100 protein-coding genes, 1 pseudogene and 2 CRISPR repeat arrays (1 of these 103 only partly in view) are annotated in these 111,421 nt (G+C 72.3%); of the genes and pseudogenes, 56 read left to right on the top strand and 45 right to left on the bottom strand.

The annotated features are described in order from the left end of the window. Positions 1 to 341 carry the 5' end (the start) of an ATP-grasp domain-containing protein gene (locus ACFQLX_RS02000; RefSeq protein WP_386411119.1) on the bottom strand. The gene continues 568 nt to the left of window position 1, outside the view, so the window shows 341 of its 909 coding nt (coding positions 1–341); the start codon lies at positions 339 to 341; the stop codon falls past the left edge of the window. A gap of 285 nt (positions 342 to 626) precedes the next feature. Between ACFQLX_RS02000 and ACFQLX_RS01995 the strand changes: the two genes are divergently transcribed. Further along, a complete protein-coding gene (locus ACFQLX_RS01995; protein WP_386411307.1) occupies positions 627 to 1,757 on the top strand; it encodes an acyltransferase family protein in 1,131 nt (376 codons plus the stop codon). A 42-nt stretch (positions 1,758 to 1,799) separates the two neighbouring features. On the opposite strand, the gene bla is transcribed toward ACFQLX_RS01995, so the two are convergent. The 5 genes from bla to ACFQLX_RS01970 form a co-directional block, all read right to left on the bottom strand. Further along, positions 1,800 to 2,720 (bottom strand): class A beta-lactamase, encoded by a 921-nt coding sequence (gene bla, locus ACFQLX_RS01990; protein WP_386411116.1) that lies wholly within the window; start codon positions 2,718 to 2,720, stop codon positions 1,800 to 1,802. Between the two features lie 70 nt (positions 2,721 to 2,790). Beyond that, complete coding sequence (locus ACFQLX_RS01985; RefSeq protein WP_386411113.1) at positions 2,791 to 3,360, bottom strand: hypothetical protein; 570 nt, start codon at positions 3,358 to 3,360, stop codon at positions 2,791 to 2,793. Positions 3,361 to 3,483: 123 nt separating this feature from the next. Next, on the bottom strand, positions 3,484 to 5,775 hold the full coding sequence (locus ACFQLX_RS01980; RefSeq protein WP_386411110.1) for an FtsX-like permease family protein: 2,292 nt from the start codon (positions 5,773 to 5,775) through the stop codon (positions 3,484 to 3,486). Positions 5,776 to 5,834: 59 nt separating this feature from the next. Further along, a complete protein-coding gene (locus ACFQLX_RS01975) occupies positions 5,835 to 6,602 on the bottom strand; it encodes an ABC transporter ATP-binding protein (protein WP_386411107.1) in 768 nt (255 codons plus the stop codon). Then, the gene (locus tag ACFQLX_RS01970) at positions 6,599 to 7,105 is read right to left on the bottom strand and encodes a PadR family transcriptional regulator (RefSeq protein ID WP_386411104.1); all 507 of its coding nucleotides are present in this window, start codon (positions 7,103 to 7,105) and stop codon (positions 6,599 to 6,601) included. The genes ACFQLX_RS01975 and ACFQLX_RS01970 overlap by 4 nt, the downstream gene beginning before the upstream one ends. Positions 7,106 to 7,228: 123 nt before the next feature. Here ACFQLX_RS01970 and ACFQLX_RS01965 point away from each other — a divergent pair, with 123 nt between their 5' ends. From ACFQLX_RS01965 to ACFQLX_RS01945, 5 genes are all read left to right on the top strand, one after another. Beyond that, complete coding sequence (locus tag ACFQLX_RS01965; RefSeq protein ID WP_386411101.1) at positions 7,229 to 8,494, top strand: ABC transporter substrate-binding protein; 1,266 nt, start codon at positions 7,229 to 7,231, stop codon at positions 8,492 to 8,494. Between the two features lie 203 nt (positions 8,495 to 8,697). After that, positions 8,698 to 10,344, top strand: coding sequence for a glycoside hydrolase family 13 protein (locus ACFQLX_RS01960; protein ID WP_386411098.1), 1,647 nt, complete (start codon positions 8,698 to 8,700; stop codon positions 10,342 to 10,344). 76 nt (positions 10,345 to 10,420) lie between these two features. Then, positions 10,421 to 11,764 carry an ABC transporter substrate-binding protein gene (locus ACFQLX_RS01955; protein ID WP_386411095.1) on the top strand — a complete coding sequence of 448 codons (1,344 nt, stop codon included), beginning with the start codon at positions 10,421 to 10,423 and terminating at the stop codon, positions 11,762 to 11,764. 6 nt (positions 11,765 to 11,770) lie between these two features. Continuing rightward, complete coding sequence (locus ACFQLX_RS01950) at positions 11,771 to 13,138, top strand: ABC transporter permease subunit (protein WP_386411092.1); 1,368 nt, start codon at positions 11,771 to 11,773, stop codon at positions 13,136 to 13,138. An 8-nt stretch (positions 13,139 to 13,146) separates the two neighbouring features. Next, a complete protein-coding gene (locus ACFQLX_RS01945) occupies positions 13,147 to 13,986 on the top strand; it encodes a carbohydrate ABC transporter permease (protein ID WP_386411304.1) in 840 nt (279 codons plus the stop codon). Positions 13,987 to 14,073: 87 nt separating this feature from the next. Here ACFQLX_RS01945 and ACFQLX_RS01940 read toward each other — a convergent pair whose 3' ends face one another. Then, positions 14,074 to 15,042: a pirin family protein gene (locus tag ACFQLX_RS01940; protein WP_386411089.1), complete on the bottom strand. Its 969-nt coding sequence runs from the start codon at positions 15,040 to 15,042 to the stop codon at positions 14,074 to 14,076. A 138-nt stretch (positions 15,043 to 15,180) separates the two neighbouring features. Between ACFQLX_RS01940 and ACFQLX_RS01935 the strand changes: the two genes are divergently transcribed. The 6 genes from ACFQLX_RS01935 to ACFQLX_RS01910 all read left to right on the top strand — a co-directional run bounded on the left by ACFQLX_RS01935 (position 15,181) and on the right by ACFQLX_RS01910 (position 20,859). Continuing rightward, positions 15,181 to 16,341 (top strand): magnesium and cobalt transport protein CorA, encoded by a 1,161-nt coding sequence (locus tag ACFQLX_RS01935; protein ID WP_386411086.1) that lies wholly within the window; start codon positions 15,181 to 15,183, stop codon positions 16,339 to 16,341. Positions 16,342 to 16,588: 247 nt separating this feature from the next. Then, a complete protein-coding gene (locus tag ACFQLX_RS01930) occupies positions 16,589 to 17,254 on the top strand; it encodes a hypothetical protein (protein WP_386411083.1) in 666 nt (221 codons plus the stop codon). A gap of 532 nt (positions 17,255 to 17,786) precedes the next feature. Beyond that, entirely contained in the window at positions 17,787 to 18,662 is an 876-nt protein-coding gene (locus ACFQLX_RS01925) for a glycoside hydrolase family 16 protein (protein ID WP_386411081.1), read from the top strand. Positions 18,663 to 18,840: 178 nt separating this feature from the next. Further along, a complete protein-coding gene (locus tag ACFQLX_RS01920; RefSeq protein ID WP_386411078.1) occupies positions 18,841 to 19,035 on the top strand; it encodes a hypothetical protein in 195 nt (64 codons plus the stop codon). Between the two features lie 18 nt (positions 19,036 to 19,053). Continuing rightward, positions 19,054 to 20,553 (top strand): hypothetical protein, encoded by a 1,500-nt coding sequence (locus ACFQLX_RS01915; RefSeq protein WP_386411075.1) that lies wholly within the window; start codon positions 19,054 to 19,056, stop codon positions 20,551 to 20,553. A 111-nt stretch (positions 20,554 to 20,664) separates the two neighbouring features. After that, positions 20,665 to 20,859, top strand: a complete 195-nt coding sequence (locus ACFQLX_RS01910; RefSeq protein WP_386411072.1) for a hypothetical protein — start codon at positions 20,665 to 20,667, stop codon at positions 20,857 to 20,859. Positions 20,860 to 20,880: 21 nt separating this feature from the next. Here ACFQLX_RS01910 and ACFQLX_RS01905 read toward each other — a convergent pair whose 3' ends face one another. Then, positions 20,881 to 21,018, bottom strand: coding sequence for a hypothetical protein (locus ACFQLX_RS01905; RefSeq protein WP_386411310.1), 138 nt, complete (start codon positions 21,016 to 21,018; stop codon positions 20,881 to 20,883). 184 nt (positions 21,019 to 21,202) lie between these two features. Between ACFQLX_RS01905 and ACFQLX_RS01900 the strand changes: the two genes are divergently transcribed. After that, positions 21,203 to 21,613: a DUF3224 domain-containing protein gene (locus ACFQLX_RS01900; protein ID WP_386411069.1), complete on the top strand. Its 411-nt coding sequence runs from the start codon at positions 21,203 to 21,205 to the stop codon at positions 21,611 to 21,613. Between the two features lie 52 nt (positions 21,614 to 21,665). On the opposite strand, the gene ACFQLX_RS01895 is transcribed toward ACFQLX_RS01900, so the two are convergent. From ACFQLX_RS01895 to ACFQLX_RS01885, 3 genes are all read right to left on the bottom strand, one after another. Next, entirely contained in the window at positions 21,666 to 22,619 is a 954-nt protein-coding gene (locus ACFQLX_RS01895; protein ID WP_386411066.1) for a cytochrome c oxidase assembly protein, read from the bottom strand. Between the two features lie 98 nt (positions 22,620 to 22,717). Further along, a complete protein-coding gene (locus tag ACFQLX_RS01890) occupies positions 22,718 to 23,446 on the bottom strand; it encodes a type 1 glutamine amidotransferase (RefSeq protein WP_386411064.1) in 729 nt (242 codons plus the stop codon). A gap of 51 nt (positions 23,447 to 23,497) precedes the next feature. Then, complete coding sequence (locus ACFQLX_RS01885; RefSeq protein WP_386411062.1) at positions 23,498 to 24,736, bottom strand: Mur ligase family protein; 1,239 nt, start codon at positions 24,734 to 24,736, stop codon at positions 23,498 to 23,500. Between the two features lie 146 nt (positions 24,737 to 24,882). Here ACFQLX_RS01885 and def point away from each other — a divergent pair, with 146 nt between their 5' ends. After that, positions 24,883 to 25,404, top strand: a complete 522-nt coding sequence (def, locus tag ACFQLX_RS01880) for a peptide deformylase (protein ID WP_386411059.1) — start codon at positions 24,883 to 24,885, stop codon at positions 25,402 to 25,404. A gap of 34 nt (positions 25,405 to 25,438) precedes the next feature. Here the strand turns inward: def and ACFQLX_RS01875 are convergent, their stop codons facing one another. After that, positions 25,439 to 26,086 (bottom strand): TetR/AcrR family transcriptional regulator, encoded by a 648-nt coding sequence (locus ACFQLX_RS01875; protein ID WP_386411056.1) that lies wholly within the window; start codon positions 26,084 to 26,086, stop codon positions 25,439 to 25,441. Between the two features lie 135 nt (positions 26,087 to 26,221). Between ACFQLX_RS01875 and ACFQLX_RS01870 the strand changes: the two genes are divergently transcribed. The 4 genes from ACFQLX_RS01870 to ACFQLX_RS01855 all read left to right on the top strand — a co-directional run bounded on the left by ACFQLX_RS01870 (position 26,222) and on the right by ACFQLX_RS01855 (position 29,417). Then, complete coding sequence (locus tag ACFQLX_RS01870; protein ID WP_386411053.1) at positions 26,222 to 27,451, top strand: acyl-CoA dehydrogenase family protein; 1,230 nt, start codon at positions 26,222 to 26,224, stop codon at positions 27,449 to 27,451. 178 nt (positions 27,452 to 27,629) lie between these two features. Continuing rightward, positions 27,630 to 28,325, top strand: a complete 696-nt coding sequence (locus ACFQLX_RS01865) for a lysophospholipid acyltransferase family protein (protein WP_386411050.1) — start codon at positions 27,630 to 27,632, stop codon at positions 28,323 to 28,325. A gap of 69 nt (positions 28,326 to 28,394) precedes the next feature. Further along, positions 28,395 to 29,045 (top strand): GNAT family N-acetyltransferase, encoded by a 651-nt coding sequence (locus tag ACFQLX_RS01860; protein ID WP_386411047.1) that lies wholly within the window; start codon positions 28,395 to 28,397, stop codon positions 29,043 to 29,045. A gap of 27 nt (positions 29,046 to 29,072) precedes the next feature. Next, entirely contained in the window at positions 29,073 to 29,417 is a 345-nt protein-coding gene (locus ACFQLX_RS01855) for a thioredoxin domain-containing protein (protein WP_386411044.1), read from the top strand. Positions 29,418 to 29,421: 4 nt separating this feature from the next. Here the strand turns inward: ACFQLX_RS01855 and ACFQLX_RS01850 are convergent, their stop codons facing one another. Beyond that, a complete protein-coding gene (locus tag ACFQLX_RS01850; protein ID WP_386411041.1) occupies positions 29,422 to 30,567 on the bottom strand; it encodes an 8-amino-7-oxononanoate synthase in 1,146 nt (381 codons plus the stop codon). 178 nt (positions 30,568 to 30,745) lie between these two features. Here ACFQLX_RS01850 and bioB point away from each other — a divergent pair, with 178 nt between their 5' ends. From bioB to purB, 13 genes are all read left to right on the top strand, one after another. Continuing rightward, complete coding sequence (bioB, locus tag ACFQLX_RS01845; protein ID WP_386411038.1) at positions 30,746 to 31,927, top strand: biotin synthase BioB; 1,182 nt, start codon at positions 30,746 to 30,748, stop codon at positions 31,925 to 31,927. Further along, complete coding sequence (locus ACFQLX_RS01840) at positions 31,920 to 33,248, top strand: adenosylmethionine--8-amino-7-oxononanoate transaminase (protein ID WP_386411035.1); 1,329 nt, start codon at positions 31,920 to 31,922, stop codon at positions 33,246 to 33,248. The genes bioB and ACFQLX_RS01840 overlap by 8 nt, the downstream gene beginning before the upstream one ends. A gap of 10 nt (positions 33,249 to 33,258) precedes the next feature. Then, a complete protein-coding gene (bioD, locus tag ACFQLX_RS01835; RefSeq protein ID WP_386411032.1) occupies positions 33,259 to 33,960 on the top strand; it encodes a dethiobiotin synthase in 702 nt (233 codons plus the stop codon). A 179-nt stretch (positions 33,961 to 34,139) separates the two neighbouring features. Then, a complete protein-coding gene (locus ACFQLX_RS01830) occupies positions 34,140 to 34,916 on the top strand; it encodes an ABC transporter ATP-binding protein (RefSeq protein ID WP_386411301.1) in 777 nt (258 codons plus the stop codon). Positions 34,917 to 34,923: 7 nt separating this feature from the next. Then, positions 34,924 to 37,491: an ABC transporter permease gene (locus tag ACFQLX_RS01825; protein WP_386411029.1), complete on the top strand. Its 2,568-nt coding sequence runs from the start codon at positions 34,924 to 34,926 to the stop codon at positions 37,489 to 37,491. A 100-nt stretch (positions 37,492 to 37,591) separates the two neighbouring features. Next, positions 37,592 to 38,020, top strand: coding sequence for a GNAT family N-acetyltransferase (locus tag ACFQLX_RS01820; protein WP_386411026.1), 429 nt, complete (start codon positions 37,592 to 37,594; stop codon positions 38,018 to 38,020). Positions 38,021 to 38,180: 160 nt separating this feature from the next. Continuing rightward, positions 38,181 to 39,533, top strand: a complete 1,353-nt coding sequence (locus ACFQLX_RS01815) for a hemolysin family protein (RefSeq protein WP_386411023.1) — start codon at positions 38,181 to 38,183, stop codon at positions 39,531 to 39,533. Beyond that, complete coding sequence (locus tag ACFQLX_RS01810) at positions 39,530 to 40,540, top strand: hemolysin family protein (protein ID WP_386411020.1); 1,011 nt, start codon at positions 39,530 to 39,532, stop codon at positions 40,538 to 40,540. The genes ACFQLX_RS01815 and ACFQLX_RS01810 overlap by 4 nt, the downstream gene beginning before the upstream one ends. 13 nt (positions 40,541 to 40,553) lie before the next feature. Then, entirely contained in the window at positions 40,554 to 41,390 is an 837-nt protein-coding gene (locus ACFQLX_RS01805; RefSeq protein ID WP_386411018.1) for an SGNH/GDSL hydrolase family protein, read from the top strand. Positions 41,391 to 41,503: 113 nt separating this feature from the next. Next, positions 41,504 to 42,844: a radical SAM protein gene (locus ACFQLX_RS01800; protein ID WP_386411015.1), complete on the top strand. Its 1,341-nt coding sequence runs from the start codon at positions 41,504 to 41,506 to the stop codon at positions 42,842 to 42,844. After that, positions 42,841 to 43,857, top strand: coding sequence for an aminotransferase class I/II-fold pyridoxal phosphate-dependent enzyme (locus tag ACFQLX_RS01795; protein ID WP_386411012.1), 1,017 nt, complete (start codon positions 42,841 to 42,843; stop codon positions 43,855 to 43,857). The genes ACFQLX_RS01800 and ACFQLX_RS01795 overlap by 4 nt, the downstream gene beginning before the upstream one ends. Beyond that, the gene (locus ACFQLX_RS01790; RefSeq protein WP_386411009.1) at positions 43,854 to 44,618 is read left to right on the top strand and encodes a class I SAM-dependent methyltransferase; all 765 of its coding nucleotides are present in this window, start codon (positions 43,854 to 43,856) and stop codon (positions 44,616 to 44,618) included. The genes ACFQLX_RS01795 and ACFQLX_RS01790 overlap by 4 nt, the downstream gene beginning before the upstream one ends. A 64-nt stretch (positions 44,619 to 44,682) precedes the next feature. Continuing rightward, positions 44,683 to 46,110 (top strand): adenylosuccinate lyase, encoded by a 1,428-nt coding sequence (gene purB / locus ACFQLX_RS01785; RefSeq protein ID WP_386411006.1) that lies wholly within the window; start codon positions 44,683 to 44,685, stop codon positions 46,108 to 46,110. A gap of 94 nt (positions 46,111 to 46,204) precedes the next feature. On the opposite strand, the gene mscL is transcribed toward purB, so the two are convergent. Next, positions 46,205 to 46,648, bottom strand: coding sequence for a large conductance mechanosensitive channel protein MscL (gene mscL, locus ACFQLX_RS01780; RefSeq protein WP_386411003.1), 444 nt, complete (start codon positions 46,646 to 46,648; stop codon positions 46,205 to 46,207). Positions 46,649 to 47,014: 366 nt separating this feature from the next. Between mscL and ACFQLX_RS01775 the strand changes: the two genes are divergently transcribed. Beyond that, entirely contained in the window at positions 47,015 to 48,169 is a 1,155-nt protein-coding gene (locus ACFQLX_RS01775) for an ROK family protein (RefSeq protein ID WP_386411000.1), read from the top strand. Positions 48,170 to 48,208: 39 nt separating this feature from the next. On the opposite strand, the gene ACFQLX_RS01770 is transcribed toward ACFQLX_RS01775, so the two are convergent. The 3 genes from ACFQLX_RS01770 to ACFQLX_RS01760 form a co-directional block, all read right to left on the bottom strand. Continuing rightward, complete coding sequence (locus ACFQLX_RS01770; protein WP_386410998.1) at positions 48,209 to 48,922, bottom strand: GntR family transcriptional regulator; 714 nt, start codon at positions 48,920 to 48,922, stop codon at positions 48,209 to 48,211. 148 nt (positions 48,923 to 49,070) lie between these two features. Further along, entirely contained in the window at positions 49,071 to 49,691 is a 621-nt protein-coding gene (locus ACFQLX_RS01765; protein ID WP_386410995.1) for a sigma-70 family RNA polymerase sigma factor family protein, read from the bottom strand. After that, positions 49,640 to 50,578 (bottom strand): EamA family transporter, encoded by a 939-nt coding sequence (locus ACFQLX_RS01760; protein ID WP_386410992.1) that lies wholly within the window; start codon positions 50,576 to 50,578, stop codon positions 49,640 to 49,642. Before ACFQLX_RS01760 ends, ACFQLX_RS01765 begins: the two co-directional genes overlap by 52 nt. Positions 50,579 to 50,625: 47 nt before the next feature. Here ACFQLX_RS01760 and pdxR point away from each other — a divergent pair, with 47 nt between their 5' ends. The 3 genes from pdxR to ACFQLX_RS01745 all read left to right on the top strand — a co-directional run bounded on the left by pdxR (position 50,626) and on the right by ACFQLX_RS01745 (position 55,286). After that, on the top strand, positions 50,626 to 52,107 hold the full coding sequence (gene pdxR, locus ACFQLX_RS01755; protein WP_386410989.1) for a MocR-like pyridoxine biosynthesis transcription factor PdxR: 1,482 nt from the start codon (positions 50,626 to 50,628) through the stop codon (positions 52,105 to 52,107). A gap of 172 nt (positions 52,108 to 52,279) precedes the next feature. Next, on the top strand, positions 52,280 to 53,806 hold the full coding sequence (locus tag ACFQLX_RS01750) for an alkaline phosphatase D family protein (RefSeq protein ID WP_386410986.1): 1,527 nt from the start codon (positions 52,280 to 52,282) through the stop codon (positions 53,804 to 53,806). A gap of 100 nt (positions 53,807 to 53,906) precedes the next feature. Further along, positions 53,907 to 55,286, top strand: coding sequence for a GNAT family N-acetyltransferase (locus ACFQLX_RS01745; RefSeq protein ID WP_386410983.1), 1,380 nt, complete (start codon positions 53,907 to 53,909; stop codon positions 55,284 to 55,286). On the opposite strand, the gene ACFQLX_RS01740 is transcribed toward ACFQLX_RS01745, so the two are convergent. Continuing rightward, positions 55,246 to 56,472, bottom strand: a complete 1,227-nt coding sequence (locus ACFQLX_RS01740) for a trans-sulfuration enzyme family protein (protein WP_386410980.1) — start codon at positions 56,470 to 56,472, stop codon at positions 55,246 to 55,248. The genes ACFQLX_RS01745 and ACFQLX_RS01740 overlap by 41 nt on opposite strands. Positions 56,473 to 56,531: 59 nt before the next feature. On the opposite strand from ACFQLX_RS01740, the gene ACFQLX_RS01735 reads away from it, so the two are divergent. Together ACFQLX_RS01735 and ACFQLX_RS01730 are read left to right on the top strand one after the other, a co-directional pair. Next, positions 56,532 to 57,011: an Lrp/AsnC family transcriptional regulator gene (locus ACFQLX_RS01735; RefSeq protein WP_386410977.1), complete on the top strand. Its 480-nt coding sequence runs from the start codon at positions 56,532 to 56,534 to the stop codon at positions 57,009 to 57,011. A gap of 78 nt (positions 57,012 to 57,089) precedes the next feature. After that, a complete protein-coding gene (locus tag ACFQLX_RS01730; RefSeq protein WP_386410974.1) occupies positions 57,090 to 58,772 on the top strand; it encodes a DUF885 domain-containing protein in 1,683 nt (560 codons plus the stop codon). A 70-nt stretch (positions 58,773 to 58,842) separates the two neighbouring features. On the opposite strand, the gene ACFQLX_RS01725 is transcribed toward ACFQLX_RS01730, so the two are convergent. Beyond that, a complete protein-coding gene (locus ACFQLX_RS01725) occupies positions 58,843 to 60,153 on the bottom strand; it encodes an MFS transporter (protein WP_386410971.1) in 1,311 nt (436 codons plus the stop codon). A gap of 124 nt (positions 60,154 to 60,277) precedes the next feature. Between ACFQLX_RS01725 and ACFQLX_RS01720 the strand changes: the two genes are divergently transcribed. Next, on the top strand, positions 60,278 to 60,850 hold the full coding sequence (locus tag ACFQLX_RS01720; protein WP_386410969.1) for a CGNR zinc finger domain-containing protein: 573 nt from the start codon (positions 60,278 to 60,280) through the stop codon (positions 60,848 to 60,850). A 9-nt stretch (positions 60,851 to 60,859) separates the two neighbouring features. Here ACFQLX_RS01720 and ACFQLX_RS01715 read toward each other — a convergent pair whose 3' ends face one another. Both ACFQLX_RS01715 and ACFQLX_RS01710 read right to left on the bottom strand, forming a co-directional pair. Then, complete coding sequence (locus ACFQLX_RS01715; RefSeq protein ID WP_386410966.1) at positions 60,860 to 63,850, bottom strand: AAA family ATPase; 2,991 nt, start codon at positions 63,848 to 63,850, stop codon at positions 60,860 to 60,862. Then, positions 63,847 to 65,013: an exonuclease SbcCD subunit D gene (locus ACFQLX_RS01710; RefSeq protein WP_386410963.1), complete on the bottom strand. Its 1,167-nt coding sequence runs from the start codon at positions 65,011 to 65,013 to the stop codon at positions 63,847 to 63,849. The genes ACFQLX_RS01715 and ACFQLX_RS01710 overlap by 4 nt, the downstream gene beginning before the upstream one ends. A gap of 966 nt (positions 65,014 to 65,979) precedes the next feature. On the opposite strand from ACFQLX_RS01710, the gene ACFQLX_RS01705 reads away from it, so the two are divergent. The 8 genes from ACFQLX_RS01705 to cas2 are packed head-to-tail and all read left to right on the top strand — an operon-like array spanning position 65,980 to position 73,949. After that, entirely contained in the window at positions 65,980 to 66,486 is a 507-nt protein-coding gene (locus tag ACFQLX_RS01705) for a CRISPR-associated endoribonuclease Cas6 (protein ID WP_386410960.1), read from the top strand. Next, positions 66,483 to 67,937: a hypothetical protein gene (locus ACFQLX_RS01700; protein ID WP_386410958.1), complete on the top strand. Its 1,455-nt coding sequence runs from the start codon at positions 66,483 to 66,485 to the stop codon at positions 67,935 to 67,937. The genes ACFQLX_RS01705 and ACFQLX_RS01700 overlap by 4 nt, the downstream gene beginning before the upstream one ends. Then, positions 67,934 to 68,959 carry a type I-B CRISPR-associated protein Cas7/Cst2/DevR gene (gene cas7i / locus ACFQLX_RS01695; protein ID WP_386410955.1) on the top strand — a complete coding sequence of 342 codons (1,026 nt, stop codon included), beginning with the start codon at positions 67,934 to 67,936 and terminating at the stop codon, positions 68,957 to 68,959. The genes ACFQLX_RS01700 and cas7i overlap by 4 nt, the downstream gene beginning before the upstream one ends. Continuing rightward, entirely contained in the window at positions 68,956 to 69,693 is a 738-nt protein-coding gene (gene cas5 / locus ACFQLX_RS01690) for a CRISPR-associated protein Cas5 (protein ID WP_386410952.1), read from the top strand. Before cas7i ends, cas5 begins: the two co-directional genes overlap by 4 nt. Before the next feature lie 55 nt (positions 69,694 to 69,748). Beyond that, positions 69,749 to 72,202 (top strand): CRISPR-associated helicase Cas3', encoded by a 2,454-nt coding sequence (cas3, locus tag ACFQLX_RS01685; RefSeq protein ID WP_386410950.1) that lies wholly within the window; start codon positions 69,749 to 69,751, stop codon positions 72,200 to 72,202. Then, on the top strand, positions 72,199 to 72,696 hold the full coding sequence (locus ACFQLX_RS01680) for a CRISPR-associated protein Cas4 (RefSeq protein ID WP_386410949.1): 498 nt from the start codon (positions 72,199 to 72,201) through the stop codon (positions 72,694 to 72,696). Before cas3 (ACFQLX_RS01685) ends, ACFQLX_RS01680 begins: the two co-directional genes overlap by 4 nt. A 1-nt stretch (position 72,697) precedes the next feature. Next, positions 72,698 to 73,678, top strand: a complete 981-nt coding sequence (gene cas1b, locus ACFQLX_RS01675) for a type I-B CRISPR-associated endonuclease Cas1b (protein WP_386410947.1) — start codon at positions 72,698 to 72,700, stop codon at positions 73,676 to 73,678. 7 nt (positions 73,679 to 73,685) lie between these two features. Then, complete coding sequence (gene cas2 / locus ACFQLX_RS01670) at positions 73,686 to 73,949, top strand: CRISPR-associated endonuclease Cas2 (RefSeq protein WP_386410945.1); 264 nt, start codon at positions 73,686 to 73,688, stop codon at positions 73,947 to 73,949. A gap of 143 nt (positions 73,950 to 74,092) precedes the next feature. Then, positions 74,093 to 78,965: a CRISPR direct-repeat array (repeat unit 31 nt; unit sequence GTCCGTGATCGCCCCTACGAGGGGTCTCAAC). A gap of 324 nt (positions 78,966 to 79,289) precedes the next feature. Here the strand turns inward: cas2 and ACFQLX_RS01665 are convergent. Then, complete coding sequence (locus ACFQLX_RS01665) at positions 79,290 to 79,745, bottom strand: tellurite resistance TerB family protein (protein WP_386410943.1); 456 nt, start codon at positions 79,743 to 79,745, stop codon at positions 79,290 to 79,292. A 161-nt stretch (positions 79,746 to 79,906) separates the two neighbouring features. Between ACFQLX_RS01665 and ACFQLX_RS01660 the strand changes: the two genes are divergently transcribed. Continuing rightward, positions 79,907 to 80,743, top strand: a complete 837-nt coding sequence (locus ACFQLX_RS01660) for an arylamine N-acetyltransferase family protein (protein WP_386410941.1) — start codon at positions 79,907 to 79,909, stop codon at positions 80,741 to 80,743. A 26-nt stretch (positions 80,744 to 80,769) separates the two neighbouring features. Beyond that, positions 80,770 to 81,156: a MazG-like family protein gene (locus tag ACFQLX_RS01655; RefSeq protein WP_386410939.1), complete on the top strand. Its 387-nt coding sequence runs from the start codon at positions 80,770 to 80,772 to the stop codon at positions 81,154 to 81,156. Here the strand turns inward: ACFQLX_RS01655 and ACFQLX_RS01650 are convergent, their stop codons facing one another. Beyond that, on the bottom strand, positions 81,157 to 81,783 hold the full coding sequence (locus tag ACFQLX_RS01650) for a YigZ family protein (protein ID WP_386410937.1): 627 nt from the start codon (positions 81,781 to 81,783) through the stop codon (positions 81,157 to 81,159). A gap of 83 nt (positions 81,784 to 81,866) precedes the next feature. Here ACFQLX_RS01650 and ACFQLX_RS01645 point away from each other — a divergent pair, with 83 nt between their 5' ends. Further along, the gene (locus ACFQLX_RS01645; RefSeq protein ID WP_386410935.1) at positions 81,867 to 82,274 is read left to right on the top strand and encodes a CoA-binding protein; all 408 of its coding nucleotides are present in this window, start codon (positions 81,867 to 81,869) and stop codon (positions 82,272 to 82,274) included. A 98-nt stretch (positions 82,275 to 82,372) separates the two neighbouring features. Here the strand turns inward: ACFQLX_RS01645 and ACFQLX_RS01640 are convergent, their stop codons facing one another. Next, the gene (locus tag ACFQLX_RS01640; RefSeq protein WP_386410933.1) at positions 82,373 to 82,858 is read right to left on the bottom strand and encodes a DUF488 family protein, N3 subclade; all 486 of its coding nucleotides are present in this window, start codon (positions 82,856 to 82,858) and stop codon (positions 82,373 to 82,375) included. A 140-nt stretch (positions 82,859 to 82,998) separates the two neighbouring features. Here ACFQLX_RS01640 and ACFQLX_RS01635 point away from each other — a divergent pair, with 140 nt between their 5' ends. After that, complete coding sequence (locus ACFQLX_RS01635) at positions 82,999 to 83,472, top strand: GNAT family N-acetyltransferase (protein ID WP_386410931.1); 474 nt, start codon at positions 82,999 to 83,001, stop codon at positions 83,470 to 83,472. Between the two features lie 150 nt (positions 83,473 to 83,622). Here ACFQLX_RS01635 and ACFQLX_RS01630 read toward each other — a convergent pair whose 3' ends face one another. Then, entirely contained in the window at positions 83,623 to 84,381 is a 759-nt protein-coding gene (locus tag ACFQLX_RS01630; protein WP_386410929.1) for an acyltransferase, read from the bottom strand. Between the two features lie 146 nt (positions 84,382 to 84,527). Between ACFQLX_RS01630 and ACFQLX_RS01625 the strand changes: the two genes are divergently transcribed. Next, on the top strand, positions 84,528 to 85,046 hold the full coding sequence (locus tag ACFQLX_RS01625; protein WP_386411298.1) for a gamma carbonic anhydrase family protein: 519 nt from the start codon (positions 84,528 to 84,530) through the stop codon (positions 85,044 to 85,046). 42 nt (positions 85,047 to 85,088) lie between these two features. On the opposite strand, the gene ACFQLX_RS01620 is transcribed toward ACFQLX_RS01625, so the two are convergent. Continuing rightward, positions 85,089 to 85,541: a DUF4442 domain-containing protein gene (locus ACFQLX_RS01620; protein WP_386410927.1), complete on the bottom strand. Its 453-nt coding sequence runs from the start codon at positions 85,539 to 85,541 to the stop codon at positions 85,089 to 85,091. A gap of 63 nt (positions 85,542 to 85,604) precedes the next feature. On the opposite strand from ACFQLX_RS01620, the gene ACFQLX_RS01615 reads away from it, so the two are divergent. Then, positions 85,605 to 86,564, top strand: a complete 960-nt coding sequence (locus ACFQLX_RS01615; protein WP_386410922.1) for a DUF8017 domain-containing protein — start codon at positions 85,605 to 85,607, stop codon at positions 86,562 to 86,564. A 94-nt stretch (positions 86,565 to 86,658) separates the two neighbouring features. Beyond that, positions 86,659 to 87,999: an MFS transporter gene (locus tag ACFQLX_RS01610; RefSeq protein ID WP_386410918.1), complete on the top strand. Its 1,341-nt coding sequence runs from the start codon at positions 86,659 to 86,661 to the stop codon at positions 87,997 to 87,999. Here ACFQLX_RS01610 and ACFQLX_RS01605 read toward each other — a convergent pair. After that, positions 87,930 to 88,775, bottom strand: coding sequence for a spermidine synthase (locus ACFQLX_RS01605; RefSeq protein ID WP_386410916.1), 846 nt, complete (start codon positions 88,773 to 88,775; stop codon positions 87,930 to 87,932). The genes ACFQLX_RS01610 and ACFQLX_RS01605 overlap by 70 nt on opposite strands. Positions 88,776 to 88,852: 77 nt before the next feature. After that, a complete protein-coding gene (gene tuf, locus ACFQLX_RS01600; protein WP_386410913.1) occupies positions 88,853 to 90,025 on the bottom strand; it encodes an elongation factor Tu in 1,173 nt (390 codons plus the stop codon). 304 nt (positions 90,026 to 90,329) lie between these two features. Here tuf and ACFQLX_RS01595 point away from each other — a divergent pair, with 304 nt between their 5' ends. Together ACFQLX_RS01595 and ACFQLX_RS01590 are read left to right on the top strand one after the other, a co-directional pair. Further along, positions 90,330 to 91,067 carry a TVP38/TMEM64 family protein gene (locus ACFQLX_RS01595; protein WP_386410910.1) on the top strand — a complete coding sequence of 246 codons (738 nt, stop codon included), beginning with the start codon at positions 90,330 to 90,332 and terminating at the stop codon, positions 91,065 to 91,067. A gap of 95 nt (positions 91,068 to 91,162) precedes the next feature. Then, the gene (locus ACFQLX_RS01590; RefSeq protein WP_386410907.1) at positions 91,163 to 92,038 is read left to right on the top strand and encodes an undecaprenyl-diphosphate phosphatase; all 876 of its coding nucleotides are present in this window, start codon (positions 91,163 to 91,165) and stop codon (positions 92,036 to 92,038) included. A 51-nt stretch (positions 92,039 to 92,089) separates the two neighbouring features. On the opposite strand, the gene ACFQLX_RS01585 is transcribed toward ACFQLX_RS01590, so the two are convergent. Beyond that, positions 92,090 to 92,329, bottom strand: a complete 240-nt coding sequence (locus tag ACFQLX_RS01585) for a hypothetical protein (protein WP_386410905.1) — start codon at positions 92,327 to 92,329, stop codon at positions 92,090 to 92,092. Positions 92,330 to 92,515: 186 nt separating this feature from the next. Between ACFQLX_RS01585 and ACFQLX_RS01580 the strand changes: the two genes are divergently transcribed. After that, on the top strand, positions 92,516 to 92,695 hold the full coding sequence (locus tag ACFQLX_RS01580; RefSeq protein ID WP_386410902.1) for a hypothetical protein: 180 nt from the start codon (positions 92,516 to 92,518) through the stop codon (positions 92,693 to 92,695). Positions 92,696 to 92,714: 19 nt separating this feature from the next. Here the strand turns inward: ACFQLX_RS01580 and ACFQLX_RS01575 are convergent, their stop codons facing one another. The 16 genes and pseudogenes from ACFQLX_RS01575 to cas3 (ACFQLX_RS01500) all read right to left on the bottom strand — a co-directional run bounded on the left by ACFQLX_RS01575 (position 92,715) and on the right by cas3 (ACFQLX_RS01500) (position 109,896). Continuing rightward, a complete protein-coding gene (locus tag ACFQLX_RS01575; protein ID WP_386410900.1) occupies positions 92,715 to 93,914 on the bottom strand; it encodes a CapA family protein in 1,200 nt (399 codons plus the stop codon). A 151-nt stretch (positions 93,915 to 94,065) separates the two neighbouring features. Beyond that, complete coding sequence (locus tag ACFQLX_RS01570; RefSeq protein ID WP_386410897.1) at positions 94,066 to 94,554, bottom strand: hypothetical protein; 489 nt, start codon at positions 94,552 to 94,554, stop codon at positions 94,066 to 94,068. Between the two features lie 187 nt (positions 94,555 to 94,741). Next, complete coding sequence (ung, locus tag ACFQLX_RS01565; protein ID WP_386411295.1) at positions 94,742 to 95,422, bottom strand: uracil-DNA glycosylase; 681 nt, start codon at positions 95,420 to 95,422, stop codon at positions 94,742 to 94,744. A gap of 184 nt (positions 95,423 to 95,606) precedes the next feature. Then, entirely contained in the window at positions 95,607 to 97,187 is a 1,581-nt protein-coding gene (locus ACFQLX_RS01560) for an ABC transporter substrate-binding protein (RefSeq protein ID WP_386410895.1), read from the bottom strand. A gap of 154 nt (positions 97,188 to 97,341) precedes the next feature. After that, positions 97,342 to 98,100 (bottom strand): SDR family oxidoreductase, encoded by a 759-nt coding sequence (locus tag ACFQLX_RS01555; protein WP_386410893.1) that lies wholly within the window; start codon positions 98,098 to 98,100, stop codon positions 97,342 to 97,344. A gap of 18 nt (positions 98,101 to 98,118) precedes the next feature. Next, on the bottom strand, positions 98,119 to 98,880 hold the full coding sequence (gene fabG / locus ACFQLX_RS01550; RefSeq protein WP_386410890.1) for a 3-oxoacyl-ACP reductase FabG: 762 nt from the start codon (positions 98,878 to 98,880) through the stop codon (positions 98,119 to 98,121). 205 nt (positions 98,881 to 99,085) lie between these two features. Then, a pseudogene (locus tag ACFQLX_RS01545) lies at positions 99,086 to 99,475 on the bottom strand (DUF3037 domain-containing protein); the annotation flags it as partial. An 11-nt stretch (positions 99,476 to 99,486) separates the two neighbouring features. Beyond that, the gene (locus tag ACFQLX_RS01540; RefSeq protein ID WP_386410886.1) at positions 99,487 to 100,308 is read right to left on the bottom strand and encodes a HipA family kinase; all 822 of its coding nucleotides are present in this window, start codon (positions 100,306 to 100,308) and stop codon (positions 99,487 to 99,489) included. Positions 100,309 to 100,477: 169 nt separating this feature from the next. Further along, entirely contained in the window at positions 100,478 to 100,807 is a 330-nt protein-coding gene (gene cas2e / locus ACFQLX_RS01535) for a type I-E CRISPR-associated endoribonuclease Cas2e (protein ID WP_386410883.1), read from the bottom strand. A 7-nt stretch (positions 100,808 to 100,814) separates the two neighbouring features. After that, positions 100,815 to 101,756, bottom strand: coding sequence for a type I-E CRISPR-associated endonuclease Cas1e (gene cas1e / locus ACFQLX_RS01530; protein ID WP_386411292.1), 942 nt, complete (start codon positions 101,754 to 101,756; stop codon positions 100,815 to 100,817). Positions 101,757 to 101,812: 56 nt separating this feature from the next. Next, entirely contained in the window at positions 101,813 to 102,472 is a 660-nt protein-coding gene (gene cas6e, locus ACFQLX_RS01525) for a type I-E CRISPR-associated protein Cas6/Cse3/CasE (RefSeq protein WP_386410880.1), read from the bottom strand. Further along, on the bottom strand, positions 102,469 to 103,248 hold the full coding sequence (cas5e, locus tag ACFQLX_RS01520; protein WP_386410877.1) for a type I-E CRISPR-associated protein Cas5/CasD: 780 nt from the start codon (positions 103,246 to 103,248) through the stop codon (positions 102,469 to 102,471). The genes cas6e and cas5e overlap by 4 nt, the downstream gene beginning before the upstream one ends. Beyond that, positions 103,245 to 104,372 (bottom strand): type I-E CRISPR-associated protein Cas7/Cse4/CasC, encoded by a 1,128-nt coding sequence (gene cas7e / locus ACFQLX_RS01515; RefSeq protein WP_386410874.1) that lies wholly within the window; start codon positions 104,370 to 104,372, stop codon positions 103,245 to 103,247. Before cas7e ends, cas5e begins: the two co-directional genes overlap by 4 nt. Then, a complete protein-coding gene (gene casB, locus ACFQLX_RS01510) occupies positions 104,372 to 105,031 on the bottom strand; it encodes a type I-E CRISPR-associated protein Cse2/CasB (protein WP_386410871.1) in 660 nt (219 codons plus the stop codon). The genes cas7e and casB overlap by 1 nt, the downstream gene beginning before the upstream one ends. A 1-nt stretch (position 105,032) precedes the next feature. Next, the gene (gene casA / locus ACFQLX_RS01505; protein WP_386410868.1) at positions 105,033 to 106,637 is read right to left on the bottom strand and encodes a type I-E CRISPR-associated protein Cse1/CasA; all 1,605 of its coding nucleotides are present in this window, start codon (positions 106,635 to 106,637) and stop codon (positions 105,033 to 105,035) included. A gap of 367 nt (positions 106,638 to 107,004) precedes the next feature. Further along, complete coding sequence (cas3, locus tag ACFQLX_RS01500) at positions 107,005 to 109,896, bottom strand: CRISPR-associated helicase Cas3' (RefSeq protein ID WP_386410865.1); 2,892 nt, start codon at positions 109,894 to 109,896, stop codon at positions 107,005 to 107,007. A gap of 189 nt (positions 109,897 to 110,085) precedes the next feature. Further along, a CRISPR array of direct repeats spans positions 110,086 to 111,395; the repeat unit is 29 nt; unit sequence GTCCTCCCCGCCGACGCGGGGGTGTTCCG. Positions 111,396 to 111,421 lie beyond the last annotated feature (26 nt).

Raw genomic sequence — 111,421 nt, 5'->3', positions numbered from 1 at the left:
GCGGGCGTGACGTCGGCGAACACCGGGTACCAGCCCGGCAGTTCGTGAGCGGCCCGGTATCGCTCGGGGGTGACGAGCAACGCGGTGCCGCGTCGCTCCAACGCCTCGGCCAGCGCGGCGTACCGATCACCCGGAATCATCCAACCCCGGTACCAGGCACTCCCCAGTCCGGACGGTACGCGCGCGACGGCCTGCTGTGCGTCACCCCGCAGCAGGGCGTCATGGTCGATCAGCCCGACCGTCCCGCCGCAGGCGCGCACCTCCCGCGCCTCCTGCGCGAAGTGCTCGTCCACACATCGGGGGTTCAACGGGTCACGGCAGTACAGGACGGGCGTCGGCATGGCTGACACGCTACGGAACCCCCGGCGCCCCCGGCCACCGGTTTCGCCCCGCCGGGCGCGGCGGGGAAGCGTCGCACTGCCGCCCCCTCCTCCGCCTCGGCCCGGGATGGCGGTGGAGGAACGGCTGCGCCCGGGCGCGCGGGCCGGCCGCAACTGAGGGCGGTCCCGGCCGACGGCGGCCGGAAGCGGGACGGGTAGCATCTGCCGCCGCGACGTGTACGAGAGCTATCCGGAAGGTGTCGTTCTGTGCTGGGAACAGAAAATCCGCGCGAGTCCCGGCGGGCGGTGGGGGCCGCGTCGAGCGCCTCGACGGATGTCAAGCCCGAAGAGGCGGCGGCTCCCGGGGCGGGGCGTGATCCGTTCTTCGACAACGCGAAGTACCTGGCGATCGTGCTGGTGGCGCTGGGGCACGCCTGGTCGCCGCTGACCTCGGGCAGTCGGACGGCGGCCGCTCTGTATCTGGTCGTGTACGCCTTCCATATGCCCGCTTTCATCCTGATCTCCGGGTATTTCTCCCGCAGTTTCGACGCCTCACCGAAGCGGGTACGCAGCCTGCTCACCGGGATCGCCGTCCCCTACCTGATCTTCGAGACGGCGTACTCGCTGTTCCACCGCTGGGCGGCGCACGAGCCGGACTTCGCCCTCAGCCCGCAGGACCCCTGGTATCTGACGTGGTTCCTGCTGTCGCTGTTCGTGTGGCGGCTCACGACCCCGATCTGGAAGGTCGTACGCTGGCCGGTCCCGCTGGCGCTGGCCGTCGCGGCCTCGGCCACCCTCAACCCGACCATCCTCAACGACCTGGATCTGCAGCGCGTCCTGCAGTTCCTGCCGTTCTTCGTGCTGGGGCTGGTGCTGCGGCCGGAGCACTTCGAGCTGGTACGGCGGCGCGCGGTGCGTATCGCGGCGGTGCCGGTCTTCGCCGCCGCGCTGGTGACGGCGTACTGGGCGGCGCCGCGGCTCACCACGGCCTGGTTCGCCCGTACCGCCAGCTCGGTCGAGCTCGGCCAGCCGACCTGGGTCGGGCCGCTCGCGACCCTGGCGATGTTCGCACTGGGGATCGTGCTGACCGCGTGCTTCCTGGCGTGGGTGCCGCGGCGGCACCTGTGGTTCACCGCGCTGGGCAGCGGCACCCTGTACGGCTACCTGCTGCACGGCTTCCTGGTGCAGAGCTCGCGGGAGTGGGACTGGTACGCCCCCGCCTGGGTGCACACCCCCGGTGGCGCCGTCGCGGTCACCGTCATCGCCGCCGTCGTGGTGACCGCGCTGTGCACCGCGCCGGTGCGGTGGCTGTTCCGCTGGGCCGTGGAGCCGCGTATGCAGTGGGCCTTCCGCAAGCCGGCGGCCACCGCGACGCCTAGCGCTACCCCGGTCCGCATCCCGCCGCCCGCCGCGGGAGGCACGGAGTCGGGCGCCTGATCCGCCGCGCCCCGGCCGCCCGTCCGGAGCTGTGCGGATCCGCTATGCCAGAGCCGTCGCGGCCACCGCGGCGGCTCTGGCGATGAGGGCGTCGTCGTACGGGGCGCTCTCGGTGGTGCGGGTGGAGAGGACCGCCAGGACCAGGGGCGCCCGGCCGCCGGGCGGCCAGGCGACGGCGATGTCGTTGCGGGTGCCCCAGCGGGCCGCGCCGCTCTTGTCCCCGACGCGCCAGGCGGCGGGCAGGCCCGCGCGGATGAGGGCGTCGCCGGTGGTGCTGCGGCGCAGCCAGTCGGTCAGGAGCGCCCGTTTGTCCGCGGGGAGGGTGCCGCCGTCCAGGGTGTAGGCGCGCAGGTCCGCGGCCAGGGCGCGCGGGGTGCTGGTGTCGCGCGGGTCGCCGGGGGCGGCTTCGTTGAGGGCGGTTTCGTAGCGGTCGGCCCGGGTGGTGCGGTCGCCCAGGGCTTCGAGAGCGGCCTGGAATGCCTTCGGGCCGCCCAGGTCGTCGATCAGCAGGTTGCCGGCCGTGTTGTCGCTGTGGCGGACGGCGGCCTCGCACAGCTCGCGCAGCGTCATGCCGGCGGCCGCGTGCTTCTCCGTGACCGGGGAGTGGGCGACCAGGGCGGAGCGGTCGTAGGCCACCGGGCGGTCCAGTTCGCGCAGGGTGTGCTTCCTCAGTACGGCGCCGGCGGCGAGGGCCTTGCAGGTGGAGGCGAAGGCGAAGCGCTCCTGCGCCCGGTGGGTGATCTCGCGGCCGGTGCCCGTATCGAGTACGTAGACGCCCAACCGGGCGTCGTACTCGCGCTCCAGGGCCGCGAAGTCGCGGCTGGCGGGTGTCGCGGAGGCGGTCGGTGCGGAGGCGCGGGCGGCGGGCGGCGGGGTGTCCGGCTTCGCCGTGGCGCAGCCCAGGAGCGGGGCCGCGGTCACGGCGGTCAGTGCGGCGAGGCAGGTGCGTCGGGCCAGGGGCACAGAGGGGCGTCTTCCGGTCGATGAAGGGGATTCGCGGCGTTCCAGGTCCGGTCGGGTCCGCGGGTACGTCCTACCGGCCGGGGGCCGCGGTGGTCTCCCGGCACGCCCTGCGGGGCAGCGCCGTGTACGCCGCGGCGGTGGCCGTGCCGTACACGAGATGGCCGGACCAGTCCCTGGCCAGTGTCCTGGCGTCGTACGTCCAGATCGGCTTGTACAGGCCGGTGGCGGGCAGCACCGCGTAGCCCGTCAGCCAGACCGCCGTGCCGAACAACGGACCGGCCCAGCGCGTGCGTTGCGCGTGCAGCGGGCCGGCTGCCAGGGCGAACGCCGCTCCCCAGCCGATGCCGTAGGCCCAGTGCACGACGTTGTTGACCGGGTTGGCGGCGGTGTCGGGCAGTCGTGTCTGCAGCAGGCCCTCGATCACGCGTTTGCCGACCTGGGCGGGGGCGGGCGCGCCGGCCCAGTCCTTGACGCCGTGGAACTCCCAGTCCAGGGGGCTTTCCCCGCCGCTGCCGCTCCTGCGGTGGCGCAGGTACTGGACGAGGTCCATCACCGCCGTACCGACGGCTCCGGCGACCGCGCCGCGCAGCAGCACCCCGAGCGCGGTGGGGCAGGGGGAGGGGTTCGGTGAACGCAGCATCGGATCTCCCTGGTTCGCACGCCGGGCCGGCCCCGCCGCCGCACGGTCGCACCGGGGCGGGCCCGGTCCAGTCTGTCCCATCCGGCAAGCGTGGGACAGAACAGGTAGGCCGACAGGCCGGTCCTACATCGTCGCGTGGGGCGTGTCGGCCGGGCGGTGGTGGGCCGCGCGGGTCGCGGGGTAGGCGGCCAGGGCGGCGGAGGCGAGGATCGCGGTGGCGAGGATCGCGGTCAGTGCGTACGGGGAGGGGGCGCGGGCGATTCCGGCGCCGATTCCGCTGGCGGTGCCGTGGGTGTCGATCAGCCAGCGGGCCAGGGGCAGGCCCAGCGCGGTGGCGGCGAGGGCCGCGGTGAGGGCGGTGCAGGCGGTCGCGGTGACGGTGACGGCGGCGATCTGGCGGGGGGACATGCCGATGGCCTTGAGGGCGAGGAGGTCGCGTTCGCTTTCGCGCAGGGTGCCGCCGATGGCGGTGAGGAGTTCGACGAGGGCGATCAGGGCGAGTACGGCGACCAGTCCGGTGAGGACGCCCTGCAGGGGGGAGAGGCCGTCGGCGGGGTTGGTGACGGGGTGGACGTCCAGGCGGCCGCGGCCGGCCTCGGTCAGGGCGGCGGCGACGTGGCGGGGGTCCGCCCCGGGGTGCAGGCGCAGCCGGTAGAAGGCGGTGGTGAGGGCGGGGTCGTTGCCGTGGAGGGTGTCCAGGGTGGTGGAGACCACCCGGCCGGCGTTCCGCGGTTCGATGCCGCGGCCCACGAGGTGCAGGATCTGCGGTCGGCCGCCCACCGTCATCCGTATCCAGTCGCCGACCCGGACGTTCAGCAGGTCGAGCAGTCCCTGGCCGGCGATCGCCTCGTCGGGGCCCCGCGGGGGGCGGCCCTCGGCGAGGGCGTACGGGTAGGGGGCGGCGCGGGTGCCCAGGCCGCGCAGGACGATCGTCTCGGTCTGGCCGGGGACCAGGGCGGCCGTCTCGACGCCGGGGTAGGCGGCGTCCACCCGCCGGTCGCCGGTCAGGAGCGTGCGCGTCTCGTGCTCGCTCAGGGCGCTGTCCGCGCGGGCGGTCAGCGAGCCGGCGAGGCCGACGTGCTCGGGGTCGGTGCGGAAGCGGTCGAGTGTCGTCCACGCGGACAGCACCGCCACGATGATCAGTAGCGGCAGCGCCAGGCGGCTCACGGCGGCCAGTGAGCGGCGGCGCCCGGTGAACGCCGTGTGGCAGCCCAGGACCAGTGCGGGCGGCAGTCCGGTGCCCAGGGTCCAGCGCGCCCCGCGCGGCAGTCCCCCGCCGGTCGGCGCGGCGGGGTGCGGCAGCGGTACGGGCGGTACGCGGCCGGCGCGCCAGGCGGCCAGGGCGGTGACCACGCCGATGAAGCAGACCACCGCCACCGGGATCGCGGTCAGTGCCGGCGCCTGCCCGGGCAGTCCCTGCCAGACGCCCACCGCCTCACCGAGGCGGCCGGGCAGGAGGCGGCCGGCGGTGTGGATGAGGACGGCGCCCAGGAGGGCGCCGAGGAGGGCGTAGGCGAGGTGCTGGAGGAGGAAGGCGCGTACGACCTGGGCGGGGGTGAAGCCGATCGCCTTCAGGACGGAGATGTCGCGGCGGTGGCCGCGGATGCGGGTGGCGATCGCGCCGTGGACGGCGCCGGCGGCGGCGAGGAGCGCGCCCAGGCCGAACAGGCCCAGTATCTGGGCCAGGAGGCGGCTGTCGCCCTGGGCCTCGGCGCGGGCCTGCTGCCAGGTGGAGACCTCTTCGACGGTGCCGGAGCCCAGGGCGGTGACGGCGCGCTGGACGAGGTAGTCGGTGTCGCCGGGATGGGTCAGGCGCAGTCCCACGACCTGGGTGGTGGGGTGGCGTACGGCGGCGGGGGGCGCCCAGATCAGGCCGGGTTGCTCGCCGGGGTCGTAGCGCGGCTCGGGGCTGTCGGCGATGCCCGTGACGGTCAGGCGGCGGGTGGTGCCGGGCAGGGTGAGGACGTCTCCGGGTTCGGCGAGGAGCGCGCCGGCGAGGCGGCGTTCCAGGACGACCGGGGCCGGGTCGGCGGGATCGGCGGGCCCCGGCCAGCGGCCGGCGGTGAGCTGGGGGCGGCCCACGGCGGGGGGCGCGGCGGTGGCACGTAGTTCGACGAGGGCGCGGATGCCGCGGGCGGAGACGGTGGCGGGTTCGGCCCGGTAGGGGCCGGCGAGGGTGTCGACGTCGTCGAGTGCGGCGAGCGCGGCGGTGTCGGCCGAGGGTGCGGTGTGGATCCAGATGTGGGCGCCGCGGGCCTGGGTGAAGGTGCGCTGCCAGGGGTTGACGGCGTAGCCGAACAGTGCGGTGGCCAGTAGCAGTGAGACGACGATGCCGGCAGTGGCCAAGACCATGAAGAGTGCTTCGCCGCGGTGGGTCCGCAGGTCGGAGTGCGCCCAGCGCAGGGTTGCCCGCATCCCTCTCAGCTCCTGGGCCGAAAGGCGGCGGTGGTGGCGGGCCGGTGGTGCACGATGCTTCAGCCCTTCAGTTCCAGTACGGCCGAGATGCCGGCGTGGCGTGCGGGTGCGCCGGTCAGTTCGGCGTCGTCGGCGATGCGGCCGTCGAAGAAGCTGATCACGCGGTCGGCGGCGCTGGCCAGCCGGGCGTCGTGGGTGACCAGCACGATGGTCTGCCCGCGCTGGTGGAAGCCGGTCAGCAGCCGCATGACCTCGCGGGTGCCCTTGCTGTCGAGGCTGCCGGCGGGCTCGTCGGCGAGGAGCAGCGGGGGGTGGTTGACCAGGGCGCGGGCCAGGGCGACGCGCTGCTGCTCGCCGCCGGAGAGTTCGCCGGGCATGCTGCGCTCCTTGCCCGCCAGGCCCAGTTCCGCCAGGAGGGCTTCGCGCTCCGCGCGGGCGCGTTTGGGGGTGGTGCCGGCGAGGAGGGCGGGCAGTTCGACGTTGTCGGCGACCGACAGGTTGGAGACGAGGTTGAAGAACTGGAAGACGATGCCGATGTGCTTGCGGCGTGCCACGGCCCAGCGGGCCTCGGTGTAGGCGTCGGTGGGGGCGCCGTCGAGCCACAGGCTGCCGCTGTCGGGGCGCTGGAGGCCGCCCAGGAGGTGCAGCAGGGTGGACTTGCCGGCGCCGGAGGGTCCGGTGACGGCGACGAACTCGCCGCGGTGGACGGTCAGGTCGACGCCGCGTACGGCGTGGGCGGGGGCGCCGGCGCCGTGGTGGGTCTTGACCAGGCCCTGGGCGCGCAGCAGGGGGGCGGGGGGTATGCGGTGGGGGGAGGCGGGGGTCATTCCAGTACCTCCTGGCAGCGCTCCAGCCAGTCGAGGTCGGCCTGCAGGTGCAGGACGGCGCCTTCGATGAGGAGGTGGGCGATGCGGTTGTCGGGGGTTTCGGCGGCGGCCAGTTTCGACAGGTTGCGCATGGTGGTGAGGTACTGGCGCCGCTGCTTGTTGATGAGGTTGATGTGGTCGGCGAGGCCGGTGCGGGAGGCGAGGGCGAGCTTCATGAAGAACTCGTCGCGCACCCGCGGTTCGTCCGCCACGTCCTCGTACCAGGCGTGCAGCGCTTCGCGGCCGGCGTCGGTGAGGCGGTAGATCTTCTTGTTGGGCCGGTCGCTCTGCTCGATCTCCTCGCCCTCGATCAGGGCCGACTTCTCGAGGCGGCCCAGGGTGACGTAGATCTGGCCGACGTTGGGCTGAGGGTACGCGGAGCCCAGGAGTTGCTCAAGCTCCTGTTTCAGCTCGTAGCCGTGGGCGGCGCCGCGGGCGAGGAGTGCCAGGAGGGCCAGACGCACGGGTGCGGTCCTCCTGTCCTCGGGATGTGCTCCACGCCCTAGTATGCGCGCATACCTAACAGGTATACATGGCTTCTGACTGCGGGCAACGGCGCCCGGTGCCGGTTGTGCTGGGAGGATCCTATGCGGTGGATACGTGCCGCCGTGCGGGGCCTCCTGGTCTTCTCCCTGGTCATGGCGGGGTGTGTGGCCTCGGGTGCGCGCGCCGACGAGCGCGGCGGGGGCCGGGGGCCGTTGACGCTGGCGACGGCCGGGGACCTCACCGGTTATCTGCGTCCGCTGCTGGAGGGCTGGAACCGCACCCATCCCGGTGAGCGGGTCACGCTGGTCGAGCTGCCGGACTCCGCCGACGAGGCCCGTGCGCAGATGGCCACGGATCTGCGCGGGCGCGGGCGCTTCGACGTCCTGAACATCGACGTCAACTGGACCTCGCAGTTCGCGGCCGCGGGCTGGGTGCGTCCGCTGCCGCGCGGGCGTTTCGCGCTGGGGAGCTTCCTGCCGCCGGTGGTGGACACGGCCACGTACGACGGGCGGCTGTACGCGGTGCCGTACGTCACCAACGCCGGGCTGCTGCTGTACCGCAAGGACGTGCTGGCGGCGGAGGGTGTGGCGCCGCCGCGTACCTGGGCGCAGCTGGAGCGCCAGGCGCGCGGTATCGCGCCGCGCTACGGGCTGGACGGCTACGCGGGGCAGTTCCTGCCCTACGAGGGGCTGACGGTCAACGCCGCCGAGGCGGTGTACTCGGCGGGCGGCAGCATCCTGGGCGACGAGGGTGCCCGCGTCACGGTGGACTCGGCGGCCTCGCGGGAGGGCCTGGAGTTCCTGGCGCGCGGTGTGCGCCAGGGGTGGATCCCCCGGCGGGCGCTGGCGTACAAGGAGCAGGAGTCGGAGCGGGCCTTCAGCGAGGGCCGGCTGCTGTTCCTGCGCAACTGGCCCTACGCGTACGTGCTGGCCTCCGCCCCCGGCTCGAAGGTCGCCGGCAAGGTGGGGGCGGTGCCGCTGCCGGGGCCGGGCGGGCCGGGGACGAGCGTGCTGGGCGGTTCGAACCTGGCGGTGGCCTCCCATGCCCGCCACGGCGACTCCGCCGCGCGGCTGATCGCGTACCTCACCAGTGCGGGTGTCCAGCGCCAGGTCCTCACGCGGGGGGCGCTGCCCCCGGTGCGCGCCTCGCTCTACGACGATCCGGCGCTGGTGCGCGCGTTCCCGTACCTGCCGACGCTGCGGGCGAGTGTGCTGTCGGCGGCGCCGCGTCCCAGGAGTCCGCGCTACGACCAGGTGAGCCTGGTGGTGCAGGCGGTCGTGCACGACGTGCTCGGCGGGCGCGAGTCGCCGGCCAGTGCGGTGCGGCGGCTGGCGCGGGAGCTCGCGGCTGTCTCGCGGCGGGGTTGATCCCTCCCAGCCGGTAGTTACCTGTTAGGTAACGCCTGTATCTCATCTACCACCTCACCGGCGTGGTAAATCCTGACATCTCGGCATGCCTTCTCGGCCGTTGCCGATCGTTCGTTGACATCTCCGCGACACACCTACTTAACATGCATGCATCTTCCGTCGGCCCCCCGTGGGCCGCGCCGCACGCACAGACAGGCCCATGGGTGAGTTCCCAGCACAAAGACACCCGTCGCTGGTGGCGCGACGCAGTGATCTACCAGGTGTACGTCCGCAGCTTCCTGGACAGCACCGGCGACGGTGTCGGTGACCTCGCCGGCGTCCGCACCGGACTGCCGTACCTGAGGAAGCTCGGCGTCGACGGCATCTGGCTGAGCCCGTTCTTCCCCTCCCCCCAGCACGACCACGGCTACGACGTGGCCGACTACTGCGGTGTCGACCCGCTCTTCGGCGACCTCGCCGAGTTCGACCGCCTGATGGCCGACGCCCGCCGCCTCGGGGTCAGGGTGCTCCTGGACATCGTCCCCAACCACTGCTCCAGCGAGCACGCGTGGTTTCGCGAGGCGCTGGCCGCCGGGCCGGGCTCCGCGGCCCGCGCGCGCTTCCACTTCGCCGAGGGGCGCGGCCCCGACGGCGCCGAGCCGCCCAACAACTGGCACGCCATGTTCGGCGGTCCGGCCTGGAGCCGGGTCACCGAGGCCGACGGGCGCCCCGGCCAGTGGTACCTGCACATGTTCACGCCCGAGCAGCCCGACTGGAACTGGCGCAACCCCGAGATCGCGGACCACTTCGACCACGCCCTGCGCTTCTGGCTGGACCGCGGCGTGGACGGCTTCCGCATCGACGTCGCCGCCGGCCTGTACAAGCACCCCGAGCTGCCCGACTCCCCCGACCCCCAGGCCGACTACCGCACCCGCGACTCGGTCAACCCCCTGGCCTGGAACCAGCCCGAGGTCCACGACGTGTGGCGGCACTGGCGGGCGGTGTGCGAGGAGTACACCGCCCGCGACGGCCGCGAGCGCCTGCTGGTCGGCGAGGTCTCCGTACCCACCGCCCGCGAGCACGCGCAGTACGTACGCCCCGACGAACTCCACCAGGCGTTCTTCTTCGACCTGCTGCGCACCCCCTGGGACGCCGACGCCTTCCGCAAGGTCGTCTCCGAGGCGATGGACGACATCGCCGGTACGGGCTCGACCCTCACCTGGGTGCTCAACAACCACGACCAGGTCCGCACCGTCACCCGCTACGGCGAGCCCACCCCCGAGGGCAGCGGACTGGGCGCGGCCCGCGCCCGCGCCGCCGCGCTGCTGATGCTGGCGCTGCCCGGCGCCGCGTACGTCTACCAGGGCGAGGAGCTGGGGCTGCCCGAGGTCGTCGACCTGCCCGACGACGTGCTCACCGACCCGATCTTCCACCGCACCGGCAGCCGCACCCACGTCCGCGACGGCTGCCGCGTCCCGCTGCCGTGGTCGGGCCAGGCCTCCCCGTTCGGCTTCACCGCCGGCGACGCAGGCGCCAGGCCGTGGCTGCCGCAGCCCGAGTGGTTCGCCGAGTACGTCACCGAGCGGGCCCTGGCCGACACCCGGTCCTTCTGGCACCTCTACCGCGACGGACTCCAACTGCGCTCCTCCCTCCCCCAGTTGGGCGAGGGCACGCTGCGCTGGCTGGAGACCGAACCGGGCGTCCTGGCCTTCGTCCGCGGCGACGGACTGGTCTGCGCCGTCAACTTCACCACCGCTCCCGCCCCCGCACCCGTCGGCGGTACGCCCCTGCTGTCCAGCGGCCCCTGCCCCGACAAGATCCTCCCCGGCTCCACGGCCGCGTGGTGGATCAGCGACGACCCCGGCCGGTAACCGCGCCGGACCCCTCAGCCGCCGGGGCGGTCCCCCCATGCCGCCCCGGCACCCCACCCTCGAAGGGACATCACCGATGATGCGACGACGCAGCACCCTGATCGCCGGCTGCACGGCTCTGGCCGTGGCCCTCGGCGCGAGCGCCTGCTCCGGCGACCCGGTCACCGCGGGCGGCGGCGACAACGGCGGCGACAAGGCCCTCAGCGGCCAGAGCGTCACCGTGGCCGGCGTCTGGTCGGGCACCGAGCAGAAGAACTTCCAGAAGGTCCTCGACGCCTTCACCGCGAAGACCGGCGCCAAGACGCAGTTCACCTCCACCGGCGACAACGTCTCCACCTTCGTCGGCAGCAAGATCGAGGGCGGCAACGCCCCCGACGTCGTGATGGTCCCGCAGCTCGGCGTGCTGCAGCAGTTCGCCGCCGAGGGCTGGCTCACGCCGCTGTCCACGACCGCCGAGCAGAGCGTCGACGACGGCTTCGCGCCGGTGTGGAAGAACTACGGCAGCGTCGACGGCACGCTCTACGGCCTGTACTTCAAGGCCGCCCACAAGTCGACCGTCTGGTACAGCCCCGACGCCCTGGCCCAGGCCGGGGTCGAGGCGCCGAAGACGTACGAGGACATGCTGAAGGCCGGCCGGACGGTCTCCGACTCGGGTCTGGCCGCCTTCTCCGTCGCCGGTCAGGACGGCTGGACCCTCACCGACTGGTTCGAGAACGTCTACCTCTCCCAGGCCGGCCCCGAGAAGTACGACGCCCTCGCCGCCCACAAGCTCAAGTGGACCGACGCCAGCGTCGTCAAGGCGCTCACCACCCTGGGCGAGCTGTTCAAGGACAAGCAGCTCGTCGCGGGCGGCGCGCAGGAGGCCCTCAGCACCGACTTCCCCGGCTCGGTGGAGAAGGTCTTCGGCCCCGAGCCCAAGGCCGGCATGGTCTACGAGGGCGACTTCGTCGCCGGCGTGGCCCACGACCAGTTCGGCAAGACCATCGGCAAGGACGCGAAGTTCTTCCCCTTCCCCGCCGTCAACGGCGGCTCCGCCCCGGTGGTCAGCGGCGGTGACGCGGCCGTCGTGGTCAAGGCCGGCAAGAACGCCGAGGCCGGCATGAAGCTCCTGGAGTTCCTCGCCACCCCCGAGGCTGCGGCCGTGTGGGCCAAGGCCGGCGGCTTCCTCTCCCCCAACAAGAAGGTCGCCCCGGCCTCCTACGGCGACGACGTCACCCGCGCCACCGCCGCGTCCCTCATCGCCGCCGGCGACTCCGACTCCGTGCGCTTCGACATGTCCGACCAGGCCCCCGCCGCGTTCGGCGGCACCAAGGGCGCCGGCGAGTGGAAGATCCTCCAGGACTTCCTGCGCGACCCCGCCGACCCCAAGGCCACCGCGGCCGAGCTCGAAGCAGCCGCCACCAAGGCGTACAAGGGCTGACCTGCCATGACGGCCACCGTGCTCGCACCCCCGGCGGGGGGTGCGTCTGCCACCCCGGGCGCGGCGCTGCGGCGCCGCGCCCGGCGGCGCGGACGCCTCGCCGCCCTGCTCTTCGTCCTGCCCGCGCTCGCCCTGCTCGGGGCGCTCGTCGTCTACCCGGTGCTGTTCTCCGTCGGGCGCAGCCTCTTCGACGCCTCCGGCACCCGGTTCGTCGGCGGGGGCAACTACGCGGAGATGTTCCGCGATCCGGCGACACTGACGGCGATCCGCAACACCACCCTGTGGGTGGTCGTCGCGCCCGCGCTGCTGACCGGCCTGGGGCTGATCCTGGCCGTGCTGGTGGAGCGCATCCGCTGGGCCACCGCGTTCAAGCTGCTGATGTTCCTGCCGATGGCGGTGTCGTTCCTGGCCGCGGGGATCGTCTTCCGCCTCGCCTACGACCAGAGCCCCGACAAGGGCGTCCTCAACGCGGCCGTGGTCTCCGTCCACGACGCCATAAAGGGCGCCTCCACCTACCCCACCGCGCGCGGCCGCGAGGGCAGCGGGCTGCTGGTACGGGACCAGGACGGCTCCTACCGCACGTCCGCGAGCGTGCCGGCCGGCGGCTTCGCGACGCTGCCCCTGGTCGGCATCCTCCCCAAGGACCTCCCCGCCGGCAGCTCCCCCGCCCGCGCGGCCACCGCGGGCAGCAGCGGGCCCGGCGAGCTGCGCGGTGTGGCCTACCTGGACTTCGTCCCCGGCGGGGGCGGGAAGCCGGGCGTGGTCGACCCCCGCGAGCGCGGACTGCCCGGCATGGAGGTCGAGGCGGTGCGCGACGGGAAGGCGGTCGCCGGTACGAGCACCGCCGCCGACGGCTCCTTCCACTTCACCGGCCTGGACTCCGGCCCGTACACCGTGCGGCTGCCCGCGTCGAACTTCGCACCCCCCTGCCAGGGCGTCGCCTGGCTCGGGCAGGCCCTGGTCACCCCGGCGATCATCGGGGCGTACCTGTGGATCTGGACCGGCTTCGCGATGGTCCTGATCGGCGCGGGCCTGTCCACCCTGCCGCGCGACGTGCTGGAGGCGGCGCGGATGGACGGCGCCGACGAGTGGCAGGTCTTCCGGCGCATCACGGTGCCGCTGCTGGCGCCGGTGCTGACGGTCGTCTTCGTCACCCTGGTGATCAACGTGATGAAGGTCTTCGACCTTGTTTACATCATCGCGCCCGGACCCGTACAGGAGAACGCCTCCGTGCTGGCGACCCAGATGTGGCTGGTGTCCTTCGGCGGCGGCAACAACCAGGGACTCGGCAGCGCGCTGGGCGTCCTGCTCCTGCTGCTGGTGGTCCCCGCGATGGTCTTCAACGTCCGCCGCTTCCGAGGGAGTCAGCGATGAGCGCGGTGATGCACAGGACGCGGCGCGCCCTGGGCAGTTCCCTGGTGCAGGCGTTCCTCGCGGTGGTGGGCCTGGTCTGGCTCACCCCGCTGGCCGGGCTGTTCGTGTCGTCGATGCGCTCCGCGCAGGACAGCGCCACGGGCGGCTGGTGGACGGCGCTGGCCGCGCCCGGGCAGCTGTCCTTCGACAACTACTCGGCGCTGCTGGAGAACTCCGGCATGGTGCGGGCGTTCTGGAACACGGTGCTCATCTCGGTGCCGGCGACGGCGCTGGTGGTGGTCATCGCGGCGCTGGCCGGGTACGCCTTCGCGTGGCTGGACTTCCCCGGCCGCGAGCCGCTCTTCCTGGTGGTCGTGGCGCTGCTGGTGGTGCCGGTGCAGATCGGCCTGCTGCCGGTGGCGAAACTCTTCGGCCAGCTGGGGCTGTTCGGGACCATCCCGGGCGTGGTGCTCTTCCATGTGGCGTACGGGCTGCCGTTCGCGGTGTTCCTGCTGCGCAACTACTTCGCGGAGATACCCAGGGAGATGCTGGAGGCCGCCCGGATGGACGGCGGCGGCGAGTGGCGCATCTTCACCCGCCTCGTGCTGCCCGTGGGCCGGCCCGCGATCGCCAGCCTCGCCATCTTCCAGTTCCTGTGGGTGTGGAACGACATGCTGGTGGCACTGCTCTTCGCCGACGGCTCCTCCCAGCCGCTGACCGTGGAACTGCAGTCCCAGGTACGGCAGTTCGGCAGCAACATCGACGTACTGGCGCCGGGGGCGTTCCTGTCGCTGGTGGTGCCGGTGGTGGTGTTCTTCGCCTTCCAGCGCCACTTCGTCCAGGGCGTGATGGCCGGATCGGTGAAGTAGCCGATCCGGCGGCGAAGCCCAAGGGGCGGTACGAGGTCCTCGTACCGCCCCTTCGGCATGTCCCCGCGACGGGCCGCAGAGGACCCCTCAGCGCGTACGCCCCCGGGGACGGAGCCTCCCCGACGGCAGCGGCGGCGCGCCGAGCCGGGCGCCGTCGTAGCCGTGGACCTCACCGAAGCGGCCCCCGGCCGCCCAGTCCTCGCGGGCCTGCGCGATCTCCTCGTGGGTGCGGCCGACGAAGTTCCACCACATCACGATCTCCTCCTCGAACGGCACGCCGCCCAGCAGCATCAGGCCGCTGTCGACGTCCGCCCGCAGCGGTAGTTCCGTGCGGCCGCAGCCCAGGTAGAGCATCGAGCCGGGGGCCAGGCGCAGGCCGTCCACCTCCGCCTCGCCGGACATGGTCAGCACCGCGTACTCGTAGTCCGGCCGCACCGGCAGCCGGGCGCCCGTCCCGGCGGCGAGCGTGAGGTCGGCGCCGACCAGCGGCGTGTACGCCGTCCCCGGCGACACCGCGCCGTCCACCTCACCGAGGATCACCGTGGCCCGCAGCCCGCCGCCCCCGCTCACCGCGGGCAGCTCGCTGTGGTGTTCGAACGACGGCTCCACGTGCCGGTGGGAGCCGGGCAGCGCCACCCACAGCTGGGCTCCGTGCAGCAGCCGCGCGTGCTCGCGGGGCGACTCCTCCGAGTGGGAGATCGCCCGCCCGGAGGTCATCAGGCCCAGCTCCCGGGGCCGTACGGTCTGCAGGCTGCCCAGGCTGTCGCGGTGCAGCACCTCGCCCTCGTGCAGCCAGCTCACCGTCTGCAGGCCCATGTGGGGGTGCGGCGGGACCTGCATCCCGGGCTCCTCGGCGATGTCGTCGGGCCCGTAGTGGTCGACGAAGCACCAGGCACCCACCATCCGCCGCCCGAGGCCGGGCAGCAGCCGGCGCACGACGGTGCCCTCGCCGAGGGCCACCTCGCGGCCGGTCAGCAACTCCCGTACGGGACGGGCCGACACCTCGGTGAGGCCGCCGCACGCGGCCGCGGCGGGACGCTGGTCGAGATTGCTCATGGCGCCAACCTATGCCGGGCGCGAGCGACCGGCTCTCCCTCCCCGCCCCACGCTCCGATCGCGCGGGGAAACCTTCCTAAATAGGCTGGTACGGGCGGGTGCGTCGCCCGCGCGGACTCCCCACTCGGAGGTTGGGCCATGCCGGACTGGCGAGCACGATCCTCACGTGCGAGCAAGTGGCCCATGCGCCCGACCGGACACACCGGCGGCTCCGACCCCGCCCCCGAGCACTCGATGGACCCGCGCGCCGAGCACCACGGCCCGCCCCCCGTGCCGCTGGAGCGCAGTGTGGTCGACGCGGCGCTCTACCGCGACGGGCGGCGCATCGAGACCCCCTCCTCCCTGTCGGAGATCTACGAGCAGCTCCCCCAGCCCGGCACGATGGCCTGGATCGGCCTGTACCGGCCCTCCCCCGCGCAGCTGTGGGAGGCGGCCGAGCAGTTCGGGCTGCACGAGCTGGCGGTGGAGGACGCGATCGTCGCCCACCAGCGGCCCAAGCTGGAGCGCTACGGCAACACCCTCTTCGTGGTGCTGCGCTCGGCCCGCTACCTGGACGAGGCCGAGGAGGTCGACTTCGGCGAGATCCACATCGTCATCGGCCCGGACTTCGTCCTGACCGTCCGCCACAGCCAGGCGCCCGACCTCGCGGCCGTACGCAAGCGGGTGGAGGACGATCCGGAGCTGCTCGCCCAGGGGCCGGAGGCGGTGCTCTACGCGATCCTCGACGCGGTCGTCGACGGCTACGCGCCGGTCGTCGCCGGCCTCCAGCACGACATCGACGAGATCGAGACGGAGGTCTTCGGCGGGGATCCGAAGGTCTCGCGCCGTATCTACGAGCTGTCGCGGGAGGTCGTGGAGTTCCAGCGGGCCACCCGCCCCCTGCTGGGGATCATCCGCGATCTGCAGCGGGGTTTCGAGAAGTACGGCACCGACGAGGAGCTCCAGCGCTATCTGCGCGACGTGGCGGACCACGCGACCACCGCGGCCGAGCGCGTGGGCGGCTTCCGGCAGATGCTGGGCGACATCCTCACCGTCAACGCCACCCTGGTCTCCCAGGCGCAGAACGAGGAGATGAAGATGCTCGCCGAGGCGGGCCACGCGCAGAACAACGAGATCAAGAAGATCTCCAGCTGGGCCGCCATCCTCTTCGCGCCCACCCTCATCGGCACCGTGTACGGCATGAACTTCGACCACATGCCCGAGCTGCACTGGACCCTGGGCTACCCCTTCGCGATCGCCCTGATGGCGGTGGTCTGCGGCGGCCTGTACCTGATCTTCAAGCGCCGCGACTGGCTGTAGGACGCCCTCAACGCACAGCGGACGTTCGCATGCGCAAGGCGAACGCGAACGCGGGGCATTCCCGCACACCACACGTTCGAATGTGTCGCGCGGAACAATCCGGATGGATTTCCCGGCGCATTTCCTTTGTACGGCGGATCGCCTTCTGTCCAACTCCCCATGATCGCAAGGGCATTCATGTGTCGAATGGTGCACCACGTGACACGCGCGGGTATATGGTGCGCCTCAGACCTTGGGAGGTCCACAGATGGCAGACATCGCTTTGCACGCGGTAGACAAAGAACCCGAAGAACCCCCCGTTTACGCGCACTGGCGCTCGCGGATCGACTCGATCATGGAGCAGTCGCCGAGCCGGGAAGAGCAGACCGATCAACTCCTGGCACTGCTGTGGGACCGCGAGAGCGCCCACCGCGCGCGCGAGGCGTCCTGGAAGCGCAGCACCCTGCAGCACATGGAGGAACTGCGCTGGAAGAACGCCCTTCTGAAGCAGACCGGGGCGACCCTCTCGCACCAGGTCGCGCTCACCACCCGCCTCCAGGCCCGGTTGGCGCGGCGGGACTCGGTGGACACCGTGCTCACCGACCTGGCGGGGGAGATCCGCAGACGCGACCCGGAGTTGGCGCAGCGGATCGTGGACGTCGTCGCCGTCCCCGCCTCGCGGGACATGCCGCGCGGGGCGGTCACCCTGGCGTTCGCCGCGGACACCCGCTGGTCGCTGGGGTGGTTCCACCGCAAGCTCTCCCACGGAGGGCTGGGCCCCGAGGTGCAACTGCCGTTCGTGGGGTGGTCGCTGCTGGCGGTGCCGGCCGGGAAGGTCGAGCAGCTGGTGGAGGCCACCTTCCTGTACGGGTCGCGGGCGCTGCCCGTCTCCTCGCTGGACCACCAGGGCCTGGTCTTCCACCACCCCGAGTAGCGGCCCCCGCAAGGCTCCCGGCGCCCGCACGACGCAGGCCCCGGCGCCGGCCGCCGGGTCCACCTCGCCGGGTCCCACCCCGCGCGCGGGGATGGAGTGGGGCGCGGCTCCCTGACGGAGCCGCCTTCAACCCGCCCGCCCCGCAGGTGCGTTGAGGGCGGAACGCCGGAGGCGCTGACACCGGGTCGGGCCTTGGGAGGATCCACAGACCAGGTCAGCGCCTCGCGACGGGCCCTGCAAGAGGGACGTCTCACCGTATCGGCAACAGTCCATCAGGCATAGCGCACGCCGCTGTTACCCACCCGGCGCCCGGCCTCCTGCTACCATCCGCCGCCGCACCTCGCCCCCGCCCGCCGCGTTCGATCCCGGCGGGGACCCCGGCGCGCCGTGCGGGGCGCGGGGACGGCACGGGCGACACGACCACGAGGGCGATTGTCAATAAATGCCCGATATGTAATCTAATGTGATTATCTTGCCTCCATGTCGACACAGCCGCCCGCCCCGGGCCCGCGGGTGGCACGGAGAGGAACCGATGCATTCCATCCCCACCCCCCGCAAACGCCTGGCCGCAGCCGTCGCCGCCGTGCTCGCGCTCGCCACCTCCGGCACCGCGCAGGAAGCGACCGCCGGGGAACGCGACCGCAAGCGGTCCCCCGCCGCACCCACGCGCCTCGCACCCCCCGTCCAGGGCCGGCAGCTGATCTTCGCCGAGGAGTTCGACGAACCGATCCAGTGGGGTGAGCGCTGGAACGGAACGGGGACCAGCGCCTACAAGTACTGGGACCACAACGACTGGTACATGACCGACTGGGTCACCCGCGACGCCGTCAGCGTCCACGACGGGATGGCCACCTTCACCGCCAGCCCCTCCGACCACTCCCTGGAGGACGGCACCCAGGCCTGGGACACCGGACTGCTCAGCACCGAGCACACCAACGAGAACTTCAAGGTCCAGGTCGACGACTACATCGAGACCCGCGTCCAACTCCCCACCCAGATGGGCGCCTGGCCCGCACTGTGGACCTGGAGCGTCGACGCGCCCGGCTTCCGCGGCGGCAGCGCGATCGGCAACAACGAGATCGACACCTTCGAGTACCACCCCGACAGCGTGGACGACCTCGAGTTCACCAACCACGTGCGCCACTCCGTCTACTACTACAGCAACCACCTGGTCATCAACCCCGGCCGCTGGATCACCGTGGGCACCCACTACCGCAGCGAGTCCGTCGACTGGTACGTCAACGGCCAGAAGGTCCACTCCGACGGGAAGGGCGTCCCGGACACCTGGAAGGCCCACCCGATCCTCAACCTCTCCCTCGCCGACGGCACGTACCATCCCGTGCCCACCGACGCGCAGATCACCTTCAACGCCGACTACGTCCGCGTCTTCCGAGCCCTCCCGCAGTAGGACCCGGTCCGGCAGCACGCCGACGGAGCGCCACCGCCCTGACCAGGGACCGCGCACCCCGTTCGACCGCGCGGGTGAATTATCAGTTGATCTTCCTTTTCCGTCTTGGGTCCTGGCGGGCGGTGGTGCGAATCTTGAATTCCCTTTCGTGCAACCCTCGTCCACACGGGAGTTTCCAGTGGTCCTTTCTGTTTCCGGCGTGCTGCTGTTGGGTGTCATCGTGTTCCTGTTCTTCCGCAAGGACGGCCTGAAACCCGTACACGCCGTCGTCTGCGCCCTTTTCGGCTTCTACCTCGCCGGATCCGCCATCGGACCCAGCATCCGGGCCGGCGGCGACGGACTGGCGAACCTCCTCGGCGGGATCAACCTCTAAGCACGAAAGGGGCAGCGCATGACCCGGCGAGAAATCCCCCGGCTGCTGTCGGCCGGCACGGCCGCCCTCAGCCGCGGACGCGACGCCGCCCAGATCGCGGGCGCGGCGGCGACCGACCTCGTCCGCCCGTTCCGGGCCGTCGGCCGCGGCCTGGGCCACCTGCTGGCAGCCGCGCGCACCCGCTTCGCCGCGACCCCCCAGGACAAACGCGGACCCCTCGCACTCCTCACCGCCGGCGCCGGCCTGCTGCTCTACCTCCTGCCGTACGGGATCCCCATCGCCCTGGCCCTGCTGACCGCCACCGCCTGGTGGCTGGGCCGCGAGAGGGAGGGCGGCGAGGAGGAGGCCGCCCAGGAGGAGGCCGGCGACGAGCGCCTCACCCTCCTCTACACCGCCCTCGTCCCGCTCTTCTCCGTCCCCGACGACCCCGAGCCCATGTACACCCACGGCGGCGACCACGAGGACGTCCTCACCGACTACGCACACGGCAGCGACGGCCGCCTCGAACGCCTGACCATCCGCTACCCCGCCTACTTCCCCGACGGCGAACCCGAGATGCGCGCCCGGGTGGAGCGGCTGCTGCAGGCCAAGGCCGGCCGGGGCCGCGAGTACCTCTTCGACTGGGACGAGGCAGGCAACCAGCTCACCGTACGGGCCATGCCCGCACTGCCCACCGACCTCGTCGCCCAGCGCTTCGTCGCGGCCCCCGGCGAACGGGTGCTGGGCTTCACCGACGCACTCAGCGTCTCGCGCACCATCCCCGTCACCGTCGACGGCGCCCAGCGCGACCTCCCCCCCGTCCTGTGGCGCACCGGACCCAACACCACGCTCCCCCACCTCCTGGCCGTCGGCCATCCCGGCAGCGGCACCAGCAGCCTGCTGCGCTCCCTGGCCCTGCAGTGCCTCCCCCACGCCCAGATCGCCGTCATCGACTCCGCCGGCACCGGCGAGTACGCCTTCCTGCGCGGCCGCAGCGGCGTCCTGCACGTCGAGAGCCGCCTCACCGGCGCCGTGGACGTACTGGAGCGGGTGGCCCGCGAGACCCAGCGGCGCCTGGCAGCCGGCGGACAGGGGCACCGGCCCCTGTGGCTGTTCGTGGACCGGCCCACCGTCCTGAGCCAGATCGCCGCACTGGAGGGGCACGACGACCCGCAGTCACTGCTGCGGCTGCCACTGCAGTACGGGCGCGCGGCCGTGGTCACCGTGGTCGTCGCCGAGCACTTCGACACCGCCGCCGCACTGAACGACGCGGTCACCGGACACACCCGCACCCGCGTCATGCTGGGAACCGCCGGCCCCGAGCAGGTACGGGCCGTACTGGGCGCACCGCCCAACACCACACCCCCCGACCACCTGCCCCCCGGCCGCGGCTACGCCCGCCTGGGCGACGGCCCGGTCCTGCGCCTGCAGGTCCCCAGCACCCCCAACCCCGACCGCGACGACACCGCCACCCACGCCCGCGAGGCCGTACTGGCACTGCTCCCACCGCCCGCGGAGGCCGCCGCACCCGCCCTGTGACGGCGCTCCCCGGGCAGCCGCCGCGTCACCCGTTCGCCGTAGCGAAGGTGCGGGCGGCGCAGCCGGGCTTGACGATGGTGCGGGGCTATACCAAGTGTTCTGGAGTGTCCTGTGATCCTGTCAGTCTCCGGTGTCCTGCTCCTGGGAATCGTGGTCTTCCTCTTCTTCCGCAAGGACGGCCTGAAGTTCAGCCACGCACTCATCTGCGCGCTCTTCGGCTTCTACCTGGCCGGCACGGCGATCGCGCCGGGCATCCATGCCGGCGGGGAGTCCCTCGCCCAACTCCTGGGCGGCATCTCGCTGTGAGACCCGGCCCGCGCGCCCGTCTCAGGACTTCGACGTCACCATGACGCCGACGGCGCACAGGGTCAGCACGACCCAGCCGAACCACAGCCAGCCGCTGCCGCCCAGCGCCACCGTGTAGGCGGTGACCGCGACAAGCGAGACCATGACGCACACAGCCATGGCTCGGGCCGATCCTGGCATCTCTGGCATCGCGGCCTCCTGACGCCGCCCCGCACGGAGGACTCCGGCGGGCGCGCGGCGGTGGGCCCATCGTCCCCCCGCGGGCGCGGACGCGCCAGGGCCCGTCCGGCGGATCATGACGCCACTGGGCGTCGATGTCGGTGGTACGCAATAGGCTCCGGGGATGCGAGCCTCAGGAACGTTCACAGTTGCCGACTTCACGCCCGCCCCGGTGCCCAGCCCGCCGATCGAGACCGCGATGCCCGTGGGGGTGTCCACGATGGGGAAGACGTACGAAGGCGAGGTGGCCGGGCGGTCGGCCACCTTGTTCACCGCCGCGTTCGACCAGTCCACCGCCACGGGCGTCTACGTCGCCATGGAGTCCTTCGAAGGGACGCTCCACGGCCGGGCGGGCTCCTTCAACTTCGCTCACGCCGCGACCACCCGGGGCGATGGCGGCCGTGGGGACGAGTTCTTCGTCATCGCTGCGGGCAGCGCAACGGGCGACCTGGCCGGGATCACCGGAGCCGGCGGCATAAGGGTCGACGCGGACGGCACGCACCGGATCTGGTTCGACTACGAACTCGGGCGGTAGCGCAGCACGCCAGGCGGGAGGCCGCAGGCCGGCCGCCGCCGCGGATCAGGCCCTAGTTGCGGGCCTGCAGCGAGGAGAGGTAGGCGTTGTACGCGGCCAGTTCCTCGTCGCCGTTGCGGTCCGCGGCGCGGTCGCCGCGGCGGGCCTGGCGCTCCTCGGAGGTGTACCACTGGTACATCAGCGCCACCAGGACCAGCACCGAGGGGATCTCGCTGAACGCCCAGGCGATGCCGCCGGCCGCCTGCTGGTCGGTGAGCGCGTCGATGCCCAGGGACGCCGCGGGGTGGGCGTAGGTGGTGACCATGGCCTCGCTCGCCATCATCAGCGCGATGCCGAAGAAGGCGTGGAAGGGCATCCCGGCGAAGAGGATCAGCATCCGCATCAGGTGGCTGGGCCGGTTGGGGCCCGGGTCCACACCCATGATCGGCCAGAAGAACACCAGGCCGACGGCCAGGAAGTGGACCATCATCCCCAGGTGCCCGATCCGCGAGCCCATCAGGGTGTCGAAGACGGACGTGAAGTACAGGGCGTACAGGCTGGCGATGAACAGCGGAATCGTGAAGGCGGGGTGGGTGATCACGCGCAGGTAGCGGCTGTGCAGCAGCCGTACGAGCAGTGCGCGCGGGCTGGTGCCGCCGGCGCGCGCGGTGGCGGGCAGGGCGCGCAGCAGCAGGGTGACGGGGGCGCCCATGAGGAGCAGGATCGGCGCGAGCATGCTGATGACCATGTGCTGCGTCATGTGCACGCTGAACATGACCATGCCGTACTCGTTGAGCGCGGTGCACGTCACCAGGGCGATCGTCGCCACGCCCGCGGTGAACGCGACCGTGCGGCCGACCGGCCAGCTGTCGCCGCGCCGGCGCAGTCGCAGCACGCCCCAGGCGTACAGCGCGAGCGCCAGGATCGAGCCGGTGAGGAACCAGGGGTCGCCGGTGAACTCCAGGCCGCGCTGCAGTGTGAACGGCGGCAGGTTCATCTCCGTGCCGTGTCCGCCGTGGGGGTCCATGTGCTGCTCCTGTCGCGTGGTGCTGCCACAAGACTAGAGCCGCCCACCGGCGCGAAAGGCGCGGGGGCGGCTCTGGCCGTGGTGTACGCGCGGTGCGGTCAGGCGGGCTGGGTCGTCGCGGCGATGCGTTCGGCGCGCAGCGCCTCGTACCAGCGGTCGTCGAGCGGGGGCAGCTGGGGGGTGTCCATCGCCAGGCGGATGAGGAGGTCGGCGATGAGGGGGTTGCGGGCCAGGACGGGGCCGTGCATGTAGGTGCCGAAGACGTTGTCCGCCCAGGCGCCCTCCGTGCCGTCGCCGGTGCCGTTGCCGTTGCCGGTGCGGACCGTGGCGAAGGGGCGTGCGCCGGGGCCGATGTGGGTGATGCCCTGGTGGTTCTCGAAGCCGGTGAGCTGCGGGAGGCCGAGCTGGGGGTCGACGTCGGCCAGGACATCGCCGACGCAGCGGCTGCCCTCGCCGCGGGTGGAGACCACGTCGAGCAGGCCCAGGCCGGCCTCGCGCTGGCCGAGGTCGTTGATGAACTCGTTGCCGAGGATCTGGTAGCCGGCGCAGACGGAGAAGACGATGGCCCCGTTGCCGACGGCGCGGGCCAGGCCCCCGTCGCGGCGCAGGCGCTCGGCCGCCAGGCGCTGGGGGCGGTCCTCGCCGCCGCCGATGAGGTAGATGTCGCCGCCGGTGGGCACCGGCTGGTCGGAGCGTACGTCGTAGCGCTCCACGGCCAGGCCGCGCTGGCGGGCGCGGCGTTCGACGACGAGGGCGTTGCCCTGGTCGCCGTAGGTGCTCAGCAGGTCGGGGTAGACCCAGATGAGGCGCAGGCTGTTGTCGTTCATGTGGCTGGTCTCCGCTCTGTCTTTCGCCGGGGTCTGTCGCCGGTCCGGTGGTCAGTTGCCCACGCGGCGGCGCAGGTCCTGGAACGCCGTGTAGTTGGCGATGACCTCGATACGGCCGGCGGGTGCGGCGGCGACGGCCTCGTCCAGGCTCTCGCAGACGCGGAAGTTCTGGCCCGCGACCTCCAGGCGTACGGCCAGGTCGAGCTTGCGGTCGCCGATGACGAGCAGCGGGTGGCCGGTGAGGCGGGTGTAGTCGACGTCCCACAGCCAGGAGGTGTCGGTGCCGTCGGCGCCGCGGGCGTTGACGGAGAGGACGACGGGGGTGGGCGGGGGGTCGATGAGGGAGAACGTCTCCAGCCAGCCGGCGGGGTTCTTCGCCAGCAGCAGGCGCAGTTCGCGGCCCTCGAAGGCGACGATGTCGTAGCGGCCGGCGACGGCGGTGACCTGCCACATGCGTTCCAGGCCGGTCTGCGGGGGGACGCCGAAGGCGGCGGCCACGGCGGCGGAGACGGCGGCGTTGGACTTGTTGGCGCGGCCCGGGAGCTGGAGCTTGATGGGCCAGGCGGCGCCGTGCGGGTCCAGGACGTGGTCGCCGGACAGGGCCCACTGGGGGGCGGGGCGGCCGAAGCCGCACTCGCCGCAGCGCCAGTCCTCGCCCTGGCGCTGCAGGACGCCTCCGCAGGAGGGGCACGACCAGGCGTCGTCCTTCCACTCCTGGCCGGCGGCGACCCACACCACGTTGGGGCAGGAGCTGGCGGCCCAGGCGATCAGCGGGTCGTCGCAGTTGGCGATGACCAGGGCCTTGGTGCCGGCCAGGCCCTCGCGCCACTTCTCGGCGAGCATCCGCGTCTCGGCGGCGCGGTCGAGCTGGTCGCGGGAGAGGTTGAGCAGGGCGATGGCCTTGGGGTCGACGTCGCGGGCGACGCCGGCGAGGTACTTCTCGTCGACCTCGATGACGCCGTAGCGGGCGTCGGAGCCGCCGGCGAGGGCGGAGGTGATGCCGGCGGGCATGTTGGCGCCCAGGGCGTTGGAGACGACGGGTCCGGCGGCGCGCAGGGCCTCGGCGATGAGGCGGGTGGTGGTGGTCTTGCCGTTGGTGGCGGAGACCAGGACCACGTCGAGGTTGGCGGCGAGCGCGGCGAGGAGGTCGGGGTCGAGTTTCAGCGCGACCCGGCCGCCGATGACCGAGCCGCTGCCCCGGCCCGCGGCACGCGAGACGGCCGCGGCCGCCTTGCCCGCGGTGACGGCCAGCTTGGCCCGCGGCGACAGCGGTTCTGTGGTGCCTGTCATCGTGGTGAATCCTCCTTGGGTCCGTACGCCGTGGTCAGACTATCCACTGTGTGCCGGGGGGTCCGAATCCGGCGTCCGGGAGCGGGGGTTTTGCGTCCGCACGAGGGGATCGGGACGGCTTGTACGAGCGAAGGCGAGGTGGACGCGTGAGTGGGCGCAGGATTCCCGGGGCGCGGGGACGGGTGCGGGACGTGCGGTATTTCGGTGCGGCGGTGCTGCACGGGGCGTCGCGGGAGGTGACGGAGTTCGGGGAGCCGCTGGAGGACCTGGTGGAGGACCTCTTCGCGACGATGTACGCGGCGCGGGGTGTGGGGCTGGCGGCGTGCCAGGTGGGCGTCGGGCTGCGGGTGTTCGTCTACGACTGCCCGGACGACGAGGACGTGCGCCATCTGGGGTACGTGGTCAATCCGCGGCTGGTGGAGACGGGTGGCGTGTCCCTGCGCGGGCCGGAGGGGTGCCTGTCGCTGCCGGGCCGGGAGGCGGGGGTGGAGCGCTGGGACCTGGCGGTGGTGGAGGGGGTGGACGCATCGGGGGCGCCGGTGCGGGTGGAGGGGTCTGGTTTCTTCGCGCGGTGCCTGCAGCACGAGTGCGACCACCTGGACGGGACGGTGTTCAGCGACCGGTTGGGGGCGGTGCGCCGGTGGCGGGTGCTGCGGGGGACCGGCTGAGGCCGCTCCTCCCCGCCCCGTGCGCCGGCCGGTCCTACAGTCCCGGGCTGCCGGGGCGGTCGGGGGCGGTGGCCAGTTTGCCCCACAGGAGGTCGGTGACGGCCTGGACCACTTCGCGGCGGGGGCAGGGCTGCTCGGCCAGCCACCAGTCGCCGGCCGCGTGCATCATGCCGACGATGCCGTGGCCCCAGGCGCGGGCGAGGAGGTGGCCGGAGGGCCCCAGGTCGACGCGTTCGGCGATGACCTCGGCCAGTTCCTCGCCCAGGCGGCGCATGAGGGGGACGGCGTGGCGGGCGATCTCGAAGTCCGCCTCGGGGGCGGGCTGCTCGTCCGCCGGGTGCATCAGGAAGCGGTAGACCTGGGGGCGCGCCTCGATGGCGGCGAGGTAGGTGTCCAACGTGGCCTCGACGCGTTCGCGGCGGCCGGTGGGGGCGTCGAGGGCGGCGCGCAGCGACTCCAGGAGGGCGTCGGTGTGGCGCTGGGCGAGGGCGCGGTAGAGGCCGCCCTTGTCGCCGAAGTGGCGGTAGAGGATCGGTTTGGTGATGCCGGCCTCGGCGGCCATGGCGTTCATGGAGGCGCCGGGCCCCTCGCGCAGGACGACGCGGTCGGCGGCTGCCAGCAGTTCGGCGCGGCGCCGCTCGGTGGCCTCCTGGCGCTGCTCGCTCTGCTTGTGGGTACTCATGGCGTCCTCTTTTCCCGTCCGTCCGCGCTCGGGCAACGTAACACCTGGCCAGGGCGTGTGGCGCACGGCTGTTGACATTACCTACCCGTGGGTAACAGACTGGGGTTACCGCCAGTAACAGCCCGCGGAGGGGTCATGGGAGAAATCACGTTCGAGCTCAACGAGGATCAGAAGCAGGTCCGGGACTGGCTGCACGGCTTCGCCGCAGACGTCATACGCCCCGCCGCCGCCGAGTGGGACGAGCGCGAGGAGACGCCCTGGCCGGTGATCCAGGAGGCGGCGAAGATCGGGCTGTACTCCCTGGACTTCTACGCCCAGCAGTACTTCGACCCCACCGGACTGGGCGTCGCCCTCACGATGGAGGAGCTGTTCTGGGGTGACGCGGGCATCGCCCTGTCCATCGTGGGCACCGGCCTGGCCGCCGTCGGCGTCCTCGCCAACGGCACCGAGGAGCAGATCGGCACCTGGATCCCCCAGATGTACGGCGACGCCTCCGACGTGAAGCTCGGCGCCTTCTGCTCCTCCGAGCCCGACGCCGGCTCCGACGTCTCGGCCATGCGTACCCGCGCGGTGTACGACGAGGCCAAGGACGAGTGGGTGCTCAACGGCACCAAGACCTGGGCCACCAACGGCGGTATCGCCAACGTGCACGTCGTCGTCGCCGTCGTCGACCCCGAGCTGGGCTCCAAGGGCCACGCCTCCTTCGTCATCCCCCCGGACACCCCGGGCCTCAGCCAGGGGCAGAAGTTCAAGAAGCACGGCATCCGCGCCTCGCACACCGCCGAGGTGGTGCTGGAGAACGTGCGCATCCCGGGCAACTGCCTGCTGGGCGGCAAGGACAAGCTCGACGAGCGCCTCGCCCGCGCCCGCGAGCGCGCCGCGAACGGCAGCGGCGAGCGGGTGAAGAACGCCGCCATGGCGACCTTCGAGGCCTCCCGCCCCGCCGTGGGCGCGCAGGCCGTGGGCATCGCCCGCGCCGCCTACGAGGTGGCCCTGGACTACGCCAAGACCCGCGTGCAGTTCGGCCGCCCCATCATCGACAACCAGGGCGTCGCCTTCCAGCTCGCCGACATGCGCACCCGCGTCGACGCCTCGCGGCTGCTGGTGTGGCGGGCCTCGTGGATGGCCTCCGCCGGCAAGCCCTTCGCCGCCGCGGAGGGCTCCATGTCCAAGCTCTACGCCGGCGAGACCGCCAAGACGGTCACCGCGCAGGCGATGCAGATCCTGGGCGGCAACGGCTTCACCCGCGAGTACCCGGTGGAGCGCATGCACCGCGACGCCGCGATCTACACCATCTTCGAGGGCACCAGCGAGATCCAGCGGCTCGTCATCGCGCGCACCCTGTCGGGAGTGCCCATCCGCTGAGGCCGCCACGGCCCGTACCACGTCTGCGGCAGCGTTCCGGGGGGACGCTGCCGCAGCGCTTTCCCGTCGGCACCCCTTCCGGATCAGCCTGCAGAACCTAGACTGGCCCTACGGACCGTGCCGTTGACCTGCCGTGACGCCGTCCCTGAATCGATCCGGTGCCCTGGGGAGTCGCCTCGTGTTCTACTACCTGCTCAAGTACGTCCTGCTGGGGCCCCTGTTGAAGCTGTGCTTCCGCCCGCGCATCGAGGGGCTGGAGCACATCCCCCCGGACGGCGCGGCGATCGTCGCGGGCAACCACCTGTCCTTCGCCGACCACTTCCTGATGCCGGCGATGCTCAAGCGGCGCATCACCTTCCTCGCCAAGGCGGAGTACTTCACCGGCCCCGGCCTCAAGGGGCGCCTGGTCGCGGCGTTCTTCCGCAGCGCGGGGCAGATCCCGGTGGACCGCAGCGGCCGCGGCGCCGCCCAGGCGGCCATCGAGGAAGGGCTCGGGGTGCTGGGCCGGGACGAACTCCTCGGGATCTACCCCGAAGGCACCCGCTCGCACGACGGACGCCTCTACAAGGGCCGCGTCGGCGTGGCGGCGATGGCGCTGCGCGCGGGTGTGCAGGTCATCCCCTGCGCGATGGTCGGCACCTTCGAACTCCAGCCCCCCGGACGGAAGATCCCCCGCCTCGGGCGCGTCACGATCCGCTTCGGCGAACCGCTGGACTTCTCCCGCTACGCCGGCATGGAGAACGAGAAGGTGATCCTGCGGGCCGTCACCGACGAGATCATCAACGCGATCCTGAAACTCTCCGGCCAGGAGTACGTGGACCGCTACGCGACAGAGGTGCGCGCCGAACTGGAAGCCGCACGCAAGACAGCATGAGAGAACAGCGTGGGAGACGAGGCGTGGGGGCAGGGGTGAACTCCCGGATCCGCACGGTAGCTTGAGGCCATGAGGGATCTTGCCGCCTTCCTGGCCGACGCCGCCCGCGGCGTCTTCCCCCCTGCGGACGGCCGCGTCCACGTGCTGGCGCGGCCCTGTGCGCGCGACGCCGGGGTCATCGCGCTGACCGGGTGCTCGCTGGTCTTCGCCGGGGTGGAGGAGGCGTGGGTGCGGGCCTCGCTGCCCGCCGACGACCTCTCCGCGCCCCTCAACCCGCCCTTCCTGCGCGCGCTTGAGGAGCGCACGGGGCGGAAGGTCAACAACATCGACCTGCTGACCGCCGCCCCGGCGCTGGCCGGACCGCCGCCGCTGGAGCTGACGCCGACGGCGGACCGCGACCACCCCCGCGTCGTACGGGCGCTGCGGCACCGCGACGAGGTGCGTGCGTGGACCGTCCCGGGTGGCACGTTGCTGCTCGGGCGCGGGGTCGCGGGGCGGTGGGAGGTTGCCGTGGAGGTCGAGGCGGGGGCGCGCGGTACGGGGCTGGGGCGGCGGCTGGCGGTCGCCGCGCGGCATCTGGTGCCCGGGGGCGGGCCGTTGTGGGCGCAGATCGCGCCGGGCAACGCGGCCAGTGTGCGGGCGTTCATGGCGGCCGGGTTCCAGGCGGTGGGCGCGGAGGCGCTGCTGGTGGAACATCCTGCGGCGCCTGCCGTCTCATAACCTCCCCGTGGGTCTACCGTCAGAGGCGTGACGGCGACGGACCGGGAGGACGAGGCGATGCGGATCACAGTGCTTGCGGTGCCGGGATGCGCGAACACGGGGCTCGCGCTTGAGCGGGTCGCGGCGGCGCTGGCGGGGCGGGCCGCCGAGGTGGAGGTGGTCGAGGTCCGCAACGGCAACCAGGCGCTCGCACTCGGGATGAGCGGCTCGCCGACGATCCTGCTGGACGGCGTCGACCCCTTCCCCTCCGACGGCGGGCAGCCGTCGGTGTCCTGCCGGCTGTACCGGGACGCGGACGGCGCGGCCTCGGGGGCGCCCGGCGAGGACGCGCTGCGGGCGGCGATCAACGCGGCGTGTGCTTCGGGGGGTTGAGTTTTTACGGGGCGGTCGCGGCGATCACCGTCAGTGCGCGGTCGATCTCCTCGGCGGTGAGGTTGGCACGGGCGGTCAGGCGCAGGCGGGAGATGCCGTCGGGGACGGACGGGGGGCGGAAGCAGCCGACCCGTAGGCCCGCGGTGCGGCAGTCGGCGGCCCAGGTGAGGGCGTGTTCCGGGGAGGGGGCGGCGACGGAGACGACCGCCGCGTCGGGGCGTACCGCGCGCAGGCCGGCCGCTGTCAGGCCGGTGTGCAGGGCGCGGGCGTGGTCGCGTACCGCCTGGGCGAGGGCCGGTTCGCGGCGCAGGACGCGCAGCGCGGTCAGTGCCGCGCCGGCGGCGGCCGGGTTGAGGCCGGTGTCGAAGATGAAGGTGCGGGCGGTGTTGACCAGGTGCTCGATGACCGCGGCGGGGCCCAGGACGGCGCCGCCCTGGCTGCCGAGGGATTTGGAGAGGGTGACGGTGGCGACGACGCCGGGGGCGCCCGCCACCGCGTGGGCGGCGGGCGTACCGCTGCCGCCGGGGCCCAGGACGCCCAGGCCGTGTGCGTCGTCGACGAGGAGCGCCGCTCGCGCGTCGGCGGCGACCTGGGCGAGCGCGGTCAGGGGGGCCTCGTCGCCGTCGACGGAGAACACCGCGTCGGTGACGACCAGGGCGCGGCCCTCGTGGCCGTCCAGGGCCTTGGCCACGGCCTGGGGGTCGGCGTGCGCGACGACGGCGGTCTCGGCGCGCGAGAGGCGGCAGCCGTCGATGAGGGAGGCGTGGTTGCCGGCGTCGGAGACGATGAGGCGGTGGGGGGTGGCGGGTCCGGTGAGTGCGGTGAGGGCGGCGAGGTTGGCGGCGTAGCCGGAGGAGAAGACCAGGGCTGCTTCGAAGCCGCAGAACTCGGCGAGTTCCGCTTCCAGTTCGGCGTGCAGTTCGGTGGAGCCGGTGACCAGGCGGGAGCCGGTGGAGCCGGCGCCCCAGCGGCGCAGGGCCGCGGTGGCGCCGTCGACGACCTCGGGGTGGTGGGCCAGGCCGAGGTAGTCGTTGGAGGCGAGGTCGAGCAGCGTCTCGCGGGCCGGGCGCGGGCGCAGGGTGCGGACGAGGCCGGCGCGGTGGCGGGCGGCGGCGGCCTCGGTGATCCAGTCGAAGGGGTCGGCGGGCATTCGCGGCAGGTCCTCGTCGGTCGGTCGCACGGTGGGGGAAGCGGTACGGAGGGTTCGCCACCGCACGTTACTGCGCGTGGCGGCGGGGTGGGGTGTGGCAAGACACACAGTGCGCGGGGGGCTTGTTGTGACCTGTCCGACTGGCTGTGCGGGGGGCCGGTGAGCGAGTATCAGCGCCATGGACCTGCTGACTACGCTGGTGGACAAGGGGCTGCGCCGCGAGCTGCCCACACGCGACGAGGTGCTCGCCGTGCTGGCGACCACCGATGACGAACTGCTGGACGTGGTGGCCGCGGCGGGCCGGGTGCGCCGGCACTGGTTCGGGCGCCGGGTGAAGCTGAACTACCTCGTCAACCTCAAGTCCGGGCTGTGTCCGGAGGACTGCTCGTACTGCTCGCAGCGGCTGGGCTCCGAGGCGGGGATCTTGAAGTACAGCTGGCTGAAGCCGGCCGAGGCGGCGAAGGCCGCCGGGGCCGGGGTCGCGGGCGGCGCGAAGCGGGTGTGCCTGGTGGCGAGCGGGCGCGGGCCCACGGACCGGGACGTGGAGCGGGTGGCGGGGACGATCGCCGCCATCAAGGAGCAGAACAGCGGCGTGGAGGTCTGCGCCTGCCTGGGGCTGCTGTCCGCCGGGCAGGCCGAGCGGCTGCGCGAGGCGGGTGCGGACGCGTACAACCACAATCTGAACACCTCCGAGTCGACGTACGGCGACATCTGCACCACGCACGAGTACGCGGACCGGGTGGAGACGGTGCGCCAGGCGCAGGGGGCGGGGCTGTCGGCCTGTTCGGGGCTGATCGCCGGCATGGGTGAGAGTGACGGCGATCTGGTGGACGTGGTCTTCGGGCTGCGGGAGCTGGACGCGGACTCGGTGCCGGTGAACTTCCTGATCCCCTTCGAGGGGACGCCGCTGGCGAAGGAGTGGAACCTGACGCCGCAGCGCTGCCTGCGGATCCTGGCGATGGTGCGGTTCGTGTGCCCGGATGTGGAGGTGCGCCTCGCGGGCGGGCGCGAGGTGCACCTGCGGACCATGCAGCCGCTGGCGCTGCACCTGGCGAACTCGATCTTCCTCGGGGACTACCTGACGAGCGAGGGGCAGGCGGGGCAGGCGGATCTGGAGATGATCGCGGACGCGGGTTTCGAGGTGGAGGGCGAGGGGACGACGACGCTTCCCGCGCACCGCGTCGACGCCGCCGCCGCTTCTGGCGGGGAGGGGTGCGGGGGCGGGGCGTGCGGGCCGTGCGGGGAGCCGGCCGCCGAGGCCGCCGAGGTGCCTGAGGCCGCTGAGGTTTCCGGGGCCCGTACGGACCTGGTCGCGGTGCGCCGCCGGGGCGCCGGTACGGAGCTGCCGCCCAATGCCTGAGCCGCTGCCCGAGGCGCTCTCCCCGGCGCGGCTGCTGGAGCTGGACCGGGCGCATGTCTGGCATCCGTACGGGCCGATGCCCGGCCGGGTGGCGCCGCTGGTGGTGGACTCCGCCTCGGGTGTGCGGCTGAGGCTGGCGGAGCCCGTACACGGGGTCGGCGAGCTGGTGGACGGGATGTCGTCGTGGTGGTCGGCCGTCCACGGCTACAACCACCCCGTCCTCAACGCCGCCGTGCACGGGCAGGTGGAGCGGATGAGCCATGTGATGTTCGGCGGCCTCACCCACGAGCCGGCCGTGCGGCTCGCGGCGCGGCTGGTGGAGATCACCCCCGAGCCGCTCCAGCACGTCTTCCTGGCCGACTCCGGGTCGGTGTCGGTCGAGGTCGCGGTGAAGATGTGCCTGCAGTTCTGGCGCTCGGTGGGGCGCCCGGGCAAGCAGCGGCTGCTGACCTGGCGCGGCGGCTACCACGGCGACACCTGGCAGCCGATGTCGGTGTGCGATCCGGACGGCGGGATGCACGCGCTGTGGGGCGGGGCGCTGCCCCGGCAGGTCTTCGCACCGCCACCGCCGGGGGGTTTCGCCGACGAGCCCGACGCGGCGTACGTGGCGGCGCTGCGCGAGACGGTGGCGCGGCACGCGGCCGAGACGGCGGCGGTGATCGTGGAGCCGGTGGTGCAGGGCGCGGGCGGGATGCGCTTCCACTCCCCCGGCTACCTGCGGGTGCTGCGCGAACTGTGCGACGAGCACGACGTGCTGCTGGTCTTCGACGAGATCGCCACCGGGTTCGGGCGTACGGGGCGGCTGTTCGCCGCGGAGCACGCCGGGGTGTCGCCGGATGTGATGTGCGTGGGCAAGGCCCTGACCGGCGGCTATATGACGCTGGCGGCGGCGCTGTGCACGACGCGGGTGGCGGAGGGGATCTCCGGGGGCGAGGCGGCGGTGCTGGCGCACGGACCGACGTTCATGGGCAATCCGCTGGCCTGCGCGGTGGCGGGGGCGTCCGTCGACCTCCTCCTCGGGCAGGACTGGCAGGGGCAGGTCGGGCGGCTGGCGGCCGGGCTGTCCGCCGGGCTGGCGCAGGCCGCCTCCATTCCGGGGGTGGTGGACGTACGGGTCCTCGGCGGGATCGGCGTCGTCCAACTCGACCATCCCGTCGACATGGCGGCGGCCACCGAGGCGGCGGTGCGGGCCGGGGTGTGGCTGCGGCCGTTTCGCGATCTGGTCTACACGATGCCGCCGTACGTGACGGACGACGACGACCTGGCGCGGGTGTGCGCGGCGGTGTGCGCGGCCGCCGCCGCCTCGACAGCCGCGCGATGAGGAGGATGTCGTGAGTGTGCTGGTGGTCACCGGGACCGGGACCGAGGTCGGCAAGACGATGGTGACCGCCGCACTGGCGGCGGCGGCGCTCGCCGCCGGCTGGTCGGTGGCGGTGCTGAAGCCGGCGCAGACCGGCGTGGCGGCCGGGGAGCCGGGCGACGTCCACGAGGTGCTGCGCCTGGCCGGCGCGCAGGTGACGGGCGCCGAACTGGCCCGCTATCCGGAGCCGTTGGCGCCGGCGACGGCCGCCCGGCGCGCCGGCGCGCGGCCGGTGGGCCCCGCCGAGGTCGCCGAGGCGGCGGCGAAGCTGTCCGCCGCGCACGACCTGGTGCTGGTAGAGGGCGCGGGCGGCCTGCTGGTGCGCTACGACGAGGAGGGCGCCACCCTCGCGGACGCGGCGCGGCTGCTGCGCTGCCCGGCCCTGGTCGTGGCACCGGCCGCGCTGGGCACGCTCAACGCGACGGCGCTGACGGCGGAGGCGCTGCGGGCGCGCGAGATCCCCTGCATGGGGGTGGTGGTGGGGAGTTGGCCGCTCCGACCGGGACTGGCGGAACTGTGCAATCTGGAGGACCTGCCGCTCGCCGCGCAGGCCCCGCTGCTCGGCGTCCTGCCGCACGGCGCGGCCCACTTGGCGCCGGAGGAGTTCCGCGCCGCGGCGCCGGGGTGGCTGGCGCCGGGGCTGGGCGGGACGTGGGCGGGGACCGCCTCGTAGGGGCGCCGGGCCTGCGTTGTGGTTGCCGTCGCAGTGCGCGGGGCACGGCTCGTCCCTCCGGATGAGGGCCGGCCCGGCGGCTCTGTCCACAGGGGGATGCGCGCACTGTCCGGTACGTCCTAGTCTCGTGAGCGCGGTGGGATCCCGCCGTAGGGGCGAGTGCGGGAGGCGTGGTGGCTGTGACGGGGGTTGCGGACAGGGCCGGCGGCGTGGACGGGGCGGACATCGCGGCTCGGGCACGTGAGTTGACCAAGGCGTACGGGTCGGGTGAGACGGCCGTCGTGGCGCTGGACGCGGTGGACGTGTCCATCGCGCGGGGACGGTTCACGGCGGTGATGGGGCCGTCCGGGTCGGGGAAGTCGACGTTGATGCACTGCCTTGCCGGGCTGGACGGCGTCTCCGCCGGGCAGGTGTGGCTGGGCGGGACGGAGATCACCGGTTTGAACGACCGCGAGTTGACGCGGTTGCGCCGGGACCGGGTGGGATTCATGTTCCAGTCCTTCAACCTGCTGCCCACCCTGAACGCCCTGGAGAACATCACGCTGCCGATGGACATCGCCGGCCGCCGTCCCGAGCAGGCGTGGCTGGACCAGGTCATCGACACCCTGGGGTTGCGCGACCGGCTGCGCCACCGGCCCGCGCAGCTCTCCGGCGGCCAGCAGCAACGGGTGGCCTGCGCGCGGGCACTGGCCTCGCGGCCCGAGCTGGTCTTCGCGGACGAGCCGACCGGCAACCTCGACTCGCGGGCGGGGCTGGAGGTGCTGGGCATGCTGCGCCGCGCGGTGGACGAGCTGGAGCAGACGGTGGTGATGGTGACGCACGATCCCGGAGCGGCGGCGCACGCGGACCTGGTGCTGTTCCTCGCGGACGGGCGGATCGTGGACGAGATGCCCCAGCCCACCGCCGAGGCCGTGCTGGAGCGGATGAAGCGCTTCGACACAGTGCGGAAGAGCTGAGGGCACGATGCTGAGGGCGAGTCTGCGGAGTTTCTTCGCGCACAAGGGCCGGATGCTGCTGTCGGCGCTGGCGGTGATGCTGTCGGTGGCGTTCGTGGCCGGGAGCCTGGTCTTCTCCGACACGGTGGGGCGGACCTTCGACCGGTTGTTCAAGTCCGCGGCGGCCGATGTGTCGGTGGAGCCGCGGGAGGAGTTCGGCGAGGCGCAGGGCGTCTTCTCCGGGCGGATCCCCACCGTGCCGCTCTCCCTGCGCGAGCGGGTGGCCGCGGTGGACGGGGTGGCGCGCGTCCATCTTGATGTCGACGTGCAGAACATCACCCTCGTCGACGCGGGCGGCGGCCAGGTCGGGCCGACGACGGGTCCGCCCACGCTGGCGGGCAACTGGGAGCTGACCGAGCACAGCGTGGTGGAGCTGCACAGCGGCCACGAGCCGCACAGCGCCGGGCAGTTGCTGCTCGACAAGGACACCGCCGACCGCAAGGGCGTGCGCATCGGCGATCGGCTGACGGTGATCGCGGCGCCCGGCTCCTTCCAGGCCGAGGTGGTGGGCCTGGCCGCGTTCACCTCCACCAACCCGGGTGCGGCGGTGGTCTTCCTCGACACCCCCGCCGCCCAGAAGCTGCTGCTGGGGCGGCCGGACGCGGTGACGTCGCTGTCGCTCCAGGCCGCGCCGGGGGTGTCGGACGCGGAGTTGAAGGGGCGCGTCGCGCGGGCGCTGGGCCCGCAGTACGCGGTGAAGACCGCCGCGGAGCAGGCGAAGTCGGCGACGGAGGAGCTGGGCGGCTTCCTCAGGGTCATCAAGTACGTGATGCTCGGTTTCGCCGGGGTGGCTGTGCTGGTGGGGATATTCCTCATCGTCAACACCTTCTCCATGCTGATCGCCCAGCGCACCCGGGAGTTGGGGCTGCTGCGGGCACTGGGCGCGGACCGGCGCCAGGTGCGGCGCTCGGTGCTGACGGAGGCGGTGCTGCTGGGCCTGGTGGGCTCCACGCTGGGCCTGGTGGCGGGGCTGGGTCTGGCCGCGGGGCTGATCGAGCTGATGGGCGTGCTGGGGATGAACCTGGACGCGGCCGAGATGGTGGTGGTGTGGACGACGCCGCTGGCCGCCTACCTGGTGGGGCTCGGTGTGACGTTCGTGGCCGCCTACCTGCCGGCGCGGCGCGCGGCGCGCGTCTCCCCCATGGCCGCCCTGTCCGACATCGAGGTCGCCGGTGTGGGCAGGCCGCTGCGGATACGGGCCGTGGTGGGCGGCGTGGTGGGGGCGGTCGGGATCGCGGCGCTGGCACTCTGCGCGGCGGCGACGCGGACCGCCACCGCCGCGGTGTGGCTGGGCACGGGGGTGGTGCTGACGCTGCTCGCCATGGTGGTCGCCGGGCCGCTGCTGGTGCGGCCGGTGATCCGGGTGCTGGGCGCGGCGTTCCCCCGGATGTTCGGGCCGGTCGGCTCGATGAGCCGGCGCAACGCGCTGCGCAACCCGCGCCGCACCGGGGCGACGGCCTCGGCGCTGATGGTGGGGCTGGCGCTGGTGGGCGGCCTCTCCATCGCCGGGGCGTCGATGACCCGCTCGGTGGACCAGGAGATCGACCGCTCGCTGGGTGCGGACTTCGTGGTCGGGGGCGCCGACTTCGGCCCGTTCCCCCGGGAGGTCACCGAGCGGGTGCGCACGGTGGACGGCATCGGTCTGCTGGTCCGCCAGCGCTACGCGACGGTGCGCCTCACCCTCCCCGACGGGCAGTCGGTCCGTACCGCGGTGGGCGCCTACGACCCCGGGCTCGACAAGGTCTTCCGGCTGCGGTACGCCGCCGGGGACACGCCCGCGGCGCTGGCCGACGGCCGGGTGGGGCTGCAGAAGGGCTACGCGGACGAGCACAGGATCCGTATCGGCAGCGTGCTGGAGGCACGGTTCGCGGACGGCTCGCGGGCCAGGCTCACGGTGGCCGCGCTCAACACCCAGACCTCCGACGGCTTCAACGCCGGCGGCGGCTTCTACCTGGGCCTGGGGACGCTGGAGAAGCACCTCCCGGACGGCCAGGAGAGCGGGCTGCTGATCAACGCGGCCGACGGCACCTCGCCGCAGGAGCTGCGCTCCTCGCTGGAGCGGGCGCTGAAGGACTATCCGCAGGTCAAGGTGCGCGACCAGGCGGACTTCAAGGAGCTGATCCGCCAGCAGATCTCGGTGCTGCTGTATCTGGTGTACGCGCTGCTGGGACTGGCGATCGTCATCGCGGTGCTCGGGGTGGTCAACACCCTCGCGCTGTCGGTGGTGGAGCGCACCCGGGAGATCGGGCTGCTGCGGGCGATCGGGCTCTCGCGGCGCCAGCTGCGGCGGATGATCCGCCTGGAGTCGGTGATGATCGCGGTGTTCGGCGCCGTGCTGGGCCTGGGCCTGGGCGTGGTGTGGGGGGTGTCCATGCAGCAGGTGCTGGCGCTGGAGGGGCTGAAGGCGTTCGCCGTCCCCTGGGGCACGATGATCGCCGTGGTGGTGGGCTCGGTGCTGGTGGGGCTGGCCGCCGCGCTGCTGCCGGCGCTGCGGGCCTCGCGCCTGGACGTACTGGAGGCCATCGCCCACGAATAAGACCCACCCCCCATGTGCCGGTCGGTCTAAGACCGCGTCCAGCGCCCGCATGGTGAAACCCGCTCGACGGGCCGGGCGCCCCGGTGCTGGGATGCCGCCTATGGACGATCTCCGTATCCGGGCCGCCCGGATCGACGAGGCGCAGGCCGTGCTCGACTTCTGGGCGCTGGCCGCCGAGGGCACGAGCGTGAGCGACGACCTGGCGGGGGTGCGCGGGCTGATCGCGCGCGATCCCGGGGCACTGCTCCTCGCCGAGGTGGGCGGCGTACTGACGGGCACGCTGATCGCCGGTTTCGACGGCTGGCGGTGCTCGCTCTACCGTCTCGCCGTGCACCCCGACCTCCGGCGCCGGGGCGTCGCGGGGGCGCTGCTGGCGGCGGCCGAGGAGCGCTTCCGGGAGTTGGGCGGACGGCGCGGGGACGCGATGGTGCTGGAGCGCAACGAGGTGGCGCACCGCGCGTGGCGAGCCGCCGGCTACGAGCGGGAGGACCACTGGCGGCGGTGGGTGAAGTCCCTGGCCGGAGGGTGAACGGCCGGGTCGCGCGATCGTTTTGCCGATCCTTTAATCTGGGGGCAGCCCGTAGCCGAAGAGAGAAAGGGTGTGGACGTCCCCCGATGGACGAGCCTCCCAGTGAGCACAGATCGCGCCGCGCGCCCTTGTGGGCGGATCATGAAGCGGTGAGGATCCGATGACCGAGCTGCTTCTGCTGGCCCTCGCGCTGGCGCTCTGCCTGGCCTGCGGGCTGTTCGTCGCGGCGGAGTTCTCCCTGACGACGGTCGAGCGCAGCGAGCTGGAGGCGGCGGTCGCGCGCGGTGAGCGCGGGGCGTCGAGCGCGCTGAAGGCGGTGCGCAGCCTCACCTTCCAGCTCTCCGGCGCCCAGCTGGGCATCACCGTCACCAACCTGGTCGTCGGCATGCTGTCCGAGCCGTCCATCGCCGCTCTCCTCAAGGGGCCGCTGACGTCCGCGGGCGTGCCCCGTTCGGCGGCGTCGGGTATCGCCATCGTGCTGGGGACCGCGCTGTCCACGCTGGTGCTGATGGTCGTCGGCGAACTGGTGCCGAAGAACTGGGCGATCTCGCGGCCGCTGGCCGTCGCCCGGCACGTCGCCGCCTTCCAGCGCGCCTTCAGCGCCGCCTTCGGGCCGTTCATCCACTGGCTCAACAACACCGCCAACCGCCTCATCCGCATGATGGGCATGGAGCCCGCGGAGGAGCTGGCCTCGGCCCGCAGCCCCCAGGAGCTGGCGGCGCTGGCACGCCACTCCGCCAAGGAGGGCTCGCTGGAGGCGGACACCGCCGAGCTGTTCGTGCGCACCCTGAACCTGGCGGACCTCACCGCCGAGAACGTGATGACGCCGCGCGTGCAGGTCACCGCGCTGGACATGCAGGCCACCGCGGAGGACGTCGCGAACGCCACCCGCGCCACCGGCCTGTCCCGCTTCCCCGTCTACCGGGGCAGCCTGGACACCGTGGTCGGCGTCGCGCACATCAAGGACGTCCTGGCCGTGCCCGCCGAGCGCCGGGCGCGCGTACCGGTCGGGGACCTGATGCGCGAGCCGCTGCTGGTGCCCGAGACCCTCACCGTCGACCGGCTCCTCGACCAGCTCTCCACCCAGCGCTCGATGGCCGTGGTCATCGACGAGTACGGCGGCACCGCCGGCGTGGCGACGCTGGAGGACATCGTGGAGGAGGTCGTCGGCGAGGTCCGCGACGAGCACGACCCCCACGAGGCGGCCGACCTGGTCGCCCTGGGCCCGGACGACCACGGCCATGCGACCTACGAGGCCGACGGCGGGGTGCGGCCCGACGAGCTGGAGGAGATCGGCCTGCGGCTGCCCGAGGGCCCCTACGAGACCGTCGCCGGACTCGTCGCCACCGAGCTGGGGCGCATCCCCGTCAACGGCGACCGGGTCCTCGTCGCGGGCTGGGAGGTCGAGGTCGTCGACGACGGCGGCCGGCGCGCCGCACGGGTACTGCTGCACGCGCCCCTCCACGAGGACGGGCCCAAGGACGACGCGAACGTACGGGGTGGCCGGGCATGACCGCGGTGCAACTGCTGATCGGGCTGCTGACGCTGGTCGTCAACGCCTTCTTCGTCGGCGCCGAGTTCGCGCTGATCTCCGTACGCCGGGCGCAGGTGGAGCCGTACGTACGCGCCGGGGACAAGCGGGCGCGGCGGGTGCTGTGGGGGCTGGAGAACGTCTCGACGGTGCTGGCGACGGCGCAGCTGGGCATCACCCTGTGCACGCTGGTGCTGGGCATCGTCGCCGAGCCGGCCATCGCCCACCTGCTGGAGCCGCTCTTCGACGCGGTGGGCGTCCCGCACGGGCTGGTCCACCCGATCTCCTTCGTGATCGCGCTGGCGGTGGCCACGTACCTGCACATGCTCTTCGGGGAGATGCTGCCGAAGAACATCGCGCTCGCCGACCCGGTGCGCTCCGCGCTGCTGCTGGGGCCGCCGCTGGTGGCGATGACGCGGCTGGTGCGCCCGGTGGTGTTCCTGGTCAACGCCCTGTCCAACACCCTGCTGCGGCTGCTGCGGGTGGAGCCCAAGGACGAGGTCTCGGCGACGTTCTCCGACGACGAGCTGGTGCGCATCGTGCGCGACTCCGGCGAGGCGGGGCTGATCGACGGGCGGGCGGAGGAGCGCCTGCGCGACGCCCTGGAGCTGGGGCGCCGGCCGGTGCGGGAGATCGTGCTGCCGCCCGCGCGGGTCGTCTCCGCGCCCTTCGGGATCACGCCGGAGGGCCTGGAGCAGCTCTCCGCGGAGTCCGGGTTCTCCCGCTTCCCCGTGGCCGACGAGGCGGGCGAGGTCTACGGCTACCTGCACGTCAAGGACGCCCTGGACCAGCTTCCGCGCGACGAGCCCTTCCCCGTGGGCACCATGCGGCCCATCGCCCGCGTCCGGGCCGACACACCGCTGGACGACGTCCTGACCGCGATGCGCCGCAGCCGTACGCACCTGGCGGCCGTCACCGACGGCGGCCGGCCGGCCGGGATGGTCACGATGGAGGACGTACTGCGCGAGCTGGTCGGGCAGAGCGCGTAGGATTTCCCCCGCCATGGAGATCAATGCCCCATACACCAGTCTCGTCGCCGTCGGCGACTCCTTCACCGAGGGCATGTCCGACCGCATGCCCGACGGCAGCTACCGCGGCTGGGCCGACCTGCTCGCCGCCCGCCTCGCCGAGCGCGCCCCGGGCTTTCGCTACGCCAACCTCGCGGTGCGCGGCAAGCTCATCGCGCAGATCCTCGACGAGCAGGTCGCGCCCGCCGCGGCGATGAAGGCCGACATCGTCACCCTCGTCGGCGGCCTCAACGACGCCCTGCGCCCCACGTGCGACATGGCGCGCGTCAAGGACCAGCTCACCGAGGCCGTCGCCACCCTCGCACCCAGCTGCGGCCACCTGCTGCTCTTCCGCAGCCCGGGCCGCCGCGGCCCGGTCCTGGCGCGCTTCCGCCCGCGCATGGAGGAGCTGTTCGCGCACATCGACGAGCTGGCCGCGCGCCACGGGGCGCGGGTGGTGGACCTGTACGCCTCCGAGCCGCTGGGCGATCCGCGCCTGTGGGACGAGGACCGGCTGCACCTGACCCACGAGGGCCACCGGCGCGTCGCCGAGGCGGTCTGGCAGACGCTGGGCCTGCCCGCGCAGTCCGACTGGAACGCCCCGCTGCCGCCGGCGGTCCACCCGGGCTGGCTGACGCGCCGCCGCGGCGACCTCGCCTTCGCCCGCCGCCACCTGGGCCCGTGGATAGGCCGCCGCCTCACCGGCCGCTCCTCCGGCGACGGCCGCACCGGCGCCCAGTTCAGCGCCGAACTGGGCAAGGCCTTCTGGGTCACCCCCGCGGACCGTACCGACCCCGGCGCTGTGGCGGACTGGCGGCGGGTGGAGTCCTGACCCGGAGCCCTCGGTGGGCGCCCGGAGCAGAAGGTCCCCTCGGATCGGAGCACCGTGTTCCACCTGCGGTCGGGCCATGTCATCCCCGGGACCCGCTCCTGCATGATGGCCGGATGAACCACAGCGGCCAGCGCTTCCACGTCATCGTGCTGTCGAACTTCGCGAGGGGCTTCGACAAGTACGCGCACGCCTACGGCAAGGCGGGGATCCCGGAAAGCACCTATCCCGACCGGTTCCACCTGCTGACCCGCGCGGAGCTGGGCATCGGCGTCGGCAAGGCGCGCCGCCTGCTGGAGCGCCTTGCCGTGCCGGGCGACCGGCTGCTGGTGCTGGAAACCACGGTGGACCCCGGCAGGCTGGTGCCCACCGTGTCGACCGGCCTGGGCATGGAACTGCACGAGCCCCGCATCCGGCTGTCAGCGGTCCACGAACTCGACCAGGCGGGCGAGGAGTTCACCCTGCGCCCGACAACCGTCGAGGATGCGATGGCGTCCTCCCTGCACCTGCACGCCTCTGCGCTGCACCGCTACGCCGACACGCGACCGCGCTCGGTGTCGCTGCTGCCGGTCGCCTCCGCCTGCCAGGCCCGGTGCTCGTTCTGCTTCTCCGCGGCCTCGATCTCCAGCGACCAGGCACCGGCACGCGTCCCGTGGGACGCGGTCGCCCACTGGCTGGAGCGCGCCCGTACCGCAGGCGCCGAGCGTGCGGTGATCACCGGGGGCGGGGAGCCCACGCTCATACCGTTCGACCAGCAGCTGCGGCTGGTGTCCGCCTGCTCGGCGGCCTTCCCGAAGGTCGTCCTGATCACCAACGCGCACACCCTGGCGAAAGGCCACCACGCCGACCGGGCCGAGCGCCTCGCCGCCCTGGGCGCCGCGGGCCTGAACGTGCTGGCGATCTCCCGCCACCACCACGACGACGACGCCAACGAGCGGCTGATGATGCTGCGCACGCCGGTGGGCTCCGTCATCGACACCTGGCGCACGGAACGCGACCGCTGGCCCGGCCTGCGGGTGAGGTTGGTCTGCGTACTCCAGCACGGCGGCGTCGCCGACGCGGCCGGGGTCGCCGACTACCTTTCGTGGGCCGCGGCGCTGGGCGTCGAGGAGCTCTGCTTCAAAGAGCTCTACGTATCCACCAGCACCGAGTCGCTCTACTTCGAGCACGCCGCCAACGTCTGGAGCCGGGAGCACCAGGTCCCGCTGTCCCTCGTCACCGGGTTCGCCGAGCAGCACGGTTTCGACCTGGCGAGCCGCCTGCCCTGGGGCGCGCCGGTCTACCACGGCAGTTGGGACGGGCAGCCGATGCGGATCGCCGCCTACACCGAGCCCAGTCTGCTCTGGGAGCGCACCAGCGGGATCGCCCGCAGCTGGAACGTCATGGCCGACGGGCGCTGCTACGCCTCCCTGGAGGACCGGGCCAGCGAGATCGTTGCGGAAGGCGCCACGGCATGAGGTTCGAGGAGTTCCAGGACTTCCGGCAGCGGCACCTCAGCGCCTCCCCGTCGCTGCTGGACGCCGCCGAGACCAACGTCTACCGGGCGCTCGCCCCCCTGCGACCGCAACCGCCGAGCGACCTGGCCACGGTGCACCGGTGCGATCTCGCCCGCGCCTGGCTGCGGCGCTTCGAGCTGCCGGAGGAGTGGTCCGGCCGCGCCATGGTCTGCCGAGGGGTCCGCCACGGGCTCGGCGTCGTCTTCCGCCAACTGCACGCCGTGCACGCGCGGTTGTGGCTGCCCGGCGACGTGTACCCGGTCTACTTCGAGCTGGCCCGCGCCGCGGGCCTGGCGCCCGTGTCCTATCCGACACTGCCGGCGCCGGACCTGCCGGCCTCGCCGGCGGACGACCGGCCCGAGTACCTGCTGCTCGCCAACCCCAGCAAGCCGCTCGGCCGCTACCTGTCCGACGCCGAGTACGCCGCGGTGCTGTCGTGGCTGGGGGAATCGCCACAGCGCCGCCTGCTGATCGACAGCGTCTACGACCTGGGGGCCCCGTTCGCCCCCGGCACCCGGCGACTGCTGGACACCGGCCGCGCGGTCCTGCTGCACTCGGTCACCAAGGGATGGCTGTGGCCGCGCACCTTCGGCGTGGTCCTGCTGGACCCGGCGCAGGCCGAATGGGCCGAAGCGTTCCGGGCGGAGCCGCCGACGCCGGACCAACTGAGGCTCGCCGACCGCCTGCTGAGCGAGCACAGCGCCGTGCCCCGGCAGCTCGTCGACGAACTGGCCGCCCGCGCTGAGCAGTTGTTCGAACAGCTGCCGGACGAGGTGCTCGGGACGATCCCCCCGGCAAGCCGGGCCTGCCCCGGCAACTACTTCTTCCCGGTCGGCATCCCGGCGCGGACACTCCGGCACGAGTACGGCGTGCTCGCCATGCCGGTCAGCGTGTTCGGGAGGAGCAGGTGGTCCGGCTCCATCCTGACCAGCCTTGCCGATGCTTTCGACCCGACGCCGGCGGTGGCGCGATGAAGCCGCTGGCGGACCTGGCCGTGTACGACGACGCGGACTTCTACGACCAGGAGTTCACCGCGCGCACCCACGACATCCCGTTCTTCCTCGACCAGGCACTCCGGGCCGGCGGCCCCGTCCTGGAGGTCGCCTGCGGAACCGGGCGCATCACCCTGCCGATCGCGCGGGCGGGCGTGGAGGTCACCGGGCTGGACATCATGCCCTCGATGCTCGCGCGCGCCCGCCGGCGGGCCCAAGGCGAGCACCTGCCCGTCGAGTGGCTGGAGCAGGACTGCCGGGACATCCGCTCCGAGCGGCGCTTCGCCCTGGTGTTCTCGGCGGCCAACGCGATGCAGCACCTGCACGACGTGGATTCCGTGCTCGCGTTCCTCACCTCGGCGCGCAACGCGCTGCGACCGGGCGGGACCCTGATCCTGGACGTGTTCAACCCCGCCATGGCCAAACTGTGCCGCCTCCCCGAGGCGCCCTACCACCACAAGTCCGTCACCGACCAGGACGGCGCACGGCTCGACGTGCGGGCAACGACCGGCTACGACGCCGCCGCCCAAGTGCTGCGCTTCACGCTGGACTACCTGCGCGACGGCGTGTGCGTACGCACCAAGAACGTCAGCATGCGCTGCTTCTTCCCCGAGGAGCTCCTGGCACTGTGCCGACTGGCCGGCCTCGACGTCGTACAGCGCTACGGGGACTACGACCGATCCCCGTTCACGGGCACCTCACCGAAGCAGCTCCTGCTCTGCCGCCCCCGGACCGGCGCCTGAGGGCGCCCGCGGCGGGTGGGCCTGGAGGATCGCACAAGCGGGGCGACCCGTATCATTCGGCTCTGTGAACAAGCCGCGTATCCCCAATGTCCTGGCCGGCCGCTACGCCTCCCCCGAGCTGGCCGCCGTGTGGTCCCCCGAGTACAAGGTCGCGCTGGAGCGGCGGCTGTGGCTCGCCGTGCTGCGGGCGCAGAAGGATCTGGGGATCGAGGTGCCGGACGCCGCGATCGAGGACTACGAGCGGGTCGTCGAGCAGGTCGACCTGGAGTCGATCGCCGCGCGCGAGAAGGTCACCCGCCACGACGTGAAGGCGCGTATCGAGGAGTTCAACGCCCTCGCCGGGCACGAGCACGTCCACAAGGGCATGACCTCGCGCGACCTCACCGAGAACGTGGAGCAGCTGCAGATCCGCCTGTCGCTGGAGCTGGTGCGCGGGCGCACGGTCGCGGTGCTGGCGCGGCTGGGGCGCCTGGCGGGTGAGTACGCGGAGCTGGTGATGGCGGGGCGTTCGCACAACGTGGCGGCGCAGGCCACCACGCTGGGCAAGCGTTTCGCGACCGCGGCCGACGAGCTGCTGGTGGCGTACGCGCGGCTGGAGGACCTCCTCGCCCGCTATCCGCTGCGCGGCATCAAGGGCCCGGTCGGCACCTCGCAGGACATGCTGGACCTGCTCGGCGGCGACACGGACCGCCTGGCGGACCTGGAGCGGCGGGTGGCCGAGCACCTGGGCTTCGCCGACGCGTTCACCTCCGTCGGCCAGGTCTATCCGCGGTCGCTGGACTACGACGTGCTGAGCGCGCTGGTGCAGCTGGCGGCCGCGCCGTCCTCGCTGGCCAAGACGATCCGGCTGATGGCCGGCCAGGAGCTGGTCACCGAGGGTTTCAAGCCCGGCCAGGTGGGCTCCTCGGCCATGCCGCACAAGATGAACACCCGCTCCTGCGAGCGCGTCAACGGTCTCGCGGTGATCCTGCGCGGCTACTCCTCGATGGTGGGCGAGCTGGCGGGCGACCAGTGGAACGAGGGCGACGTGTCCTGCTCCGTGGTGCGCCGGGTGGCGCTGCCGGACGCGTTCTTCGCGCTGGACGGGCTGCTGGAGACGTTCCTGACGGTGCTGGACGAGTTCGGCGCCTTCCCGGCGGTCGTGGCGGCCGAGCTGGACCGCTACCTGCCCTTCCTCGCCACGACGAAGGTGCTGATGGGGGCGGTGCGGGCCGGGGTGGGCCGGGAGCTGGCGCACGAGGTGATCAAGGAGCACGCGGTGGCCTCCGCGCTGGCCCTGCGCGAGGGCGCCGAGCGCAACGGGCTGCTGGAGCGCCTCGCGGCGGACGAGCGTATTCCGCTGGGGCGGGCGGAGCTGGACGCGCTGATGGCCGACCGGCTGTCCTTCACGGGGGCGGCGGGCGACCAGGTGGCGGCGGTGGCGGCCCGGGTGGAGGAGCTGGCCAAGCGCTATCCGCAGGACGCGGCCTACGCGCCGGGCGCCATCCTCTGAGGCTCTGCGGGCCCCTGCGGGGTTCGCCGCAGCGTCGCGGCCCCCTCCCACCGGCGTGGGAGGGGGCCGCGGTGCACGGGACCGGGAGCGGCGGTCAGCGCTTGGAGAGGGCCTGGGCGGGGAAGCCGGGGCGGTCGGCCAGCTCGCTGGTGCAGAAGGCGCAGCGGGTGGCGGCGGCGGGGACGCTGCTGAGGCAGTCCGGGCAGTCGATCTTGGCGACGGGCTCGTCCTTGACGGGGTAGAAGCGCTGCTGCAGGCGGCCGATGGGCACGACGACCGCGAAGTAGATGACGGCGGCGATGATGACGAAGCTGATCAGCGCGTTGACGAAGGCGCCGTAGGGGAAGTCGGTCCCGCTGACGGAGAACGCCTTCTTGCTGAAGTCGCCCACGGCGCCGGTGGCCAGGCCGATCAGCGGGGTGAGGAAGGCGGTCACGAAGCCCGTGACGACGGCCGAGAACGCGGCGCCGATGACGATACCGACGGCGAGGTCGACGACGTTGCCGCGCAGCAGGAAGTTGCGGAATCCGTTGAACACGTGGTTGCTCCAGAGTCGTGCGGGTGATGAATGAATCGTTTCGCCTGTGGGGCGGCGCACAGCCATCTCGGCCACACGGCGAACCATGGTGCCAACCCGGAAACACCCACGTCCACCCGAATCGTATCTTTTCGGTGAAATGCGGCTTTTCTCACGCGGGTTGCGGCGCCATGGGCTAGAGGGATGTTTGCACAGCATGTGTCGTCGGACACACCCGGGGCCGAAATCCGGAGGCGAACCCTCCAGAGCCTCGGACACACAGGCGAAAGGCACCCGGCGGTCATCGCCGCCTACGAGTCGGGGCTGGTCGCTCCCGGAGCGGACGGATAGCATCCGCCAGGCGGGGACCGGGGAGGGAGGAAGACGTTGGAGCAGCTCACCGGTGGTGATCCCTCGCTGCTGCGGCGTATCAACTCCGCGGTGGTGCTGCGGGCGCTGCGTGACGCCGAGGTGCTGACGCTCACCGAGCTGGCGCGGGCCACGGGGCTGTCGCGGCCCACGCTGGAGGGGGTGATCGAGGGGCTGGCGGACTCCGGTGTCGTGGTCGAGGTGCCCGCGCAGGAGGGCGCCGCCCGGCGCCAGGGCCGGCCCGCGCGGCGTTTCCGCTTCCACGCCGAGGCCGGGCATCTGCTCGGGCTGGAGATCGGCGCGCACCGTATCTCCGCGCTGCTGAGCGATCTGGAGGGGCGCACCCTGGGCTCGCTGTCGCGGGAGGTCGCCGAGGAGGCCCCGGCCGCCGAGCGCCTGGAGCGCACCCGCGCGGTCGCCGGCGAACTGCTGCGCCGCGCACAAGTGGCGCGCGGCTCGCTACGGGCGGTAGGGGTGGGGACGCCCGGCATCGTGGCCGCGGACGGGACGGTGCGGCTCAGTACCGCGCTGCCCGGCTGGAGCGGGCTGGCGCTGGGTGAGCGGCTGCGGCGCTCCTTCCGCTGCCCGGTGCTGGTGGAGAACGACGCCAACGCGGCCGCCGTCGCCGAGCACTGGCGCGGGGCGGCCGTGGGCGCGCACGACATGGTGTTCGTCCTGGCCGGGCTGTCGCCGGGGGCCGGGGCGCTGATCGGCGGGCGGCTGCACCGGGGGTTCGGCGGGGCGGCCGGGGAGATCGGGGCGCTGCACCTGCTGGGGCGGGAGGTATCCCCCGAGAAGCTGCTCTCCACGACCGGGGAGCCGCTGCATCCGCTGGACGAGGCGGCGGTGGCGCGGGTCCTCAGCCGGGCCGCGGCGGGTGAGGCGGGGGCGCGGGAGGCGCTGGAGCGCTTCCTGGGGCGGCTGGTGCACGATGTGGCGGCGCTGGTGCTGGCGCTGGACCCGGAGCTGGTCGTGGTCGGCGGCTGGGCGGCCGGGCTGGACGGCGTACTGGAGCCGCTGCGGCGGGAGTTGGAGCGCTACTGCCTGCGTACGCCGGTGGTGCGGCTCTCCGCGCTGGGCGAGGCGGCGATCGCCACGGGGGCGCTGCGGCTGGCGCTGGAGCGGGTGGAGCGGGAGTTGTTCAGCGTGGACGGGGTGGCGGCGGGGCGTTGAGGCCGGCCGGGTGGCGGGTCCGTACCGGCCCAGCTCGGCTCAGCTCGCCAGCAACTCCGCGTCGCCCAGGGTGAGTCGGCAGGTGTCCGCGCGGTACGTGTCCACCGCGACCGCCACCGTACGCGCGCCCGCCGTGTAGCGCGTCGTCACCAGCAGCACCGGCGCGCCCGGCAGGCGGTCCAGCTCACGGGCGTCCTCGGCGCGGGCCGAGCCCAGCTCGACGGTGCGGTCACCGGTGGCGGGCGCCAGCCTGCCGAGCGCGGCGAGGACCGCGCCGGCCGGGGCGGCACCGTCGCAGGCGGGGACGAACGCCGGGAGTACGTACAGCAGTTGGGCGGCGACCGGCTGGCCCTGGCGGGCGTGGGTACGGCGCACGGTGTGGACGGGCTCGGCGCGGCCGATGCCCAGCAGCCGGGCGACGGCGGCGGGCGCGGGCGCCAGGGCGCAGGCGACCGGCTCCCACAGCTCCTGCTCCCCCGGCCACGTCTGCGGCCCGGAGGCGACGGGCACGCCGATCCGCGGCGGGGCGACCGTCGTCCCCACCCCGCGGCGGCGCTGCAGGCGGCCCTCCAGCTCCAGCTGGTCCAGGGCCTGGCGCAGTGTGGCGCGGGCGACGCCGAAGCGGGCGGCGAGGTCACGCTCGTTGGGCAGGATCTCGCCCACGGCGAACTCGGTGTCGAGCGCGTCGCTCAGCACGGACTTCAGCTGCCAGTACTTCGGCTCCTGAACCGTCTCCGGCTGCGTGATGCCCACCTGTGTCCTCCGGTGGTCGCTGATTGGCAGAGGTCTTTATTAAAGGTTGTTGCAGTAGTGCGACAGTAGGCGGGGCCGCCGGGCTTGGTCAAGACCAATCCGGTGCACGGAGGGCGTAGGGAGGGAACGCGGGAGGCGCGGGCGCGGATCAGCCGCGCAGGCCGTGCAGCTTGTCGGGATTGCGCATCACGTAGACGGCCTTGATCCGCCCCTGCGCCGCCTCGGCGGTGAACACGCTGTCCGGACGGCCCCGGGAGAGCAGCACGAGCGACAGCGCGCCGTTGACCTCGCGCAGGACGAACTCCGGCTCCTCGGGCACCCGTCGGGACACCCCGACCAGGAAGCGGCCGACCTTGTCCGCGGAGTCGATGACCCGCAGCGCGGCCCTGACCTTGCCGCCGCCGTCGGTGATCAGGGTGACGTCCGGGGCGAGCAACTCCATCAGCGCACCCAGGCCGCCGCCCCCGGCAGCCGCGAGGAAGCGCTCGGTGAGGTCGCGGCGCTGGACCTCGTCGACGTCGTAGCGCGGGCGGCGCTCCTCGACGTGCCGCCGCGCCCGGCCCGCGAGTTGGCGTACCGCCGCCTCGGAGCGCTCCAGCGGCGAGAGGGGCTCCAGCACCACCAGCATCGCCAGGCTGACGGCGACGGCGGCGCGCTCGGCGGCGTCGGGGGCCGGGGCGGCGGCGAAGCGCCCCAGCATGCGGTACGCCAGGCCGGTCAGAAGCCCGCGGTGGTCCTCGAAGGCTGCGACTTCGCTCGTGACTGCCACGGTTTCATGAGGGCAGGGCGCTCCAGCAGCCCGGCACCCACCGCCACCCCGGCGCCCACCAGCGCGCTGCCCGCCGCCTGTACGGGCCCGTAGCCGCCGGCGCCGGCGAGGGGCGCGGTCAGCGCCGCCGAGACGGGGATCAGGCCGGAGAAGAGGGTGGCCCGCTCGATGCCCAGGCGCGCGACGCCCGCGTACCAGAAGACGAAGCCGACGACGGTGACCGCGACGGCCTGCCAGGCCAGGGCCGCCGCCTCGCCCGGGTCCGGGAGGCGGACGAACTCCCCTCCCGCGTGCAGGAGTCCGATCGCGCAGGACTCCACGGCCGCGAGGCCGCAGACCGCGGTCGACAGCAGCTTCGGGCCCAGCGGGCGCACCAGGGGGACGGCGAGGAGCGCGAAGGCGCACTCCCCCGCCAGCGCCGCCGCGGAGTAGGCCAGACCCGCCCCGTCCGTGCGCCCCCAGCCCTGGACGGTCAGCGCGCCCGCCGCGACCAGCAGCGCCCCGGCGAGGACGGCGCGGGTGGGGCGGCGGCCGTCCAGGAGCGGGGCCGCGACGGCGACGACGATCGGCGCGCAGCCGACCAGGACGCCGGGGACGGCCGGCTCCGCGGTGCGCTCGGCGGCCAGGACGGCGACGTTGAAGCCGACCATTCCGGTGGCGGCGAGGAGGGCCAGGCGGGCCCACTGGCGCGGGGCCAGCCGGCGCAGGGGGGCCAGGGCGCCGCGGCCCAGGAGGGGGAGGAGGAGCAGGCAGGCGAGGCCGTAGCGCAGGGCCTGGCCGCCGGCGTAGGGGTAGTCGCCCAGGGTGGCGTTGATGGTGAAGGAGCCGCCGACGAGGAGGCAGGCGGTGGCGGCGAGGAGGGATCCGCCGAGGTGTGTCCGGTTCATGGATGCCACGCTCGCAGGGGGGCGGTCTGGGATTAAGGTCCACTTGTATGGGGCTGTCGGGGACCAATTCGGCTGGTGGTGGGGCGGGTTCGGGTGGCGGGGAGCAGTGGAGCGCCGCGTGGGAGCTGCTGCTGCCGAGCGTCGGCGCGCCCGCGCGCGGGCGGGGGCGGGCGCTGCGTTCGGCGCTGCGTGAGGCGGTGCGCTCGGGTCGGCTGGCGGCCGGGACGCGACTGCCCGCGAGCCGGGAACTGGCGGCCGATCTGGGGGTGTCGCGGGGGCTGGTGACGGACGCCTACGAGCAGTTGACGGCCGAGGGTTATCTGCGCGCGGGCCGGGGTGCGGGGACGTGGGTCGCGGCGGTCGGCGCGGTCGAGCCCGCCCGCGCGGACGCGGGGGCCGTGCAAGAGGTGCCGGAGGTGGACTTCAAGCCCGGCACCCCCGATCTGTCGCTCTTCCCGCGCGCCGCGTGGACGGCGGCGCAGCGGCGGGCGCTGGGCGCGATGCCGCACCGGGCGCTGGGCTACCCCGATCCGCGCGGGCTGCCCGAACTGCGGGTGGCACTGGCGGAGTTGCTGGCCCGGCGCCGAGGGGTGGCCGCCGATGCGCGGCGGCTCGTCGTGTGCTCGGGGGTGGCGCAGGCGATGACGCTGCTCGGGCTGGTCCTGTACGGGCGCGGGCAGCGGCTGGCGGCGACGGAGGACCCCGGAAGCCCCCCGCACGCGGCGCAGTTGACCGCCGTGGGGGTGCGCTGCGTGGGGGTGGGGCTGGACGGGGAGGGGATCCGCAGCGGCGAACTGGCCGCCTCGGGCGCACAGGTGGCGGTGCTGACGCCCGCGCACCAGTTCCCCTCCGGGGTGGCGCTCTCGGCGCGGCGCCGCGCCGAGCTGCTGGAGTGGGTTCGCTCCCCCGCCGGCCGGGATGGGCGGCTGATCGTGGAGGACGACTACGACGGCGACTTCCGCTACGACCGCGCGCCGGTGGGCGCGCTGCAGGGGCTCGATCCGGCACGTATCGCCTACTGCGGCTCGGTGAGCAAGTCGCTGGCGCCGGGACTGCGGCTGGGCTGGCTGGTGGTGCCCGAGGCGCTGGTGGCGGAGGTGGTGGCGCACAAGTCGCGGCTGGACATGGGCAATTCGGTCATCGACCAGGCCGCGTTCGCCGATCTCCTCGTCAGCGGGGAGTACGACCGCCAGCTGCGCCGCTGCCAGCGCGCCTACCGCGCCCGGCGCGACGCGCTGGTCGCGGCGCTCGCCGGGGAACTGCCGGGCGCCCAGGTGAGCGGCATCGCGGCCGGCCTGCACGTGGTCGTCGCCCTCCCGGCCCCGTACGGGCCCGAGAGCCGCCTGGTCGCGGCGGCGGCGCGGGCGGGCGTACGGGTGATGGGGCTGTCGGCGTACGGACGTGCGGAGGTGGGCGACGGCCCGGCGGGCGGGGACGGGCGTGCCCGGCTGGTCCTCGGGTACGCGCATCTCGCACCCGGCGACATCGCGCGCGGGGTGGCGGTGCTCGCACGCGCGTGGCGGGCGTGAGGGCGGGCATCTCCCCGCCCGCTCGGCGGAGTTGGCCTGGCGTTCGCGTACGGGACACGCGGGCGGGATAGACCTGGGGACCTCCGACGACGACTGACGACTGACGACCGAGGATCGAGGAGTGCCAGTGGCAACGAGGGGCCGAAGCGGGACGGGACCGGACAGGCGCGCTGTGCTGCGGGGCGGTGCGGCGGCCGGAGCAGCGGCGGCGCTGGGCGGCTTCGGTGCCCCCGCGTTCGCCTACGGGAGCGCCCCCGAGGCGCCGTGGGGCGTGCAGAGCGGCGATGTGACGGGCACCTCCGCGCTGGTGTGGGTACGGGCGGACCGGCCCGCGCGGATGGTCGTGGAGACCTCCGCCACCGAGTCCTTCCGGCAGGTGCGGCGCTGGGCGGGCCCGGTCGTCGGCCCCGACAGCGACTTCACCGGCCGCACCGCGCTCTTCGGGCTCCCGCCGGGCCAACAGGTGCACTACCGGGTGCGGTTGGAGGACCCCGACCAGCCGCGCCGCCGCGGTGAGCCGGTCGCGGGCACCTTCCGTACCGCCTCCGCCGACCGCCGGGACGTGCGCTTCGTCTGGTCGGGCGACGTGGCCGGACAGGGCTGGGGCATCAACCCCGAGCACGGCGGCTACCGCACCTTCGAGGAGATGCGCGGCCTGGACCCGGACTTCTTCCTCAACAGCGGCGACACCGTCTACGCCGACGGACCGATCCTGCCCGAGGTGGCCCTCCCGGACGGGTCGGTGTGGCGCAACCTCACCACCGTGGAGAAGTCCAAGGTCGCCGAGACCCTGGAGGAGTACCGCGGGGCCTTCCGCTACAACCTCCTGGACGCCCACCTGCGCCGCTTCAACGCCCAGGTGCCCGTCATCGCCCAGTGGGACGACCACGAGGTGCGCAACAACTGGTACCCGGGGCAGATCCTGGACGACGCGCGCTACACCGAGAAGAACGTCGACCTGCTCGCGGCCCGCGCGCGCCGGGCGTTCGCCGAGTACTTCCCCATCGAGAGTCTGCGCCCCGACGGCGAGGGGCGCGTCTACCGGGTGGTGCACCACGGGCCGCTGCTGGACGTGTTCGTGCTGGACATGCGCACCTACCGCAACGCCAACTCCGGCAACCGCCAGGCCGAGGACGCCCAGGGCATCCTGGGCGAGCGGCAGTTGGCGTGGCTGAAGCGCGCGCTGGAGCACTCGCGGGCGACGTGGAAGGTCATCGCCTCCGACATGCCGCTGGGGCTGGTGGTGGGCGACGGCGCCGTCAACTTCGAGGGCGTCGCCCAGGGCGACCCCGGGGCACCGCTGGGGCGTGAGCTGCAACTCGCCGAGCTGCTGCGGCACATCAAGCACCGGCGCGTCACGGGCACGGTGTGGCTGACGGCCGACGTGCACCACACCTCCGCGCAGCACTACGAGCCGGCGCGGGCGGCGTTCGCGGACTTCGAGCCCTTCTGGGAGTTCGTCTCCGGGCCGATCAACGCCGGCGGCTTCCCCGCCTCGCGACTGGACGCCACGTTCGGCCCGGACCGGGTCTTCGTCAAGGCGCCGACCGCCGCGAACGTGCCGCCCTCGGGGGGTGGGCAGTTCTTCGGGCAGGTCGACATCGACGCGGCCAGCGGGGTGCTGACCGTACGGCTGCGGGAGACGGACGGCGGGGTGCTCTACACGCGGGAGTTGCGGCCGGGTCTGGTGGGCCAGTAAACCGGTGGGACATTCCGCCCTAATATGGACGAAACCAACCTTTACCTGCGTGACACAGTCAGTTCGTGATCACGCAACACCGGTCGGGGACGCTGGGGCCATGACTCGAAACCGACAGCACCCCAAGCCCCACACCTGGCGCCGCGACGTCGTCGAACTGGCGGCCCTGTTCACGGCGGTCGCGGTGGCCGACACCGTCGCCAAGTCGGTGGCGCACGCCCCGGAGGGGCCGGTGATGCTCGTGGCCTCCGCGGTGGTCCTGCTGGTCACGGCCGGGCTGCATACCTGGTGGGCGCGCCGCCATACCCACGCACCACCGCCGCCGTCCGTCCCCGCGGGGACGGACGGCTCCTTGGGCGCCGGCGCGGACAGCAGTGCGGGCGGCAGTGCGGGCGGCAGTACGGACAGCGCACCGCGCGCCGAGCCGGCCCTGTGGCGGATGCGCACCACCGTGCAGGACCGCCCCGGCGCGCTGGCGGCCGTGTGCGGCGCGCTGGCGCACCACGGCGTGGACATCCTCAGCCTGCAGACCCATCCGCTCGCGGACGGGGCGGTGGACGAGTTCCTGCTCCGGGCCCCCGCCGAGGTCACGCCGGGCGCGCTCAGTGCCGCGGTGGCCGACGGCGGCGGCCGGGACACCTGGCTGGAGCGCGCCGACGCCCACGATCTGGTCGACGTGCCGACGCGGATGCTGGCCCTGGCGGCCCGTACCGCCACGGACGCGGCCGAACTCCCCCTTGCCCTGCGGCAGTTGCTGGGCCGGTGCACCCTCACCTCCACGCCCGCCGACGGGCGCGGGCCGGCCGTCGGCCCGCCGGCGGAGGGGGAGTTGGACGACACCGTGCTGCGGCTGCCCGATCCCGCGGGCGGGTGGATCACCGTCGAGCGGCCGTATCTGCCCTTCACCCCCACGGAGTTCGCCCGCGCGCGGGCGCTGGTGGAGCTGGACGCGCGCCTGGGACCCCGGATGCCGCAGGGCCGTACCCGCACCACCCTCCCCGAGGGCGAGGCGGTGACCGTACGGCGGGCCGGGCCGGCGGACCTGCCGGCGGCGCGGGAGATGCACGCGCGCTGCTCGGCCGCGACGATCTCCCAGCGCTACCACGGCGCGCTGCCCGACGCCGACCGCTATCTGGGGCACCTGCTCAGCCCCCGCTTCGGCCGCAGCCTCGCCGTGGAGTCCGCCTCCGGGCGCCTGGTCGCCCTGGGCCACCTGCTCTGGGACGGCGAGGAGGCCGAGGTGGCGCTGCTGGTGGAGGACGGCTGGCAGGGGCGCGGGGTGGGCTCCGAGCTCCTGCGCCACCTGGTGGAGCTGGCGCAGGAGTCGGGATACCGCGAGGTCTACGCCGTCACCCGCTCCTCCAACAGCGCGATGGTGGCGGCGATGCGCTCGCTGGCGCTGCCGCTGGACTACCAGATCGAGGAGGGCACCATGGTGCTCACCGCGCGACTGGAACGCCGGCCGGCGCTGCGGCGCTAGCTGCGGCATCAGTCGCGGCATCAGACGTGGGCCTCGCGGTGTCAGCGCTACTGCGCACCGACGCCGCGAGGGCCTGGTCCAGATCGGCCCACAGGTCCTCGACGTCCTCCAGGCCCACCGACATCCGCAGCAGCTTCTCGCTGATGCCGCCGGTGCGCCGGTCGGCGGGGTCGACGATGCGGTGGCTGATCGAGGCCGGGTGCTGGATGAGGGAGTCGACGCTGCCCAGGCTGACCGCCGGGGTGGTCAGCCGTACCGCGGCGATCACCTCGTGCGGATCGCCGTGCACCTCGAAGGCGACCATCGCGCCGCCGATACGCGGGTAGTGCACGCGGGCGACGCGCGGGTCGGCGGCCAGGCGGCGGGCCAGTTCGGCGGCGCTCGCGGACTGCGCCCTGACCCGTACGGGCAGGGTGGACAGCCCGCGCAGCAGCAGGTAGCCGGCCAGCGGGTGCAGGACGCCGCCGGTGGCGAAGCGGACCTGGCGCAGGGTGCGGGCAAAGTCCTCGTCGCAGGCCACGACGCCGCCCATCACGTCCCCGTGCCCGCCCAGGTACTTGGTGGCGCTGTGCAGCACCAGCCGCGCCCCTTGGCCGAGCGGGCGCTGCAGCACCGGGGTGGCGAAGGTGTTGTCGACCAGCAGGGGGACCTCGCCGCAGGAGTACGCGACGGCGCGCACGTCGACCTCGGCGAGGGTGGGGTTGGCCGGGGTCTCCACCATCACCAGGCCGGTGTCCGGGCGGATGGCGTCGGCGACGCCGGCCGGGTCGGTCCAGGTCACCTCGGTGCCGAGCAGTCCGGTGTTCAGGAGGTGGTCGCTGCAGCCGTACAGCGGGCGCACGGCGACCACGTGGCGCAGGCCCAGCGCGGCGCGCGCGAGCAGGACGGCGCTGAGCGCGGCCATCCCGCTGGCGAAGGCGACGGCTGCCTCGGCGCCCTCCAGGCGGGCGAGGCCGTCCTCGAAGCGGGCGACCGTGGGGTTGTCGAGGCGGGAGTAGACGGGCGGGCCGTCCGGGCGGGCGCCGGTGGCGGCGAACGCGTCGATACGGGCCGCCTCGCCGCGGCTGTCTGCGCAGGGGTAGGTCGTCGACAGGTCGAGGGGAACGGCGTGCAGGCCGAGGGCGGCAAGGTCCTCGCGGCCGGCGTGCACCGCCTCGGTGGCGAAGGAACGCGATGGGGTCTCCATGGCATCATGCTGAACACCTGACGGGATCCTTCCACCCATAGCCGTGATACGTTCGCCGGATGTCGGATTTCGTACCTTTGGATTCGGTCGACCTGGAGATTCTGCGGGTGCTGCAGAACGACGCCCGGACCACCAACCGCGACCTCGCCGCGGCGGCCGGCGTCGCCCCGTCGACCTGTCTGGACCGGGTGGCGCGGCTGCGCCGGGCCGGGGTGATCGTGGGGCACCGCCTCCAGTTGGATCCGGCGAAGCTGGGCCGGGGGCTGCAGGCGCTGCTGATGGTGCAGGTGCGGCCGCACCGGCGGGAGTTGATCGGCCCGTTCGTGGAGCGGGTGCGCTCCCTGCCGGAGTCGCGGGCGCTGTTCCACCTCACCGGTCCCGACGACTACCTGGTGCACGTGGCGGTGGCCGATCCGGCGGACCTTCAGCGGCTGGTGCTGGACGAGTTCACCTCGCACAAGGAGGTGGCGCGGGTGGAGACCCGGCTGATCTTCCAGCAGTGGGACTGCGGCCCGCTGCTGCCCGCGGACGCGGGCTGACACCTTCGCACAGGGGGCGGCAACTGCCGTACGGAACCCGGGTGACGATTGCCGGTGGCGTGTACGAGGATGGCAGCCATGTCCGACACTCTGAACGCCCCCCTCCCCCGCCAGGTCGCCGACGCCTACGTCGACGACCTGATCGCCCTCGACCCGATCACCGGTACGTACCTGGGCGTCGCCGCGTCCTCGGCGCTGCTGCCCGACTTCTCCCCCGCCGGCCAGGAGGCCCTCGCCGACCTCGCGCGCCGCACGCTGGCCCGCCTCGACGAGGCCGAGAAGCAGCCGGGCGCCGAGAGTGACGCGGAGCGCCGCTGCGGGCGGCTGCTGCGCGAGCGGCTGAGCGCCGAACTCGCCGTGCACGAGGCCCGCGAGTCGCTGCGCGCCGTCAGCAACATCCACTCCCCCGTGCACAGCGTCCGCGAGGTCTTCACCCTCACCCCCACGGAGACGGACGAGGACTGGACGGCTGTCGCGGCGCGGCTGCGGGCGGTCCCGGCGGCGCTGGAGGGCTACCGCGCCTCCCTCGCGCTGGGACTGGAGCAGGGCCTGTACGCGGGCCCGCGGCCCACGGAGACGTTCATCGGCCAGCTGGCGGAGTGGTCCCAAGGGGCGGGCTGGTTCGCGGAGTTCGCCGCCGCGGGCCCCGAGTCGCTGCGCACGGAGCTGGACGAGGCGGCGGCCGCCGCGAACGGGGCGGTCGCGGCGCTGCGCGACTGGATGGCCGAGGTCTACGCCCCGGCGATCCAGGGCGCCCCCGACCCGGTCGGAGCCGAGCGCTACGCCCGCTGGGTGCGCTACTTCACCGGCGCCGACCTGGACCTGGACGAGGCGTACGCCTACGGCTGGGCGGAGTACCACCGGCTGCTCGCGGAGATGCGCGCCGAGGCGGAGAAGGTGCTGCCCGGGGCGCGGACGCCGTGGGTGGCGCTCAAGCACCTGGCCGAGCACGGCACCGCCGTCGAGGGCGTCGAGGAGGTCCGTACCTGGCTGCAGGGCCTGATGGACGAGGCCGTCGAGGCGCTGGACGGCACGCACTTCGAGCTGGCCGAGCGCGTCAAGCGCGTCGAGTCGCGCATCGCCCCGCCCGGCGGCGCGGCGGCCCCGTACTACACGGGCCCCTCGGAGGACTTCTCCCGCCCCGGGCGCACCTGGCTGCCGACCATGGGCCGTACCCGCTTCCCCGTCTACGACCTGGTCTCGACCTGGTACCACGAGGGTGTTCCGGGCCACCACCTGCAGATCGCGCAGTGGGCGCACGTCGCCGACCAGCTCTCGCGCTACCAGGCGACCGTCGGCGGGGTCAGCGCCAACGCGGAGGGCTGGGCGCTGTACGCGGAGCGGCTGATGGACGAGCTGGGCTTCCTGAAGGACGCCGAGCAGCGGCTGGGCTACCTGGACGCGCAGATGCTGCGCGCGGTGCGGGTGATCGTGGACATCGGCATGCACCTGGAGCTGGAGATCCCGGCGGACTCCTCCTTCCACCCCGGTGAGCGGTGGACGCCGGAGCTGGCGCAGGAGTTCTTCGCCATGCACAGCGGTCTGACCGCGGACTTCGTGGAGAGCGAGCTGACGCGCTACCTGTCGATGCCGGGCCAGGCCATCGGCTACAAGCTCGGCGAACGCGCCTGGCTGCAGGGCCGCGAGGCGGCCCGCGCCCGCCACGGCGCGTCCTTCGACGCGAAGGCGTGGCACATGGCGGCGCTGTCGCAGGGCTCGCTGGGGCTGGACGACCTGGTGGCGGAACTGTCGGCGATCTGAGCCGGCGGGGGTACGCAGAGCCCGGGGCGTACCCGGGGCCGACGGGGGTGGTGGTCCCGGTCGGAGCCGTTCAGGCGTGCTCCGGCCGGGACCGCAGGGCGCTGCGGGTGACGTTCCTGAGGAACGGCGCCGCCGTTGCCGCGGTGGCCACCGCGAACAGTCCGAAGGCGAGGCGGATACCGGCCAGTTCGGCCAGCGCTCCCCCCAGCGCGACGCCCAGCGGCATGGCGCCGAAGCTGAAGAGCCGGGCCGCCGCGTTGTAGCGGCCGAGCATCTCGTCGGGGATCGTCCGCTGGGCGATCGTGCGGATGTTGACCGTCCAGAGCGTGCCGCCCATACCGCCGAGGAAGGCGCCGGCCGCCACGGCCCAGACGCTGGTGGTCAGGGCGGGCAGCGCCACCATCGCGGTGGTGCCGACGAGGTCGGCGAACATCGCCCAGCGCACCCCCAGCAGCCGGTTGACCCGGGTCACGACCAGGGTGCCGGCCAGGCCGCCGACACCCAGGGCGCTGAGCACGATGCCGTACTGCCCGGGTCCCAGGCCCACGGACCGCGCGGCGTAGAGCGGGATGAGCGCCAGCCAGGCGCCCCAGACGGCGGCGAGCACGACCACGATCAGCGACAGGGTGCGCAGCATCCGGTCGCGCCACAGCAGGCGTATCCCCTCGGCGATCCGGCCGTTGACCGAGACGGGGGCCGATGCGGGAGCCGGTGCGGGGGCCTGGTGCGGGCCGGGCCGGGCGGCTCGGAAGCGGCCTGCCAGCAGGATCAGCAAGAGCGCGGCGAGGGCGTACGAAACGCCCGTGGCCCCCAGTGCGAGGCTCGTCCCGGCGGCCAGCAGCAGCCCGCCGACGAAGGGTCCGGCGAACTCCTGCCCCACGGTCTCGGCCCCCACCATCCAGGCGTTGGCCCGCTCCCGCCGCTCCGCCGGCACCGCGGCCGGGACCAGGGCGGAGGCGGAGGTCGAGGCCAGTACGTCGGCGATGCCCAGGACCGCCCCGGCGGTGAGGAGCCCGCCGATGGTGATGCCGCCGCTCGCGGCGGAGGCGGTGAGCCAGCCCATCGCCGCCAGCCGCAGCCCGTTGGCCCCCCAGAGCAGCCGCCGCCGGTCGAAGCGGTCGACGAGCACGCCGAGGTGCAGCGCGAAGAGCAGCCAGGGCAGCGTGAAGGCCAGCGATACGGCGGTGACCTGGATGGGGGATGCGGTGAGTTGGGCGGCGATCAGCGGGAGGATCGTCTTCACCACGCCGTCGGCGAGGTTGGTCGCGGCGGTGAAGGCGACCAGGACCGTGGCGTTACGGCGGCGGGGGTCCGGGGGTCCGGTCCGCTGTGCCGGGACATTGCCGACGTCCGCCGTCCGATCGGGTGCCGCAGTGGCCATGATCCTCCCCTAACCGTCTAACTGTTTAGCCGGTGAGGTCACTGTGCCGTACGGCGCTGCCATCGCGCAACCGGTAAAACGCTTAGCCGGTAGGATGGCGGCAGTCCACAGGAGGTGGTCCGCCATGCTGGAGCCACCGGCCTCCGCCGTTCTGGTGGAGGCCTTCGCCAACACCGTCGACGTGGAGGAGGGAAGCGACGAGATCGCCACCCCCGCCGCCCTCGCCGACTGGCTGAGGAGCCACGGCCTGCCCACCGGGGACGGCGGCCTTCCCGCTGGCCTCCATGCGAGCTATCTGGCGCTACGGGCGGGAATCCGCGAGGAGTTGGGCGCCCACGTCGGCGACACCCCCGACCCGGACCTGCTCGCCGCGGCCGACCGGGTGCTGGCCGAGCACCCGGCGGTGATCACCGCGCGCGGCGCCCTGACCCCACCGGCGGGGCTGCCCGCGCAGCGCCGTGCGCTGGTCCTGCTGGCGATCGCGTGGAGCGAGCTGGTCACGACCGGCGACGCCGCCCGGCTCAAGCGCTGCGCGGAGCACACCTGCGGGTGGGCGTTCTGGGACGTGTCGAAGAACCGCAGCCGCCGCTGGTGCTCGATGCGGGTGTGCGGCAACCGCAACAAGTCGCGGTCCTACGCGTCGCGGCGCCGGTCCGACTCGGCGGACTCGACGGACTCGGCGGGCTCGACGGACTGAAGGGGCCCCTCACTCCCCCGCCGTGCGGTGGCGCACCGTGGAGCCCGACGGGGTTTTGGCGACGTGGAGTTGGGTGGGGATGCGGCGGCGCAGGTCGGGGACGTGGCTGACGATGCCCACCGCGCGGTCGCTTTCGCGCAGGGAGTCCAGGACGTCCAGGACCTCCTCCAGGCTCTCCTCGTCGAGGCTGCCGAAGCCCTCGTCGATGAAGAGGGTGTCCAGGCGTACACCGCCCGCCTCCTGGGTCACCACGTCCGCCAGGCCCAGCGCCAGGGCCAGGGAGGCGAAGAAGCTCTCGCCGCCGGAGAGGGTGGACGCCTCGCGCTCGCTGCCCGTCCAGGCGTCGACCACGCGCAGGCCCAGGCCCCAACGGCCGCGCCCGGCGCGGTCGTCGGAGTGCACGAGGGTGAAGCGGCCCGCCGACATCCGCCGCAGCCGCACCGAGGCGACGGCGGCGACCTGCTCCAGGCGGGCGGCCAGGACGTAGGACTCCAGGCGCATCTTGCGCTCGTTGTCCGCGGAGGTGCCCGCCGCGAGGAACGCCAGGCGGGCGATCTGCTCGTAGCGTGCGCGCAGGGGGGCGATGCGCCGTACCTCGGCGGCCGCCTCCCGCGACAGCCGGTCCAGCTCCGAGGTCCGCGCGCGGGCCTGCGCGGCGGCGGCGGCGCGCGGGCGCAGCCGCTTGGTGGCCGCGTCCAGGGCGGCGCCCCCGGCGGCGAGGTCGGCGGGGGGCTGCTCGGCCGCCCGGGCGGTGGCGTGGTCGGCGAGGGTGTCTTCGTCGGCCGCCTCCTCGCGCTGCCAGGCGTCCAGGCGGTGCTGCAGCCGCGCCTGGGCGGCGCGGTCCCGTACGGCTTCGACGGCCGCGGCGGGGGTGTCGAAGCCGGCGCGGAAGGCGGCGTCGGCCAGCCGTGCGTCGGCCTCCTTGAGCCGCAGCGCCGTCAGCTCCGCCTCGCGGGCGGCGGCGGCCGCGTCTTCCAGCAGGCGGCACTGGTAGGTCAGTTGGGTGGCGCGGGCGGCGACCGTGGGGGCCTCGCCGCGAGCGGCGGCGAGCTGGGCGTCCAGCGTCGCGCGCTCGGCCTGGAGGGCTTCGCGCCGTGAGGTACGGGCGGCGGCGCGGCGTTCGCCGTCCTGGCGCTGGGCGAGGCGGCGCTCGTACTGCGCCTCGGCCGCCTCCAGGGCCGCACGGGCGGCGAGCGCGCCGGCCGCCTCGCCGCGGGCGGCGGTAAGTTGCTCGTCCAGCGTCGCGCGCTCGGCCTCCAGCTCCGCCGCGGGCGCCTGCGCGGCCTCCGCGACGGCTGCCGCCAGCGCCTCGCGTACGGAGCGCAGTCGCTGCCCGGCCTCCTCCCGGCGGGCCTCGGCGGCGCGGTGGTCGGCCAGCGCCCGGTCCTCCGTGTCGCGGTCGACGTGGTCGCCGGCGAGAGCGGCGGGTGCGGGGTGCTCGGCGGAGCCGCAGACCGGGCACGGCGCTCCCGGCCGCAGCGCGGCGGCCAACTCGGCGGCCACGCCCAGCAGTCGGCGCTCCTTGCGGTCCAGCCAGCGCTCCCGGGCGGCGGCGGCCGCCTCGCGGGCCAGCAGCAGGGCCGAGTGGGCGGCGGCCTCCTCGCCGGTCAGGCTGTCGCGGCGCCGGGCCGCCCGCAGTGTGCGCTCGGCGCCCTCCAGGCGGGCGGTGAGCTGCTCGGCGCGCATGGCGGCGGCCTGGGCGCTGTCCGCGCGCTGCTGGAGCACCGCGCGGCGCGCCTCCCAGCCCTCCAGCCACTGGGCCGCCTCCGCCAGCTCCCCCTGGGCGGCGTCCGACTCCCGTTGCAGTGCGGCCAGTTCACCGTCCAGGGCTGATCGGCGGGTCTCCGCGCCGCGGGCGGCGGTGAGCGAGCCCAGGGCCTCGCGGACCTCCCGCTCCCGGGCGGCGAGCCGTTCGGCGCTCTCCTGCCCCGCCGTGGGCGGCAGTTGGGCGCGGGTGCGGCTGTCGGCGTACGCGGCGGCGCGGTGCTCCCCGTCGGCGGCCTGGCGCAGCTCCAGCGCGGGCACGACCGCGTCGGCGGCGCGGGCCCGGTCCAGGTCGGCGCGCACCCGCTCGTACTCGGGGCGCAGGGCGCGCGCCTGCTCGCGGCGCCGGCGCGCGGCGGCGTACTCCTGCTGCAGCCGGGCCAGTTCGCGGACCTCGGCGAGCTGCGCCTCGGCGTGTACGTGGGCGCGGTCGGCGGTACGGGCGGCGAGGGCGGCGGCCTCGCGCAGCTCGCGGGCGGTGGAGCGGGCCAGTGCCGCGTAAGCCAGGACGGCCGCCGTCAGGCCCGGCTCCCCGGCGGCCACCTCCGGCAGCGCCACGTCCGCAAGGCCGCCCGCCGCCTGGGCCATGCGGTGGGCCAGGGAGATCAGCCGCTCGTCGCCGGCCGCGACCGCCTCACCGGCCTCCCGGCGCAGCCGCGCGAGGCGCTCCTCGACCTCGGCGAAGCGCCGGGTGTCGAAGAGGCGGCCGAGAAGGCGGGCGCGGGCCTCGGCGTCCGCGCGCAGGAAACGGGCGAAGTCGCCCTGCGGGAGCAGCACCACCTGGCAGAACTGCTCGCGGGTCATCCCCAGCAGCTGCCCGACCTCCTCGCCGATCTCCTGGTGCGAGCGGCTGAGCGCCTTCCACTCCCCGCTCTCACCCCACTCGGCGAGCAGGCTGACCGCCTTGTCCTCCGTGGTGCCCGTCCCGCGCTTCTTCGGCCGCTGCTGGGCCGGTCGCCGGGTGACCCGCAGCCGCCGCCCGCCGACGGTGAACTCCAGCTCCACCTCCGTCGGCGTGTCCGCCGGCGCGTGGTCGCTGCGCAGGGGGCCGCCCTGGCGGGCGCCGGGGACGCCGTTGTAGAGGGCGTAGCAGACGGCGTCCAGGACGGAGGTCTTCCCGGCGCCGGTCGGCCCGTGCAGCAGGAAGATCCCGGCGCCGGCCAGGGCGTCGAAGTCGATCTCCTCGCGGCCGGCGAAGGGGCCGAAGGCGGTCACGGCCAGCCGGTGCAGCCTCATCGCGCGCCCTCCCCCCGGGCGGCCTCGGCCCGTACGGCGTCGAAGGCGTCCCCGATCAGCGCGCGCTCGGCGTCCGAGGCCGTCGTACCGGGGCGGACGTGGCCGACGAAGTCCTCCGCGATCTGCTGGTCGCTGCGCCCGCGCAGCCGCTGGGCGTAGGACGGCAGCGGGTCGTCGGGCTCCCGGTCCGGGGCGAAGACCAGGCTGACGAGATGCGGGAAGCGGGCGGTGAGGCGGGCCATGGGCTCGTGCGGCCGGGCGGGGTCGGTGAGGACCGCCTCGACCCAGTGCCCGGCGGCCTCCTCGTGGGCCTCGTCGGTGAGGAGGTCCTCGATACGGCCGCGCAGCCGCGTCAGCGGACGCGGCACGGGGCACGCGATGCGCTCGGCGGTGACGTCGCCGTCGGCGTCGAGGTCGACGAGCCACATCGACTTGCGGTGCGCGGCCTCGGAGAAGGAGTACGCCAGCGGGGAGCCGCTGTAGCGCACCCGCTCACTGATCGTCTGGCTGCCGTGGAGATGGCCGAGCGCCGCGTAGTGCACGCCGTCGAAGACGGCGGCGGGGACGGAGTCGACGCCGCCGACGGTGAGGTCGCGCTCGCTGTCGCTGGGCGCGGCGCCGGTGACGAAGGCGTGGGCGAGGACGACGGCGCGCGTCCCGTCGGGACGGCCCGCGAGGTCGGCGCGGACGCGGTCCATGGCGGCGCCCAGCACCTCGGGGTGCCCGGCGCGCTCGACACCGAACTCGGCGCGTACCAGGGCCGGTTCGAGATAGGGCAGCCCGTAGCAGGCCACCGGACCGTGGGCGTCCGCCAGCAGCACCGGCTCGGCGCAGCCGGCCGGGTCCGTACGCAGATGGATGCCGGCGCGGCCCATGAGCCCCGCACCGACCCCGAGCCGGCGGGCGGAGTCGTGGTTGCCGGAGATCATCACGGCCGGCACCCCCAGCTCCGCGAGCCGGTGCAGCACATCGTCGTACACCTCGACAGCGGCCAGCGGCGGCACCGCGCGGTCGAAGACATCCCCGGCGACGAGGACGGCGTCCACCTCGCGCTCACGCACGGTGGACACCAGGTGGTCGAGGAAGGCGCGCTGGGCGTCCAGCAGCCCCACCCGGTGGAAGGACCGCCCCAGGTGCCAGTCGGAGGTGTGCAGAATCCTCAAGATATGGCTCCGACCTGCACTTTTACTGCTCCTCCACCTCCGAAACCAGCACGGGCGCCGCAGCTGGCGCCCACCACGCTAGCGCCAGCCGGTACCCGATCCGTCATGGACCTCAGTCTGCCACCGGCGTCCGAGGCCGGATGTCAAGATCAAATCGAGAAAATGATCATAGAGTGGCCATCTGGCGGAGGCGGCCGATCTCCAGGTTGCGACAGTGGCGCGATCAGGTGTCAGGCCGGGCCGGAGCCCGAGTACCCCGCACCGGGGCGATGAAGGCGAGTCCGAAGATGCTCGCGCGCCAGCAAAAAGTAGTTGCGACCCCTTGCCCTGCAACCCGATGCCGACGAGTTGCACTCCCTGACGGGGCGATAAGTCTCCAGCCTACAAGACGTCCCGATCTTCAACGTAGGAGGCGGCAAGATCACGCCTACGGCCTGGCCAGCCGCGGTAGGACGACCGCCGACCGGGTACGGGCGGTACTGGATCAACTCTCGCCCGCCCCCTCCAAGAGCACTTGTTCCAGATGGAGTTGCGCATTCCATTGGATCGTACTTGTTGTAAGCGCGAGAGCTTGACACCCCGTCAGCATCAGTCCTACTATCCCAAGAAGCGCTCGCCTGGATGGCGTGTCCTCCTAGACACCAGCGTTGCAGGAGGCACTGACAGCGAGCCTGGGGAGATCGCGTCTCGATGGGCGCAGATCGGTTGCTAAAGGGGAATTGGGGCGGGATGCGGCTACGCGCGAAATTTCACACTGCGGCTCCGAAGCTGCCGTGGGATCAAGTCCAGGCTCCGGGGCGGGCCGTGCTGTATGACCTGCTCAAACGGTCAGCGCCCGAACTGGGCTCCCAGTTGCACGCGAAGGGGTTCGGCCCCTACGGGATGGTGCCCATGGGGTACTCCGCACCCGCGTTCCCCTCCGCTCGTCGGCGATCAGGCGTGTACGCGGCAGGCGGCCCCGGAGTCGTGGAGTTCGGCAGCCCACTGCCCGAAGTCGTCGAGGCACTGGGAACCGCGCTCGCTGCGACTCCGGTACTGGCGTGGGGTGCGACTGCTTTTCTGGTCGACGGAGTGGAGATCGTCGAGGACCGCCCCTTCAGTTCGGGATACGCGGTGTTCCGCACGAGCACACCCGTGATCATGAAGGGTTCCGGGCTCGATGCGACCGGTAAGCGCACAACCCGGCAGTCCTGGCGCCTTCCAGGGGAACCCGAGTGGGACTCCTACGTGGAGAACAACCTTCGTCGCAAGGCGGACACCCTGGGTCTCGACCGCGAGGTGTCGCTGGAGCAGGTCACCTGGGTCGGGCCGAAGCGTTCTTTCGCGGTGAGCGCCTCGAACGGGCCCGGCGGGAAGAAGCCCGGGGCGCGCGTCGAGGTGACGGTATCGGGCGATCCCCGCACCCTGACTGCCCTGGCCGATTGGGGACTCGGTCAGGGCAACTCAACCGGCTTCGGCTGGATCAGCCTATGAGTACCCCTGAAACATACCTGTCGGAACAGTCCCAGTTGCGCCTCACCTCGCATCCGCTGCAACGGGTGGGGGCGTTCGCACTCACCGCACTGGCAGATGCCGACCGCGGCACTGGTCCTGAGGACCTGCTTCCCGATGCCTTCGAGGCCGCGATGGCCCAGGTCACGCGACACGCCATCCAGGCCGCGCTGGTCCGCGACAGCAAGGGGACGCAGGGTTTCTGGCTCAAGGCCAGTTTCTCCTTCTTCCCCAACGCCCCTATGAATCACCCCGGAAACGGCAAAAAGAGCGATGACACCGTGCGCAACGCCGTGCAGGCATGGCACACGTTGCCCGATCCGGCTTCATGGCCAGAGGGCGTCTCCTGCGTCCTGTGCAACCGTACAGCGGTCGGTTTCTACGGAAAACTCGACATCGCACTGGCCGAGAGTGACGCCTACCGCAACACCACGCCTCGTGGGCATGCCGGGATGGCGTTGTGCCGCCCCTGCCGGGCCTCGTTCCACGCGCTCCCGTACGGCTGCCAGTTGACCGGCGGTTCGTCCATCGCCCTGCACAGCTGGGATGACCGCTTCCTGAGCCGGGCGATCAACCGGCAGGCCGCGTACAACTGTCAGATCGCGATGATCGGCAGCCCAGGACTGCGCCAGACCGAGGCGCGCGAGACCCTCGCACTGAATGCCCTGCGCCGCTACGGGGAGCGCCTGAGCGCCGGGGTGGAGCTGATGGTCTTCAACAACAACAACCGCGGCCAGTCTCTTGAGATCCACAGCCTGGAGCAGCCACTGGCCGAGTGGCTGCGACACACTTCCCGCGATGGCGGGATGCGGCGCAAGTTCACCGCGTTGTTGCGCGCCCACGCCTTCCATGGAACCCCAGGGGTGGTCGCCCTGGGACGCAATGCCTTCCGGTCGCCGCAGCGGATCATCTCCACCGGCAGACAGCGATTGATCCGGCTGACGTCGGCTGCGGAACCCGATCGTGAGCAGATCGCCGACTTGGCGGCTGTGCTCTATTCCTTCGTCGCCAAGGTGATGCTGATGAACGAAAAGGACCTGTCCGAGATCAGGGAGACCGCACGCCGGATCGCTACCTTGCTGGCGGTGGAGGAGACCGGCGGGAAGCTGCGGCAGCTTCGCTCCTACCTGAACACTTCATCCAGGCTGTTGCGTATCTGGCTGACCGGGCGTGCGGTCCAGTGGGCGGTCGAGTCACCCCCGGGCGTCACCGGCCCGATGGTGAGCGAGCGCGCCTTCGCACTGCTCTTCGATCCCGACAGCGACAACGCGGCCTGGTATCACCGTGATTTGTTGCTGATCGGGGTCTTGGAGGAACTGTCCCGACTCGGCTGGACTGCCAAGAGCGCGGCAGATGAGAACAAGAACGAGATCGACGAGGAGCTCAGCACCCTCGACAAGAAGTACCTCGAAGACACGGAGGAAGAGCAGTGAGTTTCCTGGTCGGAAAGATCGTTCTGGATGTGGTCGCGGGCGCCCCCAACAACGGGGAGGGCACCGACAACACCGGCAGGGTCAAGCAGCTCAAGGTGGGGCGGGAGACCTTCCCCTATGTCTCCGCACAGGCATTCCGGCGGTGGCTGCGTGATTCGCTGCCGCCTGAGGAGTCCCGCTCAGCAGTCACCCGCTCCGGCAGCGGAGCCAAGCAGCAGGCGTACACCGCAGGCCGCCCCGACCTGCACCTGGACGATGACCTCTTCGGATACATGGTCGCGGTGAAGAAGGAGAACTACCAGCGGGACACCGTCCTGGCCACCGGCACGCTGGTCGCGGTGGTCCCTCAGCGTCCGACCCTGGACTTCGGCACGATGAGCCGGGACTTCCCCGTCGGCGAGCACCCGGTCCTGCACTCCCACGAGCTCTACAGCGCGACACTGGCCGGAGACATCCTGCTGGACCTGCCCAGAGCCGGGGTGTTCGAGACCGACGGCAGCGGCCTGCGGGTGGCCTTTGCCCCAGCCGTCGCCGAGCAGGCGACGGCCGCCGGCGCGCAACCCACCACTCTGCGTGGCACCGCCGCTCTTCGTCTGCCGATCGAGGAGCGGCGCCGACGGGTGGCGCTCCTGCTGCGTACGCTCGCCGCTGTGCGGGGCGGCGCGAAGCAGGCCCTGCACTACGGGGACCGCACCCCCTCGCTGGTGCTGCTCGCACCGATGAAGGGCGGAGTCAACCCCTTCACCCGGGTCATCGCCGCCCGAGACGGCAAGACGGTTTTCCTGCCCGAGGTGCTGCGCGAGGAGCTCGGGGCGTGGGCTGACGAGCTGGACGGTCCGCTGCTGCTGGGCTGGGCCCCCGGGTTCCTCGGCGACCAGCGCGAAAAAGTCCGCAGGGACCTGAAAGACCTGATCGAGTCCGAAAAGGTCATCATGGATCATCCCCGGGTGCTGTTGGCCCAGCTTGCCGAGCAGTTGCAGCGCGGTGAACGCGACGAGTGGTTCGAGGACCCCGCGGCATGACCGAAACCCCGGTTGTCCCTGCCCCCGCAACTCCGGATATCGCCGCTGCGGGCTTCGCCCCCGTCATCCCCGCGTTGGAAGTGACCCTTACCGCTCCCATCGCCTCTTTCCGCAATCCCCTTTACGCCGGCGTTCAGGTCGCTCTGCCCTGCCCACCGCCTGCCACTGTCGGCGGCATGCTGGCCGCGGCGGCTGGCGGCTGGGAGCAGGTGGAGAGAGGGGCGCGCTTCGCGATGGCCTTCCACGCACGGGGCCAAGGGGTGGACTACGAGACCTACCACCCGCTGGACCCCTCCGGGAAGAAGGCGTCCCCCACCCCCCGCAACCGGGAATTCCTCACCGACACGACGTTGACGGTATGGCTGGTGGAGGAAGTCGAGCGGTGGGAGCGCAGACTTCGCCGCCCCGTATGGTCGCTGCGGCTGGGCCGCAGTCAGGACCTGGTGGGTATCGCGCTACGGCGGGTGAACCTTCATCCCGATCGGGAAGGGCAGCAGCGCAGCGCGGTCATACCCGACCCTGCTGCCCGCGCGGGCTCGGACCGGCCGCACGGGACCTTGCTCCGTCTACCCACCGCGGTCTCACGCGGGCGTGACCGCACCCGATGGGACTCCTACCGGTTCGATGCCTCCGGCCGAAGCGAGTACACGGTGCCGGGAAGCTACTCGACCCAGGGGGGCCAGGCAGTGGTCCTGCTGAACTCATCGCATCCAGCCGCACTGGTAGGGCGCTGAGCCCCTGTTCCCCCTGGTAGTTCCTTAGCCGTTCCGAAAGGCTCCGGTCCCGCGCATGATGGATGTCCTGTCCGTACTCCTGGCAAAGAGTGAGAGTTCCACGCGTGCGAAGGAACTGCTGACCGAGCATCTGAGGGACACCCTCGCCGCCGCAGTCCAACTGCGGCGGCGGGTAGGCCAATTGACAGCCGCGGAGAAGGTCTTCGGTGGCCGGTTCTGGACGGCCGTCGAGCTCGCGGCACTCACCCACGACGCGGGCAAGATCCCCGAAGGATTCCAGGACATGGTCGCGGGGCGGACCCGCGCCTGGGGCGAGCGTCACGAGGTGCTCTCCCTGGGCTTCCTCCCGGGCCTCATCATGGATCCACCACTGCTGTCCTGGGTGGCCGCCGCGGTGGCGACCCACCACCGCGCCCTTACCAGGGCTCCCGACCCTGCCACTCCCGCCAGCCTCGACCGCCGCAATCTGGCCTGGCAGTACGGCACCGTCAGTGCGGCGGAGTACCACGAGCGCTTCCAGCCCATCCCCGCCAAGGCCGTTGCCGCACTGGCCGATTGGCTACGCACCACTGCCCACGCCTCCCGTCCCCAAGACGTTCCCGCGCACGGCCCCACCCTGACCGAGGAGCAGCTGCTCGCCCGCGCGCATGAACTGCTGTACCAGCTACTGGATTACTGGGAGGAAAAGGTATCCCCTGAGGAAGGCCTGGCAGCCGTACTCCTGCAGGGGGCGGTCACTCTTTCCGACCACCTCTCCTCCGCTCACGGCTCCTTGTCCACCCAGCAGCCCCTGGACGCCGATTTCCGGTCCCGGCTGGAGAGGCAGCTGGCTGCCGGAGGGAAGGCCCTGCGCGCCCATCAACTACGGGCAGCCGCCGTCGAAGGGCATCTGCTGCTGCGGGCTCCCACCGGCAGTGGCAAGACCGAGGCAGCCCTGCTCTGGGCGGCCGGCCAGGTCTCCGGGCTCCAGGAGGCGACCGGTGGAGTTCCCCGGGTGTTCTTCACCCTCCCTTACCTGGCCTCCATCAATGCGATGGCCCGCCGCTTGGAGATTACGCTCGAGTCCCCCGGCGCGGTCGGTGTGTCGCACTCCCGCGCCGCCTCCTACCACCTCGCCGTGGCGATCTCTTCGGAGGACGAGGACCAGGACGAGGGCGGTTCGCCGTGCCGGATCGATGCCGCAAGCAAAGCCCTGTCCCGGGCAGCGGCCACGAAGCTGTTCCACGAAAGCGTGCGGATCGCGACCCCCTACCAGCTACTGCGGGCCGCCCTGGCCGGTCCGGCCCACGCAGGCATCCTGGTGGACGCCGCGAACTCCGTGTTCATCCTTGACGAACTGCACGCCTACGACGCCCGCCGACTCGGCTATATCCTCGCCAGCGCCCGGCTGTGGGAGCGCCTCGGCGGTCGGGTCGCGGTACTCTCCGCGACCCTGCCGCACGCCCTGGCCAGTCTGTTCACCCAGACCCTGACCGGGACGACCACCCAACTGGACGCCTTGGACTTCGATCTGCCCGCCCGCCACCTACTGCGCATACGCGACCACCACCTCACCGACCCCGCGGCCCTGGCCGAAATACGTCGACAGCTCAGCGAGAACAAATCCGTGCTGGTGGTTGCCAACAACGTCGCCGACGCCCTGGAACTCTTCAACCAGCTCGCCCCGGCCGTACAGGAGCAGCACGGATCGGACGCCGCTCTACTCCTCCACTCACGCTTCAAGCGCGGCGACCGCTCCCATATCGAGCGTCGCATCGCCGAACGCTTCGCCACTGTCTCCCCCGACGCCCAGCACACCCGCCGCCCCGGCCTCCTGGTGGCAACGCAGGTCGTCGAGGTGAGCCTGGATGTGGACTTCGATGTGCTGTTCACCAGCGCCGCCCCACTCGAAGCGCTCCTGCAGCGCTTCGGTCGCGTCAACCGCATAGCCGCCCGCCCAGCCGCGGAGGTGATCGTCCATTACCCGTCCTGGACCACCCGAGGAAAGCGGCCCGATGAGTATGCGGACGGCGTCTACCCGCGCGTACCAGTCGAGAAGGGCTGGGGGATCCTGCGCAGCCACGACGGGCGGACCGTCGACGAGGCCGATGCCACCAGTTGGCTCGACAGCATCTATGCGGACACCTGGGGCCAGCAGTGGCGCAACGACGTAATCGGGCACCGCGAACAGTTCGACCATGATTTTCTACAGTTCCGCCTCCCTTTCCATGACCGTTCCGCCCTGTCCGATGGATTCGACGAACTCTTCGACGGGACTGAGGCGATCCTCGAACAGGACCGCGAGGACTACATCGCCGCCCTCGCCGAAGCCGGCACCGGACGAAAGGCCGCCGGCCGACTGCTCGCCGACGAGTACCTCATTCCCGTCCCGCATTGGGCCGGGGACCTCAGCCGCTACGAGAAGCAGCTGAAAGTCCGGGTCCTCGATGGCGACTACGACCCGGAACGGGGCCTGCTCGCCGTACGAGGACACCCTCAACAGCGCTACCAGCTGGGCGAGGTGCTGTGATCGAAGAGCATGACGTCGGCGGCGTCCACATCAAGTACCTCTACCACTGCCCCCGCCAACTGTGGCTGTACGCCCGCGGTATCCGTCCCGAGCACCTGAGCGCCAGTGTCCAACTCGGCGAAGCCGTACACGACACCTCCTACACCCGGCGCAGCCCCATCGACCTCGGCGCGGCAAAGCTCGACTTCTTCGACGGCAGACGCTGGGTGCACGAGGTGAAATCCTCATCGGCTCCCGCACCCGCTGACGAGGCCCAGGGTCGGCACTACTGCTACCGGCTGCGACTGCTGGGCGTCGAGGCCGAGGGCGCGATCCTGCACTATCCAAAGATCCGCCGGACTCGCCGTTACCCCTTTACCCCTGAGGCCGCTATCCAAGCTGAGGCCGATATCGCCGCCGTCCTCGCGGTGGTCCATGCCCCCGTCTCCCCCGAGCGCCTGCCCCGTACGGGCTGCCGAGGGTGCAGCTTCACCGACTACTGCTGGACGGAGTGATATGCCCGCCGCTGCCCGGACCTACTGGCTCACCACCCCCTGCCGGATCCGCCGCAAGGACCAGTCCCTGATCATCGATCGGGACGAGGCGCCTGCCGTCCACATCCCCGTGACCGATGTCCGCGACATCGTGGCCTGCGCCGAGGTCGACATCAACACCTCCGTGGTCTCCCTCCTCAACCGGCATCGCATCAATGTCCACCTGCTCAGTTACTACGGGGACTACGCCGGCTCACTCCTCACCTCCGAAACCAGCACCTCCGGCGAAACCGTCCTGGCCCAGGCCCGCACCGCCACCGACTCCGCCGCCGCCCTCGCCATAGCGCGCAGCATCGTCGACGCCACCGCGTTCAACGTCCGCCGAGTCGTCGACCGCAAGCTCCTCACCCGCCCCTACACCGTCCTTCGCAACTCCATCGACACCGCCGAGAGCCCGGCCCAACTCATGGGCGCCGAGGGAACCTTCCGCCGCTCCGCGTGGGAGGTCATCGACACGAAGCTCCCCGACTGGCTCCAGTTGGGCGGGCGCAGCCGCCGCCCACCCGCCAACGCCGGTAACGCCTTCATCAGTTACGTCAACGGCATCACCTACGCGCGTGTTCTCACCGCCGTGCGCCTGACTCCGCTGCACAGCGGCATCGCCTTCCTGCACAGCAGCATGGAACGCCAGCGACACTCGCTGGTTCTCGACCTGTCCGAGATGTTCAAGCCCCTCTTCGCCGAACGCCTACTTCTGCGTATGGCAGGCCGCAACCAGCTGAAAGAGCACCACTTCGACCGCGAGACCAACCAGGCGATGCTCAGCGAGACCGGCCGCAAACTCGTGGTCCAGACTGTGCGCGACGAATTCGGAGTCACCGTCGCACACCGCGGCCTCGGCCGGAACGTCGCCTACGACGAACTGCTCTATCTCGACGCCCTCGCCCTGACCCGGCACTGCCTCGAAGGCACCGGGTACAAGCCCTTCCGGATCTGGTGGTAGACCGCGCGTGTACGTCATCGTCGTGTACGACACCGCTGCCGTCCGCAACCCGAAGATCCTCAAGACCTGCCGCAAATACCTCCACCACGTCCAGCGCAGCGTCTTCGAAGGCGAACTCAGTGACGCCCAACTCCGCAGCTTCCAAGCCACCGTCGAGGACGTCCTCGACCTCGACTACGACAACGTCCTCGTCTACACCTATCCGCCCGGCACCACCCCCCGCCGGCTCGAATGGGGCGCAGTCGAACCCGCCCCCACCGATATCCTGTAGCCGCACAGCCCCATGCCTTGATCAAGAAATCTCCCCAAGATTTCAGCGCCACACCGGACCCGCGAACACCATCGGAGGTTCGCTGCAATCCCCACCAGACCAGCCCCAACTACACCGGCCCTCACCTGCAGCTTTACCGTGGGGTCCGTGATCGCCCCTACGAGGGGTCTCAACTGGCAGATCACCGTGCGCGGCGCCGACGGGCAGGTCCGTGATCGCCCCTACGAGGGGTCTCAACCAGAATCCGGTGGTGGGGCCGCTGGGTGAGCCTCCGGTCCGTGATCGCCCCTACGAGGGGTCTCAACCGGTAGGGCGCGCGCAAGGACCCCCGAGGATCGTGGGTCCGTGATCGCCCCTACGAGGGGTCTCAACGGATCGTAATTGACCGTAATGCTGACTTCGCCGCCGGTCCGTGATCGCCCCTACGAGGGGTCTCAACGCATAGACGCCAATTGTATCCGTGCCCATCGGGCCGGTCCGTGATCGCCCCTACGAGGGGTCTCAACGCATTGCAGCCGCGTATAAGTGCCCGGAACGGACGGTGTCCGTGATCGCCCCTACGAGGGGTCTCAACTGGCGGTACCGACACGGAAGACAACATCGTTCCCGGTCCGTGATCGCCCCTACGAGGGGTCTCAACACGGACAGCGGAGCGAGTGCTACGGATGCACATGCGCGTCCGTGATCGCCCCTACGAGGGGTCTCAACAAGAACCTCAGCATATTGGTAGCCGTCAGCCACGCCAGTCCGTGATCGCCCCTACGAGGGGTCTCAACCGGCGAATTGCCAGTGACCGCCGACCGTGGTAGGCCAGTCCGTGATCGCCCCTACGAGGGGTCTCAACTCGAAGACTCTGAGTAACCGCGCTAACGCACTGTGTAGTCCGTGATCGCCCCTACGAGGGGTCTCAACCGCAGCAGAAGGTGGCCGACGATGGTGCGGAACCGGGTCCGTGATCGCCCCTACGAGGGGTCTCAACGCATGCTGCGCAGAGGCTGGACGGGCGCTTACGCTTGTCCGTGATCGCCCCTACGAGGGGTCTCAACAAGCTGATGCATGAAGTGAGGCCGCCGGGCAGGGCGGTCCGTGATCGCCCCTACGAGGGGTCTCAACCGGCAAGAGTGCAGGTCCAGGCCATCGCTCCCGCCGAGTCCGTGATCGCCCCTACGAGGGGTCTCAACAGCAACTCGGCCACGTCGGCGGCCACGTCGGCGGCCGTCCGTGATCGCCCCTACGAGGGGTCTCAACGCAGTTCGTCGACAACTAGTGTTCTGGGTACGAGCTGGTCCGTGATCGCCCCTACGAGGGGTCTCAACAGGTCGCGCTCCGTCAGGCCGCCACCCGGACGTGACCGGTCCGTGATCGCCCCTACGAGGGGTCTCAACCAGTCCTCGCCCGCCTACAAGAAGGCGCTGTTCGACGTCCGTGATCGCCCCTACGAGGGGTCTCAACCGCCACACCCAGCGCTGATTGAAAGAGCCTCCGGCAGGTCCGTGATCGCCCCTACGAGGGGTCTCAACCCGCGTCCATGGATGAACAGACGCTCGCTAGCGCGAGTCCGTGATCGCCCCTACGAGGGGTCTCAACTTGCGGACCGCCTGGTCGTCCTCCACCGGCTCCAGGTCCGTGATCGCCCCTACGAGGGGTCTCAACACGGAAGAGGCTCACGTACTACCCCTCTCCCGCGCCGGTCCGTGATCGCCCCTACGAGGGGTCTCAACACGAATGGGCTCGCGACATTCTCGCTGACGCCCGACGGTCCGTGATCGCCCCTACGAGGGGTCTCAACGTGAGGTGCGCCAGCTGGTGTGCGTACTGCGCCAGGTCCGTGATCGCCCCTACGAGGGGTCTCAACACGTCGTCTCGGACGGCCGCCTCGACAGGGCCGGCGTCCGTGATCGCCCCTACGAGGGGTCTCAACTAAGAGCACGACTAGTAGGCCGGCGGCACTCTCCGCTGTCCGTGATCGCCCCTACGAGGGGTCTCAACCGCTATCGAGGTCAGCGTCCATCTCACGCGCGACGGGTCCGTGATCGCCCCTACGAGGGGTCTCAACACACCTGCCGCGCCGCCATCGGGCGCCCCTGCAAGAGTCCGTGATCGCCCCTACGAGGGGTCTCAACGGCAAGTCCACGGCGGAGACGATGGAGCAGGTCATCGTCCGTGATCGCCCCTACGAGGGGTCTCAACCTGGTCTTGTTGATCCGACCGGCCATCTGGACGGCGAGTCCGTGATCGCCCCTACGAGGGGTCTCAACGACAGTATCCTCGCCATGTTCGGGTCGGGCGCGATGGCGTCCGTGATCGCCCCTACGAGGGGTCTCAACGCTGGACCGGCACCACATGGGCGCGGCTCTACGACTGTCCGTGATCGCCCCTACGAGGGGTCTCAACGGTACGGGGGTGGGCTACTGCGGGCCCGCGATGCGCGTCCGTGATCGCCCCTACGAGGGGTCTCAACCCGAGGGGGTGAGCGCGCCGTGACTGACCTGCGGGAGTCCGTGATCGCCCCTACGAGGGGTCTCAACCGCCATTGCAGCGGCAGGCCGGACAATTCCTCCACGGTCCGTGATCGCCCCTACGAGGGGTCTCAACGAGTATTCGACCGCACAGCGTACGGCGGAGTCATCCGTCCGTGATCGCCCCTACGAGGGGTCTCAACAAGACTCGTCAGGCGCTGCGCGTGATATCTACGCCGGTCCGTGATCGCCCCTACGAGGGGTCTCAACTGCGCGCATGATGGGATCATGGAATGGGAGCCTGGGAGTCCGTGATCGCCCCTACGAGGGGTCTCAACGAGGTCACCGAGCGCACAGTCGACCAGCTGGACCTGGGTCCGTGATCGCCCCTACGAGGGGTCTCAACAGCGTGCGCGCGCGATGACGCCGGAGCAGGCGCAGCGTCCGTGATCGCCCCTACGAGGGGTCTCAACATGACGCCCAGCAGGTGCCGAAAGCCCGCCACCGCCGTCCGTGATCGCCCCTACGAGGGGTCTCAACATGAGGTCGGCGGCGGCTGCGACCCCACGGCAGTACGTCCGTGATCGCCCCTACGAGGGGTCTCAACAGACCACAAACGCCTACGATCCCTCGGAGTATTCAAGTCCGTGATCGCCCCTACGAGGGGTCTCAACGCGAGCACATCCGGGCGCTACGCGAGTGGCGCGACCTGTCCGTGATCGCCCCTACGAGGGGTCTCAACGCCAGCGACCAGTCCACTGCGGTCTCGCGCAGGAACGTCCGTGATCGCCCCTACGAGGGGTCTCAACATCAACAGCGGGCCGTAGACGATGTCGCCGCCTTCATGTCCGTGATCGCCCCTACGAGGGGTCTCAACTATTTGAGCGCGTAGTCCGGCCCGTACTTGACCATGGTCCGTGATCGCCCCTACGAGGGGTCTCAACGCCCCTGATCTTTCTCTAGGCGCGCCTTCGCCTCGGGTCCGTGATCGCCCCTACGAGGGGTCTCAACTAGGAGATGCCCGACAGGGTCAGGGCGGCGCCGGTGGTCCGTGATCGCCCCTACGAGGGGTCTCAACAAGATGACCCCGCCGCGGGTCTGCGCCCCGCCCGAGGGTCCGTGATCGCCCCTACGAGGGGTCTCAACCTGACGGAAATCACGCTTCCCGAGCCGATGGCAGCGCGTCCGTGATCGCCCCTACGAGGGGTCTCAACGCCGGTCAATCGCTGTGCAGTTGGGCAAGGTGCGTCGTCCGTGATCGCCCCTACGAGGGGTCTCAACGCGCTAATCGGATCGCTGTCGCGGGCGACGTCGCCGGTCCGTGATCGCCCCTACGAGGGGTCTCAACATGTGGACCAAGCTTCCGTTGTCGGGGTGCGTCATCGTCCGTGATCGCCCCTACGAGGGGTCTCAACAAAAGATCCGACCACGTGAGGCCGGCGGCAGCGATGGTCCGTGATCGCCCCTACGAGGGGTCTCAACGTGTCGATGAAGTGGGTGCGCACGTTCATCGCGACCGTCCGTGATCGCCCCTACGAGGGGTCTCAACACGGGACCGCTATCGCCTCCACGGGCCTGATCGACTCGCGTCCGTGATCGCCCCTACGAGGGGTCTCAACCTAGAGTACGGAAGCTCTACAGCCTGAATGCGTTCCCGTCCGTGATCGCCCCTACGAGGGGTCTCAACACGACGGCCAGTGGGTCGTCGAAGCCGAGGCTTGCCGGTCCGTGATCGCCCCTACGAGGGGTCTCAACGTGGTAGACGGGTCGGTGAGGGAGCGCACCTTGCTGGTCCGTGATCGCCCCTACGAGGGGTCTCAACTTGCCGCCATCGAGCATCACAGCGCGCACGACGTCATGTCCGTGATCGCCCCTACGAGGGGTCTCAACATGGCGCGGCAGTCCTGCACATCACCGCTGACGGAGTCCGTGATCGCCCCTACGAGGGGTCTCAACCGCACGATCAGCGTGATGGACCGCTCGATGATGCGGGTCCGTGATCGCCCCTACGAGGGGTCTCAACCCGAAGGAGGTACGCCCGTTCCCGTGGCGCTGGCCGAGTCCGTGATCGCCCCTACGAGGGGTCTCAACAGTGTGACAGCATCACTACAGCCACGGAAGCCTCAGGTCCGTGATCGCCCCTACGAGGGGTCTCAACGGGAGGTGGCGGGTAGCGAACCGGCGGCGTTGTGGTCCGTGATCGCCCCTACGAGGGGTCTCAACCGGATACCTCTACGCGGCGATTTTTCCTGCGGCCCGTCCGTGATCGCCCCTACGAGGGGTCTCAACCAGGACTCCAGCACCCCAACTGCCGTCACTCCGTGGTCCGTGATCGCCCCTACGAGGGGTCTCAACGTGGGGGTGAGGAACCCCGACCAGTCCCACTGGTAGTGTCCGTGATCGCCCCTACGAGGGGTCTCAACTGGGAGACGGTGAAGGTGTTGATGCCGCCCTCACCGGTCCGTGATCGCCCCTACGAGGGGTCTCAACTGGTGGGACGAACCGCAGCGTCAGGACGCGACGAAGGTCCGTGATCGCCCCTACGAGGGGTCTCAACCGGACGTAGTGCGCCAGGAGACCGGCTCGGGTCTGCACCCATGATCGCCCATATGAGGGGGCCAACGTGAAGTTGGACATGGACCTGTCTTCTGGGTGCCCGTGCGAAGGCCACCCGCGCCGCAGTCACGCCGGTGCGCGGGGCAGGAAGGCGCCGACGGACTCTATCCCGCCGCACCCTCCCGGCGCTTCCGCAGCCGCGGGGAGGGCGCGGCCGACCCGGGAAGCGCCCTCCCCGTCGCCGCCCCTCCCGCAGGCAGCCCCTCGGGCCCGTTTGTCGCGGGCAGCCCCCCGGGACGGCCTGTCGCGGGCAGCCGGCCTTCCGTCAGAGGTCGAACTCGTACGGCAGCAGACCGACCGCGTAGCACGCCTCGCGGACGACGTTCTTCTCCTCGTCGCTGAACGTGCCGTCGGCGCCGCCGATGACGATGCCGATCTGGATCGTCGCCCGGGCCTCGGTCGCCTTCTCCTTGGTCTTGCCTATCTCCTGGAGCACGGCGACCTTGCCGAAGTCGAAGTCCGCCGCGAGGCGCTCCAGGTTGGCCTCGTACAGCTGACGCAGGTCCTCGGCCGGGAAGTGCTGGAGGACCTCGTTCGTGGTGATCAGCTTGGCCACGCGCTGCCGTTCGGCGGGGTCGATCTTGCCGTCTGCGGCGGTGACCAGTGCGCAGATCGCCATGCTCGCGTCCCGGAAGGCCGCACCCTTGAGGTCGTTCTTCTTCGCGACGAGATGCGCCTGCAGCTTCGCGATGGATTCCTTGAGGACGTCCCACAGCGCCATGAGTTCTCCAGCCAGTCGGGTCGAGGCCCGGTCCACCCCCAACGGCGGCCCGCCGCCCCACGGATCTTTGCGACAGAGGAGAAACTATCCGACCAGGGACGGGCCGTGGGACGGCGGTACCGGCAACTATGCTGATCGTCTGCTCGGACGGGGAGGGGATCATGATCGACGTCGACGGGTACCTGGCCGTTCTGGGGGTGGACCGGCCCGCGGCCCCCACCGCCGAGGCGCTGTGGGCGCTGCACCGGGCGCAGGTGGAGCGGGTCGCGTACGAGAACCTCGACATCCAGTTGGGGCGGCCGACGGGCATCGGCGCCGCGGAGTCCGTGGCCCGGATCGTGCGCGGGCGCGGTGGCTACTGCTTCCATCTCAACGGGGCCTTCGGCGCGCTGCTGACGGCCCTCGGCTACGACGTCACCCGCCACCGGGCCGGGGTGCAGACGACCCCGGAGGCCCCCGCGGGCGCGAACGGCGCCCATCTCGCGCTCACCGTGCGGCTCGACGGCGAGCGGTGGCTGGTCGACACCGGGCTCGGCGACGCGGTGCGCGAGCCGCTGCCGCTGCGCGAAGGGACCTACACCCAGGGGCCGTTCACCTACGCGATGGCCCCGTCGGTGGCGGAGCCCGGCGGCTGGCGGTTCACCCACGACCCCCGCGGCGCGTTCACGGCGATGGACTTCGCGCCCGGCCCGGTGGAGCTGTCGTCCTTCGCCGCGGAGCACCTCCGGCTGTCCACCTCCCCCGAGTCCGGCTTCGTCCGGACCCTCACCGCCCAACTCCGCGACGCCACGGGCGCGGACGTGCTGCGCGGCTGCGTACTGCGCCGGATCGACGCCGGGGGTACGGACGAGCGGACCATCGACTCGGCGGACGACTGGTACGACGTACTGGCCGGCGTGTTCCGGCTGGACCTGACCGACGTTGACGCCCCCGCGCGGGCGCAGTTGTGGCGCCGCGTCCGTACCACCCACCAGGCACGGGAAACCCTCACGGCATGAACGCCCTCGTCCGATCAGGGAGAACCATGGTCCAGACGCCCGCCGCCTCCATCGACGATGGCGTGCCGCACCCTCCGCGGCCCGACCCGCTCTGGGAGACCGCCGCCCTGCTCGCCGCCCGCTTCCGCGCCCACGACGACGGGCTCGGGCTCGGTGACGAGGAGCAGTGGACGCTCCAGGTGCTGAAGATCGCCGAGGAGAGCGGGGAGGCGGCGCAGGCGGTCATCGGGGCGCGGGGGACCAACCCCCGCAAGGAAAGGGCCGATTGGGGGCGGGTGCACGAGGAGGTCGCCGACGTGGTCATCACGGCGGCGGTGGCGCTGGCGCGGATGCGGCCCGATGCGGGGGCGTACCTGCTGGCGCAACTGGACGCGAAGGCGCGGCGGTTCCTTGCGCCGGCCGACGGGGCGTAGTCACGCCGCCCCGTACGTCTCCCCGCCCAGGGTGAGGTCCGCGGTGCCGGAGGTGGTGTCGGCCAGCCAGGCGCGGAAGCCTTCGATGTCGCCCTCGGGGAGGGCCACCTCGATCACGACCTGGGAGCCGTAGCGCACCTCGCGTACGTCGCGGCCCGTCGCGCGCAGGTCGTTCTCGACCTTTCCCGCGCGCAGGTGGTCGACGGTCACCGTGGCCAGGCGGAAGCGGTGGCGGGTGACGGTGCCGAGCGCGTCCAGCGCCGCGCCGACCGCGCCGCCGTAGGCGCGGATGAGGCCGCCGGCGCCGAGTTTCGTACCGCCGAAGTAGCGGGTGACGACCGCGACGACGTAGCGCAGCTCGCGGCGCAGCAGCATCTGGAGCATGGGGAGGCCGGCGGTGCCGCCCGGCTCTCCGTCGTCGCCGGCCTTCTGGACCTCCGCGCCGGCGCCGATGACGTAGGCGAAGCAGTTGTGGGTGGCGGAGGGGTGCTCCGCGCGGATCCGGGCGAGGAACTCCTGCGCCTGCGCCTCCGTCGCGGCGGGTGCCAGCGCGCAGATGAACCGGGACCGGTTCACCTCGGTCTCGTGCACGCCCTGGCCGTCGACGGTTTCGTAGCGCTCTTGCATCCGCCCAGCGTACGCGGGGAATCACGGGGTCGTGCGGGCGGTTGTACGGGACGTAACCGCACCACGGCCCAGGAGGCACGCAGATGTACGGAGACCAGGATCTCGTCCGCCGGATCCTCACCGAGAGCGGCGACACCTGGGCGGTGGTCGGTCTGTCGAACAACCGGAGCCGCGCCGCGTACGGTGTCGCGGACGTCCTGCGGCGCTACGGCAAGCGGGTCGTCCCCGTCCATCCCAAGGCGGAGGCGGTGCACGGCGAGCAGGGGTACGCCTCCCTCGCGGACATTCCCTTCCCGGTCGATGTCGTGGACGTGTTCGTCAACAGCGATCTGGCCAGTGCGGTCGCCGACGAGGCGGTGGCGGTCGGTGCCAAGGCGGTCTGGTTCCAGCTCGGCGTGGTGGACGAGGCGGCGTACGAGCGGGTCGGGAAGGCGGGCGTGGACATGGTGATGGACAGGTGCCCGGCGATCGAGATCCCGCGCCTGGGCTGACGGGGCGCGCGTGCGGGGGCGCCCCGCACGCGCAACCCCGCACCCGCCACCCCGCCCACCGGTGTCCGAAAGGACGCCGGTGGGCGGAAGATCGTCCGTTACCGCGGCCTCAGGTGCTCGACGGTGAGGTGGTGCTCCTCGGCAAGGCGCCGGGCGACCAGCGATCGATGGCATGCCTCGGGGTCGCTTTCGACGCAGAGCAGCGCCGCCGTGCCGCCGTCCGGCAGCGCCGTCACGATCGGATCGAGATCGACCGGGTCGAGGATCTCGGTGGTGTAGCGGCGGGCGTACTCGGGGGCGAGCTCGCTGCGGGAGCGCTTGCCGATTCCTCGGCGCCTGTCCTCGGCGTACTGGATCTGACGCAGTTCGGTCGTCGGCGCGAGTTCGCGGTGGTGCTCGTAGGCGATCCCGGCCTCGGCGAGGGCGGCCTGCAGCCGCAGTGAGTTCGCCCAGGCGTAGTCCGCTCCGCGCACGCCGCGGCGCTGGCGTACGTCGAGCAGCAGGCGCACGTCCTCCTGCCGCAGTCGTTCCAGGAAGGAGTCCTGGTCGAAGCCGTAGACGCCGACCGTTGCCAACGTGTGCACCTGGGATCCCCTGTTCGCGCCGTTTCCCGTGTTCCGTCCGGCGGGCGCGTCCCGCCTGTGGACGACGATGGCACCGATGGCCGTTCTCCGCATGTCCCGCGTGTTCGCTACGCGGGACGCGGCGTGGGTAGCGTTGCGGCGTGATCGGGATACGGCCCGCCCGGGTGGGCGATGCGAGTGAGCTGGTGCGGCTGCGGCGGATGATGTTCGCCGCCATGAACGGGCGTGACGAGCCCGGGAGTTGGGAGCGCGACGCGCGGGCGGTGCTGGAGGAGCAGCTCGGCGCCGAGCCGGCCGCGCTGGGCGCCTTCGTCGTCGACGGGGCGGAGCCGGGGCGCCTCGCGGCCTGCGCGGTGGGGCGCATGGAGCAGCGGCTGCCCGCGCCGGGGCATCCGACGGGGCGGTTCGGTTTCGTCTTCAGCGTGTGTACGGAGCCGCGCTACCGGGGGCGCGGGTACGGGCGCGGGGTGATGCTCGCCCTGCTCGACTGGTTCGCCGGGCGGGGTGTCAGCCGGGTCGATCTGCACGCCTCGCCGGAGGCCGAGCGGCTGTACCGGAGCCTGGGCTTCCGTGAGCATCCGGTGGCGCTGTCGCTGGACGTGTCGCGGCGGTAGGCGTGGGGGCGTGGGGGGCGTCGGCGCGTGCGGGGCGCCGACGCGGCTCACAGCCGGTCGCGCAGCAGGTGGGCCAGGACGGCGAGCGCCTGGATGCCCAGGGCGACCGCCAGCACGATGCGCAGGGTCCGGTCGCTCATCGGTGGGTCCTCACGTCGTCGGCTCCGGGGTGGCGGTCTGTGCGGCGTCCGGCTCCCACCGCGCCAGCGCGGCCAGTTGCTCCGGCGTCGCCTCCTGCGGGATCGGCACTGGCGGCGGGGTCCGCAGCGGCGGCTGCCAGCCCGTCTCCGCGGCCCAGCGGCGGACGATCTTCGCGGGGGCGCCGGCGACGACCGCGTGGTCGGGGACCTCGCCGCGTACCACCGAGCCCGCCGCCACCACCACGTTGCGGCCCAGCCGGGCGCCCGGGAGGATCAGCGCGCCCGTGCCCAGCCAGCTGCCGGAGCCGATCTCGACCGGGGCGCTGCGCGGCCACTGCCGGCCGATGGGCGAGTGGGGGTCGTCGTAGGAGTGGTTGCTGCTGGTGATGTAGACGTACGGGCCGCAGTAGACGTCGTCGCCGATCGTCACGGGGCTGTCGGCGACGATGTGGCTGCCGCGCCCCAGGACCACGCCGTTGCCCAGGCGCAGTACGGGCTCGGGGCCGAGGTCGAGGTCGGGCATCATGCCCGCGGTGAGGGTGGCGTGCTGGCCGATGATGCAGTAGGCGCCCAGTTCGATCCACTGCTCGTTGAAGACGGTGCCGACCGGGAAGGCGATCCTGGTGCCCTCGCCGATGCGCCGGAAGCGGTACGGGCCGGGGCTGGCGGCGCTGACCGCGCCCATCCGCTGCACCCAGCGCCAGCAGGCGTGCACGGCGCGGGAGGCGGCGCGGGCGAGCGGGCTGGGGCGGGAGGGGTCCTTCGGCACCCGCACACCGTACTCACGCGGAGCACGCGCCCGGGGCACGGACGCCGTGTGATCTTTCCCCCACCTGGGCCGCCGTGGTCGGCGGTGTCGCTGTACGGTGCGGGGGAATCCGGCGACGAGGGACGACGAGGGAGTGGGGCGTGGCGATGCACGGGCTGATCCGGGGTGTGGGCGGCAAGGAGCCGAAGGTCGACGCGGAGGCGTTCGTGGCGCCGACCGCGGTGGTGCTCGGGGAGGTAAGCGTGGCCGCCGGGGCGAGCGTCTGGTACAACGCGGTGCTGCGCGCCGACCTCGGGCCCATCGTGCTGGGCGAGGGCAGCAACGTCCAGGACAACTGCACGGTGCACGTCGACCCGGGCTTCCCCGTCTCCATCGGCGCTCGGGTGACGATCGGGCACAACGCGGTGGTGCACGGCTGCACTGTCGAGGACGACGTGCTCATCGGCATGGGCGCCACGGTGCTCAACGGGGCGCACATCGGGGCCGGTTCGCTGGTCGCCGCGCAGGCGCTGGTGCCGCAGGGGATGCGGGTGCCGCCCGGTTCGCTGGTCGCGGGGGTGCCGGCGAAGGTGCGGCGGCCGCTGACGGACGAGGAGCGCGAGATGCTCCGGGTCAACGCGGAGGTGTACGTCGCCCTCGCCCGTACGCACGCGGACGAGGGCTGACGCACCGGACGTACCAGACCTACCGGACGTACGGCGTGCGGCTCAGCTGCTGGGCCGCAGCGTCCACACGACGCTCATCCGCGAGGTGACGGCGCCGTCGGCGCGGGTGACGTCGATGTCGACGGGGAACTCCGGGCGCTTGCCCTCGTCCAGCTCCGCGACGACCTCGGCGATCGGGCGGCCGAGCTGCGCGGTGGCGGTGACGGGGCCCATCGCCAGCTTGGTGTAGACGACCTCGGCGCTCACGAAGAGCGGCACGGCGCGCGAGAGCTGGTCGCCGAAGGCGGCCATCACGATCGCGCCGCTCGCGGACTCGGCGAGGGTGAAGATCGCACCGGCGTGCGGGCCGCCCACGTGGTTGTGGAAGTCGCCCTGGTCGGGGAGGCTGACGACGGCCCGCTCGGGGGTGACCTCGTCGAAGGACAGGTTGAGGGTGCGGGCCATGGGCACGGTGGCGGCCATCAGCTCGCCGATGTTCGTCAAGGGTTCGGACATGCGGTGATGTTACCAGCGGGTAGTATCACCGGGGCCTCTTCCGGTACGTCTATCGTTTCGACCATGTGGCCAGGACAGCAGGCCGGGGGCGAGCAGCACCCGCCGCACAACCCGTATCAGCAGCCGGTCCCCTACGGGCAGCAGCCGCCGCCCCCGGGACCGTACGGACACAGCGGCGGCGGCCAGTGGGCTCCGCCCGAGACGCCCGCCTGGCCGCCCCCGCCCGAACCGCCGGGGCAGCGCCCGCCCAAGCAGCCGATGAGCACCCGGGCCGTCATCGCCCTCATCGCCGCGACCGCCGTCACCGCCTCCGCGATCGTGGTCGGGGTGATCGTGGTGCACAACCGCGGCGACGGCGGCGCCCCGGTCGCCGCCACCTCCTCCCCCACCCCCACCCCGTCCACCGCGCCGACCGCCAGTGCCGCGCCCCCGATCGACGGCGAGAACCCGCGCGGGGAGGCGGTGCGCCCGATCATCGAGGGCTGGAAGGCCGTCGCCAACACCAAGCGGCACAACGCCTTCGACGTCCCCGCCTCCTGGGAGGTGAAGTCCTCCGGCCTGACCGTCGGCTTCGAGAGCGACGACGGGGAGGTGCTGGTGGCGATGACGGGCGTGGCCGCCTACCGCGACGACTGGTGCGGCAGCGCCAGCCGCGCCCTGGCCGGCACCAAGGGCGCGGTCGGCGCGAAGAACACCCTGCAGGCCGCCCGCGACGCGGCGTCCTCCTGGGTGATCGCCGGCTACGACGAGAAGCGCAAGGGGAAGCTGACCGCCCCGGCCCCCACCCCCTTCAGCAACGGGCACGGGGTCCGCGGGCACATCGCGCGCGCGAGCGTGAGCGGCGTACCGAAGGCGAAGAACAAGGACGGCTGCCTCAACTCCGACGGCAAGGCGGTCGCGGTCAGCTTCACCGACAAGGACGGCGCGATGGCCTCCTTCGTGCTGATCTCCGACACCGGGGTGAAGGACGAGGTGCCGGAGGAGGTCATCAAGCAGATCACCGGATCGCTGCGGCTGATCTGAGCCGCGGCTGATCCGGGAGCGGCCGATCCGCGGTCCGGACCGGGATGCGCCTATTGCATTTGGCGTATCCGGTCCGGGCGGGAATAGTTCCCCCGTGACCACCCCCTCCCCCCACCCCCGCGCCCGGCTGCGCCGCCCCGCCTGGGCCGGGCGCAACTACACCCTCCTCTCCGCCGCCGCCGTCATCACCGGCATCGGCACCTCGGGTGCGCTGATCGCCTCGATGTTCGCCGTGTACGAGGCCGGCGGCAGCGCGACGGACGCCGGTCTGGTGGCCGCCGCGCGGACGCTGCCGCTGGTGGCGTTCCTGCTGATAGGCGGGGCGGTCGCGGACCGCTTCCCGCGCCATCGCGTGATGGTCGCCGCGAACACGCTGAACTTCCTCTCCCAGGGCCTCTTCGGCCTGCTGGTGGTCACCGGGCAGGCGCAGCTGTGGCAGATGGCGCTGCTGTCCGCACTCGGCGGCGTCGGCCAGGCGTTCTTCGCACCGGCCGCCGAGGGGATGGTGCTCAGCTCCGTGGGCGAGGGGGACGCGGGGCGCGCCTTCGCGCTCTTCCGGCTGGGCATGAACGGCGCCCACATCGGGGGCGCCGCGCTGGGCGGCGCGCTGGTGGCGGGGGTGGGGCCGGGCTGGGTGCTGCTGCTGGACGCGGCGGCCTTCGCGCTGGCCGGGGGGCTGCGGGCGTTCCTCGACGTGAGCGGGGTGCCGGCGCGGGAGAAGAGCGAGGGGCTGGTGACGGATCTGCGGGTGGGCTGGCGGGAGTTCGTCTCACGGCCGTGGCTGTGGGCCATCGTGCTGCAGTTCTCCGTCGTCAACGCCGTCGTCGCGGCGGCGGAGTCGGTGTACGGGCCGCTGGTCGCCCGGGAGCATCTGGGCGGGGCGGTGCCGTGGGGGCTGGCGCTGAGCGCCTTCGGGGCGGGCACGGTGGGCGGTGCGCTGCTGATGATGCGCTGGCGGCCGCGGCGGATGCTGCTGGTCGGGATCCTGTGCGTGTTCCCCTTCGCGCTGCCGACCGCCGCGCTGGCGGTGCCGGTGGGGGCGCGGGAGCTGGCGGCGGTCATGTTCGTCAGCGGGGTGTCGATCGAGGTCTTCGGGGTGACGTGGATGACGGCGCTGCGCCAGGAGATCCCGGAGGAGAAGCTCTCCCGGGTCGCGGCGTACGACTGGTTCGGCTCGCTGGCGGGGGTGCCGCTGGCGGCGGCGCTGGCCGGTCCGGCGATGGGGGTGTTCGGCCGGGGCGGGGCGCTGTGGGGCGGCGCTGTGGTGATCGTCGTCCTGACGGCGGCGGTGCTGTGCGTACCGCAGGTGCGGCGGCTGGAGCGGGCGCCGCAGGCCGAGGGCGGGATTCCGGCCCGGGCCCGGCCTCAGCCCACCGTGAAGGAGCCGCCCGGCGGCTCGGGCGAGGGGACCGCGTCGGCGTCGGTGACCGGCTGAGCGCCGCCGGTGAGGCGCTCCAGCGCGGGGCCGTGGACCGTCCGCGCCGGAAAGGCGTCGGCGGCGGCGCGGCGGGCGAGGTCGTGGACGGGCAGTTCCTCGTGCGAGGCGACGAGCACCACGTTGCCGAAGCGCCGCCCGCGCAGCACCCCGGGCTCCGCCAGCACGCAGCGGTACGGGAAGACGGCGGCGGCGCAGGCGAGTTGGGAGCGCAGGAACGCGAAGGGGGCGGCGTCGGCGAGGTTGGCGGCGTAGACGCCGTGCGGGCGCAGGGCGCGGGCGGCGGCGCGGGCGAACTCCACGGAGGCGAGGTGCGCAGGGGAACGCGAGCCACCGTAGACGTCGGCGACGACCAGGTCCAGGGCGGCAGGCTGGGCGGCCTCCAGCGCCTTGCGGGCGTCGGCGGGCAGCACCTCGATACCGCAGCCGGCGGGCAGCGGGAGGTGCTCGCCGACCAGGGCGATGAGTCCCCGGTCGGCTTCCGCGACGTGCTGTCGGGAGCCGGGGCGGGTGGCGGCGAGGTAGCGGGGCAGGGTGAGGGCGCCGCCGCCCAGGTGCAGGACGTCCAGCGGGCCGGCAGGCTCGCCGAGCAGGTCGGCGACGTGGGCGAGGCGGCGGACGTACTCGAACTCCAGGTGCCGGGGGTCGGCCAGGTCGACGTAGGACTGCGGGGCGCCGTCGACCGTGAGCAGCCAGCCCGCCGGGCGGTCGACGTCCGGCAGCAGGCGTGCGGTGCCGAAGTCCACGTCGGCTCGGGCGGGTATGCGGTCGTCCACCCGCCCATTGTCGCCGAAGCCGCCACCGGTGGTCACCGGTGGCGGCTTCGCTCATCGCCGCCGTGCGTACGGGGCCGTCAGTCCACGGCGGTCACCGTCCCCGCGCCGACCGTACGGCCGCCCTCGCGGATCGCGAAGCCCAGACCGGGCTCCAGCGGCAGCTCGCGGCCCAGCTCCACACTCATCGCCACGCGCTCCCCCGGGCGCGCACGGCCGCCGTCGGGCAGCGTGATGTCCCCGACGACGTCCGCGGTACGCAGGTAGAACTGCGGCCGGTAGCCGCTGGCGACCGGCGTGCGCCGGCCGCCCTCGGCCGCCGTGAGCAGGTACACCTGCGCGGTGAAGCGGCTGCGCGGTACGACGCTGCCGGGCGCCGCCACCACGTCGCCGCGGCGGACAGCCTCGCGGGAGACGCCCCGCAGCAGCAGCGCCACGTTGTCGCCGGCCTCGGCGCGGTCCATCGTCCGGCCGAAGGTCTCCACCCCCGTGACCACCGTCTGCCCCGGCGCCCCGCCCAGCACGTCCACGCGGTCGCCCACCCGGACCGTGCCGCGCTCGACGGCGCCGGTGACGACCGTGCCCCGGCCGGTGATGGTCAGCGCGTTCTCCACCGGCAGCAGGAACGGTGCGTCGAGATAGCGCACCGGCGTCGGCACCCAGGTGTCCACGGCGTCCAGCAGCGCCAGCGCGGCGGCCGTCCACCGGGGCTCGCCGCGCAGGGCGAGCAGCCCGGAGACGCGGACCACCGGCAGCCGCTCGCCCGGATAGCCGTGGGCCGTGAGCAACTCGCGGACCTCCAGCTCCACCAGGTCGGTCAGCTCCGGATCGCCGGCGTCGGCCTTGTTGAGCGCGACGACGATGTGCTCCACGCCGACCTGCCGGGCGAGCAGCACGTGCTCGGCGGTCTGCGGCATGATCCCGTCGGTGGCGGAGACCACCAGGATCGCGCCATCGAGCTGGGCGGCGCCGGTCACCATGTTCTTCACGAAGTCGGCGTGCCCGGGCATGTCGACGTGCGCGTAGTGCCGGGTGTCCGTCTCGTACTCGACGTGCGCCAGGTTGATGGTGATGCCGCGGTCGCGCTCCTCCGGCGCCCGGTCGATGCGCTCGAACGGGACGAAGGTGCCGCCGCCGCGCTCGGCCAGGACCTTGGTGAGGGCGGCTGTCAGGGTCGTCTTGCCGTGGTCGACGTGACCCATGGTGCCGATGTTGAGATGCGGTTTGGTGCGGACGTACGCCTGCTTGGCCATGATCGCTTCCTTGCGGATCGCGGTGGACGCGCGGACCCCCTGGCCCCGCCGACCCTCCCCCGGCGGGGTCCGCGGATGGAATCCGGGAAGGGTCAGGGTCGGGCGCCGTCCGCTGCCGCGGCGAAGAAGTCCAGGGCAGCCTTCAGCGCGTCCGCGACTGCGGACGGGGCCGTGTGGAAGGCGTACCGGGACATGTCCACGATCATCCGCCTGCTGACCGGGCCGCGTCGAACGGTTTTCCGCCCGGCCCCCGATGAGCCGCACGTCACGGCCCGCGTACGGTTTCGTCGGATACGCTCCCCCAATGCCGTCCCCCGCCGCCGTGCTCACCTCGCCCTGGGCGCGGCTCGTGCTGCTCGTCGCGCTGCTCGGGTGCGCGGCGGGCGCGGCGGGCGCGGCGGTGGCCTGGCAGCCGCAGCAGCTCCTCACCGGCGGCGCCCTCCCGCAGTTCGCGGGCGCGGGCGCGGTGGCGCTCTTCGGGCTGCTGTACGGGCTGTGCACGGCGGCGTTCGTCCCGCGGCCCCTGCTCAACCTGGCCTGCGGCACGCTCCTGGGCCTGCAGGCGGGGCTGCTCGCGGCGGTCGGCGGGACGGTGCTGGGCGCGGCGATCTCCTTCGGGCTGGGCCGGGGGCTGGGGCGCGGGGCGCTGCGTCCGCTGCTGCGCGGGCGGTGGCTGCTCGCGGCGGACCACCAGCTCAGCCGGCACGCCTTCCGCTCGGTGCTGGCCGCGCGGATCTTCCCCGGGGTGCCCTTCGCCGCGGTGAACTACTGCGCCGCCCTCTCCCGTACGGCCCTGCTGCCGTTCCTGCTGGCCACGGGGCTGGGCTGCGTGCCGAACACGGCGGCGTACGTACTGGCGGGCAGTGCGGCCTCCGATCCGGGCTCGGGCGCCTTCGCCCTGTCGCTGGCGCTGCTGGCGGTGAGCGCGGGGGGCGGGGGCGCGCTGGTGTGGTGGCGCAGGCGGCGGGGACGACGGGGGCAGGCGGGCGCGGCCGTGGTCGAAGCGGCGCGTACGGAGAGCGAGATCGCGCGCGCGGCGTAGGGGTTGGGGGTGCCCCGGGGGACGGGGCCGTTCCGGTGGGGGAATAACATCATCGGCGTCCCGGCCCGCTACCTCGAAGGCTTGAGCGCATCTCTATGACCTGGTTCGAATCAGTGATCCTCGGGCTCGTCCAGGGGCTGACGGAGTTCCTGCCCATCTCCTCCAGCGCGCACCTGCGCCTCACCGCGGCCTTCGCCGGCTGGGAGGACCCCGGCGCCGCCTTCACGGCGATCAGCCAGATCGGCACGGAGACCGCGGTCCTGCTGTACTTCCGCAAGGACATCGCGCGGATCGTCTCGGCCTGGTTCCGCTCGCTGCGCGACAAGCGAATACGCCAGGAGCCCGATGCCCGGATGGGCTGGCTGATCATCGTCGGCTCGATCCCGATCGGCGTGCTGGGGCTGGTGTTCCAGGACTCGATCGAGGGCCCCTTCCGCGATCTGCGGCTCATCGCCACCACCCTCATCGTGATGGGCCTGCTGCTCGGCTACGCCGACTGGCGCTCCTCCCACCCCCGCGACGGCGGCCGCCACCGCGCCCCGGCCCCGCGCAAGCAGCTCAGCGACCTCACCACCCGCGACGGCCTGCTCTTCGGCGCCGCGCAGGCCCTGGCGCTCATCCCGGGCGTCTCCCGCTCGGGAGCGACCATCACCGGCGGCCTCTTCCTCGGCTACAGCCGCGAGGCGGCGGCCCGCTACTCCTTCCTCCTGGCCATCCCGGCCGTGCTGGCCTCCGGCCTCTTCGAGCTGAAGGAGGTCGCGGAGCAGCCGCACATCGAGTGGGGCACGATCATCGTGGGCACGGTGATCGCCTTCTTCGTGGGCTACGCGATCATCGCCTGGCTGATGCGCTACATCACCACCAAGAGCTTCATGCCGTTCGTCGTCTACCGCGTGCTGCTGGGCGTGCTCATCTTCGCCCTGGTGGGCGCGGGCGTCCTGGACCCGGAGGCGGGCGAGCCGGCGCACTGACCGGTCCTGTTACGAAGACCTGGCAGCGGCCTCCGGGATTCCCGGGGGCCGCTACGCGCTTCTCCGGTCGGCGGCCCGGTGCGCCCCGGCGACCGCGAAGCTCGCTATCGGCACCGTGGCGGCGACCGCGGCCAACTCCCCCAGGGTGTCCGGCCGCAGGGCCAGCGCGACGGCCGCCACGGCGGCCGCGGTCACTCCGAGGGCGGTCAGGAACCGACGCATCATCTGCGCCTGGGTCACCTGCTGCCCGGCGCGCTCGTCCACGGCGCCCGGATCGTGGCGTTCGCTCATCGTCCCCTCCGCAAGCCGACGTTGGTGGTCCAGCATCGCACGCACCACCGACAGGACGTCCGGCCCGTACGGCACGGACCGGGCCCGCAGGGGCGGTTCGGCGCCCGCAGGGAGCCGCCTGCACTGGCATATGCCGTCCAATCCGTCCTGATCCGGCATTTACTACCCGGCCGATAAGCTGTTCCCATGTCCTCAACCGCCGTTCCCCGCAGGCCCATACGGCCGTCCGCGATGGTGAACGCCGAGATCCGGCGCGAGGTGGAGCGCGCGCGGTTCGAGCGGCGGGAGATGGACCACGGGCGCTACACGGAGTTGCTGGAGGAGTGGGCCGAGGCCCGGCGGCAGGAGCTGACCGCGGTGGCGTGACGCGTCCCGTCCCCGCGGCTCAGCGCGCCCGCGCCTCCCGTAGGCCGTCCGCCGCCGCGCCCCGGCTCAGCACCGCCGCGCGCACCCGGTCGTGCACCTCGGGGAAGGTCTCGCGCGTGGCCAGCGTGACGCGAAACGGCGGACCGGTGTCGGAGTGCTGGGCGAGGAACTCGGCCTTGTCGACGGCCCACCGCCCCTTGCGCGGGGCGAAGGTGAAGCGGGCGGCGGAGCCCTCGTTGCCCCGGTACAGCTCCGGGACGAAGCTGGCCATCTGGTCCCCCAGGCCGTACACCACCCAGGTGCCGTTGACCTTCTCGTAGGGCTGGGCCACGTGGTTGTGGGTGCCCAGGATCAGGTCGACGTCCTTGTGCCCGTCCGTCTCCAGCCGCGTCAGCTCCTCGGCGACCAGGCGCTGCTGCCGGTCGGGTTCGCGCTGCCACTCGGTGCCCCAGTGCACGCTCACCACCACCACGTCCGCGCCCGCCCGCCGGGCCGCCCGGGCATCGGCGGCGACCTTGGGCACCGAGAGCCGGTTGACCGCCCAGGGGCTCCCCGGCGGGGGCTCGATGTTGCTGAAGTGGGTGTACGACAGGTGCGCCACCTTCGCGCCGCCCGCCCGCAGCAGCGCCGGACGCCCCGCCTCCGCCTGTGTACGCCCCGAGCCGGCGTGCCGTACGCCCGCCGCGTCCAGTGCGCCCAGTGTCCGCGCCACCCCGTCCATCCCGCCGTCCAGGGTGTGGTTGGAGGCGGTGGAGCAGCTGTCGTAGCCGGTGTCGCGCAGTGCCGGGGCGAGTTGGGGCGGGGAGGAGAAGACCGGGTAGCCGGTGAAGGGGCCCTGCGGCGGCCCGGCGGGCGTCTCCAGGTGGCACAGCGCCAGGTCGGCGGCGGCGACGGGCGCGCGCACCCCGGCGAGGATGGGCCGGAAGTCGTGGCCCGCCCCGCCGGCGTCGGCGGCCGCCTGCTCGATGATAGAGGGGTAGGGGATGACGTCGCCGGTGGCCAGCAGCGTGAAGGGTCGCCTCGCCGGGCGGGCGTCGGCGCCCTGCGGGGCGGGGGTGCCCGCCGTCGCGCACAGGGCGAGGCCCGCGGCCACCGCGGCGAGCGCGACCGCCGTACGGACTACGGCGCGGCGGCGGTCGCGGACCGTGTCCTGGGCGCGGCGGCGCGCGCCTGGTGTCGCCGCGCGGTCGCGGTCCTCCCCCGTCGTGCCCCGTGCCATGTCCGCCTCCATGCGTACCCGAGTCCTCGGACAGGGTGCGGGGCGCCCGCCGCGTGCGCATCCCGGGAGGGCGGCGAATGGGCCGGACGGGGCCGGCTCCCCCCGTTTCGCCCGCCGGGGGTGGGCCGGGCGGGTGGTCGCTTCGGCCCCCCTACAGCGCGGCCGGCGGGACCCTGCCCTCCGGGATGCCGTCCAGGGCCCGCTCCACGCGGCCGATCGCGGTGCGTACCGTCCGGCCGTAGGCGTCGTCCGCCAGTCCGGCCGTCCACTCGACGGCCTGGGCCAGCTCCGCGCGGGCCCGCTCGCGCTGGTGCAGGCGTACGTAGTCGGCGGCCAGGGACAGGCGCAGCGAGGGGTAGAAGGAGCGCACCGCGCGGTCCTGCTCGCTGGTGTCCTCCGCCGTGCGCCGGCGGACGGTCTCCGCGGCGTGCAGGGCGCGCAGGTCCCAGGCCAGGCGGTCGTGCGGGTCGTCCTGGGTGCCGGCGAGGAAGTGCGCCAGCGTGCAGCGCTGGAGGGGGTGGGCGTCGGCGTCCAGGCGCGCCCACAGGGCGGCGAGCCGGGTGCGGGCCTCCTCCCGGTCGCCGCCGCGGTGCAGCATCACGGCTTGGCCGATCTTCGTCATCACGGCGTCGTCGGCCAACGCGGGCTCCCGGGGCTGAGCGGCAGGGGTACGCCGACGACGCTAACCGCCCCGCCCCCGCCCCGGGGGTACGAGGCCGCGCGCCGCGTCCGCGGGCCGCCGCCTTTCGCCCGTAAGGGCCCCGGCGCCCGGCCCCGTACCCCCTTTTCCACGGCGGGGGCGGCCCGGGGCCGGGAGCGGGCCCGGCTCAGCGCGCGCCGAGGTCCGGGATGCGCCAGTCGATCGGCTGGTGGCCCTGCGCCGCCACCGCCTCGTCGATCTGCGTGAAGGGGCGCGAGCCGAAGAACTTCTTCGCCGAGAGCGGCGAGGGGTGCGCGCCCTCGACGACCACGTGGCGCTCCGTGTCGATCAGGCGCTTCTTCTTGCGCGCGTACGCCCCCCACAGCACGAACACCGCCGGATCGGCCCGCTCGGACACCGCCGTGATGACCGCGTCGGTGAACCGCTCCCAGCCCTGGTCCTTGTGCGAGTTGGCCTCGCCCGCGCGCACCGTCAGCACCGCGTTGAGCAGCAGGACGCCCTGCTCGGCCCAGGGCATCAGATAGCCGTTGTCCGGGATGGGCAGGCCCGTCTCGGCGTGCAGCTCCTTGTAGATGTTGCGCAGGGACGGCGGGATACGCACCCCGGGGCGGACCGAGAAGCACAGTCCGTGGCCCTGGCCCTGCCCGTGGTAGGGGTCCTGGCCCAGGACGAGGACCTTCACCTTGTCGAAGGGGGTGGCCTCCAGCGCGGCGAAGACCTCCTCGCCCGGCGGGTAGACGGGCCCCTTGGCCCGCTCCTGTGCCACGAAGGCGGTCAGCTCCTTGAAGTAGGGCTGGGCCGGCTCCTCGCCGAGCGCGTCCTGCCAGGAGGGGGGCAGGTCCGGCATGGCTGTCTCCACGCGAACTTCCTTCCGATACGGGCCAGATGGCGCCCCCGTGCGGCGGCGCGGTCACTGCCATGACCGTACCGCCGGGGTCTGACAGTCCCGCCCGCCGGCCCCACTGTCCCCATCTGACCCATCGGACCCACCAGCGCCGCCGGACCCATCGGACCCACCAGCCCCGCCCGCCTCACCAGTCCAGCTTGTACAGCTCCGACATGATCATGATGGTGGAGGGGTCCAGGCTCCACTCCACACCGCCCACGTCCTCCCGCGCGGCCACGTACAGCCGCCCCTGCCAGAGCGGCAGCAGCCGTACGTCGTCGGCGATGATCTCCTGCGCCTCGGCGAAGTACTCCGCCGTGCCGCCCCGGTCGGGCTTGCGCCGCGAGCGCGGCAGCAGTTCCTCGGTGATGCGCGCGCTCTCGTACGGGGTGCCGACCGCGTTGCGCTCGCCGACGAAGGGGGCGATGTAGTTGTCGGGGTCGGGGAAGTCGGGGAACCAGCCGCGGCCGAAGACCGGGTAGTGGCCCTTCTGGTAGCCCTCCTGGAACTTCGTCCAGGGCAGCCCCTTCACCGTGATGTCGAACAGCTCGGAGCTCTCGAGCTGGCGCTCCAGCTCCTTGAACTGCGCCTCGGTGGCCGCCCCGTAGCGGTCGGTGGTGTACCAGAAGGTGAGCGGTACGGGGACGCTCACGCCCGCCGCGGCCAGCAGTGCGGCGGCCTTGTCCTTGTCGGGGCGGGGGTAGCGCTCGTAGAACGGCGTGCTGTGGGAGGCGACCCCGCGCGGCACCATCGAGTACAGCGCCTCGGAGGTGCCCTGGTAGACCTCGTGGATCAGGGCGTCGCGGTCGACGAGGTTCGCGACGGCCCGGCGGACGGCGGGGTTGGCGACGGACCGGTGGCGCGGGTTGAAGACCAGGTAGTTGATCTCGGCGCCGACCACCTGGGTGAGCTTCACGCCGTCCCGGACGCCGCCGTGGTCGTTGAGTTCGGTCACCTGGCGGGGCGTCATCCCGCGGAAGCTGAGGTCGAGTTCCCCGGCCTTGAGGTCGGCCATCAGCTTCTCGGAGGAGGTGTAGTACTCGATGTCGACGGCGTCGTTCTTCCGCTTCGCCTCGCCCTTGTAGGCGGGGTTGGCGGCCAGCACCGCGCGCCGGCCCGGCTCGTAGGACTTCAGCAGGTACGGGCCGGAGCCGACGATCGTGTGGCGCTGGCCGCGCGGGGTGTCCGCCGGGTACTCCGCGGGGTCCACCAGCGCCGCCGCCGGGGTGGCCAGGACGAACGGGAAGGTACTGTCCGGCTTCTTGAGCCGGAAGGTCACCGTGCGGCTGCCGGCGGCCTCGACCTTGGCGAGGTTGGCCAGCAACGGGGCGGGCCCGGTGGGTGAGTTGATCGTCCGCACCCGGTCGATGGAGTACTTGACCGCCTCGGCGTCCAGCCGGTGGCCGTCGGAGAACGTCAGCCCCGGGCGCAGGGTGCACGAGTAGACCTTGCTGTCGCGGTCCTCGAAGGCGCAGCTCTGCGCGGCGTCGGGCTCCGGCCGGGTGCTGCCGGTGGGGAAGTACAGCAGGGTCTGGTAGACGTTCTTGAACAGCTCCCAGCTGCCGTCCCAGGCACTCGCCGGATCCAGGGTGGAGGGAGCGCTGGTGGTGCCGACCCTGATGCGCCGCTCCCCGTCGTCCCCCGACGGCAGCGCCCCGCATCCGGATATCAGCAGCCCCGTGGCGACGGCTCCCGCCAGGACACCTGTTTTTGCATGGTTGAGCACGTGCTCGTCCTTCCCCCGAATGTACGAACGGTGGCCGACCCTACCGCACGGATCACCGGGCGCCGCCGCCGCCCTGCGGATGCCAAGCGGCCCTGGTCCACGACCTGTTGGCAGGTGGTTGACCAGGGCCGCTCGGCGCGCGGCGCGAGCGTGCTCAGGCGACGCCGGCGTTGAGGAACAGCCCTCCGTCGATCACGAGGGTCTGCCCGGTGATCCAGGCTGCCTGGTCGGAGGAGAGGAACGCGGCCGCGCCGCCGATGTCCTCGGGCAGGCCCAGGCGCGCCATCGGGTACTGGGAGACGACCTCCGCCTCCCGGCCCTCGTAGAGCGCGGCGGCGAACTTCGTCTTCACCACGGCGGGCGCGATCGCGTTGACCCGTACCGACGGGGCGAACTCGTGCGCCAGCTGCGTCGTGAGGTTGATCATCGCGGCCTTGCTGATGCCGTACGGGCCGACGAACGGCGAGGCGCCGAGTCCGGCGACGGAGGCGATGTTGACGATCGTCCCCCCGTGCTGGGACTGCCAGGCCCTCCACGCCTGCTGGGCGAAGCCGAGCGCGGAGATCACGTTCGTCTCGAACACCTTGCGGGCCACCGCGAGGTCCACGTCCGCGATGGGGCCGAAGACCGGGTTGGTGCCCGCGTTGTTGACCAGGTGGTCGAGCCGCCCGAAAACCTCCACGGTCCGCGCGACGGCCTCGGCCTGGTGGGCCTCGTCGTGCGCCTTGCCCGCGACGCCCAGGACCCGCTCGGGGCCGCCGAGCCGCTCCACGGCCTCCTTCAGCGCCTCCTCGCCCCGCCCGGTGATGACGACCCGGTCGCCGCGCGCCACCAGGGCCTCGGCGATCCCGTATCCGATACCGCGACTCGCGCCGGTGACCAGCGCGACCTTCCCACTGTCCTTCACAGCCATCGTCCCTCTCCTTCTACGTCAGTTGAGGGGGCCGCCGGCCACGTACATGACCTGGCCGGATACGAAGCCCGCGTCCTCGCCGGTGAAGAAGGCGATGGCGTTGGCGATGTCCTCGGGGTAGCCGACGCGCTTGACGGGGATGCCGTCGGCGGCCGCCTTCTTGAAGTCCTCGAACTCCATGCCGATACGGGCCGCGGTCTGCGCGGTCATCTCGGTGGCGATGAAGCCCGGGGCGACGGAGTTGGCGGTGACGCCGAACTTGCCCAGCTCCAGGGCGAGGGTCTTGGTGAAGCCCTGCAGACCGGCCTTGGCGGCCGAGTAGTTGACCTGGCCCCTGTTGCCCAGGGCGGAGGAGGAGGAGAGGTTGACGACCCGGCCGAAGCCCGCGTCGACCATGTACTTCTGCACCGCGCGGGCCATCAGGAACGCGCCCTTGAGGTGCACGCCCATGACCAGGTCCCAGTCGGTCTCGGTCATCTTGAACAGCAGGTTGTCGCGGATCACGCCGGCGTTGTTGACCAGGATGGTCGGCGCGCCCAGCTCCGCGGCGATCCGCGTCACCGCGGCCTCGACCTGCTCGGGGTCCGAGACGTCGCAGCCCACGGCGAGGGCGGTGCCGCCCGCCGCGGTGATCTTCTCGACCGTGTCCTTGCAGGCCGCCTCGTCGAGGTCGAGGACCGCGACCGCGCGGCCCTCCTGTGCGAGCCGGACGGCCGTGGCGGCCCCGATGCCGCGCGCGGCTCCGGTGACGATGGCTACGCGCTGGTCGGTGGTGGTCATGCGGTGTTCTCCTCGCCCTGGATGCGGTGCCCGCCCATGCCGTGTCCGTACACGAAGTGAGCAACCGCTTAGTAGGTATCCGTGACGCTAGAAGTCCGGCCTATCCCCTGTCAACGGTGGCCGCGGTCACCGGCCCGCTCGTACAGGCCGCAGCCCTGTCCGCGGCCCTGTCCGCAGACGCGCCCTCGCGCCCCGCACCGGGCCTGCGCACCAGTAGATCGAGCAGCCTGGCGACCTCCGCCTCCGGATCCCCGGTCAGCCCCGTGTGGACGGGCCCGGGCTGGACCACGGTCGAGCGCGGCGCGATCAGCCAGCGGAAGCGCCGTCCCGCGTCGTCGCCGCCGGCCTGCCCGGCGTCGCGCCCGCCCCGGCACACGCCCTCCACCGCGCACAGCGCGGCCCGTACCCCCGCGACGTCGGCCTGCGGGTCGAGCGCGAGGAGTCGCTCGACGTCGAGGTCGGTGCGGGCTGCCACGAAGGACGTCGCGCGGCAGTACAGCACCACCCCGGCGTTGATCTGCTCGCCGCGCTCGATGCGCGGGACGACGCGCAGCAGCGCGTACTCGTAGACCTGGCGGCCGTGGCCCGTACTCACGACGCCCGTACTCACGACGCGCTCCTCTTCGGCAGCTCGGTGGCCAGCCAGCCCGGCACCCGGGAGGGCCGCTCGGGGGTGCGCGGGCCGATCGTGATGCGCTCCCCGACGCCGGCGCGTGCCAGCAGGGCGGCGACGTAGGCGCGGCGCAGCTCGCCGGGGCCGGCGAAGCCGGGCTCGTCGGCGAGCCACTCCTCGGGGACGAGCGCGGTGACCTCGGTGAGCAGCTCCTCGGTGACGAGGGGCGCCAACTCGGCGGCGGCCGCGTCCAGATCGGGGCCGAAGTCGGCCAGCACGTGGTCGGAGGCGTCGTAGGGCCGCTCCGCCCAGGCGGCGGCGCCGGGCCAGTTGTGGTGCCAGATCATCGTGGCACCGTGGTCGATGAGCCACAGGTCCCGGTGCCAGACGAGCAGGTTGGGGTTGCGCCAGGAGCGGTCGACGTTGTTGATCAGCGCGTCGAACCAGACGATCCGCCCGGCCTCGACCGGATCGACCTCGTAGGCGAGGGGATCGAAGCCGATCGACCCGGGCAGGAAGTCCATCCCGAGGTTGAGCCCGCCACTGGCCTTCAGCAGCTCCTGCACCTCCTGATCGGGCTCGGCCAACCCGATCACCGGATCCAACTGCGCCCCCACCAACTCGGGCACCCGCAACCCCAACCGCCGCGCCAACTCCCCCGCGACGACCTCGGCGACAAGGGTCTTACGCCCCTGCCCCGCCCCGGTGAACTTCATGACATAGGTGCCCAGGTCGTCGGCCTCAACGATCCCGGGCAGCGATCCCCCCTCGCGCAGGGGGGTGACATAGCGGGTCGCCGCCACTTCTCTCAGCATCTCGCCAGGCTATACGGGGCACGGGCCTTGAAATCCGAGGCGGGCCGTTCGGGGCCTCGGAGCTGCGCTCCGCCAAGATCAGCCCTGGGGAGTGTGTGGGGAGCGACAGCTCACACCGACGCTCCCGCCGACTCCCCCGCATCGGTGGGGAGGGCTCCTGACCTGCTCCTCAAGAAGGGTTTTGCAACTTCTTGACCTCCGATGGCGGTGGCGCAACCCCCGTCATCCGCATCAGTGTCAGCCCATCGAAATCCATGGGCACACGGCGCCGGCTTCCCGCCGTGTGAATGCTGTAGCCCTGCTCTGTCGGCGCGGGGTGGACGAGAACGGCTGCCCCGTCGCCGACGACATCGGTGACGGATTTCCAGAGTTCGTCGCGAACGCGCGCGGAGACGGAGCCGACGAAGATGCCGGCGACGACTTCGGTGGTCCAGCGGCTGAGTGCGCCGCGCAGGTGGTCGGGGACGGCGGTGGTGGCGATGACGACCATGGAGGGCATCGGAGGGTTACGGCTCCTCGTGGGCGTAATTGACGCCGGCGGGCAGGACGCCTTCGCGCGGGTCCCAGAGGTGGACCATCTCCACTGCGCGTCGGTCGGGACGATCGTCGTCCTCGTCGTCCGGGTCGACGCCGGCTGGGGCGAGGAGGGCCTGGATGTCGCGGACGATACGCGGCAGAAGGCGGACGAGGCGAAGGTCGTCGCGGAACTTGCGACGTGCCTCCTGCTCGGGGTTGGTCGACCGGTGGAGGGAGAACGCCAGCGGCAGGGTGAGCTCGGCCTTGTAGAGGTCAGCGATGTCGTAGACGAAGGCGTGCTGGGTACCGGCGTGGACGAATCCGAGCGCCGGAGAGCAGCCGAGGGCGAGGAGCGCGGCATGGATGATGCCGTAGAGGCAGGTATTAGCTGCGGACAGGGCCAGGTTGACGGGGTCCTGCTGTTCCCACTGGTCGGGGTGGTAGTTGCGGCGGAAGCGGCCGATGCCGTGCTGCTGAGCGAGCAGCTTGTAGAAGGCCTTCATCCGCTGGCCTTCGAGGCCGCGAAGGGTGTGGAGGGTGGCGTCGGCGGGCACGTCGCAGGCATCGAAGCGCATGCCGTACATGCGGATGGCGACGTCGAGGCGCCGTGCCGGGTCCGCCCAACTGGTGGCCTGCTGTTCGAGCCAGTGGGTGGTGAGCGAGGAGGGAAGGATGCCGGCGTAGGCGCGGACGCCTCCGGCTCCGGTGCACACGACGCTGGTGCCGTGGCGGGCGAGGGTCGCCAGGGCGCGGGTGGTGATGGAGACGCCGGGGCCGAGCAGCAGGCACGAGAGGGCGGCGGTGGGTACGTACACCGTGTCGGTGCGGTCCTCGCCGACCTGGATCTGGGCGCAGACGCCGGTGTCGTCCTGGACGACGCGGACCATGTCCAGGTAGAGGAAGGACAGGGAGTCCGCGACGCGCGGGAGCATGGCGAGCGTCGGGGCGGCGAGGCGCTGGCGAGCGTCGCCGCCCTTGCGGGGTGCGCTCATACGGCGGTGGCGGTGGCAGGGGCGAGGCTGAGAAGTCCTGCGCCGTACGGCTTCCCGCGGCCGATGCCCGAGAGGAGGGCCTGGGTGAGGGCCTCGGGGTCGGTGACGGTGGCGGTCCCGTCGTAGCGGATCAGACTGTGCCGGACGGGCGGTGCGTTCCTGCCCTGTGGGTGTACGGACCGCACCGGTGTGGGAATCATCGAGTTCAGGTGCAGGCCGGCCTCGGTTGCCCGCCTGGCCCACCACCGATCCGCCTCCGCACCGATGAGGGCTACGACCTTCCCGCGCTTGTTCTTCTGCTCCAGCGGGAGGCGTTCGCGCTTCGCCGGGTTCACGATGATGCGGTAGCGGACGGCGAGTCCTGGGCGGAGCGCGTCGAACATCGGCTTGAGCTGCTTGATGTGGACGTCGCCGTATCCGGTGGGAAGGTTGGTGCGGTCGAGCGGAACCGTGGCCTGGACGAGGACGGTGCTGTGCTCGTCACTCTCGTCGATGCGGAAGAGGAAGCCGGTGTCCCGGCGGGGGGTGTCGCCGAGGTCGTCGGGGATCATCCGCATGAGGGTGCGGTGCATCTCGGTCGCGTCGCGCAGGTCGCGCTGTACTGCGCGATGGTGGGGGTTGAGCCGGATGCGGGCGAGCTCCGCGGAGGGGGTCATGCGGTGGTCTCCAGGGCGTAGTCGATCAGGCGACGGTGCAGTTCGGCGGGCTCGGCGAACAGCGCGCCGGGAAGGTCTTCCGTGGTCCGGTAGAGCTGGCGTTTGCCGTGGATGCGGCCTTGCGAGGCGAAGCTGACCGGTACGTCGTGCGCGCTGAGACTGACGGCGTTCTGATTCCCCTCTCCCGGAAGGCGCTCGCGCAGGAAGTCGACCCGATGCGTGCCCGCCCCGCCCGCCCGCGAGGGTTGCCGGTCGCCGCGGTGCGGGGCGCTGAGCGGAACGCGGGTGCGCAGCTCGACTTCGGGGTCGCCCACCCGGGTGCGCAGCACGAAGGGTTCGTCGGGGGCGCAGGATCGCCGCCCCAAGTGAGGTGCCCAGTACGGCGATTGGAGTGCTGCGCCGATGCGTTCGATGTCGTCGTCTGGGCCGGTGACGGCGACGACGAACACGGCGTCGGCGAGGTAGTGCCGGTGGGTGATGACCGCAGCTCCCTTGTTGCCGCCGCCGGCGGTGGCGGCGGTGCGGTTCTTCGGATAGCCGCCGCCGACCGTGTGGTAGTCGCTCAGCAGCACGCCCGGGCGGTCCACGCGGACGGTGAACTCGAGTGCCGCGTAGTCCTGCGGGTCCCTCTCGCGGCCTCGGCCCTCGGCCGCGGAGATGAGCCCGATCAGGCCGGAGCGGGTGGGGAAGGGGGCGGTGTCGCGGATGGCGGGGAACGCCGCCCGTTCCCCCCAGGACTGCAGCGGACCGGCCAACCGCAGCAGCAGACTGCTCACTTCTCGCCCCCGGCGGCAGGGAAGGCCGCTTCGACGGCGGCGTCGATGAGGTCGGGGAAGGACGCGTGGACGATCCCGAGGCCGGTCAGCTCTCCGTCCCCGCTCCGGGCGTAGCCGTGGAAGGTCCGGTTGCGGTCGCCGGTGAGCCGGTTGAGGTCGGCGGCGTAGGAGGCCAGTCGGCTGATCGAGGGGGTGCTGAAGCCGCCTGTGACGTCCGCGGTGACCGGTGCTTCGAACGCTCCGGCGAAGGAGAGGGGGCGCTGGGCGCGGACGGCGAGGTAAGCCAGGTCCGGGACGGTGTGCGGGGCGGTACTGGTCCGCTTGGCCTGCGGCAGGCTCATCAGGAACTGGTCGGCGAACGACGCCAGCACGGTGCGGGCCGCCTTCTCGTCACCGTCAAGGTTCTGGATCAGGTCCGTGACGTTGACGGACGCGAACCGGTAGAAGACGCCGGCGCTGAACTCGGCGGTGTCGAGGTGGCCACTGCCCGTCTCCTCTTCGCCGAGCCAGTCGTCCACCGCGGTGAAGTAGTCCCGCTGGGGCTCACTGGCATGGGTGGTGAAGGCGTGCGCGACCTGCGCGGCGCCGTCGACGTTCGCGCCGGGCAGCTCGGCGAGCATGCGTCCCAGCAGGCTGATGGAGGCGGTGCGGCGCTTGAGGATCTCCTCGATCTTGGCAGTGGGCAGGAGCACACCGGGCGACTTCTTGCCCAGTCCCTTCTCCAGCGCCTCGCGGTTGTCCAGGCAGACGGTGACGAGTTCGTCGATGCCGCTCTCGGGAAGGAACAGCAGGACGGAGGTGTGTCCGGCGCTCTCCGTGCCGAGCCCCCTCTTCCCGGCGCTCACGGCGACCTGCTTGCCGGCGAACGCGGCGAGGTCGGCGGGCCAGCCCGACCGGCTTTCCAGCGCTGTCTTGACCTTGATCGGCACCTGTCGGGTCCGGGCGGCCTTCTCCCCCAGGTCCGCCTCGACCCCGAGGCGGATCTCCCGCTTCCATGCCTGGCTGGAGACCCGGATCCGGGTGGCGTTGCCGTATCGGACGGTCTTGGGTGAGCCGAGGTCGTCGCGGTTCAGGTTGGCGGTCGGCACCGACTGGATGGCGCTCAGATCCAGGAACAGGGACATCAGTGGTTCTCCTCAGGGGTGCTGGACAGTTCGTCGTGGTCGGGGAGATCGCGGGTGCGGACGCGGAAGTAGCTCTCGAGCCAGCGGGTCGCGATGCGGTCCTGGTCGCGGTTCCACCAGGTGAGGTCGTGGAGCAGGACGGCCCAGTCGACGGTGACGCCTTTGTCGAGCAGCTGCCGGGTCAGGGCGGGCAGCCGGATGTGGATCGCGTCGCTGGACTGCCGGGCCATCAGGTGGAGGTCCGCCTCCGCCGTGTCCGGCTTGATGAACTTCTTGTTGACGGCCTCGGCGAGGGATGCGCCCAGGTTGGGGCGGTTCCACCACTCCGTCACCCGGGCACTGTCCTGCGGTGGTCCCGCTTCCGCCGCTTCTTCGGCGGCTTGGGCGTCCGCGTCGCGGGCAGCCCGCGGACGCGCTGCGATGAGGGAGGCGACGGCGTAGTGCGCGCGCCGGGCGTCCCGGTGGTGGACCTCCTCGTCCATCAGGCGCGGTACGAGGAGGCGGTGCATGTAGTTGGAGCGCTCCACCGGCCTGCCCAGGCCGCTGCGGAGATCGGCCCGGTTCTTGTTGTTCTCGCACAGCTTGAGCACGTAGGCGACGAAGGCGCTCTGGCTCGCCAGTCGGTCGGCCGGTGGCGTGGCTGCGGTCGTTGTGGTCACTTCACTCCCCCAAAGTGGTCGTGGGCGGCTTGGGCAATGCGGAGCGGATCACTGTGCGTGCCCGGTTGCGGGCGCGGGCGACGCGGACGTCCGCGCTCCGCGCGCCGATCGCCTCGTCCAGGGCATCGAGCGCGATGCGTACGAACGGCGGATGCGGCGCTGTGCCGATCAGACTGGGGGCGGCCAGGTTCCAGAACGTGTTCTCGGCAGCCGCCCAGAAGCGGCTGACGGACACCGCGGCCCACGGCCCGTGCTTCTTCCGATCGAGCTTCACCTTCACCGTGGGATCCTCGAGCGGATCCGTCGCCAGCTTCCACGCCAGGCGTGCGGCGTGCAGCAGCTTGTCCGCGACCTCTTCGGCAGCCCGGTGGCAGCGCGCCACGTGCTCGGCCATCCCCGGGTACGGGTCGAGGTCGGGGTTCGCGTGCTGTTGCCAGGCGAGGACGGGCGGGGTGGTGGCCTCGAACCAGATGTTGTCGCGCTGCTGACCGTCCTGGTCGAAACCGTAGGCGCGCACCCGTAGCTGCTCCTCCAGGTGGCGGGGGAGGCTGTCGAGATTGCTGGGCCGCTGTGTCTGGCTGTCGCCGACCAGGAGGAGCGCATCCAGGTCACGCCACAGCGCCCGGTTCGCGTCCGCCGGCCGCGCGTACGGCGCACCCTCACCGGTTCGGGGCATGTCCAGGATTACGTGCGGATCCCGTACCGCCGCCGGCGGCTGATGGGTGGACCAGCTCACGTACGCGTCCACGACCTCCGTACGGTCGGCCGACGGCACCAGCAGGACAGCGTGGCGCGCACGCCCCGTCAGCAAGCGACCCGGCCAGGTGCACGGCGTGAGCGGGCCGAGCGGATCGGGAAGCTCGTCCTCCCACGGACAGAAGTCCGCTCCCTCCGCCCCGTCTCCGGGTGCGGGTACACCGAGCACCAGCGTGGTGAACAGATCCGGGCCCCACGCGTGGAAAGAGATCGTCTTCCGCAGCGGTCCCGCATCCTGGTTTCCAGCGCGGACCGTGGTGATACGGCGTGGGGTGCACTGGCCTGAGGGACCGTAGTTGAGCGTCGCGATCAGGTGCCACGCCGCGACGGCCGGAGGTACCGAGACAGGGTGTGTGTCGGTGAAGTGGCCGAAGAGCACAGCACCGTTGACGCCTGTCGGCCGCCCCATGATCAGCTTGTTGATCCCGGAGGAGTTCGGGCCGCCTTTGGCGTCCACGCACTCGGTCAGCAGCCGGGGGTCCTGCAGGAACGGACGCTGCGGATCGAAGAGATCGAATCGAGCCGCAAGCGCCTCGTCGTCGAAGTAGGCGTCGACTGCCTTTGCGTCGAACCTCCCCCGCGCCAAGATGCGCGCACGCACCTCAAGCCAGTCCTCCGCTTCCTCGGCCAGATCCTCGTCGCAGAGCCGAACATCGTCCTCCATCGCGATCCGCGACGCCAACGCCCCTAGAATGCGCAGCAGTCCAGAAGCCGCTGGCGGCACCGGTAGCTCGATGTCACTGATCTCGTGCGCCCGGTGGAACAGCTCTCTCAATCCGACCCGCACGGATCGGCCGCCGAGGCGCACCGGGACCCATGGGCTATCGCGCAGGTCAAAGCCTGCTGCCATCTCAACCCCCCTACCGACCACCAGATGAGCCGGATATCCACGCTGCCGACAGCGAAGCACGGGCCACCGACAACTCGTTCTTCTCGCCGCGTAACGAAAAGTAGAGCACCAACAGCCGCTCCGTGTACGAACTTTGAGTGAAGCTGCAAGTGACAGGTTCCTCAGTAGCATGTAGTGAGTGCACCGCAGTTTCGCGCCGGCGTTCCCCAGCCGCCCCGCACCCTGTCGGGCATTAAGCTGCGGCGTGCAACCGCCGGTTCGCTTCCTCGCCGATGCGAGGGTGTTCCGCTGCAGGTGACCGGGTGCCTCGCTTCGGCATCGGATTCCCCGCCGACGTGGGGGTGGTGCGCTCTCACGGATCAAGGCCTCAGAAGCGGAGTAGGCCCAACTCCGCGTCGAGCCGGATCGACTTGCCCCCCACCGACACTGCCGCCGTCTCGCCGTTGCGCACGGGCAGACGCAGAACGGCAAGGTCACCCAGCATTGCGTGCTCGGCCCAGTCTTCAGGCGGACGGTGTTGCTCGCGCTCGCCGCTGAACCACTCCGCGTTCACCGGGATGGTGCGCCCCATGATCGCCCGCACGTCGGAGACGTCCATCCGCCCGCCGACAGCGGTGGGCAGCGGTTCCGCTCCCGCCTGGTCGAGGGTCAGCCTGCCGTCTGCCTGCGCGTAGACGCACAGCAGGCGTACCGAGTCCGCTCCCAGGCGGGTGGAGGCCTCCCATTCGTCCTCCTTGCCCTGAAGGTGATGGAGCTGGTCCAACTGCTTGACGTGGCCGGCGCGGGGGATGGCAAGCAGCGCACCGATGCCCTGCTGCGCGATGGTCTCCCCCGTGTGAGCGGTCCAGGCGGCGGCGACGGCTGGTGAGTCCCAGTCGAACCGGTCATCGCGGTGGCCGTGCACGGATTCGACGAGGGCTTGCACGTCCTCGGGGATGCGGATCGGCCGCTCACCGCGTTGATGGAGGGTCTTCGAGGTCTCCATGAGGAGGAACTCCGCGTACACCTGGCCCCACTGACCCGGCACTCCGCCCTGACCTGCAATCGGATCCAGCACCACCAGGCGCGGCCCGGTCGCGGCTGCCCACGCCGGACGGTCCCGCCCGCCCGGGTATCCATGACGCGCCCACCAGGTCTCGTGCCTCCAGCAGCGCCCGGCCCGCTGGAGCAGCAACGACAGGGGCGCGAGATCGCTGATCACGACATCCGCGTCCAGGTCGAGTGACTGCTCGACCACCTGAGTTGCCACGATGATCCGCCGATGCGGACGCGGCCCGCCGCGCCCCATCCCGGACGTCACCGTCTTGGTCCGCGCTTCCCGAACGTCACCAGGGAATCGGGCGTGCAGCAACTGCAGCTCGCCTTCCTCACCGTTCTGCCCTGCCGACGTCAGGCCCTGCCTGCCGAAGCGCACCTTGAGATGCTCGTACGTCTCCTGCGCCTGTCCGACGGTGTTACAGACGATCAGCGCACAACCGCCCTCCTCGGTCATAACAGGTTCCAACAGTTCCTCAATCACGGCCAGCCGCCCCCGCCGACCTCCCTGGGCGTGATGGACGACGGACTCGATCTGCACGTTTAGGTGCATTCGGCGCTCCTGCGACTGCGCCGCCTGATCACTGGGCTCGATCTGCTTCGTGAGGCCGTCGCGCGCGTCCACGTACAGCCAGCCCGGATAGGGCGCCTGGAAGGAGCGGCCCTTCAGGGTGGAGGGCTTGTGGCCCGCGCCGCGCAGGTATTCCTTGATCAGCTTGTCGCTGACCGAGGTCGGCAGAGTCGCCGACAGCAGGATCACCGGCGCGCCGTACCGGCCGAGCCAGTTCAGCAGCCGGCCCAGCAGAACCTGCATGTACGGGTCATAGGCGTGGGCCTCATCGACGATGAACGTCTTGCCCGAGAGCGCCAGCAACCGCAAGGCGTTGTGCCGCACCGGCAGGACGGCCATCAGCGCCTGGTCGATGGTGCCCACCGTGTACTGGGCGAGCAGCGGTCGCTTGGCCCCGAACAACCAGCTCGGCGGGCGCATCGCGGCCAGGTGCGTCGCCGCCTTCTCGGTCGGCGTCGCGTCGTCCTCGTCCTCGCATGTCACCACCCGGTCGCCCGGCTGCAGGTCCTCGGCGGCGTAGGCGCTGCTCAGCCACGCCATGCTGTGGGTGAGGGTCAGTCCCGCCCCGCGGCCGTCCTGCCGGGCAAGGATCTGAGCGATGCGACTGTGCATCTGGTCGCTCGTCGCCATGGTCGGTAGGAGAAAGGCGAAGCCGCGTGTGCCGAAGGCTCGCGACAAGATGCGCTCCGCCTCCAGTGCGGCCTCGCTCTTCCCGTCACCAGGAGCGGCGGTCACCAGCATGATGCCCGCCCTGCCCGCGTTGCCTTTCGACCCATCGCGCAGCGGGGCCAGCCCTTCGGCGATCGAGCGCTGCAACGGGTTCGGCTCGCCGACGATGCCGTACGCCTCCGCGAACTGCTTGCGCTCCAACTCGACCGGCATGAGGCCGGCCTCTCGCACCAGCGCCTCGGCGTCCTTACGGGACGCCTCGAAGTGAGCGCTGAGCGAGGGGTCGAGCCGTTGCTGACGCCGCCGGAGATAGCCCTCCTGGCTGACGAGCCAGTCGGCCAGGATCACGACTCCCGTCACCAGCACGGCAGCCGGCGCCCGGAACTGCGGCGGCGGCGACGGATCCCCCACGACGTCGAGGACTGCCGCGGCATGCGCCTCACGTTGCTGCGCCCACGTCGCTCCGCCGAGATGCGACTGACGCGAAGGATGCGCTCTGCGCACGTCGAAGTGGTTGAAGCGACCGTGGTGCCCACCGAAAATCTCCGCAATGCGTTCGATCGCAACGTCCCCGGCTGCACCGAACCCGAGGGCCGACAGCACAGCAGGTGCGGCTTCCATCCCGGCGACGTCGTGCCCCTGCCGCTCGACCCCGATGCGTCCGGCATCGCCCGTCAGGGTGTCACTCAGTCCGCCACGCCCTCTCGCATCGCAGAACTGGAATCCGGAGATCTTGCCGATGTCGTGCAGCCCGGCACATAGCGCAGTCAACGAGCTCGCCCGATCATGATCATCCGACAGGCCGAAGCCCTCCGCGATGGCCGCCCTCTGGTTCTCAGCCAAGTAGTGATCCCACAGGAACAGAGCCATCGCAGCAGCATCCAGCAGATGCCTCACCAGCGGATAAGCCGGCAGGTCGGGGTCCAGCCCCCGCGACTTCCCCCACACCGTCTCATCCGGATCAACCACCGGTCGCCGCATCATCGACTACTCCCCCAGTCACCGCACCCCGGCCTCGTCGCCGACGTGTGCTCTGATCCGTAGCTCATCACACGCCACTGACAACGCACCCCTGACAAAGGTCCGGTAGCGTTGCCGCATGCGCCTGACACCCACCCACGATTCGATGGCAAAGCAACGGCAAAGGCCCCGCTAAGCCGCAGGTCGCGAAGTGTCCTCCCCGCCGACGCGGGGGTGTTCCGGGAGGGACGAACATGCGCAACGGGACGCGAGGGTCCTCCCCGCCGACGCGGGGGTGTTCCGCGGGGACCGCCGCCCTTTCTCAACGGCGCGCAGTCCTCCCCGCCGACGCGGGGGTGTTCCGTATCTAGATGCGGTATCTCTACGCGGTATCCTGTCCTCCCCGCCGACGCGGGGGTGTTCCGTGGCCCCCGTTGCTTCCTTGATTTCGGCCAGCGTCCTCCCCGCCGACGCGGGGGTGTTCCGCATTTTTCGTTTCCTTTCTTACTTCGGAATCCGTCCTCCCCGCCGACGCGGGGGTGTTCCGTGTCCCACCTGCTTCCCCACGCCCACGGCGTCGTCCTCCCCGCCGACGCGGGGGTGTTCCGGCGTGGATCGCCTGGCGGGAGCGCTCGCCGTGGTCCTCCCCGCCGACGCGGGGGTGTTCCGGGGCAGGGGGCCATGCCGGCCCACTGCCGTATGTCCTCCCCGCCGACGCGGGGGTGTTCCGCACGCCCTGCGTGCCGGCCTCCGCCATCCGGCGTCCTCCCCGCCGACGCGGGGGTGTTCCGAAGGAGGGCCCGCGCGGCGGGAAGGGCCGGGCGTCCTCCCCGCCGACGCGGGGGTGTTCCGCGGCCGGGCTGAAGAGGGTCGGCCCCGCGCGTGTCCTCCCCGCCGACGCGGGGGTGTTCCGGAGTTGGTTGGCCTCCACCTGCAAGGTGAAGGGTCCTCCCCGCCGACGCGGGGGTGTTCCTTCCCACGTAGCGGCGCCACCCTTCGCGGAGGCGTCCTCCCCGCCGACGCGGGGGTGTTCCGGGGCAGGGGGCCATGCCGGCCCACTGCCGTATGTCCTCCCCGCCGACGCGGGGGTGTTCCGCACGCCCTGCGTGCCGGCCTCCGCCATCCGGCGTCCTCCCCGCCGACGCGGGGGTGTTCCGAAGGAGGGCCCGCGCGGCGGGAAGGGCCGGGCGTCCTCCCCGCCGACGCGGGGGTGTTCCGCGGCCGGGCTGAAGAGGGTCGGCCCCGCGCGTGTCCTCCCCGCCGACGCGGGGGTGTTCCGGAGTTGGTTGGCCTCCACCTGCAAGGTGAAGGGTCCTCCCCGCCGACGCGGGGGTGTTCCTTCCCACGTAGCGGCGCCACCCTTCGCGGAGGCGTCCTCCCCGCCGACGCGGGGGTGTTCCGCCCCAACACGCGACACACCGCACCACAACGGAGTCCTCCCCGCCGACGCGGGGGTGTTCCTACACGGGGCTGTTCTTCGCGTCGCCGACGAAAGTCCTCCCCGCCGACGCGGGGGTGTTCCTACACGGGGCTGTTCTTCGCGTCGCCG

The sequence above is a fragment of the Streptomyces polyrhachis genome, assembly GCF_042663125.1.
Classification (GTDB): Bacteria; Actinomycetota; Actinomycetes; order Streptomycetales; family Streptomycetaceae; genus Streptomyces; species Streptomyces polyrhachii.
Note: the sequence above shows the minus strand (reverse complement) of the source record. Positions and strands in the feature narration are given on the sequence as shown.

Excerpts from the sequence above, each read along its gene's own strand:
- ACFQLX_RS01985 (WP_386411113.1), bottom strand. The coding sequence starts at position 3,360 with ATGCTGCGTTCACCGAACCCCTCCCCCTGCCCCACCGCGCTCGGGGTG.
- ACFQLX_RS01980 (WP_386411110.1), bottom strand. The coding sequence starts at position 5,775 with ATGCGGGCAACCCTGCGCTGGGCGCACTCCGACCTGCGGACCCACCGC.
- ACFQLX_RS01975 (WP_386411107.1), bottom strand. The coding sequence starts at position 6,602 with ATGACCCCCGCCTCCCCCCACCGCATACCCCCCGCCCCCCTGCTGCGC.
- ACFQLX_RS01965 (WP_386411101.1), top strand. The coding sequence starts at position 7,229 with ATGCGGTGGATACGTGCCGCCGTGCGGGGCCTCCTGGTCTTCTCCCTG.
- ACFQLX_RS01955 (WP_386411095.1), top strand. The coding sequence starts at position 10,421 with ATGATGCGACGACGCAGCACCCTGATCGCCGGCTGCACGGCTCTGGCC.
- ACFQLX_RS01950 (WP_386411092.1), top strand. The coding sequence starts at position 11,771 with ATGACGGCCACCGTGCTCGCACCCCCGGCGGGGGGTGCGTCTGCCACC.
- ACFQLX_RS01945 (WP_386411304.1), top strand. The coding sequence starts at position 13,147 with ATGCACAGGACGCGGCGCGCCCTGGGCAGTTCCCTGGTGCAGGCGTTC.
- ACFQLX_RS01940 (WP_386411089.1), bottom strand. The coding sequence starts at position 15,042 with ATGAGCAATCTCGACCAGCGTCCCGCCGCGGCCGCGTGCGGCGGCCTC.
- ACFQLX_RS01935 (WP_386411086.1), top strand. The coding sequence starts at position 15,181 with ATGCCGGACTGGCGAGCACGATCCTCACGTGCGAGCAAGTGGCCCATG.
- ACFQLX_RS01930 (WP_386411083.1), top strand. The coding sequence starts at position 16,589 with ATGGCAGACATCGCTTTGCACGCGGTAGACAAAGAACCCGAAGAACCC.
- ACFQLX_RS01925 (WP_386411081.1), top strand. The coding sequence starts at position 17,787 with ATGCATTCCATCCCCACCCCCCGCAAACGCCTGGCCGCAGCCGTCGCC.
- ACFQLX_RS01915 (WP_386411075.1), top strand. The coding sequence starts at position 19,054 with ATGACCCGGCGAGAAATCCCCCGGCTGCTGTCGGCCGGCACGGCCGCC.
- ACFQLX_RS01905 (WP_386411310.1), bottom strand. The coding sequence starts at position 21,018 with ATGGCTGTGTGCGTCATGGTCTCGCTTGTCGCGGTCACCGCCTACACG.
- ACFQLX_RS01900 (WP_386411069.1), top strand. The coding sequence starts at position 21,203 with ATGCGAGCCTCAGGAACGTTCACAGTTGCCGACTTCACGCCCGCCCCG.
- ACFQLX_RS01895 (WP_386411066.1), bottom strand. The coding sequence starts at position 22,619 with ATGGACCCCCACGGCGGACACGGCACGGAGATGAACCTGCCGCCGTTC.
- ACFQLX_RS01890 (WP_386411064.1), bottom strand. The coding sequence starts at position 23,446 with ATGAACGACAACAGCCTGCGCCTCATCTGGGTCTACCCCGACCTGCTG.
- ACFQLX_RS01885 (WP_386411062.1), bottom strand. The coding sequence starts at position 24,736 with ATGACAGGCACCACAGAACCGCTGTCGCCGCGGGCCAAGCTGGCCGTC.
- ACFQLX_RS01875 (WP_386411056.1), bottom strand. The coding sequence starts at position 26,086 with ATGAGTACCCACAAGCAGAGCGAGCAGCGCCAGGAGGCCACCGAGCGG.
- ACFQLX_RS01870 (WP_386411053.1), top strand. The coding sequence starts at position 26,222 with ATGGGAGAAATCACGTTCGAGCTCAACGAGGATCAGAAGCAGGTCCGG.
- ACFQLX_RS01860 (WP_386411047.1), top strand. The coding sequence starts at position 28,395 with ATGAGGGATCTTGCCGCCTTCCTGGCCGACGCCGCCCGCGGCGTCTTC.
- ACFQLX_RS01850 (WP_386411041.1), bottom strand. The coding sequence starts at position 30,567 with ATGCCCGCCGACCCCTTCGACTGGATCACCGAGGCCGCCGCCGCCCGC.
- bioB (WP_386411038.1), top strand. The coding sequence starts at position 30,746 with ATGGACCTGCTGACTACGCTGGTGGACAAGGGGCTGCGCCGCGAGCTG.
- ACFQLX_RS01840 (WP_386411035.1), top strand. The coding sequence starts at position 31,920 with ATGCCTGAGCCGCTGCCCGAGGCGCTCTCCCCGGCGCGGCTGCTGGAG.
- ACFQLX_RS01825 (WP_386411029.1), top strand. The coding sequence starts at position 34,924 with ATGCTGAGGGCGAGTCTGCGGAGTTTCTTCGCGCACAAGGGCCGGATG.
- ACFQLX_RS01820 (WP_386411026.1), top strand. The coding sequence starts at position 37,592 with ATGGACGATCTCCGTATCCGGGCCGCCCGGATCGACGAGGCGCAGGCC.
- ACFQLX_RS01815 (WP_386411023.1), top strand. The coding sequence starts at position 38,181 with ATGACCGAGCTGCTTCTGCTGGCCCTCGCGCTGGCGCTCTGCCTGGCC.
- ACFQLX_RS01810 (WP_386411020.1), top strand. The coding sequence starts at position 39,530 with ATGACCGCGGTGCAACTGCTGATCGGGCTGCTGACGCTGGTCGTCAAC.
- ACFQLX_RS01805 (WP_386411018.1), top strand. The coding sequence starts at position 40,554 with ATGGAGATCAATGCCCCATACACCAGTCTCGTCGCCGTCGGCGACTCC.
- ACFQLX_RS01800 (WP_386411015.1), top strand. The coding sequence starts at position 41,504 with ATGAACCACAGCGGCCAGCGCTTCCACGTCATCGTGCTGTCGAACTTC.
- ACFQLX_RS01795 (WP_386411012.1), top strand. The coding sequence starts at position 42,841 with ATGAGGTTCGAGGAGTTCCAGGACTTCCGGCAGCGGCACCTCAGCGCC.
- ACFQLX_RS01790 (WP_386411009.1), top strand. The coding sequence starts at position 43,854 with ATGAAGCCGCTGGCGGACCTGGCCGTGTACGACGACGCGGACTTCTAC.
- ACFQLX_RS01760 (WP_386410992.1), bottom strand. The coding sequence starts at position 50,578 with ATGAACCGGACACACCTCGGCGGATCCCTCCTCGCCGCCACCGCCTGC.
- pdxR (WP_386410989.1), top strand. The coding sequence starts at position 50,626 with ATGGGGCTGTCGGGGACCAATTCGGCTGGTGGTGGGGCGGGTTCGGGT.
- ACFQLX_RS01745 (WP_386410983.1), top strand. The coding sequence starts at position 53,907 with ATGACTCGAAACCGACAGCACCCCAAGCCCCACACCTGGCGCCGCGAC.
- ACFQLX_RS01740 (WP_386410980.1), bottom strand. The coding sequence starts at position 56,472 with ATGGAGACCCCATCGCGTTCCTTCGCCACCGAGGCGGTGCACGCCGGC.
- ACFQLX_RS01735 (WP_386410977.1), top strand. The coding sequence starts at position 56,532 with ATGTCGGATTTCGTACCTTTGGATTCGGTCGACCTGGAGATTCTGCGG.
- ACFQLX_RS01730 (WP_386410974.1), top strand. The coding sequence starts at position 57,090 with ATGTCCGACACTCTGAACGCCCCCCTCCCCCGCCAGGTCGCCGACGCC.
- ACFQLX_RS01725 (WP_386410971.1), bottom strand. The coding sequence starts at position 60,153 with ATGGCCACTGCGGCACCCGATCGGACGGCGGACGTCGGCAATGTCCCG.
- ACFQLX_RS01720 (WP_386410969.1), top strand. The coding sequence starts at position 60,278 with ATGCTGGAGCCACCGGCCTCCGCCGTTCTGGTGGAGGCCTTCGCCAAC.
- ACFQLX_RS01715 (WP_386410966.1), bottom strand. The coding sequence starts at position 63,850 with ATGAGGCTGCACCGGCTGGCCGTGACCGCCTTCGGCCCCTTCGCCGGC.
- ACFQLX_RS01700 (WP_386410958.1), top strand. The coding sequence starts at position 66,483 with ATGAGTACCCCTGAAACATACCTGTCGGAACAGTCCCAGTTGCGCCTC.
- cas5 (WP_386410952.1), top strand. The coding sequence starts at position 68,956 with ATGACCGAAACCCCGGTTGTCCCTGCCCCCGCAACTCCGGATATCGCC.
- cas3 (WP_386410950.1), top strand. The coding sequence starts at position 69,749 with ATGATGGATGTCCTGTCCGTACTCCTGGCAAAGAGTGAGAGTTCCACG.
- cas1b (WP_386410947.1), top strand. The coding sequence starts at position 72,698 with ATGCCCGCCGCTGCCCGGACCTACTGGCTCACCACCCCCTGCCGGATC.
- ACFQLX_RS01665 (WP_386410943.1), bottom strand. The coding sequence starts at position 79,745 with ATGGCGCTGTGGGACGTCCTCAAGGAATCCATCGCGAAGCTGCAGGCG.
- ACFQLX_RS01660 (WP_386410941.1), top strand. The coding sequence starts at position 79,907 with ATGATCGACGTCGACGGGTACCTGGCCGTTCTGGGGGTGGACCGGCCC.
- ACFQLX_RS01655 (WP_386410939.1), top strand. The coding sequence starts at position 80,770 with ATGGTCCAGACGCCCGCCGCCTCCATCGACGATGGCGTGCCGCACCCT.
- ACFQLX_RS01650 (WP_386410937.1), bottom strand. The coding sequence starts at position 81,783 with ATGCAAGAGCGCTACGAAACCGTCGACGGCCAGGGCGTGCACGAGACC.
- ACFQLX_RS01645 (WP_386410935.1), top strand. The coding sequence starts at position 81,867 with ATGTACGGAGACCAGGATCTCGTCCGCCGGATCCTCACCGAGAGCGGC.
- ACFQLX_RS01625 (WP_386411298.1), top strand. The coding sequence starts at position 84,528 with ATGCACGGGCTGATCCGGGGTGTGGGCGGCAAGGAGCCGAAGGTCGAC.
- ACFQLX_RS01620 (WP_386410927.1), bottom strand. The coding sequence starts at position 85,541 with ATGTCCGAACCCTTGACGAACATCGGCGAGCTGATGGCCGCCACCGTG.
- ACFQLX_RS01615 (WP_386410922.1), top strand. The coding sequence starts at position 85,605 with ATGTGGCCAGGACAGCAGGCCGGGGGCGAGCAGCACCCGCCGCACAAC.
- tuf (WP_386410913.1), bottom strand. The coding sequence starts at position 90,025 with ATGGCCAAGCAGGCGTACGTCCGCACCAAACCGCATCTCAACATCGGC.
- ACFQLX_RS01595 (WP_386410910.1), top strand. The coding sequence starts at position 90,330 with ATGCCGTCCCCCGCCGCCGTGCTCACCTCGCCCTGGGCGCGGCTCGTG.
- ACFQLX_RS01590 (WP_386410907.1), top strand. The coding sequence starts at position 91,163 with ATGACCTGGTTCGAATCAGTGATCCTCGGGCTCGTCCAGGGGCTGACG.
- ACFQLX_RS01585 (WP_386410905.1), bottom strand. The coding sequence starts at position 92,329 with ATGAGCGAACGCCACGATCCGGGCGCCGTGGACGAGCGCGCCGGGCAG.
- ACFQLX_RS01580 (WP_386410902.1), top strand. The coding sequence starts at position 92,516 with ATGTCCTCAACCGCCGTTCCCCGCAGGCCCATACGGCCGTCCGCGATG.
- ACFQLX_RS01575 (WP_386410900.1), bottom strand. The coding sequence starts at position 93,914 with ATGGCACGGGGCACGACGGGGGAGGACCGCGACCGCGCGGCGACACCA.
- ung (WP_386411295.1), bottom strand. The coding sequence starts at position 95,422 with ATGCCGGACCTGCCCCCCTCCTGGCAGGACGCGCTCGGCGAGGAGCCG.
- ACFQLX_RS01555 (WP_386410893.1), bottom strand. The coding sequence starts at position 98,100 with ATGGCTGTGAAGGACAGTGGGAAGGTCGCGCTGGTCACCGGCGCGAGT.
- fabG (WP_386410890.1), bottom strand. The coding sequence starts at position 98,880 with ATGACCACCACCGACCAGCGCGTAGCCATCGTCACCGGAGCCGCGCGC.
- ACFQLX_RS01540 (WP_386410886.1), bottom strand. The coding sequence starts at position 100,308 with ATGCTGAGAGAAGTGGCGGCGACCCGCTATGTCACCCCCCTGCGCGAG.
- cas2e (WP_386410883.1), bottom strand. The coding sequence starts at position 100,807 with ATGCCCTCCATGGTCGTCATCGCCACCACCGCCGTCCCCGACCACCTG.
- cas1e (WP_386411292.1), bottom strand. The coding sequence starts at position 101,756 with ATGCTCCCGCGCGTCGCGGACTCCCTGTCCTTCCTCTACCTGGACATG.
- cas6e (WP_386410880.1), bottom strand. The coding sequence starts at position 102,472 with ATGACCCCCTCCGCGGAGCTCGCCCGCATCCGGCTCAACCCCCACCAT.
- cas7e (WP_386410874.1), bottom strand. The coding sequence starts at position 104,372 with ATGTCCCTGTTCCTGGATCTGAGCGCCATCCAGTCGGTGCCGACCGCC.
- casA (WP_386410868.1), bottom strand. The coding sequence starts at position 106,637 with ATGGCAGCAGGCTTTGACCTGCGCGATAGCCCATGGGTCCCGGTGCGC.
- cas3 (WP_386410865.1), bottom strand. The coding sequence starts at position 109,896 with ATGATGCGGCGACCGGTGGTTGATCCGGATGAGACGGTGTGGGGGAAG.